Origin of the sequence: Ihuprevotella massiliensis, assembly GCA_900095835.1 — a bacterium.
GTDB lineage: Bacteria > Bacteroidota > Bacteroidia > Bacteroidales > Bacteroidaceae > Alloprevotella > Alloprevotella massiliensis.
In genome coordinates this window covers 461,371-576,713 of the sequence record LT608321.1, presented here as the reverse complement: position 1 = coordinate 576,713, position 115,343 = coordinate 461,371, and the positions used below count along the sequence as shown (strand labels likewise).

Annotated in this window: 82 protein-coding genes, 2 tRNA genes and 1 other RNA gene (2 of these 85 only partly in view); 25 read left to right on the top strand and 60 right to left on the bottom strand. The window is 45.8% G+C overall.

What is annotated here, in order from left to right; translation table 11 throughout:
- The 11 genes from BQ2633_RS02550 to BQ2633_RS02495 all read right to left on the bottom strand — a co-directional run.
- Positions 1 to 34: the 5' portion of a TolC family protein gene (locus BQ2633_RS02550; RefSeq protein ID WP_083233909.1), read on the bottom strand. 1,274 nt of this gene lie to the left of the window's left edge; only the first 34 of its 1,308 coding nucleotides appear in the window; it begins with the start codon at positions 32 to 34; its stop codon lies beyond the left edge, outside the window.
- Between the two features lie 55 nt (positions 35 to 89).
- Positions 90 to 1,205 carry an efflux RND transporter periplasmic adaptor subunit gene (locus tag BQ2633_RS02545; RefSeq protein ID WP_075564884.1) on the bottom strand — a complete coding sequence of 372 codons (1,116 nt, stop codon included), beginning with the start codon at positions 1,203 to 1,205 and terminating at the stop codon, positions 90 to 92.
- A 63-nt stretch (positions 1,206 to 1,268) separates the two neighbouring features.
- Positions 1,269 to 2,522, bottom strand: coding sequence for an ABC transporter permease (locus tag BQ2633_RS02540; RefSeq protein WP_075564883.1), 1,254 nt, complete (start codon positions 2,520 to 2,522; stop codon positions 1,269 to 1,271).
- A gap of 17 nt (positions 2,523 to 2,539) precedes the next feature.
- Positions 2,540 to 3,787: an ABC transporter permease gene (locus BQ2633_RS02535; protein WP_075564882.1), complete on the bottom strand. Its 1,248-nt coding sequence runs from the start codon at positions 3,785 to 3,787 to the stop codon at positions 2,540 to 2,542.
- Between the two features lie 72 nt (positions 3,788 to 3,859).
- Complete coding sequence (locus tag BQ2633_RS02530; RefSeq protein WP_075564881.1) at positions 3,860 to 4,570, bottom strand: ABC transporter ATP-binding protein; 711 nt, start codon at positions 4,568 to 4,570, stop codon at positions 3,860 to 3,862.
- A gap of 172 nt (positions 4,571 to 4,742) precedes the next feature.
- The gene (locus tag BQ2633_RS02525) at positions 4,743 to 5,573 is read right to left on the bottom strand and encodes a GIN domain-containing protein (protein ID WP_083233908.1); all 831 of its coding nucleotides are present in this window, start codon (positions 5,571 to 5,573) and stop codon (positions 4,743 to 4,745) included.
- An 81-nt stretch (positions 5,574 to 5,654) separates the two neighbouring features.
- The gene (locus BQ2633_RS02520; RefSeq protein ID WP_075564879.1) at positions 5,655 to 6,062 is read right to left on the bottom strand and encodes a GntR family transcriptional regulator; all 408 of its coding nucleotides are present in this window, start codon (positions 6,060 to 6,062) and stop codon (positions 5,655 to 5,657) included.
- A gap of 33 nt (positions 6,063 to 6,095) precedes the next feature.
- Positions 6,096 to 6,974: a hypothetical protein gene (locus BQ2633_RS02515; protein WP_075564878.1), complete on the bottom strand. Its 879-nt coding sequence runs from the start codon at positions 6,972 to 6,974 to the stop codon at positions 6,096 to 6,098.
- 30 nt (positions 6,975 to 7,004) lie between these two features.
- Positions 7,005 to 7,868 (bottom strand): ABC transporter ATP-binding protein, encoded by an 864-nt coding sequence (locus BQ2633_RS02510; protein WP_075564877.1) that lies wholly within the window; start codon positions 7,866 to 7,868, stop codon positions 7,005 to 7,007.
- 1,028 nt (positions 7,869 to 8,896) lie between these two features.
- Positions 8,897 to 12,208, bottom strand: a complete 3,312-nt coding sequence (locus tag BQ2633_RS02500) for a C10 family peptidase (protein ID WP_075564875.1) — start codon at positions 12,206 to 12,208, stop codon at positions 8,897 to 8,899.
- Positions 12,209 to 12,325: 117 nt separating this feature from the next.
- Positions 12,326 to 14,023: an AMP-binding protein gene (locus tag BQ2633_RS02495; protein WP_075564874.1), complete on the bottom strand. Its 1,698-nt coding sequence runs from the start codon at positions 14,021 to 14,023 to the stop codon at positions 12,326 to 12,328.
- 320 nt (positions 14,024 to 14,343) lie between these two features.
- On the opposite strand from BQ2633_RS02495, the gene mltG reads away from it, so the two are divergent.
- From mltG to bamK, 3 genes are all read left to right on the top strand, one after another.
- Positions 14,344 to 15,360, top strand: coding sequence for an endolytic transglycosylase MltG (gene mltG / locus BQ2633_RS02490; RefSeq protein ID WP_075564873.1), 1,017 nt, complete (start codon positions 14,344 to 14,346; stop codon positions 15,358 to 15,360).
- 129 nt (positions 15,361 to 15,489) lie between these two features.
- The gene (locus BQ2633_RS02485; RefSeq protein ID WP_083233907.1) at positions 15,490 to 16,803 is read left to right on the top strand and encodes a DUF3078 domain-containing protein; all 1,314 of its coding nucleotides are present in this window, start codon (positions 15,490 to 15,492) and stop codon (positions 16,801 to 16,803) included.
- A 112-nt stretch (positions 16,804 to 16,915) separates the two neighbouring features.
- Positions 16,916 to 17,602 carry a BamK family beta-barrel-assembly machinery protein gene (bamK, locus tag BQ2633_RS02480; RefSeq protein ID WP_075564872.1) on the top strand — a complete coding sequence of 229 codons (687 nt, stop codon included), beginning with the start codon at positions 16,916 to 16,918 and terminating at the stop codon, positions 17,600 to 17,602.
- Between the two features lie 563 nt (positions 17,603 to 18,165).
- Here bamK and BQ2633_RS02475 read toward each other — a convergent pair.
- The 4 genes from BQ2633_RS02475 to nagA form a co-directional block, all read right to left on the bottom strand.
- Complete coding sequence (locus tag BQ2633_RS02475; protein WP_075564871.1) at positions 18,166 to 19,875, bottom strand: acyl-CoA dehydrogenase family protein; 1,710 nt, start codon at positions 19,873 to 19,875, stop codon at positions 18,166 to 18,168.
- 84 nt (positions 19,876 to 19,959) lie between these two features.
- A complete protein-coding gene (locus tag BQ2633_RS02470; protein WP_075564870.1) occupies positions 19,960 to 20,997 on the bottom strand; it encodes an electron transfer flavoprotein subunit alpha/FixB family protein in 1,038 nt (345 codons plus the stop codon).
- A gap of 3 nt (positions 20,998 to 21,000) precedes the next feature.
- On the bottom strand, positions 21,001 to 21,873 hold the full coding sequence (locus tag BQ2633_RS02465) for an electron transfer flavoprotein subunit beta/FixA family protein (protein ID WP_075564869.1): 873 nt from the start codon (positions 21,871 to 21,873) through the stop codon (positions 21,001 to 21,003).
- 262 nt (positions 21,874 to 22,135) lie between these two features.
- Positions 22,136 to 23,308 carry an N-acetylglucosamine-6-phosphate deacetylase gene (gene nagA / locus BQ2633_RS02460; protein ID WP_075564868.1) on the bottom strand — a complete coding sequence of 391 codons (1,173 nt, stop codon included), beginning with the start codon at positions 23,306 to 23,308 and terminating at the stop codon, positions 22,136 to 22,138.
- 307 nt (positions 23,309 to 23,615) lie between these two features.
- Between nagA and porE the strand changes: the two genes are divergently transcribed.
- The gene (porE, locus tag BQ2633_RS02455; RefSeq protein WP_075564867.1) at positions 23,616 to 25,682 is read left to right on the top strand and encodes a PorE family type IX secretion system protein; all 2,067 of its coding nucleotides are present in this window, start codon (positions 23,616 to 23,618) and stop codon (positions 25,680 to 25,682) included.
- 278 nt (positions 25,683 to 25,960) lie between these two features.
- On the opposite strand, the gene BQ2633_RS02450 is transcribed toward porE, so the two are convergent.
- The 3 genes from BQ2633_RS02450 to BQ2633_RS02440 form a co-directional block, all read right to left on the bottom strand.
- Positions 25,961 to 26,569 carry an IMPACT family protein gene (locus BQ2633_RS02450; RefSeq protein WP_075564866.1) on the bottom strand — a complete coding sequence of 203 codons (609 nt, stop codon included), beginning with the start codon at positions 26,567 to 26,569 and terminating at the stop codon, positions 25,961 to 25,963.
- A gap of 145 nt (positions 26,570 to 26,714) precedes the next feature.
- The gene (locus BQ2633_RS02445) at positions 26,715 to 27,176 is read right to left on the bottom strand and encodes a MaoC family dehydratase (protein ID WP_141700112.1); all 462 of its coding nucleotides are present in this window, start codon (positions 27,174 to 27,176) and stop codon (positions 26,715 to 26,717) included.
- A gap of 45 nt (positions 27,177 to 27,221) precedes the next feature.
- Complete coding sequence (locus tag BQ2633_RS02440) at positions 27,222 to 28,307, bottom strand: outer membrane protein assembly factor BamD (protein ID WP_075564864.1); 1,086 nt, start codon at positions 28,305 to 28,307, stop codon at positions 27,222 to 27,224.
- Between the two features lie 360 nt (positions 28,308 to 28,667).
- Between BQ2633_RS02440 and BQ2633_RS02435 the strand changes: the two genes are divergently transcribed.
- A complete protein-coding gene (locus BQ2633_RS02435; protein ID WP_075564863.1) occupies positions 28,668 to 29,387 on the top strand; it encodes an OmpA family protein in 720 nt (239 codons plus the stop codon).
- A 202-nt stretch (positions 29,388 to 29,589) separates the two neighbouring features.
- Here BQ2633_RS02435 and BQ2633_RS02430 read toward each other — a convergent pair whose 3' ends face one another.
- The 4 genes from BQ2633_RS02430 to BQ2633_RS02415 form a co-directional block, all read right to left on the bottom strand.
- Entirely contained in the window at positions 29,590 to 30,960 is a 1,371-nt protein-coding gene (locus BQ2633_RS02430; protein WP_075564862.1) for a hypothetical protein, read from the bottom strand.
- 298 nt (positions 30,961 to 31,258) lie between these two features.
- Positions 31,259 to 31,894, bottom strand: a complete 636-nt coding sequence (locus BQ2633_RS02425; protein ID WP_075564861.1) for a trimeric intracellular cation channel family protein — start codon at positions 31,892 to 31,894, stop codon at positions 31,259 to 31,261.
- A 77-nt stretch (positions 31,895 to 31,971) separates the two neighbouring features.
- Positions 31,972 to 33,228: a type IX secretion system plug protein gene (locus BQ2633_RS02420; protein WP_075564860.1), complete on the bottom strand. Its 1,257-nt coding sequence runs from the start codon at positions 33,226 to 33,228 to the stop codon at positions 31,972 to 31,974.
- An 8-nt stretch (positions 33,229 to 33,236) separates the two neighbouring features.
- Complete coding sequence (locus tag BQ2633_RS02415) at positions 33,237 to 34,532, bottom strand: alpha-L-fucosidase (protein ID WP_075564859.1); 1,296 nt, start codon at positions 34,530 to 34,532, stop codon at positions 33,237 to 33,239.
- Between the two features lie 104 nt (positions 34,533 to 34,636).
- Between BQ2633_RS02415 and rnpB the strand changes: the two genes are divergently transcribed.
- Positions 34,637 to 35,063, top strand: an RNA gene (rnpB, locus tag BQ2633_RS02410) — RNase P RNA component class A.
- Between the two features lie 762 nt (positions 35,064 to 35,825).
- Here rnpB and BQ2633_RS02400 read toward each other — a convergent pair.
- From BQ2633_RS02400 to BQ2633_RS02345, 12 genes are all read right to left on the bottom strand, one after another.
- Positions 35,826 to 36,452 (bottom strand): DUF2238 domain-containing protein, encoded by a 627-nt coding sequence (locus BQ2633_RS02400; RefSeq protein WP_075564857.1) that lies wholly within the window; start codon positions 36,450 to 36,452, stop codon positions 35,826 to 35,828.
- A 390-nt stretch (positions 36,453 to 36,842) separates the two neighbouring features.
- Positions 36,843 to 36,915 (bottom strand) — tRNA-Pro (locus BQ2633_RS02395).
- A 50-nt stretch (positions 36,916 to 36,965) separates the two neighbouring features.
- Positions 36,966 to 38,042, bottom strand: coding sequence for a DUF1573 domain-containing protein (locus tag BQ2633_RS02390; protein ID WP_083233905.1), 1,077 nt, complete (start codon positions 38,040 to 38,042; stop codon positions 36,966 to 36,968).
- 35 nt (positions 38,043 to 38,077) lie between these two features.
- Positions 38,078 to 38,770, bottom strand: a complete 693-nt coding sequence (locus BQ2633_RS02385) for a DUF554 domain-containing protein (protein ID WP_075564856.1) — start codon at positions 38,768 to 38,770, stop codon at positions 38,078 to 38,080.
- On the bottom strand, positions 38,767 to 40,296 hold the full coding sequence (locus BQ2633_RS02380) for an ATP-dependent DNA helicase (protein ID WP_075564855.1): 1,530 nt from the start codon (positions 40,294 to 40,296) through the stop codon (positions 38,767 to 38,769). The genes BQ2633_RS02385 and BQ2633_RS02380 overlap by 4 nt, the downstream gene beginning before the upstream one ends.
- Before the next feature lie 42 nt (positions 40,297 to 40,338).
- Positions 40,339 to 40,929 (bottom strand): RsmD family RNA methyltransferase, encoded by a 591-nt coding sequence (locus tag BQ2633_RS02375; RefSeq protein WP_075564854.1) that lies wholly within the window; start codon positions 40,927 to 40,929, stop codon positions 40,339 to 40,341.
- Positions 40,926 to 41,723, bottom strand: a complete 798-nt coding sequence (locus BQ2633_RS02370) for a DUF3822 family protein (protein WP_075564853.1) — start codon at positions 41,721 to 41,723, stop codon at positions 40,926 to 40,928. Before BQ2633_RS02370 ends, BQ2633_RS02375 begins: the two co-directional genes overlap by 4 nt.
- A 119-nt stretch (positions 41,724 to 41,842) precedes the next feature.
- The gene (locus tag BQ2633_RS02365) at positions 41,843 to 42,244 is read right to left on the bottom strand and encodes a VanZ family protein (protein ID WP_075564852.1); all 402 of its coding nucleotides are present in this window, start codon (positions 42,242 to 42,244) and stop codon (positions 41,843 to 41,845) included.
- Positions 42,245 to 42,342: 98 nt separating this feature from the next.
- Positions 42,343 to 44,124, bottom strand: coding sequence for a biotin/lipoyl-binding protein (locus tag BQ2633_RS02360; RefSeq protein ID WP_075564851.1), 1,782 nt, complete (start codon positions 44,122 to 44,124; stop codon positions 42,343 to 42,345).
- Between the two features lie 513 nt (positions 44,125 to 44,637).
- Positions 44,638 to 44,720, bottom strand: a tRNA-Tyr gene (locus BQ2633_RS02355).
- 296 nt (positions 44,721 to 45,016) lie between these two features.
- Complete coding sequence (gene ribH, locus BQ2633_RS02350) at positions 45,017 to 45,499, bottom strand: 6,7-dimethyl-8-ribityllumazine synthase (RefSeq protein WP_075564850.1); 483 nt, start codon at positions 45,497 to 45,499, stop codon at positions 45,017 to 45,019.
- Between the two features lie 165 nt (positions 45,500 to 45,664).
- Complete coding sequence (locus BQ2633_RS02345) at positions 45,665 to 46,360, bottom strand: tetratricopeptide repeat protein (protein ID WP_075564849.1); 696 nt, start codon at positions 46,358 to 46,360, stop codon at positions 45,665 to 45,667.
- A gap of 205 nt (positions 46,361 to 46,565) precedes the next feature.
- On the opposite strand from BQ2633_RS02345, the gene recF reads away from it, so the two are divergent.
- From recF to BQ2633_RS02290, 11 genes are all read left to right on the top strand, one after another.
- Positions 46,566 to 47,717 (top strand): DNA replication/repair protein RecF, encoded by a 1,152-nt coding sequence (recF, locus tag BQ2633_RS02340; protein ID WP_075567142.1) that lies wholly within the window; start codon positions 46,566 to 46,568, stop codon positions 47,715 to 47,717.
- 27 nt (positions 47,718 to 47,744) lie between these two features.
- Entirely contained in the window at positions 47,745 to 48,035 is a 291-nt protein-coding gene (locus tag BQ2633_RS02335) for a DciA family protein (protein WP_075564848.1), read from the top strand.
- A gap of 169 nt (positions 48,036 to 48,204) precedes the next feature.
- Positions 48,205 to 51,624, top strand: coding sequence for an AAA domain-containing protein (locus BQ2633_RS02330; RefSeq protein WP_083233904.1), 3,420 nt, complete (start codon positions 48,205 to 48,207; stop codon positions 51,622 to 51,624).
- A gap of 554 nt (positions 51,625 to 52,178) precedes the next feature.
- A complete protein-coding gene (locus BQ2633_RS02325) occupies positions 52,179 to 52,628 on the top strand; it encodes a hypothetical protein (protein ID WP_075564846.1) in 450 nt (149 codons plus the stop codon).
- 115 nt (positions 52,629 to 52,743) lie between these two features.
- Positions 52,744 to 53,568: a hypothetical protein gene (locus BQ2633_RS02320; protein ID WP_075564845.1), complete on the top strand. Its 825-nt coding sequence runs from the start codon at positions 52,744 to 52,746 to the stop codon at positions 53,566 to 53,568.
- On the top strand, positions 53,561 to 54,025 hold the full coding sequence (locus tag BQ2633_RS02315; protein ID WP_075564844.1) for a S24/S26 family peptidase: 465 nt from the start codon (positions 53,561 to 53,563) through the stop codon (positions 54,023 to 54,025). The genes BQ2633_RS02320 and BQ2633_RS02315 overlap by 8 nt, the downstream gene beginning before the upstream one ends.
- A 44-nt stretch (positions 54,026 to 54,069) precedes the next feature.
- Complete coding sequence (locus BQ2633_RS02310; RefSeq protein ID WP_075564843.1) at positions 54,070 to 54,342, top strand: PqqD family protein; 273 nt, start codon at positions 54,070 to 54,072, stop codon at positions 54,340 to 54,342.
- A 40-nt stretch (positions 54,343 to 54,382) separates the two neighbouring features.
- Positions 54,383 to 55,999 (top strand): CTP synthase, encoded by a 1,617-nt coding sequence (gene pyrG / locus BQ2633_RS02305; protein WP_075564842.1) that lies wholly within the window; start codon positions 54,383 to 54,385, stop codon positions 55,997 to 55,999.
- Between the two features lie 121 nt (positions 56,000 to 56,120).
- A complete protein-coding gene (gene yidC, locus BQ2633_RS02300) occupies positions 56,121 to 58,019 on the top strand; it encodes a membrane protein insertase YidC (RefSeq protein WP_075564841.1) in 1,899 nt (632 codons plus the stop codon).
- 148 nt (positions 58,020 to 58,167) lie between these two features.
- On the top strand, positions 58,168 to 60,348 hold the full coding sequence (dpp5, locus tag BQ2633_RS02295) for a dipeptidyl-peptidase Dpp5 (protein WP_075564840.1): 2,181 nt from the start codon (positions 58,168 to 58,170) through the stop codon (positions 60,346 to 60,348).
- Positions 60,349 to 60,434: 86 nt separating this feature from the next.
- A complete protein-coding gene (locus tag BQ2633_RS02290) occupies positions 60,435 to 61,811 on the top strand; it encodes an MFS transporter (RefSeq protein WP_075564839.1) in 1,377 nt (458 codons plus the stop codon).
- Positions 61,812 to 61,935: 124 nt separating this feature from the next.
- Here BQ2633_RS02290 and BQ2633_RS02285 read toward each other — a convergent pair whose 3' ends face one another.
- The 9 genes from BQ2633_RS02285 to guaB form a co-directional block, all read right to left on the bottom strand.
- Positions 61,936 to 62,814: a carbohydrate kinase family protein gene (locus BQ2633_RS02285; RefSeq protein WP_075564838.1), complete on the bottom strand. Its 879-nt coding sequence runs from the start codon at positions 62,812 to 62,814 to the stop codon at positions 61,936 to 61,938.
- A 147-nt stretch (positions 62,815 to 62,961) separates the two neighbouring features.
- A complete protein-coding gene (locus BQ2633_RS02280) occupies positions 62,962 to 64,869 on the bottom strand; it encodes a glycoside hydrolase family 32 protein (protein ID WP_075564837.1) in 1,908 nt (635 codons plus the stop codon).
- Positions 64,870 to 66,034: 1,165 nt separating this feature from the next.
- A complete protein-coding gene (locus tag BQ2633_RS02275) occupies positions 66,035 to 68,713 on the bottom strand; it encodes a substrate-binding domain-containing protein (RefSeq protein ID WP_075564836.1) in 2,679 nt (892 codons plus the stop codon).
- A 745-nt stretch (positions 68,714 to 69,458) separates the two neighbouring features.
- Complete coding sequence (locus BQ2633_RS02270; protein WP_075564835.1) at positions 69,459 to 69,662, bottom strand: hypothetical protein; 204 nt, start codon at positions 69,660 to 69,662, stop codon at positions 69,459 to 69,461.
- 95 nt (positions 69,663 to 69,757) lie between these two features.
- Entirely contained in the window at positions 69,758 to 71,764 is a 2,007-nt protein-coding gene (gene mutL / locus BQ2633_RS02265; RefSeq protein WP_075564834.1) for a DNA mismatch repair endonuclease MutL, read from the bottom strand.
- A gap of 85 nt (positions 71,765 to 71,849) precedes the next feature.
- Positions 71,850 to 73,688 carry an OstA-like protein gene (locus tag BQ2633_RS02260; RefSeq protein ID WP_075564833.1) on the bottom strand — a complete coding sequence of 613 codons (1,839 nt, stop codon included), beginning with the start codon at positions 73,686 to 73,688 and terminating at the stop codon, positions 71,850 to 71,852.
- Positions 73,689 to 73,890: 202 nt separating this feature from the next.
- Positions 73,891 to 75,252, bottom strand: a complete 1,362-nt coding sequence (locus tag BQ2633_RS02255) for a peptidylprolyl isomerase (RefSeq protein ID WP_075564832.1) — start codon at positions 75,250 to 75,252, stop codon at positions 73,891 to 73,893.
- 194 nt (positions 75,253 to 75,446) lie between these two features.
- Positions 75,447 to 76,883 carry a peptidylprolyl isomerase gene (locus tag BQ2633_RS02250; protein WP_075564831.1) on the bottom strand — a complete coding sequence of 479 codons (1,437 nt, stop codon included), beginning with the start codon at positions 76,881 to 76,883 and terminating at the stop codon, positions 75,447 to 75,449.
- A gap of 285 nt (positions 76,884 to 77,168) precedes the next feature.
- Entirely contained in the window at positions 77,169 to 78,650 is a 1,482-nt protein-coding gene (guaB, locus tag BQ2633_RS02245; protein ID WP_075564830.1) for an IMP dehydrogenase, read from the bottom strand.
- Positions 78,651 to 79,691: 1,041 nt separating this feature from the next.
- Here guaB and BQ2633_RS02240 point away from each other — a divergent pair.
- From BQ2633_RS02240 to BQ2633_RS02215, 6 genes are all read left to right on the top strand, one after another.
- Positions 79,692 to 81,860 carry a glycoside hydrolase family 97 protein gene (locus BQ2633_RS02240; RefSeq protein WP_083233903.1) on the top strand — a complete coding sequence of 723 codons (2,169 nt, stop codon included), beginning with the start codon at positions 79,692 to 79,694 and terminating at the stop codon, positions 81,858 to 81,860.
- A 111-nt stretch (positions 81,861 to 81,971) separates the two neighbouring features.
- Positions 81,972 to 85,049 carry a SusC/RagA family TonB-linked outer membrane protein gene (locus tag BQ2633_RS02235; RefSeq protein WP_075564829.1) on the top strand — a complete coding sequence of 1,026 codons (3,078 nt, stop codon included), beginning with the start codon at positions 81,972 to 81,974 and terminating at the stop codon, positions 85,047 to 85,049.
- Positions 85,050 to 85,070: 21 nt separating this feature from the next.
- Positions 85,071 to 86,678 (top strand): RagB/SusD family nutrient uptake outer membrane protein, encoded by a 1,608-nt coding sequence (locus BQ2633_RS02230; protein WP_075564828.1) that lies wholly within the window; start codon positions 85,071 to 85,073, stop codon positions 86,676 to 86,678.
- Positions 86,679 to 86,699: 21 nt separating this feature from the next.
- Positions 86,700 to 87,971 (top strand): cadherin repeat domain-containing protein, encoded by a 1,272-nt coding sequence (locus BQ2633_RS02225; RefSeq protein ID WP_075564827.1) that lies wholly within the window; start codon positions 86,700 to 86,702, stop codon positions 87,969 to 87,971.
- Positions 87,972 to 88,072: 101 nt separating this feature from the next.
- Positions 88,073 to 89,122 (top strand): Outer membrane protein SusF domain-containing protein, encoded by a 1,050-nt coding sequence (locus BQ2633_RS02220; RefSeq protein ID WP_075564826.1) that lies wholly within the window; start codon positions 88,073 to 88,075, stop codon positions 89,120 to 89,122.
- A gap of 225 nt (positions 89,123 to 89,347) precedes the next feature.
- Entirely contained in the window at positions 89,348 to 91,351 is a 2,004-nt protein-coding gene (locus BQ2633_RS02215; RefSeq protein WP_075564825.1) for an alpha-amylase family glycosyl hydrolase, read from the top strand.
- Positions 91,352 to 92,341: 990 nt separating this feature from the next.
- Here the strand turns inward: BQ2633_RS02215 and BQ2633_RS02210 are convergent.
- From BQ2633_RS02210 to BQ2633_RS02165, 10 genes are all read right to left on the bottom strand, one after another.
- On the bottom strand, positions 92,342 to 93,223 hold the full coding sequence (locus BQ2633_RS02210; RefSeq protein WP_075564824.1) for a nucleoside phosphorylase: 882 nt from the start codon (positions 93,221 to 93,223) through the stop codon (positions 92,342 to 92,344).
- A gap of 87 nt (positions 93,224 to 93,310) precedes the next feature.
- The gene (locus tag BQ2633_RS02205; protein ID WP_075564823.1) at positions 93,311 to 94,588 is read right to left on the bottom strand and encodes a hypothetical protein; all 1,278 of its coding nucleotides are present in this window, start codon (positions 94,586 to 94,588) and stop codon (positions 93,311 to 93,313) included.
- Between the two features lie 14 nt (positions 94,589 to 94,602).
- Positions 94,603 to 95,250 (bottom strand): MBL fold metallo-hydrolase, encoded by a 648-nt coding sequence (locus BQ2633_RS02200; RefSeq protein ID WP_075564822.1) that lies wholly within the window; start codon positions 95,248 to 95,250, stop codon positions 94,603 to 94,605.
- A gap of 131 nt (positions 95,251 to 95,381) precedes the next feature.
- Positions 95,382 to 96,002, bottom strand: coding sequence for a 16S rRNA (guanine(527)-N(7))-methyltransferase RsmG (gene rsmG, locus BQ2633_RS02195; RefSeq protein ID WP_075564821.1), 621 nt, complete (start codon positions 96,000 to 96,002; stop codon positions 95,382 to 95,384).
- Positions 96,002 to 97,708 carry a DEAD/DEAH box helicase gene (locus BQ2633_RS02190; RefSeq protein WP_141700111.1) on the bottom strand — a complete coding sequence of 569 codons (1,707 nt, stop codon included), beginning with the start codon at positions 97,706 to 97,708 and terminating at the stop codon, positions 96,002 to 96,004. Before BQ2633_RS02190 ends, rsmG begins: the two co-directional genes overlap by 1 nt.
- 45 nt (positions 97,709 to 97,753) lie before the next feature.
- Complete coding sequence (locus BQ2633_RS02185) at positions 97,754 to 99,013, bottom strand: LptF/LptG family permease (RefSeq protein ID WP_083234046.1); 1,260 nt, start codon at positions 99,011 to 99,013, stop codon at positions 97,754 to 97,756.
- Positions 99,014 to 99,268: 255 nt separating this feature from the next.
- On the bottom strand, positions 99,269 to 100,447 hold the full coding sequence (tgt, locus tag BQ2633_RS02180) for a tRNA guanosine(34) transglycosylase Tgt (protein ID WP_075564820.1): 1,179 nt from the start codon (positions 100,445 to 100,447) through the stop codon (positions 99,269 to 99,271).
- Positions 100,440 to 102,923, bottom strand: coding sequence for an endopeptidase La (gene lon, locus BQ2633_RS02175; RefSeq protein WP_075564819.1), 2,484 nt, complete (start codon positions 102,921 to 102,923; stop codon positions 100,440 to 100,442). The genes tgt and lon overlap by 8 nt, the downstream gene beginning before the upstream one ends.
- Positions 102,924 to 102,978: 55 nt before the next feature.
- On the bottom strand, positions 102,979 to 105,447 hold the full coding sequence (locus BQ2633_RS02170; RefSeq protein ID WP_083233902.1) for an ATP-dependent helicase: 2,469 nt from the start codon (positions 105,445 to 105,447) through the stop codon (positions 102,979 to 102,981).
- On the bottom strand, positions 105,440 to 105,871 hold the full coding sequence (locus tag BQ2633_RS02165) for an outer membrane protein assembly factor BamD (protein WP_075564818.1): 432 nt from the start codon (positions 105,869 to 105,871) through the stop codon (positions 105,440 to 105,442). The genes BQ2633_RS02170 and BQ2633_RS02165 overlap by 8 nt, the downstream gene beginning before the upstream one ends.
- Before the next feature lie 774 nt (positions 105,872 to 106,645).
- Here BQ2633_RS02165 and BQ2633_RS02155 point away from each other — a divergent pair.
- Positions 106,646 to 107,131, top strand: coding sequence for a cytidine deaminase (locus tag BQ2633_RS02155; protein ID WP_075564816.1), 486 nt, complete (start codon positions 106,646 to 106,648; stop codon positions 107,129 to 107,131).
- A 254-nt stretch (positions 107,132 to 107,385) separates the two neighbouring features.
- Here BQ2633_RS02155 and BQ2633_RS02150 read toward each other — a convergent pair whose 3' ends face one another.
- The 7 genes from BQ2633_RS02150 to rpmB all read right to left on the bottom strand — a co-directional run bounded on the left by BQ2633_RS02150 (position 107,386) and on the right by rpmB (position 112,533).
- Complete coding sequence (locus BQ2633_RS02150; RefSeq protein ID WP_075564815.1) at positions 107,386 to 109,005, bottom strand: HU family DNA-binding protein; 1,620 nt, start codon at positions 109,003 to 109,005, stop codon at positions 107,386 to 107,388.
- 5 nt (positions 109,006 to 109,010) lie between these two features.
- Complete coding sequence (locus BQ2633_RS02145; RefSeq protein WP_075564814.1) at positions 109,011 to 109,286, bottom strand: HU family DNA-binding protein; 276 nt, start codon at positions 109,284 to 109,286, stop codon at positions 109,011 to 109,013.
- Positions 109,287 to 109,321: 35 nt separating this feature from the next.
- Positions 109,322 to 110,635, bottom strand: coding sequence for a 30S ribosomal protein S12 methylthiotransferase RimO (gene rimO, locus BQ2633_RS02140; protein ID WP_075564813.1), 1,314 nt, complete (start codon positions 110,633 to 110,635; stop codon positions 109,322 to 109,324).
- Between the two features lie 57 nt (positions 110,636 to 110,692).
- Complete coding sequence (gene ftsY, locus BQ2633_RS02135) at positions 110,693 to 111,664, bottom strand: signal recognition particle-docking protein FtsY (protein ID WP_075564812.1); 972 nt, start codon at positions 111,662 to 111,664, stop codon at positions 110,693 to 110,695.
- A 211-nt stretch (positions 111,665 to 111,875) separates the two neighbouring features.
- Entirely contained in the window at positions 111,876 to 112,034 is a 159-nt protein-coding gene (locus tag BQ2633_RS02130) for a DUF4295 domain-containing protein (protein WP_075564811.1), read from the bottom strand.
- A 35-nt stretch (positions 112,035 to 112,069) separates the two neighbouring features.
- Positions 112,070 to 112,258 (bottom strand): 50S ribosomal protein L33, encoded by a 189-nt coding sequence (gene rpmG, locus BQ2633_RS02125; RefSeq protein ID WP_009752088.1) that lies wholly within the window; start codon positions 112,256 to 112,258, stop codon positions 112,070 to 112,072.
- Positions 112,259 to 112,272: 14 nt separating this feature from the next.
- Complete coding sequence (gene rpmB / locus BQ2633_RS02120; protein ID WP_009752087.1) at positions 112,273 to 112,533, bottom strand: 50S ribosomal protein L28; 261 nt, start codon at positions 112,531 to 112,533, stop codon at positions 112,273 to 112,275.
- A gap of 810 nt (positions 112,534 to 113,343) precedes the next feature.
- Here rpmB and BQ2633_RS02115 point away from each other — a divergent pair.
- Positions 113,344 to 115,343, top strand: partial view of an outer membrane beta-barrel protein gene (locus BQ2633_RS02115; RefSeq protein WP_176720077.1) — the 5' portion only. 781 nt of this gene lie beyond the right edge of the window; 2,000 of the gene's 2,781 nt are visible here — the first part of the coding sequence; its start codon is at positions 113,344 to 113,346; the stop codon falls past the right edge of the window.

Here is a 115,343-nt window from a genome sequence, read left to right as displayed (position 1 = left end):
CTGCTGTGAGGAGCATAAATATGATTTTCTTCATAATCGAGGCTAGTGTATGAGTGATAAAACCTTAAGAATATGACCGACCATTAGGGTTATTGGTCTGTCGTTACTTCTTGTTGGTTGCCGCGTACACGGTCTTTAGTGGTAAGTCCTTTGATAATCTCAATGTTTACGCCATCGGACAAGCCAACAGTCACCTCGCGACGTTCAAATGTTTGAGGAACAGCGCCTGGCTTGCTTGTCACCACATAAACTACGGTCTTGTTGTTCTCGTGAACAATCGCACTTTCGGGAACGGTGAGCACGTGTTTGCGAGCCTCTAATACGATGGTAGCGTTGGCACTATAGCCAGCGCGGAGTTGGTGACCACTGTTGGGGGCAATAGCTCCCTTGATTTCAAACTGATTGCTTTGAGTGCCAGAGCTCACTTTAGGGGCAATAAATTCTAACTTCGCAGACAACGTAGCATCGGGCAAAGCACCGACGGAGATGTCCATGGACATTCCGTTTGTGAGCAAAGCCACTTCCGTTTCGTCAATGGTGCCTTTGAAGAGCAAGTCTTTCATGTTTGCCACCGTCGCAATCGTTGTACCTTCGTTGAAGGTGTTGCTCATGATCACTGAATTACCCACTTTCACAGGGACGTTAAGGATGATGCCGTCAATGGTAGAGCGAACCATCGTTGTGGATTGTGCTGCCATAGAGCGGCTCACACCTTCTTTAAGAATTTGCAGTGCCTCTGTTGCATTCGCCAATTCTTCTTTGTTTTGACGAAGCGACAAGTGCGATTTCTCCATCTCTTCGGTAGAAATGAGCTGCTGATCGTGGAGTTGTTTGTTGCGGTTGTAGTCGCGTTGAGCTTGCGCTAAGTTCAGTTGCGCCAATCGCACGCGATTTTCTGCAGAGTTGAGCGAACTCATGTCTGGAATCACTTTCACACGCGCTATCAACTCTCCTTTTTTCACCGACTGTCCAGCTTCTTTGTAGAGTTCCGCCACGATGCCAGAAATCTGGGGTTTAATGTCCACTTCGTTGCGAGGTTCTATCGTCCCCGTTGCCACGGTGGTGCGTTGAAGGTCGTTATAGGCAGGAGCAATTTCTTCAAAAGTTGCTTCTTTCTTTTGTGTCTTATTGTAGAGGAAGACAAAGGTGCCAATAAAAATCACTCCAAGAAGGATGAGACCAATGATTTTAATCGCTTTTTTCATGATGCAAGAATATAACTTGTTATTAGGAATATGAGGAAAGAATGAGGTAGTGCCAGACGACTCTTATTCATCGCGGATGGCGTCAATCGGTTTGATGGCAAGTGCTCGAAGCGAAGGGGCTATGCCTGCTAAAACCCCAATGATGGAAAGGGCAAACAATGCTCCAACCGCTACTGGGAAGCTGATGAAGAATCCGCCACTCGGGTAAGATTCCGCCATAGAATGTGCAGCTATGTCTATACCGCTCAAAATCCACACCGATATAATGATGCCACCTATGCCAGCAAGTAGGGTAATGACCACGCTCTCTGTCATAATTTGAGAGAGGATGTCGCGTGGTTTGGCACCGATGGCGCGGCGAATACCGATTTCTGTAGTGCGCTCTTTCACGACTACCATCATAATGTTGGAGATACCAATGGCACCAGAGAGCAAGGTGCCGACACCGATGAGCCATACGAGGATGTTGATGCCAGAGAACAGTGCTGTCACCATTTGAAACATCGATTCCATATTGATGCTCATATAGGCAGCGGTGTCTGTAGGATCCACAGAGTGTCGTTCACAGAAAAATCTTTCCATTTGTGGTTGAATACTGCTGATCGACACATTATCTTTCACCACCACTCCGATAATAGCGATGTCATTGCCCGATTTCGTTAAGTTTTGAGCCACAGAGAAAGGGATAAACACCGAATAGCTGCTATTCCCACCCACACCAAAATTACTGATGATGTGAGACACCCCCACCACTTGCAGATACATACCACCAGATTGTACGTACTTTCCTAGAGGGGTAGGGTCGTTGGGGAAGAGTCGCGATGCAATGTTTTTACTGAGCACACATACACGTCGCTGATTCACCACATCTGCCATCTGAATGAAGCGCCCCATCACGATGTGAGGATTTTCAATTTGATCATAGTTAGGATATACTCCTTTCAGGGATACATTCTCCTTATGTTGCTTGTGGGTCATTTCTGTGAAGAGCCCCAACACCATAGGCGTAGCGAGTTTCACCCCTGGCACTTGTTTGGGGAGAGCTTCTACATCACTCAAATGCAACATCCAAGAGCGGTCTACTTGGAATCCCTTATAGGGTTTTGTCGTTTTCCCCGGCATGAAGAAATACGAGTTTTGTGCAAATCCATTGAAGTTGGATTCTAGAATTGCTCGAAAACCATTACTACCACCCATGAGGATTGTGAGCATAAAGATGCCCCAAAATACTCCGAAGGCAGTGAGCAAGGAGCGCGATTTGTTGCGACTCAGGGTTTGCCAGATTTCAGACCATTTGTCGAGATCAAATATAGTCATAGTCTTGAATTTTGGAGTTATTTGGCATTGAGCGCCGTAATGGGCTTAATTTTTACCGCTCGTCGTGCAGGGAAGAAGCCTGCCAAGAGTCCAGCGATGATGAGTGTCAACAAAGCAGAGAAGGCAACGCTCATGTCAATCGTGGGGTCAAGGAAGGTGTAGAATCTGAAATTGAGAAATTCTGTGACTTGTTGCCCTGACACTACATTCATCCATTCGGTGGCAGCAATTCCAGCTACAAGACCGATGTAGCCAAAGAATAGCGTGATGATAACGCTTTCTGCGAGTACACTGCGTAGTATCGCCCAGGGACGTGCACCCAGTGCTTTGCGGATACCAAATTCTTTAGTCCTTTCTTTTACGGTGATGAGCATAATGTTAGAAATACTCACCACACCACTCATCAGCGTGAGCAACCCAATCACCCACAATGCACGTTGGAGCATCGTCAAAGCTAAATTTTGCTCTTTTGCTCCTTGAGCTACACTGGATATCCATACTGCACTTTCGTCGTCTTCTGCGAAATCATGGCGAGCCCCTAAACTCTTACACCATGCCGCTCTCAAAGCCTCAAAAGATTCATCTACTTCAGGCTTATAAGTTTGTACCACAATTTCTGGAATATCAAAGCCCGTGTGAAAGATGGTACGATATGTGGTAAAAGGGATATGGCATCGGCTCTGTCCTTTATTACCATTCGACTCCAGCACTCCCACCACTTGGTAGGCCACTGAGTCTATGTTCAGATAATCGCCAATTGCTGCCTCAATGCTGCCGAATGTTTCTTCTGCACTATAGTCAGGCATCACCACCACTTTACGTTGCTCTTTGATGTCTAGTTCATTGATATAGCGTCCTTTTGCGAGGGATAATCTTTCTATATTGTAAGCTTCAGGAGATTGTCCGTATAGGGTTGTTTTGAAATAATGTTGGTGTGCAGAAGCTGTTTTTTCTGAGCTAGTTAGTTTACCAGCAGTAGACTTCACTTTGTTCTTTGCCACTACCGCTGTGTTGTCAACGTCTATGTTGTCAAATTTAATGTTGCGATCTTCTTTCCAACCTTTGAAGGGCTTAGATGTATAGCCTGGGTAGATGGATATAGCATCGGTGCTAAACATCTGATTGTTGTGATTGAAGGCATGAATCAGCCCATTCCCTGCTCCGAGGAGGACGATGAGCAGAAAGATACCCACCGACACACTCAAGCCTGTGAGCGCAGTGCGGAGCTTATTTTGTTGAAGTCGTATGAAAATGTCGTGCCACATAGTTCGCTACGTTATAGGAGTGACAAGAAAAGCAAACTTTCTTGAAAATAGTCATAGGGTTGGGAGATGAGACTATTTCATCAAATCTCCAAAAGGTTGCAGCGCATTGGGATCATTTTCTTCGATGCGTCCAATCACGCCATCTGAAAGATGAATGATGCGTTTTGTGCGGTAAGCCACACCACTTTCATGGGTCACCACAATGATGGTGCGTCCTTCAGCATTGAGATCGGTGAGTAATTGCATCACCTCACCCGAGGTCGTGGAGTCCAAGGCTCCAGTGGGTTCGTCTGCCAACAGAATCTGCGGATTAGTGATGATGCTACGTGCTATCGCCACACGCTGTTTCTGTCCACCCGACAATTCGTTGGGCAAATGATGTGCCCAATCTTTGAGTCCCAAACGATCGAGGTGTTCCATCGCAATCAGGTTTCGCTTTTTGCGCGATACCCCTTGGTAGTAAAGCGGAAGTGCCACGTTTTCAAGTGCCGTCTTATAATTGATGAGATTGAATGATTGGAAGATAAAGCCAATCATACGATTTCTATAGTCGGCTGCTTTGTTTTCTGAGAGATTTTTAATGAGCGTTCCACCGATGTAGTAGTTGCCCTCATCATAGGTGTCGAGAATACCGAGAATATTGAGTAGGGTAGATTTCCCCGAACCAGAACTTCCCATGATGCTCACGAAGTCACCCTCATCTATATCGAGGTTTATGCCTTTTAGCACGTGCAATGGCTGAGCAGCATAGTAAGTCTTGTGTAGATTTTCGATGTGAATCATAAAGTAGAACTTTTGTAGAATGGTTGTGAAGTGTGACTGTCTAATGCACGAAGCTGAATGGTATACTAATACTTAGACACCTCAGTGCCGTGCGGTGGGCAATGAGGTGTCCAGAGCAAAAGAAATAGAATAAGGTGTTGTCTGGTGTTGTCTTTTACAACAGCCTTTGGGTTTATTTGAAATGATTTTGAGCCTGACCGCCGTTCATCACTGCTTGTTTGAACACACTTTGTGCGTTGAAGTGGAGCGTACCGCCATTGTAGATTTCCACAGCAGCGCGTTTGCTCTTCAAACGTTCTGCTTGAATCTTTCCGCCATTGTTGATTTGATATTTACTCACATTGGCAGTGCCCACCAGTGCAATATCACCGCCATTCGACACTTCGGCATCAGATTCGCTCACTGTAGCACCGTTCACGTTGATGTTGCCACCATTATTCACGTCCATTTCCAACTTGGCCACTTCCACATTTCCGATTTGGAATGTACCACCGTTGTTCACTTCCACATCCAATTCCGATGCCTTAGCACTCACCAATTTGATTGTGCCGCCATTGTTGAGTTCAAAACTAAGTTTGCCACCCACATTGAGCGGTTGAGCGATGTCTATCATACCGCCATTGTCGAGCTCAAAGTCTTTGATGGCATAGCCCGTGATAGTGACCACGGTTTTCTCGTTTGCCACCTGAATTGCGCTGGAATAGTTGATCTTCAATTCGTCATCGTCCACGTGCACCATCACGTCTGAAGGGGAGATGTTACTTGTTGTTACTGTGATGCTGGGTGTGCCTTCTGCCACATATTTCAGCGTGATGCCATTGCTCACGGTCACGCCATCGAAGTGAGGCAAGCGACCTACGGTACGAGTTCCTCCTCTTTGAGCAGACGAGGTGGAAGATGATTTCAAATCTATCGATTGTAGATGGTATGCCATACGTCGACACGAAGCGAAAGTTACGGCGGTCAAAAGACCGAGAGTGAGAGTGAATATCATTCGTTTCATAGGATGAAGCGTTAGGATGAGTTATTGTGTTGAATAGTTAGTTTGTGTTGGAGAAATCTTACGAGGATAGTATCGAAATGCCTAAACAATGCTTGTTGTTTGCGCCATACTGTTCTGCCCCTCTTGTCGTTGAGAAATCAGTTGTTGCAAGCGTTCGACCACCTTACTGATAGGAATTCCGAGGTGTTGCATTTGGTGCGCCAAATCAGGGAGTAATTGGTTGAGCAAATCATCTTGTCGTAAATCACTAATGATTTGTATTGCATCTGGACTAACAAAGGAGCCTAAGCCGCGTTTGTTGTAGAGAATACCTTTCTGCACCAATACGTCGAAAGCCTTAACCGTGGTGTTTACATTCACCTGTAGTAGTGCGCTATAGTCACGCACGCCAGGCACACGTTCATCGGCGGAGTACTGTCCTGCGAGGATTTCGTCCATCAAGCGTTCTGCAATTTGCAGATAGATGGGTTGTCCGTCGCGGAAATTCATTTTGTTGTATGTTAGAAAATAGAAAACTAGAAATTATTGTCCCACCCAATGGCGAGGCATGAGCGAGGCACGTTTACGGATGCGATAGCCGAAATAGATATTCGCTGCGAGCCATACCCAGCCAATTAAGTAATATGTAGTAAACACGATGTTCACAATCAATTTACTTTCATTGTCATACCAGTTATAAATATCGGAATAATAGACGATCACAGATGTCGTGATAGCCGAAAAGATGACAAAGATGATGAAGCAGAACAAGGAAGTCATAATAAATGACTTTTTACGAAAGACTGCGCCACCCCAGAGATAAAAGCTCCATAATACGACGATAGAGAAAATGGGTAAGCTGCGTAAGCTCCATGAACCTAGCAGAGGTTGGAAATCTTCTGAGGAAAATGGTGGAATCACCAAACTGTCACAGACATTGGCTAGCATCTTGGGGGTAAACCACACATAATCTAAATCAAAGGCTTCCACCACAAAAAAACCTACTAAGTCTGTGAAGAGAAGTGCACTAAAGGAAAGCACAATAGCTCCGAGATTATAGAGAATAAAACGCGAAAGCACTTTTTCTGCCGTTGTGGCTGGAGTCATCAGTTGAACGATCCTTTTGCTGCGTTCTATTTTTAGCGAAAATACAGCTGAAGCACTAAAGATGAATGCCGCATAGAGGGTTATGCAGCCTATGCTAGCCATGCTGTGCGCCATTATTCCTAATGCTTCGTAGGTATCCTCTTCATTGTAGCCATTGGTGAAGACCTGCAAGACATTGTAGATGAAAAGAAGGAGGGCAATGAGAAAGCCAACTTGGAGTCCGAGGTAATAACGCAAGTGCGTCTTCCAATGTTCCACCACATTTTGGCGCAATAACCATCCAACACGTTGGAAATTAATTTTGTGGAAATCCATAATCGAGTATGTTTTAGAGGTGAAACAAAATTAGAATGAGGCTATAGTCCCATTATTCGCTGCTTCTGCTTGGTGAAGCAAGTCAGGATATTGCACGATGGCATTAAAGAGTAGCTCCAGATTGATGGGAGTTTCTTCACGGCCTTTAGTGGGTGTGATGACTGCAGAACCTGAGAGTGAGGGCTCCACGTAGAGTGCGTCATCGAGGGGCGCTCCATAAGGGCGTTGTTCAAAGCGTAGTAGTTTGCTCAATTCGGTGGTGGAGTTATCTACCAGTAAGTGTGTGCCTTCGATGAGCACCACATGGTCAATGAGTTGTTCCACATCGTGCACTTGGTGGGTAGAAACGATGATGGTGCGATTTTCATTCATCTGCGAAGCGAGGGTTCGGCGGAATTGCATCTTGGAGGGGATGTCCAGACCATTGGTGGGTTCGTCCATGAGCAGATATTTAGTGCAAGTGGCGAGGGCAAAAGCCATGAACACCTTCTTTTTCTGTCCCATAGAGAGCGCAGTGAGATTAAATTCTGCGGGAATATCAAAATCGCGAAGCACTTGGTGCAACACCTCTTCTGAGAAGTTGGGATAGTACACACGATTGGTGCGGATAAAGTCTTTGAAACTAACTGCAGGAAGGTCTATTTCTTCGGGGACAATCATGATGTCTTGCAACATTTCGGGATGTCTGTCTTGAGAAACGTAGCCATCTACGAGCATCATGCCTTGGTTGGGACGGAGTAGTCCTGAGATGAGATAGAGTAGGGTAGATTTGCCAGTACCATTTCTGCCAAGTAGTCCAATGATTTTACCATTGGGGATGTTCAAGGTGAAGTCTTCAAACACCTTGTAGGCAGACTTGCCGTAGTTGAAGTGGAGGTTTTGTATCGTTATCATAGAAATTCTATGTTTTATGATTTGTCCAAATCATAGGAGTTATCCCTGTGTTTGGGTGTAATAGTGTTGTGTTACACTGCGAATGTCCGAGTTTCTTTTGAGAGCACCAAATCTTTTTCAAGAAAAATGCGGTGAAAGGTGAAAATTTAACGATTTGACTGCTGGAGGATACGGAAACTTGTGTTTTTGTATAGCAGATTATGGGTGAGGTGTGCAAGGAGGGTGTTGCTACAAGCAATGATTTGCGTGCTTCATGAGCTGCACTCCCTCTATAGATATGGGTAGCAAAGCACCGAAAGTGAGAAAATCTGACTTAAAAGAATGAAAAATGCTCAACTTTTGAGGAGAAAATCACTGAAACCGCTCTTTTTGTAGTGTAGAGATGTCAATGGTGAAGGTTCAAAAAAACATCGAATTATTAAGAGCTGGTGAACAGCGAAATCAAAAAGTGCTTGTTCACCTATATCTTTCACCTGGTGCTGCTGTATTGTGTGGCAAAAGGAGTACAGTTTCTCGCGCGTACGCGTGACGCGCGCGCATTCCCTAGCAACTTTGCATTTTTGCTTTCACAACCTTCACATAAACGAGTCGTTGCATGTGACAAGTTTTCTTAGATGCTCTTATCGCTTGGAGAAGTTCAACGTAGAGATTTCCGTTCTGAATACCTTGATTTTTTGCCAAGTCTTAAAAAATGTCCGAAAGGGGGCTGTAAGCGTTTGTGTGATAGTGCGTTACAAAGAAATCTGTGAAGGTTGTGAAAGCAAAAAGGTCAAAATTCCTGTTACGTACGCGCGCGCGAGGAAGAGAATGATAAAAGAGAGAATTATGAAAGGATGCAAATGGATCAAGTGTCAGAAACTACGGTATTGGAAAGATGTCGGAGTTATACAAAAAAATCTCCCACGTTTTCTGAAAAACGTGGGAGATTTTCTAAATTTCGTGGGAGATTTTTTGAGAAACGTGGGAGTTTTTAGGCTCCCTCTCCGTGCTATCTCTTCTCCAGTGGGATGGTGATGGAACGAAAAGGCTTAGTACAGCACCTTTTGTCCACCTACAATCAAAATTTGTCCGGGCTTAGGATCTGCAATACGGCGTCCAGAGAGTTCGTAGAGAGGAGCATGCTCAATGGGCAATGGAGTGACTGCCTCGATTACCGTAGGGTTAATCTTGAAAATGGGGTTGTAGTCTAGCGTTGTTGAGCGTACGATGTAGGCACGGAAAGGACGTTGCAAAGCCTCTAAGCGGTAAAAGGCTTGTTCCTCGCCAGAGAGTGCATATACTAGTGCAGAGGTTGCAAGTTGTGGGGTGAAGACAGAGCCGCTGAGCACATTTTCCTCTGTGGTAAATGCAGGGACGGGTGTCTTGCCAAGACTGATTTGGAAATGCACGTGGTGAGCCCAGTCTTTTTTTACCAAGAAGGCTGTATTGGCAGGGATTTCACCAGTAATCTTGTGCAATTCTAGTTGTCCATCTTGGTTGATGGTGGCGCGGAAAGCTGTGGCACCTATGATGGTGCCTTGCACAGGAGTGTAAAAACTAGCCATGCCGTGAGGAGCCAGGGTGATGGGCAGGTCGTTCACTCGTTCTGCGATCATTGGGGTGGCAAGAGTGATGTCTGAATTGTTCGTGCCGCGCGGACGAATTTGAGCATCTTGTTGCACCCAGTGGAGAGGACTTCCTTTTTGTCCTTCGGGAGCGAAGGTGAGCACTTGGTTCCAGTCTTGTTCTGTAGCGTTCCATTGGAGCATGCGTCCCGTGGCGAGCGAAATGATGTAATCGCCTTCTCGGTAGAAGATGGCACGTAGATGTGTCGCTTCATCGTTCAATTGTGAAGTGCTGAGGCTGCTCTCTTCTATATTTTCTGGGCTCGGTGCTACCACATAGGTTGATTTCGTTGGGAGTTTTAGGGTGAAAAACTCTTTAGATTGTGGCACGTAAGTCTCAGATGTCTTAGGTGTATAAATTGAGTTTTTGAACCAGTAAGTGCGACTAATGCCTACTGAAAACGGAACTTCTATTTGGTCACCATTTTCCAGTTGTTGCACAACGACAAGGGTGTAAGGCTTGTTGTTATTGACCGTAAGTTTGTCGTTTTTCAGCCAGCCTGACTGGAGAAGTCTAACCTGGTTGCCATTGATGGAGGTGTTGTCGAGGAAGTTGGATACGAGTGGAATTCTTACTCCTGTGGCTTGTTCCTCAAAATAGCATTTGAGCTTGCCCTTAAATGGGGCGTTGCTCTTGTTTTTTACAGATAGAGCAAAGGTGAAGTTCTGATTCATTGGAACCTGGTTCTGAGCATAAGCCTCGCCTGATCCGTCTAAGAATGCAGTTCTCAACACCAAGAGTTGAGAAGTCTGCAATGGAGGCTTCACCTCAAGCGTCGTGGTCGTGTGATTGTCCGCTTCCTGCACGTCCAACCAGAGGTCTTCATATTGTTGAATCAGTGCATCTTTTGCCCAAAGCATTTGCGCCTTCACCTTGTAAGTTCCAGGAGTGAAATCAGAAGGGAGGTCGATGTTAAGCGCAATTTGACTAGTTTGGAAATCTGACATTTCCACCTCGTCAGGATGAGTCTGTGCGGTGTACACTACCACGTTGTCTGCATTGAGCAACGACAACTTCAATGTGGAACGTTTATATGCTGCTTGAAGAATGTGGATCGGGCACAACAGTTTTGTAGACTCTCCCGCACGCAGTGGGGTAGCACTGACGGGCTTTCCATCCCATTCATAACCCGCACCGGTGTAAAATTCGCGTAAGATGTGGGCTTTGCCTGCTTCGATTTTTAAGGCCAAATTGGGCATCTTACGAATGGGGAAGAATTGAGTCGAATTGGCTTGTGCACTAGGCTGGCAAATAGGAACGATGCTGTAGCGACCGTCGGGCAGTTGGTTGACATCGAGATTAAAGGTCAGGGGAGCTTGGTAAAGACCGGAGTTGGGCAAACTGAGCATTGTGGCATTGTAAACAGGGTCTTTCACCATTTGCTGTTGCTCGCTGTAGATGACCAAACCGACTTTTCCCTCAAAGGACGCACCACTATTGTAGATGTATTGGAGCGATACCTGCAAGGGCTGTTGTTGTGGTTGAATTTTGGATTGAGCATTCACGAGTCGAAATTCTGTACCTTCGTTTCCTGTGAGCTTGGGCGATGACTTTTTAAACTCCGTGGGTAGGGTGCTAGTGCCATTCTTGAGCGGATGGATTAAAATGGCTTCCATACCTTTACTGAAACTGAGGGCTTGTCCGTTAAACTCTGCTCCGGAATTTTGCACATTGATGGCATTGATGGAGTAATATCCATCGGCTGAGCCTCCCCATCCGAAGTTCATGTGGGTGAGTCCATTTTCGTCGTATCCATCAGCCACCCAGGCATGTCCATTTTTACCAGCTGTTTGAAAGCCAGATAAATATACTGGATAGCCGTTGCTGATTTCTTTGTGCACAATCTGTGCGAAGTGTGTTCCTTCTGCTGATTTAGAAAGAATGGCAACATCATATTGGAAGTGCTCTTGGAGCGCCTCTTTAGCATTCCAAGAGAGGGTACCACTATACCAAGGGGTGTATTGCATTTGGGTGGCAATACCCACATCTTTCATTAACAAGGCTACTGCTTGTTGCTGCTCTGGTGTAGACTTTGAGCGATACTCATCGCGCATGAGGTGCCAATCGTATTGCGATTTTGAGAAGTCTGCCGAGAGTCGGTCTTGATAGTGCGTCACGGTGTAGGCTGCTTTTCCCACGCCCTTTTCGGGCCATTTGTGAAACGCCATGATTTGTGCTACTGCAGTGGCGACACAGCCTGAATAAGGATAGGGACTGTTCAGGTCTGGTCCGAGTTGCAGATTGTAGGGGAAGTCTTGGTTCCACTGGGTCTTGAGCAGGGGCAACACTTTGTCGGCAGCAGCGGAAGTCGTAGACTTTCTCTGCATCTGTGGAGCATGATGCTGCAAAGCTGTAAAGGTCTGTTGATAGGCTTCGAGGAGATAGCGAGTGCCAGGGTTGAGTGCTGTGGTGTCAAGATTGTGCTGGTCGCTATAAGCCAATACCTCACCCATGGCATTGTCGCCTGCCACCAATACAAAGCCTTGACCTTTTGCGTCGTTGAAAAGGTAATATGGAGCTGGCTTAGAGTTGCGGGGCTTGCGGTTATGATGAGCGGATAGGGTCTTGATTCGTTGCTTATCTTGAGCCTTGACTTGTACATATTGACGTGCGATGTCTAAGGCTGTAGCAGGAGAAATGACATCTGCAAAATGTGGTAATGTTACCAGCGCTACTGCACAAATGGCTAAGAAGCGTTTGTTGAATGAAGTAGATAGCGATGATGAATGACTCATGTAAGTGTCGTGAAAAATTGTCTAGGGTTAGTATCGCGGAAAGAGCTTTGTTGGTTTTGCCAACAAAGCTCTTTTGTAAGGAATGCGATACAAATATGTCGAAAAATGATGCTTAGCTTAAATTTCAGCATCAGCATAGAGGAAGCGTTTGATAGAACGCTTGGGCGTTTTCTCAAATTCTTCTTCATAGAGACGGAAACCAGAGATTTGCTCGTAGCTATTGACCATTGCGTTGAGTTCGCGGCGATTTTCTTCCATTTGTTTTTGGAGGTCTTCTTCGCTAAGAGCTGCCTTTTGCGCTTCGTCATAATCAGGATGAATCAGCGCATAGAGCTTTTCTCCTTTTTGAATCACAATGCTCTCCATGACAAAGGGAAGCGTGTTGAGCTTGTCTTCGATTTCTTCGGGATAGATGTTTTGTCCACTTGCACCGAGAAGCATATTTTTGCTGCGACCACGGATATAGAGGTTACCTTCTGCATCGAGGACGCCCAAGTCGCCCGTGTGATACCAACCATCGGCATCAATGGTTTGGGCTGTCGCTTCGGGATTCTTGTAGTATCCCAACATTACGTTGGCACCACGTGCGAGGATTTCACCAACTACGTGTGTGGGATCGGGACTGTCGATACGCACTTCCATGCGAGGCGCAGCCTTACCACATGAGCCAAGTGCAAACTTACTCCAGTCTTCGTAGGTGATGATGGGTGCACATTCTGTGGCACCATAACCGACGGTGTAGTTGAAGCCAATACGGTGAAGGAATTGTTCCACTTCTTTGTTGAGAGCCGCACCCCCAACGATGATTTCGTAGAATTCTCCACCAAATACTTGTTGGATAGCCGTTTTTACCTTCGTCAAAATGCGGTCGCTGATGATGGGCAAACGTAAAAGAATCTTCATTGAAGGCGTCTCCAGTTTGGGCATCACCATCTTCTTGATGATTTTCTCAATGATGAGGGGTACGCTAATGACCACTTTAGGCTTGACAGCTGCAAAGGCTTGAACAATAATCTTCGGAGTTGGTTTGCTTGTAAGGTAATGTACGTGGAGACCAAAGAGGAATTCAAAGAGGAATTCAAAAGCCATGCCATACATGTGAGCCATGGGGAGCATAGAGATGATGCTATCTCCTGGTTTCACCTTGTCTCCAAGTACTTCAGTCGCAAACTCATAATTAGACCATACAGCACGATAGGGAATCAATACACCTTTAGAATTTGAAGTTGTACCAGAGGTGTAGTTGATCATCGCTAAGTCTTCACCATTAGGAGCCTCACGGTAGACAACGTGCTCTTTGCGGAAGTACTTGGGATAGCGCTCACCATAGAGAGCATTAAGACGTTCGCGAGCAGCAGTGAGTTCTTCGTTGCGGCTCAATTTGAGCATGAAGTCGGGGATGTAGATGATCCCCTCAAGATTGGGCATTTCTTCTGCCAAATATTCTTCTTTATCTCCTTTGAGGTCATTGTACACCATATCTCCTACGAAGAGCAAACGAGCTTCGGAGTGGTTGACAATGTTGTGCACTTGTTCGTGCTTAAACTCGTGGAGGATGGGCACTGCCACTGCACGATAGGTGAGGATTGCTAAGAAAGCTACCGCCCACTGTGAGGAGTTGCGGCCACAAATCGCGATTTTATCACCAGGGTGAATGCCAGCAGTCTCAAAAAGGATATGAAGTTTTGCAATCTTGCGCGCTACATCTTTATACTGTAACGTGCTACCATTGTAGTCGGTTAACGCGTTGCGATCCCAGTGGGTGCAAAGGCTTTCTTGAATTAGACGATTAAAGTCTTTATATTGGTATTCCATTGAAACAATGTAGATGTTATGTCTAACTTTGGGGAGCAAGATTAGAAATGGGGTATTCCTGCTCAAAAATGGCAAAAAGTAGAAATAATCTATTTGCGCAAAGAGCTACGATATGTGCAAAAGTACAATATTTTTGAGACTTAGCAAGGAGAAAGCGAGAATAAACTGCACATAGACCGATATTTTTGTGTAATTTTGTCGCTGCATATTGGCTACTTCGCCTGGTTTCAGACAGAGTCATTCCTCTTATAGACGGAGTTTTTGCTGTAGTTTTGATAATACGTTCGTAGTTCAGACATACCTATCTCTCTATTTTTTATATGGAAAAGAATAAGAAGCTTTATCTGATTATCTTTTTGGCATTGATATTCATTGTCATTGTGAGCCGAGCTTTGTTTGGTAATTTCTCTGTGAGCGAATCGCGTATCATCTTTCTAGATAAAGACGATACCATCGATTCTGTTTATGTCAAGACGAATCCCGATCGCTCCGTCTTGGCACGACCTGTTTTTGCAATGCTCAATGTGGTAACAGGTTACCCTAAGCACATCAAAGCGGGGCGCTATGAAGTGGGAAACTCTGTTTCCATCTTGCAAGTGTATAGAAATCTGAGAAATGGCAAGCAAGCTCCTGTGCGACTCACCATTCCTGTGTTACGCACTAACCATGATTTGGCTGTTTTCTTGGGCAAGAACTTTCAAGCGAGTGCAGAAGACTTTGAAGCTGCCTTGAATGATAGTGCATTGTTGGCAAAATACCACAAAACTCCGGCTACCGCCCTATGTCTTTTTGTGCCCAACACATATGAGATATTCTGGACTTCTAGTCCTCAATCGGTGCTTGCGCGTATGCACCAAGAGTATAAAAGTTTTTGGAATAAGAGACGCACGAATGAGGCAAAAGAATTGGGACTCACTCCCGACGAAGTGACAACAGTGGCTTCGATAGTGGAACAAGAAACAGCGTATAATCCCGAAAAACCAATGGTGGCAGGGATGTACCTGAATCGTTTGAATCAAAATATGCCTTTGCAAGCCGACCCCACGGTGAAGTTTGCACTGGGAGATTTCACTTTGCGTCGCATCTTGCATGAGCATCTCAAAGTGAATAGCCCTTACAATACCTACAAACAGAAAGGATTGCCCCCTGGTCCTATTTGCATCCCATCAGTAGAGAGTATCAATGCTGTGTTGCACCGCGCTGCTCACGATTATCTCTATATGTGTGCTAAAGAGGATTTTTCAGGTAGCCATAATTTTGCAACCACTTATGCTGAGCACCAAAAGAATGCAGCCAAGTATGCAGCCGCACTCAATGCTCGAGGCATACATTCTTGATATTGCTCTTTGGAGGTTCTCTTCTAAAATGCTGCGATAGACGCATTGTGCGCAGCCCCTCTCTGGGTGTCACCCTAGTAGCAGAGAAAAGAAACGGACATTTTGAGCTAAACAGACAATACAAAGACTATGAATTTGAAGTTTACAGCTATTTTGCTGAGCTTTTGTAGCCTAACCCTAGGAAGTTTTGCGCAGTCGTCACGGCGCAGTACTAAAGTGCACACCAATGCGCTCGAGGATTCGTTGACTACCATCGGTCAACGTTATACTTTGGCGTTGGATAGTCTGAATAAGTCATTGGAAGCAAGTGCGCCCAGTGATACAGACAATCTTGAAAATCCTTATTATTTCCCCTTGTTTGCATCCAGCACCTTCTATCGTTTTCCAGTGCAACTGGAATTGGGCTCGTTGCAATCTGGTTCGCCCTCTTTGCAAAGTGGCATTGCGCAGGCGTTGATGTACGCGTATGCAACGCATCCTGAGCTTGTTCACTACAATTTGTCCTATTATAAGGGCGACAGAAATAAATCCGTAGTCGCAAAACCTTCGACTTTGCCTACTGATAAAGGAAAACCTGCAACTCCTCCTAAGGTGAGTGCACAGCAGTTGGCACAATGGCAGGACTTTGAACCCTTAGCACTGCAAATTCATCGTCCTAATTTCTGGACATTTAAGGGAAATTTCTCTTTGGAATTTATGCAGTACTTGGTTTCTGACAACTGGTACAAAGGTGGAGAAGATCACAACTCTTTCTTGACTGCTGCTGTTTTTGAAGCCAACTACGACAATAAACAGAAGTTTACGTTTACCAATAAGCTAGAGATGAAGTTGGGTTTCCAAACTTCCCAGTCAGATTCGTTGCATAAGTATAAAACAAATGCCGACCTGCTCCGCCTTACCAATAAATTAGGCTTAGAAGCTTTCAAACATTGGTATTATACGGCTATGCTTCAAACCTGGACGCAGTTTTATCCAGGCTATCAAGCGAACAAATCGCGCGTTTTCTCAGACTTTATTTCACCTATTGAGACGGTCTTCTCCATCGGTATGGACTACAAGTATAAGACTCCTAAGTTTGAAGTCTCTGCCACGATGTCGCCTATAGCTGCCAACTACAAATACGTAGATCGACTTGCGCTTTCAGAGCGATATGGTGTGGAGAAAGGGAAGCATTCTCATTTGAATCTTGGTTCCACGGTAACGGTCAATATGCGCTGGACACCCAATAGTTGGTTCCAATGGAGCACTCGTTTTTATGCCTTTACAAGCTATTCGAAAGTGCAAGCAGAGTGGGAAAACACGATTGCCCTACGTGCCAACAAGCATCTCTCTACAAAGTTGTTTCTCTTTCCTAGATTTGATGATGGGGTGAAGCGCAGAGACAATTCTAGCTTCTTCCAATTCAATGAGTATCTCTCTGTTGGTTTGGATTTAGGCTTCTAGGTATGGTGATGCTGCAGACTTTTTCTCGTATTATTCCGCATAGTACCAGAAGTTTTTTGTAACTTTGCTTCTTTCAAACAGACGTTTGTCTCCATTTTTCTACTTTTTGAATATGATCCAACGCTTTTTTTCTGCGATAGCCTTCGCCTTAGTTGCGACTTTCACCTTCCTCTCTTGTGACAAGGAAGAAACCTATGCCGAACGTCGTGAGCGCGAAAATACTCAGATTAACTCATTCCTCAGTCATGGAGCGAAGGTGCAGGACAACGAATACCAACGCACCTTGCTGAATGTGCCAGGAAATATTAAGGTAATCACAGAAGCACAATTCTTCGCCCAAGATACCACAACCGATGTGAGCAAAAATGAGTATGTACTCTTTGCGGGGGCTGGTGTTTATGCACAATTTGTGCGTCGCGGAACAGGCTCTGCGCTCAAAAATGGTGAACACGCCATGTTGTTATGTCGTTATATCGAGTATAATATTGCTACCGACAGCATTCGCTCCAGCAACCTCTATGGTAGCGATGCCGCTTCACCCGACGTGATGAGCTTACAAAACAACAGTGGTTCGCTCACAGGTGTCTTTACTTCTGGCATCATGCGTAGATTCTATGGCACGAAAGTTCCTTCTGGTTGGCTTCTTCCACTGCCTTATCTAAAATTGGGACGTCAGCTTTCTGCTAATGATGAGATTGCAAAAGTGCGCATTATTGTCCCTAGCACCGAAGGACATAGCGTGGCACAGAACCGCACTCATCCTTATTTCTACGAGATTACATTTGAGCGTAGTCGATAATACAGCAATTCCGTTTGGTATTTGATAAAGGGATAAAATGCAAGGCATTGAGATTGAGGCTGAAGGGAGCGTACTGAGGTACGTGACCAAAGCTGAATATCGAAAATAACGCAGCAGTTTGCCCTTTATAAAACACCCTAATCTGTTTGCGTGGTTTCACGCGAAATCAATATCTCACGCGACTTTACACATACATAAGGCTGAACCTGCATTTGGGTTCAGCCTTATTTCTTGTTTAATCGTTTGAAATGTTCGATGGATAGAAACGGAAGTCGAAAAGAGAATGAGGAGAAAACCTTCAGTACCAAGAAAACTAGCACCATTTCCCCTCCCGAATTTAACATTTCAGTCTCCTAACTAGGGGATGTGAAATCCACTCGTCAGTGAGAGAGAAAAAAGAGAATTTCAGCTTGCATCCGACGAAACAAGTCAAGGAGTCAGTCCCTCTTAACGATTGGCGCAAACCTACTTCTACTGACAATCAGTTTGCCTGGCTCGGTATCCATTCGTCTGAAAATTCTCTGTTGATCCAATCAACGATGGAGTTGAAAGAGAGAGAAACGCTAGTTGTGACGATAAGTTTCCACTTCTTCCGCGGTAAGGCTCATCACAAAGAGGTGATGTTTGGCAGCCTCAGATTCAGCAAATCTCGCAAACACACGGGCAGATTTTGCAAAGAGTTCAGGAGATTGCGAAGCGTTGTAGAGAAGAAGGTGAAGCATCAAAGCATTCGCAGCCATTTCCACCAAATGACGAGCACAGAGGTCTTGAAATTCTTGTTCGCCAACCTCTTTCACACGCGCCACAGCTTCGTTGAACAAGCAGGAAAGACGCTGAGCAACTGCCTGCAATGGACGCATTTCTTCAGATACTTCTTTAGACTCCCACTCTTGCAGTTGAGCAGAATAAGAACCATTCATCACAAAACGAATGGCAGCCACAACTTGGAGTTGCGTTGTTCCTTCGTAGATGCTGGTGATGCGAGCGTCACGCGCAATGCGCTGAATAGGATAGTCCATCATAAAGCCAGAACCACCGTGAATTTGCAGCGCATCATAAGCATTTTGATTGCAGAACTCAGAGTTCATACCCTTAGCCAAAGGCGTGAGAGAGTCAGCCAGTTTGTTGAAAGCCTTCATCTCGTTGCGTTCTTCGGGAGTGAGCTTTCGTTCGCGAGAAATATCTTCCAGTGCTTTGTACACATCCACGCAGCGTGCGCAATGATAGAGCAAGGCACGACCTGCATCTAGTTTAGCTTTCATTGTCGACAGCATATCATATACCGCCGGAATCTCAATAATAGCCTTACCAAACTGTTCACGTTCGCGCGCATACGACAAAGCTTCGTTGTAAGCCGCTTGCGACAAACCCACAGATTGTGCAGCAATGCCCAGTCGTGCACCGTTCATCAGCGCCATCACATATTTGATGAGTCCCATACGCGTAGCACCGCAGAGTTCAGCCTTCGCGTTTTTATAAACCAGTTCACAAGTAGGACTGCCGTGGATGCCCAATTTGTTTTCAATGCGGCGCACATCCACTCCGCCATTGCGTTTGTCATAGATAAACATCGACAAACCACGACCATCGGTAGTACCTTCTTCAGAGCGTGCCAAAACAAGGTGAATGTCAGCATCGCCATTGGTGATGAAGCGTTTCACGCCGTTGAGCAACCAGCAACCCTCTTCTTCAGAATAGGTGGCTTTGAGCATCACGCTTTGGAGGTCGCTACCCGCATCGGGTTCTGTCAAGTCCATAGACATAGTAGCCCCTTCAGCCACGCGAGGAATGAAGCGCGCGTGTTGATCCTCGTTGCCAAATTCGTACAAAGTTTCAATGCAGTCTTGCAACGACCAAATGTTGCCAAACCCAGCATCAGAAGCCGCAACAAGTTCTGCGCACATCGTATAAGGCGTGATGGGAAAATTCAAGCCATTGTAGCGACGTGGCATAGTCATACCATTGAGCCCAGCTTGCACCATAGCATCAAGATTTCGTTGAGTGCCACTCGCATAGCGCACGCGACTGCCTTCGTGGTGAGGTCCTTCCAAGTCCACACCCTCTGCGTTGTCAGCGATAATAGTACCAGCTATTTCTCCGACAATGTCGAGTGTGCGTTGATAGGTATCCATCGCATCTTCAAAGTCGAGGGGAGCAGTGTCAAAATCTGACGCATCGCGGAAGTCGCGTTCTTTAAGCGCAACAATACGCTCCATCTCAGGATGGCGAAGTTCAAATTGGAGTTCGGGATGATCCGTATAATGATTAGCCATAATTTTTTATAGGATAATGAGCCAAGGAAACAAGTAAAGGAACAATAGTTCCGTTTTTCTGGCCTCCTCTTGAAGTGCTCAACATTATTTGCTGTGTTGTTTGTAGTACTGAATCATTTTGGGCACTACTTCTTCCACGCTCCCCGTGATGACATAGTCAGCGATGTCGTTGATGGGAGCGTTGGGGTCAGTGTTGATGGAAATCAGAATGCCACTTTCTTTCATACCTGCCACGTGCTGGATAGCACCAGAGATGCCACAAGCAATGTAGACTTTAGGACGAACCGTAACCCCTGTTTGTCCAATTTGTTCTTCGTGATTGGCGAAGCCTGCATCCACCGCAGCGCGGCTTGCACCAACTTCTCCGTGAAGTTCGTTAGCTAATTTGCGGAGCAAGTCAAAATTCTCTTTGGAACCCACGCCATAACCTCCAGCCACAACGATGGGCGCACCTTTGAGGTTGTTTTGCGCTTTTTCCACCTGACGGTGAATCACCTCAACGAGTTTGTCTTCAGCAGCCACAAAAGCATCGGCGTCTTCATAAATCACCTCACCCTTGTAGGCAGCATCCAGCACCTCAGCTTTCATCACACCAGAGCGCACGGTAGCCATTTGAGGGCGATTGTCGGGATTGATAATCGTTGCCACAATGTTACCGCCAAAAGCAGGGCGGATTTGATAGAGAAGGTTTTCGTAAGTCTTTTTATTCTTCTTGTCTTCGAAGTTGCCAATTTCCAAAGCGGTGCAATCTGCCGTCAAACCACTGGTGAGCGAAGAACTCACTCTAGGTCCCAAATCGCGTCCGATGGAAGTAGCTCCCATCAAACAAATTTGTGGTTGTTCGCGTTCAAAAAGTTTCACTAAAACAGCCGTATGAGGGCGCGTAGTGTAAGGAGAAAGATAAGGAGCGTCAAAGACGTGTAGCACGTCCACACCATAAGGCAAAATCTGCGCTTCCACCTCGCCTTTGATGCCACTTCCAGCCACTACAGCTTCCAGTTTGACCCCTAATTCATTGGCTAACTTTCTACCTTTGGTGAGGAGTTCAAAACTCACTTCTTCTATTTGCTTACCTTCCAGCTCGCAATATACGTAGACACTGTTATTTTCGTTCTTGTTCATGGCTTATCCGATGGTGTGACTGTCTAAGAGTTCGGTGATTAAGGCTTCGATGTCGCCATCGCTAGCCGAGAGTCGCTTGCTTTCTTTGGTGGCAAAGACCACATTTTGCACGCTCTTCACTTTGGTTGGTGAGCCTGTGAGTCCGCATTGTGCCAAGTCAGCATCAATGTCTGCTGCTCCCCATTGCGTGAGGTGGAGTTCAGGACGTGACTCCCATTGTTGTGCATATTTTTCGGGAAGCGTATTGCGTTCCGCCTCCACAAGTGCGCGTTTGTAGCGCATCACTAACTTTGCATTTCGAGGACGACATGGCGCAGCCGAGCCAGTCACGGTGAGCATCAAAGGCAAGGGAGCCTTCACTTGTTCGATACCTCCGTCAATTCTTCGAGTAACCACGAGATGTTTGTCTGTGATTTCGTTGATTTCTTCCACATAGGTCACTTGGTCAATGCCCAATTTTTGTGCCACCTGCGGTCCCACTTGTGCAGTGTCCCCGTCAATGGCTTGGCGACCACCGATTACCAAATCCACCTTGCCCATCTTGCGAATGGTCTGTGACAACACATAAGAAGTTGCCAACGTATCAGCCCCTGCAAGGGCGCGATCTGTGACCAAGACACCAGCGTCAGTGCCACGGAAAAGGCCTTCGCGCAAAATGTCGGCAGCTTTCGGCAAACCCATAGTGAGAATGGTGATGCGAGTGTCGGGAAATTTGTCTTTGATGCGCAACGCCTGTTCAAGCGCATTTAGATCCTCAGGGTTGAAAATCGCTGGAAGTGCAGCGCGGTTCACCGTGCCTTGAGGAGTCATTGCGTCTTTTCCCACGTTGCGTGTGTCGGGCACTTGCTTTGCAAGCACAACAATGTTGAAACTCATAGGAGTAAGAGCGGTTTAGAGATAAGAAAATACGTTTTCATTGAGGTGCGGTCTAAACACCTTGGTAATCATCGTTTGGCGCATTGTCAAAAAGCTGACAATCGTGCTGTAATTCAGATTTTCGTGCGCTACGATAGAGGATATGCCGTGTTATAAAGTCCCATCTCCTAAGGGCGTCATGGCGGCTCCTTGGTTAGAAAAGGGGACTAAAAAAGAAAAACTCTCCCACGAAAGCATAGGCCTTCGTGAGAGAGGCTATAAATTAAAGTTCGCAGCGCTTCACGTTACCGTTTTGCATCACAAACTTAAGTTGTTGATCTTGGTCAAACATGATGATGTCCGCGTCGTATCCCTTTTTGAGGAAACCTTTGCGATCGTCAATACCCATGAAGCGTGCAGGCATTTCGCCAATCATGCGGCAAGCATCGAGCATAGAGATACCCGCTTCTTGCACGGCGGTACGCACAAGACGGTCCATCGTAGAAATAGAACCAGCCAATGCGCTGCGGTCAGAAAGTTTGCAAACGCCATCTTCGATGATGGTGCGTGGGTCGATGATGCCTGGATCAACGTCGCTTCCTTCGGGAATAGCACTCACAGCGAGGGAGTCCGTGATGAGGCACATATTGTCCACACCTTTTGCATTAAAAATTTCGCGCACAAGCACGGGAGGAACGTGAATGCCATCGCAGATGACTTCAACATTGAAATCTTTGAGCGCAAACACACTTTCCACAACACCCACCTTCTTAAATTCGCGGTCTTTGCGGAGCATACTCATAGCATTGGTGAAGTGAGTAGCCAAACGTGCACCAGCATCGTAAGCGCGTTTCACATCTTCCCATCCGCCATCGGTGTGAGCAATAGACGCCACACAATTATTCTTTACGCAGCATTTGAAGAAATCTTCTGCACCAGGAAGTTCTGGAGCAGCGTCCCAACGCTTGATGCAGTTGGTAGAAGCAAAAATCTCTTCATATTCCTTCTTGTCTGGATTGCGAATGATGTCGGGCATCTGCGCGCCAGCTTTCTTGAGGTTAAAGTAAGGACCTTCGAGGTGGAGACCCATGATGGGGCTACCGGGTTCAGCCATCAACTTTTCGCAAGTCTTGATGGCGCGGTCAATCCATTCGCGTTTACTAGAAGAAAGAGTGGGGAAAATGGCAGTTGTGCCCCAGTGCATGTGAGCTTCTACCGCAGTGCGGAAAGCGTCTTCTGTGCCTTCCATGAAGTCGCGACCACCGCCACCGTGGATGTGAAGTTCAATGCCGCCAGGCACAATGTCGCATCCTTTAGCGTCAATGATTTCTGCACCCACTACGGGAAGTGCGTTGTTGGATACCTCAAGGATTTTGCCCTCTTCGACGATAATACTACCGCCTTCGAGCCAACCTTCGGCCGTGAGGATGCGACCATTGGTGATTTGCTTAAGCATGAGATATAATGGTTGTTTAGGTGAAACAATTGAATTTTTAAGTGTACTTCGTGTGTGGAGGGTAAGCTTTGGCAAGGGGGGATGATAGAACATTTGTGCCAATGCCTTCTAATATAGTCCCGAATATTAGCGCTAAATGGCAAGAAACAACCCTCACAAAAGAGGGGTGCAGAATTGTTATTTCGCGCGTCCCTAGAGTACTTCCACCGAAGTTAGCCCTTCACAAGAGCAAAAGTACAACTTTTTTCATCAAAAAATGCATTTCTAAGGCACTAAAATCCGACTTTTTCTGTTATCTTTGTTGCCTATGCAGAGAAATATCCTGTTTACCCTCCTTGGGCTCGCAGTTTTCACATTTGTCGCTAGTTGCGGCTCTGCCGAAAAGAGCGAAATTCGAGCCCGACATGCCCTAGCTATTGGAGAATATGCCGAAGCTGCTTCGCATTATCAGCAAGCTTATCGCCTTACTCCCCCTAGTGAGAAGGCGAGGCGTGCGCGTTTGGCTTATGCCTTGGGCGAAAGCTATCGTCGCTATGGAGCATCTTCACGAGCGCTTGCTGCGTTTCGCACGGCTGAGCGTTATCATCTCACTGACACCTTGACGTTTCTACGCCAAGGGCAAATGGCTATGCTCCAAGGTGATTACAAAGGAGCATTGACCGCTTTTGAAAATCAATCTAAACTTTCTCCAGACAATAGTACGCTTGCTGCTGCACAAAAACGTGCGGAGCAAGGGATGTTACAAGCGAAAAAGGCGATAGCTGAACGCGGAGAGACATCGCTCTATACGGTGAAAGCCGCTGCTCAGTTTAATGGCAATCGGAGTGATTACGCTCCTATGCTTTTGGGGCAGGGTAAAGAGCAACAACTCTATTTCACCACCACGCGTTCTGCTGTTTTGGGTAATGATGTTTCTGGCATTACAGCGCAAAAGAATGGGGATGTGTTTTTCGTACAATTGGATGAAAAAGGGCGTTGGAAAACCCCAGAACCAGTTGTGTCCATTAACACCGCGCAAGATGAAGGTGCCGTAGCCTTTTCACCCGATGGTAAGACGATGTATCTAACTGTTTGCCCAACGCATCCACAATATCCTCGCATGGCGGAGATTTGGACTACACAGCGCAGTGAAGCTACTTGGGGTAAACCACAAGTGCTGAAAATTGGTACAGATACCTTGTCTAGTTATGCACATCCTGCAGTTTCTCCCGATGGAAAGTGGTTATATTTTACTTCCGACATGCCTGGGGGTTACGGAGGACTTGATCTTTGGCGCGCTGATATCCGTCAGGGAAAAGGTGTGGGGATTATTGAAAATCTAGGTGCCTCGGTAAACACTCCAGGTAATGAGAGTTTTCCTAGTTTTCGCCCTAATGGCACTTTGTATTTCTCAAGCGATGGTCGTGGCGGCTTGGGTGGCTTAGACTTATTCTTTGCTCAAGAAGACACTTTGCTACATGAGTGGCAGGTGGAGCATTTGCCTGCACCCATGAATTCAGCAGGCAATGATTTTGGCATCACCTTTGATGGACTCCACAATCGTGGCTATTTCTCATCATCACGCACGACCGGAGGTAGAGGATGGGACAAAATATTTGAGTTCTCCTATCCTGAACGCTTGCTCACTGTGAAAGGTTGGGTGTACGAACAAGATGGATATGAACTTCCTGCTGCACAAGTGCAGATGGTGGGAAGTGATGGCACTAACCTCAAACTTCCCGTGAAGCCCGATGGTTCGTTTGAACAAGAGGTACAACCTGGGGTGCGGTATGTCTTCCTGGCATCTTGCAATGGTTATCTCAATTTCCCCAATCAACTTAAGGTAGATTCGATTTTCAACGAGGAGCATCAATATGTCTTGCAATTCCCTCTTCCTTCGATGAATATTCCAGTGTTGGTGCGCAATGTGTTTTATCCTTTTGACAAGGCAGAGGTTTCCCCAGAGTCTGCTCCTGCTTTGGAGCGTTTGGCGAAATTGCTCACCGATAATCCGCACATCACCATTGAATTGGCTGCCCATACAGACTATCGCGGTAATGAGGCGTATAATATCAATCTATCCCAACGACGTGCTGAGAGTGTGGTGCAATATCTTTTGTCAAAAGGCATAGCTCGCGACCGTCTTACTGCGAAAGGTTATGGAAAAACAGTGCCGAAAGTGGTGAATCGCCGCCTGGCTGAAGAACAACCCTTCTTGCACGAAAACGACACATTGACCACAGAGTTTATATTAAAGCTCACTCCCGAACAACAAGAAGTCTGCAATGCGTTGAATCGTCGCACGGAGTTTCGGGTGCTTCGTACCACTTATGGACTTTTTGATGCCAACGGCAATTTAAGTTCGGATGCTCTCCCTGCTCGTAAGCGCGACTAGAACTGTTTGGGTTGGATAAGAGGCTGTGTCATCTTCTTAGGTCGGCAAAGATAACCGAGTGCAAATGACAACGTGCTTGGTAGGAAGGTGAAACATCTTCTAAAGATACGAATCAATAAGTAAAAACAGGATTAAGATTCCATCCTGAGGTCTATAATAAAGTGACCGCTAATTTGTATAGTAGTTGACAAATTAGCGGTCACTTTTTGTTGTAATCCTTAGCGCCGACCTCTGTTTCAGCAGAGGATAGGCTGAGGGAGTTGAGAAATATCTAAGTTTTATGCGTCCTTCTCGTCTTTAATCGTCAAAGAATAAATCTTGGTTAAGCGTTCCTGTAGCGGTGCAAGAAGGGATGTTCGTACCTCGATGGTGAGAATCTGATGAGTGGCTGTATAGTCGCGTCCCACCACTTCACCTTCTCCATCGCGAATGAAGCGCATGGCAGTGTCGGCTTCTGTATAAGGCACCTCAATGACAAATCGTTGCATCACTATCTTTTCTTCGTGTGTGGCTGCTTCTATGGCTTCGGCAGCAGCAGTTTTGTAAGCTACCACCAAACCTCCAGTGCCTAATTTGACACCGCCAAAATAGCGTATCACTACCACGAGCGTGAAGGTGAGATCAGCAGAACGTATTTGTCCGAGTATAGGACGCCCAGCAGTGCCAGAAGGCTCCCCATCGTCGTTAGCGCGTGTGACACTAGCATCGTTGCCAAGTGCATAGGCATAGCATACATGGCGCGCGTCATAATATTGTTTGCGCAGTTCTGCCACCCGTTTTTTCACAGCCTCCTCATCGGCAACGTGTTCAGCATAGGCGATAAATTTACTCCGTTTTTCGGTGTAAATGGCTTCGCCAGCTTCGGAAATGGTGCGATAGGTGTCCATTGGTAGTGGGTGGAAAGAGTTTAATGGATAGAGAGAATGGACATCGCGTGTAGACTGGTGTGCCTTGTCAACAGAGAGAACTAGTTGTGCTCCGTGTCATACAGCAACCACAGTCCACACGCGGTGTATAGAAGGGAAAAAGAGATTATGCGAAGTGGTACAAGAAAGTAGCTACACCTGTGAGTGCAGGCTTCTTTTGGTCCTTAATCTCGATGGTGAATTTGATTTCAGCTTTGCACACCCCACGAAGGTCTGCGATAGAAGCAAGCGTAGCAGTGAGGCGAATTTGCTGACCTGAAAGCACGGGTTGACCAAACTTCATCTTGTCCATGCCATAGTTTACCATCATTTTGAGGTTACGCACTTCGATGATCTCGTTCCACAAGTGTGGGAGCAAAGAAAGAGTGAGGTAGCCATGCACGATGGTTTGACCGAAAGGACCACTCTTTGCCTTTTCTGCATCGACGTGAATCCATTGGTGGTCAAGCGTAGCATCGGCAAAGAGGTTGATGCGCTCTTGTGGCACTTCAAGCCATTCGGAAGTGCCGAGCACTTGTCCGAGATGAGAAGCAAATTCTTCGTAATTGTTGATAATAAGCATAGATATGTTGCTTTATAGATTGATATAAGTCTTGATATCTAGAGATAGGAATTACTGATTCTGACGAGAAACTTCCTTCATGGTCAAAGACGAAATCTTGAGATCGCCTGTGAGGGTGGCGTTTGCGGTATAAGAACCAAAAGTTTTGCCTTCTCCAGAGCGTTGGATATGCTGATCCACACTGAAGCTCACCTTGAAGGTTACTTTGCCATCGTTGCTCACACTCTTCGTGATTTCGTAATCGTTATTGAGCACGAATGAGCAGTTTTCAATGTCTTCAGAGTAAGTGCGCTTCACAAGTTCTACCACATCAGCTTTCGTCGCATTCTTCTTGGAGAGGAACTGAGACATCGTAGGAGTGATGTATGTGCAGAGGGTGGCTTCGTCACTGTTAGCAAAGGCACGATAGAAGTCTGTGAGAACTTCGGCGATGCCACTGCGGTCTGCCTCATCTACTAGGTTTGTGGCGAGCGTGCTTTGCGCGATGCCGGCTTCTGAGATATAGCGACCATCAGGGTGCTTTTCCATATATTCTTCCATAGCCTCTGGAGTGTTGAGCTTAACCGCCTTCACCCAGTCGAGAGAGTCGATTTTGAGTTCGCACTTTTTGACGAGTTGGCTGTTGGGATATTGCTCTTTGAAGCGCTCAAAGTCGGAAGCATATTCGCTATTGGCGATGCTAGTCCAGTCTGAATACATCGTTTTGAGCTGTGCCAAACGTTCGCGCACTTCTTCTGCATGTACACCATCGGGGAACTGCTTGAGGTAGTTTTCGTAGTCTTCGATATTCTCGTTGCCGCCCAATAGAGTAGAGTAGACAGTCTCTTCGTTTTGGCTGCCATTTATGTAGCTCCATGTAGCGAAGCCACCGCCCAAGACGATAATCACCATAAGGGGGATGAACCAATAAAGCCACTTTTTCTTCTTTGCAGGAGTGGGAGGCATTCCCATTCCGTTGGGCGCGCCATAAGGTGCACCAGCTTCGTTGGGATTGGGTGCGAAACCAGCATTCATCGTTCCAGTGGCCGCTCCATTATATGAGTTAGAGCCGCTTGGGTTAGGGGTTTGTGCACCATCATTGTGATTGGGCACATCAGCATTACCTTGATTTTGAGGTGGAAATTGATTATCTTCCATGGCTAAATGCTTATTTTGTTAGTTATAGTGAGAATTTTAGTGGGATTATTCCGCACACTTTAGGGATTTGCGTGCAAAGATACAACTTTTTTCTTTATTCCTTTGGCTTCTCCTATAGTAATGAGTATTTTTGCACCCAAAATCAATTAATAACTAAGTTAGTGTTCTGATTTGGTAGCGATTAGACTTCTTTCTTTCTCCATCACCTATTATTGCCTAGAGTGGATGAGTAGCAAACTACTTTCCTTTTGAAAAGCCGTAAAGAGGTGGAGATTCAACACAAGAATGCTGACGTATTACTAAACTATTATTCCCTAATCGGGACACCAACTCAACGTATTCATTAGAAAAAACTCAATTATGAAAGGAATCAAATTCGCAGCAGTTGCGCTTTGCGCCTCTATGATGCTCACCTCTTGCGGTGAATGGAGCAACAAGGCCAAAGGTGGTCTCCTCGGTGGAGGTGCTGGTGCAGCACTCGGTGCATTGGCTGGTTACCTCATCAGCAAAGATGGCAAGGGTACTGCTATTGGTGCTGCTATTGGTACTGCAGTTGGTGGTGGCGCTGGTGTAATCATCGGTAACCGCATGGACAAGGCTAAGGCTGCAGCTGAGAAGGTGGCTAACGCTAAGGCTGAAGTTCTCGAAGGTCAAAACGGTGTGAAGTATGTGAAAGTTACTTTCGATAGTGGTATCCTCTTCGCAACTGGTAATTCACAACTTTCTCCTTCTGCAAAGAGTTCACTCGCTAAGTTTGCTAACGAAGTTCTCGTTCCCAACAGTGACATGGACGTGTCTATCATGGGTTACACTGACAACGCTGGCTGGAAAAACAGCACTGCAGAGCAATCTCAAGCTAAGAACCAACAACTTTCTCTCCAACGCGCTCAAAGCGTGAGCAACTACCTTCAAAGCATGGGTGCTAAGAGCACACAAATTCGTGAGGTGACTGGTCATGGTGAAAACTTCCCTGTGGCTGATAACAGCACTGCTGCTGGTAAGAAGGAAAATCGTCGCGTAGAAGTTTATCTCTATGCTTCACAGCAGATGATCCAAAACGCTGAAGCTCAAGCGAAATAAACCATCCAAAAGCAGAGGGATTCATCCACAAAAGTTTCGTTTTATCCTTTTTCGTTGAGCGATTTCTTCGTTAAGGAAGCATGAGCGAGGCTTAAAAGCAGATGAATTTCTCAAAAATAAAGTCCTACTTTCTACGATATGTTCGAGAAAGTAGGACTTTTTTTATGCTTCTGCTCCCTTGATGGAGCTAATTATAGCTGCTTTATTCTCCTATTCTTACTTTTCCGTTTTGGATATAGGGCTGACCATGAGTGGGATGTTGTAAAGGTCGTCCTTGTAAATCCCATATCGTCATCGTAGGTTGCGAAGAACCAGGCGCAAGTGTGGGTGAGGTTGGAGGAACTATCGCTGTGGGACGGGCATTGTGTACCACAAAATCCAACTTTCTTGCATTGGCTTTGTTAGGAGTTGTAGACTTATTAAAAGCGAGTACTGCCTTTCCCACAGGAATACTGCTTTCGATACGAGCAAAATACCAATCGTTGGGCTTGTCTTCGTCTACAGTTAAGCCATAATAGTTGAAGCGCGATTCATCTACTTCTTGTTCCGAGAGTTCGTGCCGTGTTCCTTTCAGACTATTATCGTCCTTGAGGGGGGCGACTTCGTCGAATGTTAAATTGAGTTTGACTTCTCCTGCCTGCTCCTTGTAGAGCAGTACAGCTGTGCAAGCTGGAATCGCATTTTGAATGGGATATAAATTAAGATTATTTCCATCGATCTGTGCGTAATAGGCTTTTACACCTTCTGGAATCGTATAGGCGTGCTGCGAATAAAAGGTGCGGTAGCCTGCGCTTGTAAAGTAGATGGTCTTGGTTGCTACATAGGTGGTAGGCAGTAGTTCATCTTTTGTGAAGTGTCGGAAGATACGTGTTGGATTAATCAGAAATGCTCGTTTTTCTATGTGTTCTTCTGTATGGAGCTCGGTGTAGACTTTGAAAGCATTTGCAGTGTTTGACCAGTTAATCCAGTCAGATACCTTCTTATCATAGAAAAACAATCCAAACCATTTGGGGCTTTCGCACGTTTTTTCGTTGTACGGCTTTGGCTTGGTTGCCTTAAAAGACATAGAAGTAGACATCTCTTTACTTACTTTGCTTTTCTGGACTGTGAAAAGGTTGTACTGGTCATTTGTAGACACTTTGAAATATTGCCAAACCGCCATTAGTTCATTAGAGTCGATATTGAGAAGGTTGTTCGCTTTGTTTTTGCCTTCTTCATAGCGCCAAATAGCATATTTAAGTGCTACATTATCGTCGTATATCACAGAACTATTGACGATGTGAGCTGGTTTGGGAAAGATATTGGAAGCATGTTTATTTTTGTCTACTGCTACATCCGTATCTTGTGTGAGTATATAGTCTTGTAAAGAGAACACCGAACTGGCGAAGATATATCTCCCTCCTAGTTTGCAGTCCTCGGGAGTTTCTACGAGGTAGAATCCGTCTTTTGGAGCATACGCTCTTTCTTCTTTGTCATTTTCGGGAAGAAGAGGAGAAGAAGTCGCAGCATAGGCTATCCTTGGCGTCACTCCTATACCGCAGCATAGGAGCACGCATGAAAAGAAGTGTTTCATATCTAGAGTTTGAGTAAGATAAACAAGTGAGTTGTGTTATGAGTATTTGAGGGTGAACTAGTGTGGGAGGTTAAATGTGTGTGGAGGATTTCAGGAGAATATTAAATTGAGGTTCTTAGGGTTATCAGTAAGAGAAAAGAGGTAGTGGAGACTGATGAAAGTAGTTAGACTAGATAATGGGAATCTTAACAACATCCCATCATGGCTACCCACATCATGTCATGCCTACAAGTAGAGAACTATTGAGCAATACAATAGAGATGAGGCTCAACTGTTCCGAGAGTCAGTCTACTATGGCTTACTCTGTTGCTTCATCATCACGTAGAGTGGGGAGGTTTATGTGGTAGCGCACGGCTAAGACGCGAGATAAAATTACCACCGTGCCACAAACAAGTCCGCAAGGCACATTACCCATGCCTAGAGCATGGCACACCCAATAGGCTAAGCCTCCCAATACGCAGGCTACAGCGTAGATTTCAGCTCGAAAGATAAGCGGAACTTCGTTGAGGAATACGTCGCGAATCACACCACCACCTGCACCGGTGATAGACCCCATCACGATGGCTACCCAAAAAGGATAGCCCACCGCCAATGACTTCTCAATGCCAATCACAGCAAACATGCCCAAACCGATGGTGTCGAAGATGAACCAAGTGTTTTTTTGGCGAATTACGAGCTTACCGAAGAGCACCACCAAAAGCAACGCAAGTAGGTTGATGATGAAATAGATGCTATTCGTCATCCAAAACACGGGTACATCGAGCATTAAATCTCGCATTGTTCCACCACCAATAGCTGTTGCCAATCCCACAACATAGGCTCCGAATAAGTCGAAACGCTTGGCACTTGCTAGACGAATACCTGAAATAGCGAAAGCGAGTGTACCTATATAGTCAAGCACGTTGGCGAAGGTGATTTCGGGAAGAGTAATCATGAAGAGAAGAAATGTTGATAATAGAGAAGAATAAAGGGGCAAACTTCAAAGTAGGAAGTGAGGGAGGGAACGAAGACTTAGGATTTCAAGGTGGCCACTCCGACAAGTCTGTCGTATCGATCAGCAGCTAGGCGAGCATATACCATGATGGTGTAATCGTTGGTCGTCTGGTAGAAATTTCCTTCAGTTGGTCCCGTGCTACCACTTTGCGCCCCACGTTGGCGAGTCAGATAAATGTAATTATAATAGCCTTGTTTTAGCATCGTAATGCCTTCGTAGGCTTGTCGTTGTGCATTGTAATGGAGTTCGTATTCGGGAGATAATCCACCAATGCACCATTGTCCGCTCACATATACGGAAGCATTGGGGATTTCTTCGCCTTCGAGGGTGAAATGGGTGAGCACATAATCACTTTCCGTGTTGGAGTCAAAATTGTCTGTGTTGCGAATCACTGCCGTGCCATTGCAATCTCCCTGCACAAGATAGCTACGTCGCATCTCGTCTTCTGCAACTGTCGCGTGGTAATAGGGAGGAAACCATTGCATTTGTTGGATGCGCATGCCTGGTGTGCGCACAGAGAGCATTTCAAACCTTCTATACTCATTGCCGGCTTCAAAAATAAGTCCGCGAGCATGTTTCCACAGCAGAGAGTTGCCCATTTGAGCGGTTGAAGGGACGTCTACAGCGGCATTGTCGCTACGTCCGTTTTGCACGACAATCGTACGGAGTCCGGAACGTAAATCTCCTGCCAAACCTTCTGCCTTCACTTCCATCTCAATCTGTTGGTGCGCAGCATTCCAATCGATGTCGGTGTTGGTGAGCACGCGTCCCGATATTCCCACCAAGGTCTCCACTATGCGTAGGCGAACTTCTGCCACTGCTTCGGGGTTATCAGATGAATCATCGTAGATGGTGAGCAGATAGTTGCCCGAAATCAGCGGCTTAACTTCTGCATTTGGGAAGTTAAATCGGTAGTGTGTGTATAGTGTTGTAGTATTTTGGCTTTCAGCACCTTTGTCTATCCAAATGTCTTCCTGATTGGCTTCGATGTATTCGTTGGGAAATAGCCCTTCTGTGGGACGCCAATTGAAGTCGCAGTGCTGAACGCGATAGAAAAATCTTCGCCCCTCGTGTGACATCTGGTCGAAACTCACCTCTACGCGCTCACCGCCACGAAGCTGAAGCACGGGCATGGGGGCTAAGCTTCCAGCTATCTCCGTGCGGAGCGTGCGAATATCATCACGTAGCATCTTGTTCTGTGGAACTATTGCTTGAATAGAAGCACAGAATGTGATGAGAATAAGTGAGATGAAACTTCGGAGTGTAGGTTTCATGTAAAACTTTATTTGAGATGCAGCACCATGATGCGGTCTACTTCTGTGGTGAGGGGTAAAGCGCACTGCAACTTGCCTTGCTTTTGCTTGAAGGCCACCGACGTTTTACTGCCAAAGGTTGTGATGCGTTTCACGGGAACTGCACATTCTAGTTGTAAATCTTGGAGTGTTGTATCGAGTACATGCACATAGAGTTCTTTGTCTCGGCGAGTGCTTACCACCTTTTCTCCGTCTCCTAATCCGCCAGCTTCCGTGTCGTAAATCGTACTACCATGGAGCTTCATCCATGCCCCGATTTCTCTCAATCGTGATACTGCGGTGGCTGGGAGATTGCCATCGGCTTGAGGTCCAATATTGAGTAACAAGTTGGCTCCTTTTCCTGCAGTGCGCACCAATAAACGAATGAGTTCTTCGGCTGATTTATAGTGGGTGTCTGCTACTTTGTAGCCCCACATGCCATTCATCGTTTCACAGGTCTCGAGAGGAAGTGAACTAACGGATTGTCCACTCATCCCTGCTTTGTTTTCACCAGGAACATCGCGTTCAAAGAGTTGAATGTCTTCACCTTCGTTGGGTGTTTGGTGGTGGTTATTACCAATCAAACAAGCAGGTTGTAAGTGATGAATCAGCGCATATTGTTCGGGAAGTTGCCAGTTGAATGCTGGATTTGCTTTCTCTTGGTCCCACCATCCATCGAACCACACGGCACGAATAGGTCCGTATTGGGTGAGAAGCTCCGTGAGTTGATGGTTCATGAAGGCAAAATAACTTTGCCAATTTGCTTTCTTAGGGTCTTTTCCAGTACGCAATCCAGTGCGCCCCATGGGGTAGTCATCGCGTGTCCAATCAATATGGCTATAGTAGAGGTGCAGTGGAAAAGCATTGCGGTGGCAAGCGTCTGCAAGTTGGCGCACAATGTCTCGCCCATAAGGCGTGTGCATGATGTTATAGTCGCTTTGTTGTGTAGCCCACATCGAGAAACCATCATGGTGTCGCGTGGTGAAAGTCACATAGCGTGCACCAGCCTCTTTGAAGGTTTTGATCCATTCCTCTGCCTTGAAATTATGGGGATAGAAGGCGTTAGCGGCTTTCGCATATTCGTTGCGGTCGAGATTCGCGTCTTGCAGATACCATTCTCCTTGTGCATACAGGGAATAGATGCCCCAGTGGAGAAATATGCCGAAGCGATCTTTGGCAAATTGCCGACGATTTTCCAGATTCTCGCGTGAAGGTTGATAATCCTGCGCTTTCATAGGCTGCGCAAGCGCTAGAAGAGCAACCACTGCCCAGACGATGTGTTTCATGTGGTGAGATGAGGGGTTTATTAGGGCAAAAATACTCAAAAAAAACGAGGATATACCTTATTCTCTCTATTTTTTTACTACATTTGCAGTGGAATTTACCATCAGCAGTTGGGCAGTCCGTCGCTTTTGCTTTTATGGCAAACGAGGAAAGTCCGGGCAACATAGAGCATTCCGCTTCTTAATGAGAAGTCGTTCGTGAGAGCGAATCCGTGCAGAAGAAAATAACCGCCACTTTTCAGCACGCAGCCGCAAGGTTGTTGGTCAGCAATGGCAAGTGTTGTGGGAGGTAAGGGTGAGAAGGTGGGGTAAGAGCCCACCAGTCGTGTGGCGACATACGAGCTGTGCACCTCGGAAGTTGAAAGTTCATGTAAACTGGTGTCATCAGGGCGGCTCGTCCGAGTGTTTTCGAGCACACATCAGAGGGTAGAACGATAGAGTGTGTTGGTGACAGCACATCCAGATAAATGACGGACACCTTGTCCTTTTGATAAAGATAAGGCACAAAACCCGGCTTATCGTCCAACTGCTTTCCTTATACGTGGAGCATCTTTCGACATTATCGAAGGGTGCTCCATTTGGTATGTCGACATGTGCTATTTCTAGTCTGATTTAGCTTGTGCTTAGGGAAACTTTACGTTTCCTTCCTGCTTATTTAACACACAAATAGAAGTATGAAATAAGTGATAGGCAAATACGCGAATCTCAGGGGCTTAGAAAGAGAGGGAAGAATTGTTGTTTTGCAAGAATATACAATGAATATGTGGATTCTGTCCCGTGAAAGCCAAGAGACGCCGCTTTTGTGCTGTGTTTTGTCCGAATTCATTGTTTTTTTCTCCGACGAAATAGAAATTACCTCCGACGAAATAAAAATTATCTCCGACAAAATTTGAAAAAACTCCGACGGAATCTTGAAAACGTCGGAGATATTTTCTCAAAAGTCCGAAGTTGGCATTGCAAGATTCCAATGCTCCCCAATTTTTGTTTGAGATAGGCTAAGAAATCTCGCTAGATTGTAGAAAACTGTGCGTTTTTTTACCTCGGGATTTTAACACTTCAGATCGCCTTTGTTGTTTAAGCTACTTAAGTTTTGGCTTGCCTTTTCATCAGCTAGTAACAAGAGACTATTTGTGCTCCTCTATGTATTTAGGTGCTCCGATGGCTGTGAAAGCATGATGCACAGCATTGGAATCAAAAGCCTGTTTTCTCTGCAATAGTGGTGAAGGGGTGGAAGAAATGTGCTGGATGTTGAGCAAAGAAAAACCGCAATACCTTGTGGGGTATTGCGGTTGGAGGTTATTGTTGGTTGTTGCGTTTGCAAACCAAAGCGCCTATAGCGTAGATGCCTGCGGTGATGGTAGAGCCTAAGAGAGCCAATGCCATGTCTTTTTGTGCATCCCACATGTCGCCTTGCTGACCATTGTAGTAATCGGCAGACTCAGACGCCATGACTATGGTGAGTGACCATTCAAACAATTCGTAAATCATGCTTCCCGTCTGAATCAAGAGCCATGCCATCAGGAGTGCCACCCAAGTTTTGTCTTTGATCCACTTTTGAGCCAAGTAGTACATTGAAGGTAGGAACAAGAAGCCAAAGGAGAAGTGGACAAGGCGGTCGAAGTGGTTGCGAGGAGATTGGAAGAAGTCTGCATCGACTATGCCCAAAGAAACCGCCCATTCCTTATAGGGAACATAAGAATAGATGTAGTGAGCGCCAAGGATGTGGAGAAACGTGAAGCACGCAATTCCGATAAAGGCTGGCAAGGGGAGCTTGTTTTTGAACAAATCTCTGGTAAGTGGGATAAGGAGCGCAAGCGTTCCCAGATGTTGAAGCATTTGTTCATTGGGATATAGTGGTTTGATGCATGAAATTGCCGTGGCTAACACGATCAATACCACTAAAGTTAGTTTGATTTTATTCATTATTGGATGTGCTAATTAATAATATGAGGAGAGAGAGTGAGCAGGTGTTCACATAGAGGGAAAGGACAATAAGAAGATAGCGAGGACTGTTACCAATATGATGTAATAACGTAAAGATAAATGTTTCCTTTTCGTTGCTACTTTCTTCTGATTATCCGAGGGGATAAGGCATAAAATGTGTGACTTTCCGCAAAGTTAACTATAAATTCTGTGGTAAGCAATAACTTTTATGTAATTGTGAACAAATATCGGTCACTATTTTTAGCCATCCGATTGGGAGAATTGCGGAGGGACTTAGGTGCAAAGATTTGTTGCAACTCCATTCTTTCGCTTAGAGTTACGGGCAAGAAAAAGCACTTGTTCAAACGAACAAGTGCTGAAATATGAACGTCGGAAAGAGGCGACTCGAACGCCCGACCCCTACGTCCCGAACGTAGTGCGCTACCAACTGCGCTACTTTCCGATTGCAGCAGCAAAGTTAGTGATTTTTGGTGATATGGCGAAAGTGTTTCCTTACTTTTTCGTCTTTACTTCGATAGTGATTTTGGGGAGATGAGGGTCGTTGGTGATGAGCAAAATTCTAGGATTTCCACGTTGTGCTTCTGAACTTTGCGATACACTAATTTTCAATTTGGCAGAGGCCCCAGGTTTTAAGGTGCCTTTAGACAGAGAAACACTGATGCCACGTTTGTACACTTGGAGCATGCTCACTTTGAGAGGCGACTTTCCGCTGTTGGTGAGCAAGAGTGTTCCTTTTAATTCTTGTTTGTCTCCAAAACTGCCTAAGTCGATGGTGGTGGGGATTTCAGCTTTGGGAGCTGCAGGATTGTTTAGTTCTGCTTTAGTGAAGTGCGGAAGGAGAGTGACTGCCGTGCCGAGTTCGTTGTCTGCTCCCACGCGGTCGCCAGAGAAGCGCGAGAGGTAGATGTTGGTTTGCGTAAGTCCAAAGCTATGCACTTCGTTGCTGTTGAGTGTGACGATGAGTTTTCCCATGCGTCCAGGGTGAATTACTTCTGGTTCGGCGTAGGCTGAGAGATATTTGGGAAGATGCATCAATTCAGGGGTGTAATCTTTCTTTCCTGCATTGAAGAGATAGAGTGTCGTTTGGGGCTGTTCGCCACGATTCACGTCGTCAAACTCTATGTTGTCGGTAGAGAGTCGCACGTCACCGATGCGCACGGGGAAGTCTTTATCGTAGTCCACCACTTCACGGAGCACTCTGCCTTGGAGGGTGAGTCGAATGGGCGTGGCACTAGCTGAGGTGTTGACGATGATGCTCTTATGAAACGTGCCGAGGGTGTTGGCATCATAGCTCACGGTAAGAGTGGCAGATGCACCAGGGGCAATGGAGGTTTTGCTCCAATTAACGGTGGTGCATCCGCAGTCGGTGCGCACGTCAAGGATTTGCAAAGGTTGATTACCAGTGTTTTGCACCTCAAACTTAGCCAAGGCTGGTATGTTCCAAGCAATGTCACCCAGTTTCAAGTCTTGGGCTTTGAGTGCCACTTGTGGCTGAGCTGAAACACTGAGGGAGGTGGCAGCAAAACAAATTGCAGCCACGCACTTATGTAGATGGGAAATAAAAGTCATACGTAGGATGTTTTAGCGAAGATACAGAAATTTGGCTACATGCCCAAGAGGTTTTTAGCCAAAAAGTAGAGCATGGGCATGAAGAGAGCGGGCAAAAGATTGATTGTCTTGCAGTCTTTGATGTGCATCACGCCTAATCCTGCGGCAGCGATGAGTACACCGCCCACAATGGATACCTCAGAAATCAGAGCTTCGGAAATGAAACCTGCAGAAAGTTTGGCTATACCATAAATGCCGCCTTGCCAAGCAAAGACAACAAGCGCAGTAAGACTCACTCCGAAGCCATAGCTTGAGGCTACGACAATCATGGTGACGAGGTTGAGTGTTGCGGCGGTCATGAGATAAGTGTTGTCGCCTTTGAGAGCTGCCAGCACGGGTCCCATCATAGAGAGGGTGCCGACGCAGCAGAAGAGCACTGCAGTGGTGATGCCTTCGGTGAGTCTTGAGTTTCCATTGCGAGAAACTCGTTTGGTGGCGTGTTCCATACGCTGGTCGAGACGAAGCATAGTGCCTAATAGTCCGCCGAATGATAGGCAAAAGATGAAGAGCACTGGAAGTTGGCTCTTCGCCATGTTGGACATCGCCACATTGATGCCCAAAACGAGGGCAGCTAGTCCCATAGCGGTATTGAGCACTGTGATATATTTCTCAGAAATGCCACGTTTGGCAAGCGCTCCGATGGCACTGCCCACAATGACAGCGATGACATTAAAAAAGATTGCAATCATGATTGTGAGTATGTTTGGTCTTTGGGCCAATTAACGAGATAGAGATTTCCAGAAGTTCGAGTAAAGGCGGTGTAGAGCCAGCGAAAGTAGGAGAGGGGTTCGAGGTCTTCAGGCAAATAACCTTGGTCTACGTAGACTTCGTGCCATTGTCCGCCTTGGGCTTTATGGCAAGTCACGGCATAAGCATATTTGATTTGCAGAGCATTGTAGTAGGGGTCTTGGCGAATAGCTTTCATTCGCTCACGTTGGTTAGGAATGTGGGCATAATCCGCTAGCACTGATTCATAGAGTTGAGTCTGTTGTTCCGCTGTCAGTGCTGGAGCTTCGGCTTGTAGTGTGTCGAGAATGACGCGACATTCGATTTCTACTTCCTCATAGTCCGAAAACCGGAGGGTGACATCTGCAAATTCGAGCCCGTGCATGGTATGTACATTGTGGTAACGCACGATTTCTGCACTGTCTCCATTGGCAATAAAGGAGATGGGAAGTTGTTGTCCCTCTGGGAGTTGAGATTGCAGTAGTGCTGTCCAGTGATAATTATTGCGGACTGCCATGACGAGGTCACCTCGACAAAGCACTTCTTCACGATCAAGGATGCGTGCTCGCACCCCATTGTTAAAGATATTGGCGCGCTTGTTAGTGCGCGTGACGATAATCGTGTCGTCTGTGCCCCAATTACGGTAGCTCTGTTCAAGCGATTCTATGAGTTCATCGCCTGGAATGATTTTAACTTCTGTCTTTGCTCCTACTTTGATGAGGGGAAGTCCTTTTTCGTTGAGTGCTTCGGCAGGAAGATCGTGTGCTTCCTCTAGAAGTGCTGCTGTAGTAGCAAAATTAGATTGTTGTGCTGCTAAATGGCTAATAAACTTGCGAAGTTGCGTGGCGTTGGTGAGCACTGCCGAAGTTTTAGCTTGGCGAATCACCTCCGTAAGTTCATAGCTTCGCACATGGAGTCCATAGCGTTCCATGGTACGCGGTTGGAGAGCAGGACTCTCTGTTTCGCCCACAGGAGGAAGCTGTGCGGTGTCACCAACAAGCAATAGACGGCATCCTGCTCCTGCATAGACAAATTGTACTAAATCGTCAAGGAGTTGCCCTGTGCCAAACTGACTATTTCCACCACCTTGATTAGCTATCATGGAAGACTCATCGACAATGAAGAGTGCTTCCTTGGCGTTGTTCCAACCTCGATCGAACACCGTGTCTTCGCCTTTGAAAGTTTGTTGACGATAGATGGCTTTGTGGATGGTGGTAGCAGGAAGGCCTGCGTGAAGGGAAAATACTTTTGCTGCGCGTCCTGTAGGAGCTAGTAGGAGAACGGGACGGTTGAGTTTTTTCCATACACGCACAACTGCAGATATAAGAGTCGTCTTACCCGTTCCTGCATATCCACGGAGGATGAAGGCGCGGTCGCTACGTGGGTCTGCGAGGAACGCACCAATTTGTCGCGCTGCTTCCTTTTGCTGCTCGGTGAGCGCATGAGGGAATTCGGCTGCAATATGTTCGGCAAAGAGGTCTTCAATCATGATGGTGGGATGAGCAGCGTGAGAAGTGGAGAGAAAAGAAATTTATTCTGCTACCAGAGTGGTTGGAGTTTCGTTTTCTTCTGAAACAGTAGACGTTTCGGGACGTCTGAAGAAGGAGAAGTTGACAGACCCATAAGCTCGATGCTCTAAGAAGTCGGGACGGTCTGAGAAATCATTGTGTTTACCATGTTCCAAAACGAAAAGTCCTCTAGGAGCAAGGAGCTTACTCGACATCACGCGCTCTGGAAGTTCAGGAAGTTCGCGAAGCGCATAGGGAGGATCGGCAAAGATGAAGTCGAATTCTTTGAAACCCTTGGAAATGAAACGTAAGGCATCACCACAAATGGCAGAAGCTGCAGGATCATCGAGGTGGCGAAGCATACTTTGGATGAAGGCATAGTGCTGACGATCCCGCTCCACACTCATTACTTCGCGGCAACCGCGAGAGAGTAGTTCGAGAGTGATGCTTCCTGTGCCTGCAAAGAGGTCGAGTGCGCGTGTTTCTTCAAAGTCAAGGTAGGCACGCAGCACATTAAAGAGGTTTTCTTTTGCGAAATCTGTGGTAGGACGCGCCTTAAAAGAGCGAGGCACTTCAAAGTGTTTGCCTTTGTATTTTCCTGTTATAACTCTCATACACTTAACAGATGGGTGATAAATTCAAAAGGGAGTTGGGGGAGGGTGGTGAGGGGATGGTGAGCAAATTCGTCGGGAGTATTAGCTACTTCTATATGTTTGACATATTCACTCAACTGTTGCGCTAGAGCTTCACATAGTGATGATGCCCCACAAAGGAAGAAAGGAGTTGTAGCAGGGGGACAACCAAGGGTGGTGGCTAGTTGACAAGCATAATAAATGACGTCAGCTGTCTGTGTAGCATCGAAGGTATTATAACCTAAAAGTTGCTGCCCTTGGAAACAAGCGACATCAATGGCTTGTGGGCGTAGGTGAACAAAACAGCGTTGTTCGTGCGGGTGTTCTTGGCGTGCTGCAAATCGGCGCAAGATGCCAGTCTGGGCAGAGAGATAATAGACGCTACTCCATAGACGTTCAAATGTGCTACAGATGTTTTCTGACAAACTAAAAATTAGCAGGGCATTGGAGGCGGGAAGAACATCGTAGAATGCACGTCGGCTTGGACTTTCTGCACTTTGGGGAAGGACAGTATTGAGATGTGCTTCACAATGTGCTTCATCGAAGTCTGCCATGGGAATGAGGGTGGCGGTGCCATTTACGACTACATGTAGCGGAGTGTAGGCTGAACAAGGAACTAAATCTGCCACTTGCTGTAGTAATAAGGGAATGGGTTGGTCAGGATGAATGTCCCACTGCCAATGTTGGAAGGGAAGTGGGGCTTCTGAGGTGGGCAAGGATGAAGGTTGGTCGATGACGTAATGAATCTGTCGGTCGCCAAGGTGGAGATAGTGCATAGAGAAGGGAGTGGTGGAGTGCAGTAAGGGAGATTGGAGGAGCGAAAGAGGGAGTCTACTGAGTTAACCCAAATCGGTCATTAGGCTATCTTTTCAATAAGGAGTAGCACTATTACATTCTAATGACCGTTGGGGTTTAAGTAAGAGCTTACGCGATGAAATAGAAATCCTCCGATGATTTGTGCGCAACAGACACCTGCTGCATCTGCAAGAAAGTCGAGCCAGTCGCCACTTCTGTTGGTGGTGAGTGTGGCTTGCAACACTTCTATAAGTCCGCCAAGTCCAATGGTGGCGCATCCAATGAGCAAAAATCTAATCCAAAATCCGAGATGTTGTACCTTTCTCCCTGCGCTTTCCCACCATGCTACAAGTGCTAGACCAAAGAAAAAGACAAAATGTGCAATCTTGTCTATATTGTCTACTTGAGACAAGGTGGTTTTAGGCACCGTGATGAGGCAGAAAGTGAGGATGATGAGGCTTAGCATGCCCGTGAGTCGATAGTCAAAGAGGATGCGTAACATAAAAATAAGAAGGTAATGGAGACCATAACAAAAGTTTGAGACCGCCCCTCGCTGTTAGACAAGGAGCGGCCTCAATATTTGTATTGCGTAGTGGACTATTACGCGCGGTTAGAGCGTTCGATGTAGGCAATGATGTCGCCTTTTTGAACGTGTGAGCCTTGTTTGGCATTGATTTCTACCAAGCGACCACCGAGGGCAGCTGGGAGTTCGATAATCTTGCCGAAGCCATTTTCGATGTAGCAGAAGAAGTCACCTTCGTTATACTCCTTACCAATGAATGGCTCAATAACTTTGACGTTTTCTGCGTCACCGCCAATTTCCCAAAGCACGATACCGCTTTCTTGTGCCACGATGGCATCTGCCTTTGCGTGCTTGAGTGCTGCAGCTTCTTCGGGAGTCATACCAGAAGCATTAGCTTTGTCTTTGGCTGCTTGGAGGTCAGCGAGGAAACGCTTCTTAGCCGCACCGCTCTTATAGTCGCGATATTGCGTTTCGTGCATAGCGAACTCAAACAATTCTTCGTCGTCTTGACCGCGATCCCAACCGTTTTCTTCCATTTCTTTGATGAAACGTTCGAGATCATCGGGATAGTTCACTTGTGGGTCTTCCGTGCTGAATTCGTATCCCTTTTCTTTTGCCAATTCCACAATTTCGGGAGCCAGTTCTCCGGGGAGTTTACCGCTCTTACCCAAAATCATACCCCAGATGGCGTTGTCCATCATAGAGTAGCGTGGTTTGTCCATTGACTCTGTGAGAAGGTTCATCAAGGCGATGTTCTTCACATATTGACTGAAGGGAGTTACCAATGGGGGATAACCTACACGAGGCCAAACATAAGCCACTTCGTCAAAGAGCTTCACGAGCAAAGCATCTTCAGAAAGTGGTTCTTCGCCCTTCTTTTGACGGTTTGCATTGATAGCATCCATCACACCTGTGAGGTCTGCCATCATAGAACCCATCATACCGCCAGGGAGTCCGCAACCGAGGAGGAGAGAAGACATCAACTTGTTACCAGGATTGATGAAATAGCCCAACCATTCGTCGATGAACTCTTGGGTGAGTTTACGAGCTTCCATGTAGGCTTCCATGTTGATTTCAGGAACGTCAAAACCAGCGTTCTTGAGCATACTTTGCACAGAAATCACGTCTGGATGCACTTTACCCCATGCGAGAGGTTCGATGGCTGTGTCGATGATGTCAGCACCATTGCGGCAAACTTCCAAGATAGAAGCCATAGAGAGACCAGGACCTGTGTGACCGTGGTACTCAATGATTACTTCGGGGTGCTTTTCCTTGATCATTCGGCAGAGTTGACCCAACATTGCGGGCTGACCGATACCAGCCATGTCCTTCAAACAGATTTCGGGAGCACCAGCTTCAATAAGTTGGTCTGCAATACCAGCATAGTATTCAGCAGTGTGAATAGGAGACGTTGTGATGCAGAGTGTTGCCTGTGGAGTCATTCCACCTTCAATGGCATATTTAATAGACGGAATGATGTTGCGTACATCATTGAGTCCGCAGAAGATGCGAGTAATGTCGGTGCCTTGTGCGTGCTTCACCTTATACATCAATCGGCGCACGTCAGCCGGAACAGGGAACATGCGGAGGGCGTTGAGACCACGGTCGAGCATGTGCGTTTTGATACCGACTTCATTGAAAGGCTTTGTGAAAGCGCGAACGGCTTCGTTGGGATTCTCACCTGCCAAAAGGTTTACTTGTTCGAAAGCACCACCATTGGTTTCTACACGACTGAAGCAACCCATTTTGATGATGACGGGAGCGATGCGTTCTAGTTGGTCCTTGCGTGGTTGGAATTTACCAGAACTTTGAAACATGTCGCGATAGACAAGCGAGAATTGAATCTTTCTTTTTTCCATTGTATGGGAAGAGTTGTTCATTGGTTGCGTTGTAGGGGGCTTCTCTGTTGTGTTGTTGGTGTAAGTCCAGCGTCTGACTTTGTGCGCTGGTTTGTTGAGAGAAAGTCCTCACAACGCATTGTGGGTCCTTGGATTGCACAAAAGTGCGTTATTGGTGCAAAAGTACGAACTTCTAAGGACTTGACAAAAAGGGAGTGCGAAAAGTTGAGTTTTTGAGGGCTTTCTGCTGATATGTCTGCTCTTCTTTATGATATTCCGGTATATATCTAATCTTTTGTTAGCTTGTCAGTCGGGCATTTCTTGCTGAAATCCTGCAATGCAATGTTTTTGTGGTCTCAATTAAGGGTTTGGGTATACTATGTAGGGCTATTGCTCGGGTTGGGAACGAGGGAATATGTCGAGATAGCTCGTGATTGGAAGTGTGGATAGGGGATATGAGCGAGGCATTCGAGTCATGTGTGCGAAGTATAACAAAAAGCGAGACTCACTAAAACTAGTGAGTCTCGCTTTTTGTGGGTAGTGATGGATTCGAACCACCGAAGGCGTAAGCCAGCAGATTTACAGTCTGCCCCATTTGGCCACTCTGGTAACTACCCAAGTTACTTAGGAAATCTAATCTATTGCTTAGAGGTTGTTCCTAAAACCGAGTGCAAAAATACGGCAAATTTTGCAAAGCACCAAATTTTTGGTGAATTTTTTCCTTGCAATGCCTATAAAAAAAGGAGAGAGTGGCATTTCTAAGGAGTTGTTCTAAGAGGGGGATAAATTTTGGGGGGCAGAATCAAACCTGTCTTAAAGTGTCACAGTCAGTATTGAATCTTTATGAAAAGTCATTACTGAAGGCTGGAGGCTTTCTGACTCTTGCGTCCAAATGTCCGTGCTGTTAGATTTTCTATTCGAAGGACTTCATGAAGTCTACCGTCTTGATGGCAGTAATGGCAAATTCACGACCTTTATCCATGTTAGCACCAGCACGTTCTTCGGCTTGTGCCTCATTGTTAACAGTGAGCACACCATTGATCATTGGGATTTTTCCAGTAGCATTGAGCTGCACCAATCCAGCAGTAGTGCCTTGACAGATATAGTCAAAGTGAGGAGTGTCGCCTTTTATCACACAACCGAGGGCAATGATGGCGTCCACATAGCCATGTTCAGCCAACTGTGCACAGCCATATACCAATTCAAAAGCTCCTGGCACGTAACGAACGGTGATGCTCGTTTCATTAGCGCCATATTCGGTGAGAGTGTCAATCGCACTTTTGAGCATAGCTTCGGTGATATGGGCATTCCATTCTGTCACAACAATACCAAAACGCATCATAGAAGCATCGGGTACGTTGGCTACATTGTGCTGGAGAAAGTCGAAAGAAGACATAATGATAGGAAAGAAATCTCTTAAAGAGAAAGTAATCTTGATAAAGCGTAATGAGGAGTTAGGAGGTAAGTGAGCTACAATGTGCCCATGCTTTATTTCCTAACTCCTCATTATATGATAAAGTGAATTGCGCAACTTTTGTTTTTTTACGAAAGAAGTGGCAACTTATTTAGTGCGTTCGATATATTTATCAATCTCAGCACCAGTAGAAACACCATTTTGTACGCCATTCTGTGAGTAGCGGCTACGTGGATAGTCGTTCTTGATGCGAACATAGAGGGCGTTAGCGTCAGCCTTCTTGCCTTGATTTTCAAGAACGAGGCCAGCTTGGATAAGGTATTCGGGAGAAAGAGCATCATTGTCAGCTTGAGATGCTGCCTTTTCCAAGTATTTTACGCCATTGTCAAATTGTTTGTCTGCAACATAAGCATTGCCAAGAGCCGCCAATGCGTTTGCTGAAACGGTAGCATCGCCTTGGGGTGAAAAAGCTTCGAGTTGTTCGATAGCCTTCTTGTATTCGCCAAGATTGAAGTAGGCAATACCTGCATACATATGAGCCACGTTGCCTGCGTCGGTCCAAGAGTAAGTGTCAGCCAACTTTTTGTAGCCTTTGAATTGAGCACCATCGCCTTCTACTGCTTTCTTCCAGTCACCTTGTTGCACGTAAGTTTGACCAAGGGCAATAGCGGCTTGACCTTCTTCGTTTTGACTCTTGAGATAGTAGCGACCGCCGAAGAAAGCAACGAGTACAACGGCAACGGCTACCAAAGCCATGACGAGTTTTTGTTTGTTCTTGATGAGGAAAGCTTCTGTGCTAACGAGAGTTTCGTTCACATCCAGTGACTTGTTTGATTGACTCATGAGTATGTAATAAGTTTATTTTGCTAGATAATAGTCACACGACTTCAGACTAAGAAGTGTGCGTTTTGCCTGCAAAAATACTAAATAGTAAGCGAGTAGCGAAATAAAACATAGTTTTTTTGGTTACAGGCTCAAAAAATAGTGAGATTTCTTCGTATCTTTGTACACAGATTCTTCTTCGTATTCTGCATTTCTTCCTATTGATATGATATTAGAGCAACTTTCTCTTCTCAATTATAAAAACATCGAACAGGCGCAACTTACGCTTTCTCCTAATGTGAATTGTCTGATAGGTGCGAATGGTCAAGGCAAGACCAATGTGCTTGATGCTATTTATTTCCTTTCTTTTGGTAAAAGTGCTACTGCACTTACTGATGGTGCATGTGTTCGGCATGATGCTGAGTTCATGATGCTTCAAGGTAAATATCGTTCTGCTTTGATGGAAGAGGAAGAAATCTCATGTGGGATTAAGCGAGGTCAACGCAAGCGTATGCGCCGCAACGACAAAGAGTATAAAAGACTCAGTGAGCACTTAGGGGTTATTCCCTTGGTGATGCTTTCTCCTGCTGATGAACAACTAGTGTCTGGGGGAAGTGAGGAACGCCGTCGTTTTATGGATATCGTTCTTTCTCAGGTCTCTCCGAATTATCTCGCTGCGTTAATCCGTTATAACAAATCATTGCAGCAGCGTAATGCGATGTTGAAGCAAGAAGAAGAGCCAGATGCCCAACTTTTTGAGGTCTTGGAAGAAATGATGTCAATGGATGCCGCTGTGATTTATCAAGAGCGACAAGCATTTGTGCGTGACTTTGTGCCTATCTTTCAGACTATGTATGCGCGATTCTGCAATGCAGCCTCTGAAGAGGTGGATATCCTCTATGACACTCATGCATCCCGTGGTGATCTGCTGCCAATATTGGTGCGAGATCGTGCAAAGGAGCGCATTGTTGGCTACACACTTCATGGACCTCACAAAGACAATCTTGAGTTGCTGATGAACGGTCACAATGTGCGTCGAGAAGCCTCACAAGGACAGACGAAAACTTTCTTCATTGCTATGAAGTTGGCGCAGTTTATTTATCTCAAGTCTATGGGAGAACATCGCACTCCGATACTCTTATTAGATGATATCTTTGATAAGCTCGACGCTGGTCGCGTGGCATGTATCGTTGATTATGTGAGTGGTGATGATTTTGAGCAAATCTTTATCACCGATACCAACCGAGAGCATTTGGATAGTATTCTTGCTGCTACCCATCGCGAATACAAACTCTTTGAAGTGAAGGGTGGGGAAGTGGCTTTGGTGGAAAATCATTGTGCCAGTGGTGCAGCGGAACTTCCTGCTTCTGATGCTTGAAAATCAAACTCTCAATCCGATTAGTGTATGGAAAGACATGAAACTCAACGCGCAGATGGCGTTGTCGCTAAATTTCTGCGTGCAAGCGGTTTAGAAACTCCTTATTTGCAATATAAATTGGTGCAGGCTTGGTCGACAGTTGTGGATGAAACTACTGCTCGTGCCACGCAAGCGCTTGAGGTGCGCGAACAAAGTTTGTGGGTGCGTGTTGAGATTCCCGCTTTGCGCACACAACTCACGATGATGCGCGCGCAACTCGTGCAGCGTCTCAATGCTGCAGTGGGAAGTATTCTTATTTACGACATTAAGTTTATCTAAATTCACCAACGGCATTTTCACTTACGATCTTAGTGCGTGGAGGAAATGCAGAAGGTGCAATATGATAGTCCTGCAACACGGCTGTGCCTGGTGTACACCTTGGTCTTTTATCTCGAGTTACTTCTTTGTTGTCCCACTTATTATATTGAGTGGATTCTAACCTTAGCCTATGACAAACGTCCCTGCGTCTTATTATTATCAAGAAATCCTGCGTCTCTTACTCCAAGTTCAGACGCCCATTCGGGAACGATGCCGAAATGGGTTTTTGATGTTTCAAGAGTTTCTTCAACAAGAAACAAGTGAAGCTGGTGTGTATCTTTCAGGAACATTCGCCAAGCTGCACTATCTCTTCCAAGACCGCAAGGTGGATGAAGAACAAATCTACATCGGACTCAATGATTATCGTGTCCGTATGGGGAATTTGTCGAGCACGCGCGATGAAGTGTTACAGGCAGACTTTGCATATGATATGCTGCGTTTGGCACGTTTGGTGGCTTGGCGCAAGCAAGTGCCGTTGCCTATTCAGTTAAAAGAGCGACTGCCTCAACTCCTTCCTGAACTTAAACACAGAAAAGGACATTTTGCGGGTGATTTCCGAGTGGTCGTATTGGAGAAGCGAGATGATTTTCTCCTTGTTTATTGCGTGAACGAAGGAATAGAACAAAAAGTACGTTTGAAGAGTAATACAGACGAACGAAGTGATTTTACTGCGCTTCTTCCCCTTATTAACATAAACTCCAATCTAAACCTGGTAGATACGCGGTGGGTGGATGACGCTCTAGAACCCACACTAATAGTGCTAGAACCTGACTTTCTCATTTCTGTGACGGCGATAGCCAACTGTATTCTGCCCACTGGCGTTTGCTCGGAGTATGAAGTGGTGAATCGACTACAGCCTGTGCCTGTTTCTAAAGCAATCCTTCTTGGTAATATGGCGGGGCAGATGTTGGATGAGGAACTGCATGGCTACGCATCCACTTATCCCGAAACGGCTCGCAGATTTTTTACTCAAAATGCAGTGCAGTGCTACACTTGTACAGAGCTGAACGATGTGGATGCACGCCGTGATTTTCACTATAATGCCCAAAGCCAGCAACAGCATCTTCGGAAAATGGTGCAACATCAGTTGCGCGACGACCTCCATCTGAACACCATGTCCGACATCCTGTTGGAGCCTGCTTTCTTCTGTGAATTGTTAGGGTTGCAAGGGCGTATGGACTTGTTGAGTCGAGATTTTACGACGGTCATAGAACAGAAGAGTGGAAAGATGGACGAATGGTCGCGACGCGCGCAACTGTCGCATAATATCCAGTTGCAACTTTATCGTGCTATCTTGCACTTTAGTCATAAAGTACGCTTTAATGATATGCGTGCTTATCTGCTTTATTCTAAGTATTCTCCCCAAGACGGCTTGATGCGCGTGGAGACCATCATGGATTATCTCCGCACTGCAATGCAAGTGCGCAATGAAATTGTGGCGCGAGAACTCCTGTTTTCTACAGAAGGTATTGCTGACTATCTCGAACATTTTGATGTTGACAGATTTACAGATGGCAGTGCTCCCAAACTCTGGGCGTATAAACGTCCCGACTTAGAGCAATTTATTGGGACTTATCGTAAATCCAGTTCGGTGGCACGCGCTTATTTTAATCGTTTTCATCGTTTTCTATCTCTCGAAAGACGATTGGGCATGGTCGGTAGCCAGCAGCGCGAATGTAGTGGTTTTGCTTCGGCTTGGAATGCAACGCTAGAGGAAAAGCAAGAAGTCGGGAACATTATGGCGGGCTTGTCATTAGCAGAGTCCGGAGGCTGTGTGTGCAATGCCGATGGGGCAGTGGAATCTCTTTGTCTAAAACTCCCACAAGCAACCGAGCAATTTATGATTGCCCCTAATTTCCGTGAAGGAGATATCGTGGTACTTTATGCTTATGAAGCTAATCTAGTGCCAGATATGCGCAAAGATTTAGTGTTTCGTGCTACTATTGTAAACCTTACTGCTGAGGATGTCACTGTTCAGCTCCGTGCTCCTCAAACAAATGCTGCGGTTTTTGCGGTGCGTCATGGACGTTCGTGGGCTATCGAAAAAGACTTTATGGAGGCTGCTTCGACGTCGCTCTTTCGAGGTCTGTTTTCTTTCCTGTCTGGTTCGGAATATCGCAGAAACGTATTGTTGAACCCCAGTTCATCTGTGGTTGATCCTACTGAAGCACTTGTGCTTGACCACCAAGATGAAGAGCGCAATGCTATGGTGCTCAAAGCAAAGCAGGCGCGCGATTTCTTTCTTTTGGTAGGTCCTCCCGGAACGGGAAAAACCTCTTTCGGCTTGATGTCAATTTTGCGCGAAGAATTGGCTAGTGATGCTGATTGTAATGTTCTTTTGGCTGCCTATACCAATCGTGCAGTAGATGAAATTTGTAGTAAACTCGTCAAAGATGGGCTGGATTTCCTGCGTGTGGGTAATAAACACAATTGTGATCCCGAGTTTCACGCCTATCTGTTAGAGAATAAAGTAAGCCAACTGCCCGATGTGAGTAAGGTGGGTGAACTAATCAAAAGTACGCGCATCATCGTGGGTACAGTGGCTTCACTTTCGGGTATGACGGCATTGCTCATCCGTAAAGGTTTCTCTTTAGCTATCATTGATGAGGCTTCTCAGCTCTTAGAACCCCACTTGCTGCCTTTGCTGATGCCGGGGGATTCAGACGAATTAGCGATTCAGCGCTTCGTTTTGATTGGCGACCACAAACAATTGCCAGCAGTGGTACAACAGACTTCTTATGATAGTTGTGTTCAAGACGAGGAACTACAGGCAATAGGTCTCTTTGATTGTCGCCATTCGCTCTTCGAACGTCTTTATTATGCTGTGCCAAAGTGCTGCGTTCATGAGTTTACTAAGCAAGGGCGCATGCACCCCGAGGTAGCAGCCTTTGCTAATCAACAATTTTATGGTGGGCAACTGCGTGATTGCGGCTTGGAACATCAGTTGCTCGCGATAGCCCAGCCGAGAGTTGTGTTTTATCCTTGCATACCTCCCATAGACGACAGTTTGCTATTGGAGAATTCTTTGGATGTTACCCAGTTCACATCATCATCAGATGAAAAGATCTTGTCTGGAATTCCATCTGCGAAGCTCAATCTTTATGAAGCCCGCTTGATAGCCTATTTAGCAGAAGAAACATACCAAGATGTAATGCGCCGAAAAGCTGAGTTTAATATAGATAAGGAGCTCGGCATCATCGTGCCTTATCGCCATCAAATTGCCATGGTGCGAAGCCTATTGCAGACTTCCCCTCACCCTCTTTTGGCGAATGTGACGATAGACACGGTGGAACGCTTTCAAGGTTCGGAAAAGAATACCATTATCTACGGATTTACGGTGAGCCGACCTTCACAGTTGAACTTTCTTTGTGATTCACAATATACTGATCAGCATGGGCAATTGATAGATAGAAAGCTTAATGTTGCCCTTACTCGGGCTAGAGAACGTACGCTTCTAGTAGGAAATCCTGAAATTCTCACGCAGGTGCCACTCTTTGCTCAGTTAATAGCTGAAGTCCCTTCGATGGAAATTGATGAGGTTAGGAGGTAAACTTAAAATTGCACTAAAATCTCGTTGATTTCTGCCTTTTCGATGCTCTCCTTAAAGGACGTCTTTGAGGGACGAAAGCCAATTTATGCTATGTATCGTAAGCTAAGCTGGAAATTCTCCTTTCTTATAGAAATTATCTCGGAGATTTTTTTGAAAACGTCCGATGTTTTTTGGAAAAGCTCCGACGTTTTTGGAAACATCTCCGACGTTTAAGTTAGGCTCTGAGAGTTTAGGGAAAGTTGTGGCTTGAGGCAAGACAAAGACTCGTGTCTATGACTGAGGAAAATGTCACCAAAAGTGTAAGTTCGATTGTCAGATGTATAGGATGAAAGGGTAGAAATAAGAGAATCTACGAAGATTGTTGTAGACAAATGCTTTGTTGCGGTAAATATCCTCCCAAACTGTTTGTGAGATTGGAGAGAAATCTCTAACTTTGCACAATAGTTTATTCTCGAGCGGCGCAAGACTCTTTGGAAGGAGGGAATCCTCCTTGAGATATAAGGAGAGTTCGTATCATCACAGAATGCGTTGTTCGACCAAACTCACGACCATCTATGCAAAAAGTTTTATGGATTTTATTGCTGCTCGTTGGTTTCACGGGAATGTCTCGCGCTGCTGTAACAGTAGCCGCCGATAGCACCGCCGCTGAAACCAAGGAGCAGACACTCTATATATTTGGGGTGTCACAAAATCTTCGTGATTCTGTGGCTTATGTTACTGATATCGTCGCAATCACTGCCCCCAAATTGTTACAAAAGGGCTTCTTCACTGACCGTGATTTGTATGCCGATCAGTTCCGTAGTTATGTGGAACAAAGGTTTGAGACTTCTCACCAGACAGCTGTTGTTTTCTTTGACGTTAAGGCGGCAAAGCTAGAGAAGGCGCGCCAAAAGCTGCGCATCAAAATAGCAGGTCAGAAGGTAGGACTCGAGAAAATGGTGGTCAAAGATATCTACAAAGACCAATTTCAATTCACAAAAATAGAGGTGGCTGGTAGCAATTAATTGCTATCGCCCCTTGTTTGCTGTATAGGGACCTGTTGTGAAATACTCATACTCTGTTGCTCAACACACTTTTTTTGTTTCTATTCCTGATGGAAGGGAAAGCTGGATAGAGGATTTGGCGCAATGTTATGCTCCTTTTCTTCAGAGCGGTCAGCACGAAAGCCCTGTGTTATTTGAATTGTCTGCAGAGTTGGGAGATATCGTTACGCCTTCTGCTCCTTATCGGCATGTCGCTAATGTGCAACCTACGGATTTAGCGTTCGAAGTTTGGCGCCATGAAAAGGGGGATTATGCTATCATTGTTTCAGATGCCGAAGGCACGTCTAAGTCCCTCATATATGCTGATGCTTCTTTCCGCAAGGCAAGCGTTGTAATTTCGCACGACACTACAAAACCAAGCGTTCTGCTCAATAATGCTATCATGCTTTGTTATGCCTTTGCCGGAGCTTATGAGCAAACTCTCCTCGTTCATGCTTCTGTACCTCAGATTGGAATGACAGCTTTCCTTTTTCAAGGACTTAGTGGTACGGGAAAAAGTACGCACTCTCAATTGTGGCGTACACACATTCCCCAGGTGGAGTTGCTGAATGACGACAACCCTGTAGTGCGCATAGCTGCCGATGGTAGTATCTCTGTGTGGGGCACGCCTTGGAGTGGAAAAACTCCTTGTTATCGTAACGTCCGTTGTGACCTCGGTGGGATTTTGCGTTTGCAACAATCTTCTGAAAATAGCATTCGTCGCTTGCGTCCTGTTGAGGCTTTCGCCTCATTATTGGCTTCTTGCTCGACGATGCTTTGGGATAAAGCCTCTTATAGTGCGATTTGTTCCACAGTGGAAAAGGTAGTTGGGCTTGTGCCTGCTTACCATCTCCAATGCTTGCCCAATCGTGAAGCTGCTGAGTTGAGTCATCGTCATCTTTGTGCAGAAAGTCATGTCTAATGTTGTCCGACAAGTGGAGCAGAATAAGCTCTTTGAAGAGATGCGTAGCCTGCTAGTTCAAGATTGTCAGGTGCAACTACGAGTGCGTGGTCGAAGTATGCGACCCATGCTGGAGCACGAACGCGATTTAGTGACGTTGCAACAGGAGCCTGCGCAAACATATGGTCAAGGTGATGTGGTTTTAGCCTACACTTCTGATGAACGTTGGGTCTTACATCGCATTGTCCAATGTGACGATACATGTTGTGTCCTACAAGGCGATGGAAATGTTGGACAACAAGAACAATGTCTGCGCACTGATATTCTAGGAAGGGTGGTGTACTTTGAGCGTAAATCTAAGAGGTATGCTGTAAATCACGTCTTTTGGCGGGTCTATGCTCGCTTATGGCAATGCTTAGCATTTGTGCGCCGGCCTTTGTTGCTCGGATATGAATTGTTGCATCGCTTTGGTGCTTAAAGCTCTAGTCTCAATTAATCATCTGAACATCACAATATATTTCAATGAAGTTCAATCGTTCTTTCCAACTGCGTGACGTCTGTGGCGAACACGTATTGCTGGCAACAAGTGCGGAGCTCGTAGATTTCAATCGACTTGTGACACTTAACGACACAGCTTTTGATATCTATCAAGAATTTGCGGATAAAGAATTCCAACTCTCCGAGGTGGAGGCCTTCTTAATGCAGCATTACGAAGGAGCAACAGCGGAAGTTGTTGCGGCTGATGTAGCACGTTTGTTCCAAGAATTCCAACAAGAAGGGCTTCTTCTTTCTTGACGCTTTTCCATTCCTACATTTGTAAAATCATATTCATCCTATGGCTGAAACCAAATATATCTTTGTCACAGGTGGTGTTGCCTCTTCTCTTGGTAAAGGCATCATTGCTAGTTCTATTGGTAAGCTGCTCCAAGCGCGCGGCTTTAACATCACGATTCAGAAGTTTGATCCTTACATCAACATCGACCCAGGTACGCTCAACCCCTACGAACATGGGGAGTGCTATGTCACTGATGATGGCCAAGAAACGGACCTTGACCTCGGTCACTACGAGCGTTTCACAGGCATCAAAACTACGAGATACAACAACTTCACCACGGGTCGCATCTACCAAAGTGTCATTGACAAAGAGCGTCGCGGTGACTATTTAGGTAAGACTATCCAAGTAGTACCTCACATCACCGACGAAATCAAGCGCGATATGCTTTATCTCGGTAAAAAAGGCGGTTATGATTTCGTCATCACCGAGATTGGTGGAACTATTGGTGACATCGAAAGCTTGCCTTTTGTCGAAGCTATTCGTCAGCTAAAGTGGGAGTTGGGCAAGAATGCCGTGTGCATCCACCTCACTTATGTGCCTTACCTTGCTGCTGCTGGTGAGTTGAAGACTAAGCCTACGCAACACTCTGTCAAGGAACTTCAAAGTGAAGGTATCCAGCCTGATATTCTTGTGCTCCGTACTGAGCATAAACTCAGCTTAGGCCTCTGCAAGAAAGTTGCCAACTTCTGCAATGTTAGCCCAGACGCTGTATTCCAAAGCCCTGACATGCCCTCTATTTATGAGGTACCCGTGTGCATGCAAGACCAAGGCATCGACCGTGTTATTCTTGAGAAGCTAGGTATGCCAGTGGGTGAAAAGCCTGGTCTTGGACCTTGGCGCTCTTTCCTCGATCGTCGTAACAATGCAACAGAGGAACTCCACATTGGTCTTGTCGGAAAATATGATTTGCAAGATGCTTATAAGTCGATTATTGAGGCCCTTCAACAAGCGGGTGTCTATAATGACCGCAAGGTGCGTTGCCATTTCATCAATTCAGAGAACATCACCACTGATAATGTAGCCGAAATGCTTGAAGGCATGGCAGGCTATATCATTTGCCCAGGCTTTGGACAACGTGGTACTGAAGGAAAGCTCATTGCTACTCGCTATTGCCGTGAGCACGATCTTCCCACCTTCGGTATTTGTTTGGGTATGCAAATGATGGTTGTCGAATTCGCTCGCAATGTCCTCGGATTTGAAGATGCTAATTCTACCGAACTCAATGGTAAGACACAGCATAATGTCATCGATATCATGGAGGAACAGAAGAATATCACCAATATGGGTGGCACAATGCGCCTTGGTGGTTACGAATGCGCGGTGAAAGCTGGTTCTCGTTCACGCGAGATTTACGGAAGCGATGTGATTCGCGAACGCCACCGCCATCGTTACGAATTCAACAGCGACTTCCTTGCACAATACGAAGAAAAGGGAATGAAATGCGTGGGTACTAACCCCGAAAGTGGACTTGTAGAAATTGTGGAAATTCCTACACTTAAATGGTTCATTGGTACACAATTCCACCCAGAGTATTCTTCTACTGTGCTTAGTCCACATCCTCTCTTCCTTGACTTTGTGAAGACGGCTATCGCCAATCAGACTTCTGAGGAAGCCTAACAAGTCTTTCTGAAAAAGAATCTCAATAGTGAGGCGCGCTAATACTCATTAGCGCGCCCCTTATTCACTCAATATCGCATGCTAGCCAGAGGTTCTTAGGGTAGCATTCAAATTATTATCAATGGATAAAAATACAATCACAGCCGTTGTGCTGATGGCTTTGGTAGTCTTCGGATTTTCCTATTGGTCATCACGCAACAATACTGCAGAACAAGCACAAGACGCTACTGAGCAGGTAGAGCAGAAAAAAGCCAATGCTGGTGTTGCATCTGCGCAACACGCATCTGCCGCAATGCTTGATGGTACAGCGCTCTTCGCACAAGCTACTGTTGCAAATGATTCTGTTAAGCCTGTTGTTTTGAGCAATGACAAAATCGAGGTGACAATTGCTCCAAAAGGTGGACAAGTTAGCCGCGTAGTTCTCAAAGAGTATAAAGAATATCGACACTATAAGGCTGGAGTTGACAGCGCTTTGGTGTTGTACAACTCGAACGACGCTTCTATGAACTTCACGCTTGAGACTAAACGTCAGAATCTCGCAACTGAAGACTATTATTTCCATCCTGTAAATGTTACAAAGAATGCCGTAACGATGGAGGTTGTGGGCAAGAATGGAGAAAAAATAGCCTTCGACTATGCTCTTTCTGAAGATTACATGCTCAACATGAATCTTCGCAGCGAAGGATTGTCCCAAGAAGTCTCTCCAAAGACCAAAAGTATCGGAGTACAACTGACAGATCACGTGCGTCAATTCGAGAAAGGCTTTTATTTTGAAAACCAATATTCCACACTCAGCTATAAGGGTGTCGATGGAAGTAGTAGTCATCTCAAAGAACATGGTGATGACGAACAGATGCTTGAAGAAGCTGTGGAGTGGATTGCGTTTAAAAACCAGTATTTCAGCTCCTGTTTCATTGCGAAAGAACCACTCTCTAACGTGAAACTCACGAGTGTGAGTGAGGATGAAAAGAATCCCAAGGGCTATCTTAAGCAATACTCCGCACAAATGGAGACAGCGTTCGATGCTTCTGGTAAAACTCCTGCACAATTCCAGTGGTATTTTGGACCCAACAATTTCCGTTTGCTCCAATCTATGGACAAACATTCCCTTACTCCCAACCACGACATCGACCTTCAGAAGTTGGTTTATCTAGGTTGGCCAGTGGTTCGTTGGGTAAACCGCTTCTTCACCATCTACGTCTTTGACTTCCTTACCTCGTTCAATCTCCCAATGTGGCTTGTTTTGGTGCTCATCACGCTCATTTTGCGTGTGATTGTGTACCCATCCACGAAGAAGAGCTTCATGAGCAGCGCAAAACAGCGTGTGCTTCGTCCAAAAGTGGAGAAAATCAATGAGAAATACAAGGATAACGACAACGCGCTCCAACGTCAACAAGAGATTCAAAGCTTGTATTCTCAGCACGGTGTGAGCATGATGGGTGGATGCTTGCCTATGCTCATCCAAATGCCCATCTGGATTGCGATGTTCAACTTCGTTCCTAACGCAATTGAGCTTCGTCAGCAAAGTTTCCTTTGGGCAGATGACCTTTCAGCTTACGATGACCTCATCAGTTGGTCGACAGACATTTGGGGACTTGGCAATCACCTTTCCCTTTTCTGCATCTTGTTCTGCCTTTCCAACGTACTTTATAGCGTCATGACTATGCGCCAGCAGCGAGATTCTATGGCTGCAGCTGGACAACAAGCTCAGCAAATGAAAATTATGCAGTACATGATGTTCTTGATGCCCGTGATGTTCTTCTTCATGTTCAATAAGTACAGCTCTGGCTTGAACTTCTACTACTTTATCTCCTTGCTTAGCAGCGCTATTACCATGTGGTATTTGCGTTGGAGCACAGATGATGCCAAGCTTTTGGCTAAGTTGGAAGCAACTTATGAGCGCAACAAGAACAATCCTCAAAAGAAGCCTTCTGGACTCAGCGCGCGTCTTGCAGCCCTTGCAGCCGAACAGCAAAAAATGGTTGAAGAACAGCGTAAGCGCAACGCACAACAGAAATAAAACATTATAGAACTTAGGTAGAGACGCGCTCCAGGGTGGGTGCGTCTCTCCGGCTATATATTGCGTCACCGGTCTTTTTCCAACTGGTAGATAGCCAGTAAGGTGAAAAGATGAACACAATAGGTAGCTCAAATTATTCTTATTAGTTATGTCTATTCCCACCATGATTGCTGCCACCGCTTTAGCCATTGCTGGTGTGACAGTGTCGCCCACTACGGAAGCGGCTGCAGAGAACTTCATAGGACGACAGATGCCAAAGCTTGCTTCTGATCGCATGACGCCAGAAGCTCTTTGGGCAATGGGACGCATTGGCACTGTTGCTCCTAATGCAGCAGGTACACATGCCGTTTATTCGGTCAGCTATTATAGCGTTCCTGAGAATAAATCACATTCTGTGCTTTATCTCTTAGATATCAAAACCAAAAAGTCCCTGCAACTCACCACTTCTACCAAGAGTGAATCTGGTGCAGTGTGGGTGCGCTTTGGAAATGAAGAGCGTATTATCTACCTTTCTAGTGAAGGAGGCAGTAGTCAGTTGTGGAGCATGAAGTCCGATGGCACAGATCGCAAGCAAATCAGCCACGAAAGTGATGATATCATTGATTTCCTTTTTGCTCCTAGTGGAAAGCGCGTTATCCTCGTCAAGGAGGTGGCTCAGCACACAGCTATTGCGCCTCAGGAAGCTGACCTACCTAAGGCTACAGGTATGGTAATCAACGACCTTATGTACAAGCATTGGGACCAATATGTGACCAGTGCTCCACATCCTTTCTTGGCAAATTTTGATGGTGAAAAGGTTACTGTTGCAAAGGATCTCCTAGAGGGAGAACCCTTTGAATCGCCCATGATGCCCTTTGGTGGGAATGAGCAGTTGGCTTGGAGCCCCAACAGTGAGCAATTGGCTTACACCTGTCGCAAGAAGGTAGGACGTGATTACGCTACCTCTACCGACAGTGACATCTTCCTCTACGATATTGCAACGGGAACTACGCGCAATCTTTGCAAACCCGAAGGCTGGACAGCTCCCACTTCTGCAGATTACACCCGCAGCCTTCAGCAACAAGCGGTAAATCAATCGAAGGTAGATGCAAATGTGGGCTATGATATCAATCCACAGTTCTCCCCCGATGGCAAATATGTGGCTTGGAGTAGCATGGAACGAGATGGTTACGAAAGCGACCGAGCGCGGCTCTGTGTCTATGATTTGAAATCAGGTAAAAAATCTTATGTCACTGAGAGCTTTGATAGTGGAGTCGATGGCTTCGCTTGGGCATCAGATAGCAAACAACTCTTCTTTGTTGGCGTATGGCATGGTAAAGCAAATCTCCACGTCACCAATCTTCAAGGCAAGGTGCGCGCAATCACCAACGAACAAGCGGACTATTCACTCGTGGCTCCTCTCTATGGCGGCAAACAACTACTTGTAAAGCGCCATTCAATGGCTACGGCTGACGAAATCTTCCTTGTGGATACGAGAACAGGTCGCCCTTCTCAATTGACAGAAGAGAACAAATACTTCTACGACAATCTTGCGTGGGGAGAAGTCAAAGAGCGATGGACAAAAACAACCGATGGAAAGCAGATGCTCAGTTGGGTGATTTATCCTCCTCACTTTGATCCTACAAAGAAATATCCTACTTTGCTCTTCTGTGAGGGAGGTCCTCAAAGTCCTGTGAGCCAATTTTGGAGCTATCGTTGGAATTTCCAGATTATGGCTGCTCAAGGCTACATTGTCATTGCTCCCAATCGTCGTGGTCTTCCAGGATTTGGACAAGAATGGTTAGAGCAAATCAGTGGTGACTACACGGGACAATGTATGCAAGACTACCTTTCCGCTATTGATGATATTGCGAACGAGCCCTATGTCGATCGTGAACGTCTAGGTGCTGTTGGTGCATCATTCGGTGGTTTCAGCGTATATTGGTTGGCAGGCAATCACAACAAGCGATTCAAAGCCTTTATTGCGCACGATGGAATCTACAACACTCAGCAGCAATACACTGAGACTGAAGAACTCTGGTTTGCCAACTGGGATATGGGAGCTGCACCTTGGCACAAGAATGCTGAAGGACAGCAACAGAAAGTTTTCCGCACTTCTCCTCATCTCTATGTGGATCGTTGGGACACCCCAATCCTTTGCATCCACGGGCAGAAGGACTTCCGTATCGAATATACCCAAGCAGAAAGCGCATTCACCGCAGCAAAACTACGCGGAGTTCCTGCACAATTGCTCTTATTCCCCGACGAAAATCACTGGGTGTTGCGTCCTCAAAATGGTATCCTTTGGCAGCGCACCTTCTTCCGTTGGCTCGATAAGTATTTAAAATAAAGTTCTTTTTGCTGTTTGCCTATTTCGCTAGAAATTGGCTATGACAAATCTTGGTATTAATCGTAAAAACCAAACCTCACAATAATATGTCTTTTACAAACACCCTTACACAAAAACTCAATGATTCCGCTAAAGCGCGTTGGACCGCCCTTTTGATTGTGTCAATCACAATGATGATGGGCTATTATGTCACGGACCTTCTCTCACCTCTCGAAAGCATTCTCACTGCTGCAACTAAAGATGGTGGTTTAGGTTGGTCTGCGAGTGACTATGGTTTCTTCTCTGGAAGTTACGGTCTCATCAATGTTTTCTTGTTGATGCTCTTCTTCGGAGGACTCATTCTCGACAAGCTCGGCATTCGTTTCACTGGTGTGCTCAGCGCCTCTTTGATGCTTCTTGGCGTAGCCATCAAGTATCTTGCTGTTTCCCTCAATTTTGAAGGCGCTGTCTTCAGCATTGATGCTTTCAACTTCCACCTTCCCATGTCAGCAGCTGTAGCAAGTCTCGGCTTTGCTATCTTTGGTGTGGGAGCAGAAATCACAGGTATCACCATTTCAAAGACCATTACCAAGTGGTTTACTGGTCACGAACTCGCCATGGCTATGGGTGTACAAGTGGCACTTGCTCGTTTGGGTACTGCAGCTGCTTTGGGAATCAACCTTCCTTTGGCCAAGTCTTTTGGTCTGCAAATCCCCGTTCTTGTAGCTATCTGCCTTTTGACCATTGGTTTGCTTTGTTTTCTCGTTTACAATGTGATGGACAGAAAGCTGGATGCTTCGATTGCCGCTGTTGAAGGTACCCAAGCCACAGAAGAAGCTGATGAAGAGAGCTTCAAGTTCTCAGATCTTGGTGCGATTTTCTCAAACCCAGGCTTCTGGATTATTGCTTTCCTCTGCCTTTTATTCTATAGTGGTGTGTTCCCTTTCCTCAAGTTTGCTACCAAACTGATGGTGCACAACTATCATGTGCCTGAGGCTTTCGCAGGACTTATCCCAGGTGTACTTCCTTTCGGAACTATTATTTTGACTCCAATCTTTGGTACAGTCTACGACCGTTTGGGTAAAGGTGCAACACTTATGATTATTGGTGCTGCGATGCTTACAGCAGTCCACCTCACATTTATGACCAACGTGTTGCCTTATGGCTGGTTTGCAGTCATTTTGATGGTGATTCTTGGTGTTGCTTTCGCTTTGGTACCTTCTGCCATGTGGCCCAGTGTTCCCAAAATCATCCCTATGAAGCTTTTGGGTTCTGCCTTTGCCATTATCTTCTACATCCAAAATATTGGTCTCTCTCTGGTACCTATGTGGATTGGTCGTCAAAACCAAGCTGACCCCACTTACCACACTTCTATGATGATCTTCGCTTGCTTTGGAGCGATTTCAGTTGTTCTCGCTGTGCTCCTTTTGTTGCTTGACAAGAAATATAACTATGGTCTTCAGGCAAAGCCCAATAAGAAGTAAGTTTTATTGACGAATAATTTGCAAAATCCCACGGTGCATAAAGCATCGTGGGATTTCCTTTATGTATAAAGTCCACGCCACAGCATAAAGATGTGGCGCGGACTTTTGTCTTTTTGAGATGACTTTACAACCGGTGAAGTAGTTCCTGTGGGAGTTTTGGCATCGCCCCTTTGCAAGTGCAGACGTACGCACTGACGTCTACTGCTAGGCGATGAGTTTCTTCGATGGATTTTCCTGCAAGAAGGCCAGACACGAAAGTTCCTGTGAACGAATCACCTGCACCGACGGTATCTGCCACCTCCACAGTAGGAGTTTCTTGGAACGATACTGTGCCAGGAGTAAAGACATAACTACCATTTACTCCGCAGGTTAGTACGAGCATATCGAGATTGTATTTGCCTAAAAGTAACCAACACTTGTTCTCGATGTCGAGTCCTGGATATTCGAACAAGCGTCCTATGAGAACCAGTTCCTCATCATTGATTTTTAGAATGTTGCAAGCCGTTAGTGCCTCTCTGATAATCTCCTTGTTATAAAAGTTTTGGCGGAGGTTGATGTCGAAAATCTTCAAGCTATCTTTAGGCATCGCATTTAAGAAGGCTTGAATAGTGGTGCGCGATACGGGGCTACGCTGTGCAAGCGAACCAAAACATACGGCGCGCGTGTTTTGAGCCACATCTTCAAGTTCGGCAGTAAATGGAATATTGTCCCATGCTACGCCTTCACGAATAACGTATGTAGGGATGCCATCGTCATCCAATGTCACTTGCACCGTGCCAGTGGGGTAGTCTACACGTGGCATGAGGTGTTGAAGATGTCGAGCATTAAGGGCTTCGAGAGTTTCGTCGCCTAGTGCATCGTTGCCGACTGCGCTAATGGCTAGAGCATCATGGCCGAACTGTGATACGTGATAGGCAAAATTGGCAGGTGCACCACCAAGTTGTTTACCTTCGGGGAGAACATCCCAAAGAACTTCTCCCAATCCGACGATATAGGGTTTCATGGCTTTATAGGAGTTATGTGAGTAATCTTGTGGTACATCCTAGAGAAATGCTGGGTAGTTTGTCTTTTTCTTGCAAAACGGCAAATGCCGTGCCGACAAAGTTACGTATTAAACATTCATTCTTCTATGTACCAACCAGAAAACGAACTATTGAAGAGAGTAAACTTTGATATTGTCCAGTTTCGCCTTGCTTCTTGTGGTGTATAGTCTAGCAGAAGTGTAAGGCTGTGTGGGGAAGACCAGATTGGTCATGGCTATGCGTCCACCATCCACAAATATTTCTACAGAACATTTGTCCACGAAGATATCAAGATGATACGTTTTGCCCTTAAGAAGGTTGAGTGGAGCCCAAGTGGCCAAGGCAAAGTCATTGACGTAGTTCATCGAGTTTCTTTCGCGCAATGTACGACCGTCCTTGTCCTTATGCAACTTGTCGTAGTTAAGTTCGATGTCATGAGGTTTAGCTTCTTTGCCAAACTCCGTGAGACCACTCTTTGTGCGATCCATCACGAGACGCTGTTTGTCCAAATCAAGGTAAATCAGCACTTCTTCCTTTTGAGCATTGTAGAGGGTAATGCCAACTTGTCCTTGTCGACTTGTAGGCGTCAAATCAGCTTCTAATTCGAAAATTCCTTCAGAAAAGTGGAGAGTCTCGTCAATTGCCTTAGCGCCAATCCTCTTTCTCTTTTCAGTTACAGTAAGTGGCGTGACGTTGACCGTGTCCTTGCGCAAAAGTTTCACTTCGTTTGCCACATTGGCAGCTACATATAGTTGACCATTTTGACGATAAAGTGAGAGTTCGCGAGGAAGACCATTGGCACCGCGGTACTGCTGAATTGGAGTAACATTAGCATATTGCCAGTTGCTTATCCAAGGCATCGCCAGCACACGGTCTGGAATGTTGGAGAATGTCACTGTGGCATAGTGGTCTTTTCCATAATCAAGCCACTTCACTGTGTTAGGCGCAGTGTCTGCTGTGAACTTTTTTCCATCGAAATTGCCAATGAAATACTCTGTGGCACTGCCGCCGAATGGGCAACCAGGATTGATGTTTACAAGCATTACATACTTTTCCTTGCCGTCAATCGTGAGGGGAAAGAAGTCCGGACATTCAAATTGGTTAGGTTGCGCACCATAATTTTTTCCGAAGGCACTCATATACTCCCAATTCTTCAAATCTGTGGAGCGGTAGAATCTCATCTCCTTGTCAGCGGAAACAATCATGTACCAAGCAGAAGAAGGGGCATACCAAAAGACTTTGGGATCACGGAAGTCTTTGAGACCATCAAAAGGTTTAAGGATGGGATTACCTTCATATTTCGTATAGGTGCGGCCGTTGTCGGTGCTGTATGCCATACATTGTATTTCCCCATATTGTTCACTATGTGAAGTATAGAAAGCAATGATGGCATCTTTGCCGTAACCAGCGCTGTTATTGAAGTCAACAATGGTGCTTCCTGAGAAGATATGTCCCATCGTGTCGCGCGCAATAGCTGGAGATAGTCTTTGCCAATGCACAAGGTCGCGACTCACTGAGTGCCCCCAGTGCATATTTCCCCATTTAGAACCATAAGGATTGTATTGATAATAGAGATGGTATTCTCCATCTTTATAGACAAGCCCATTGGCGTCATTCATCCAGCCATAAGCGGGGGTATGGTGATAAATGGGACGATAGTAGTCGGTATTTATGGGATTCCATTCATCACTCAACTTTAGTTGCTGTAGTGCAGCGGAGTTTTGAGAGAGATTCAAAATACGAACCACTGCTTCTCCATGATTCTGTGAAAGCGCAAAGGGCACATAGTAATCAAGCTTGCCTTGAGATAAACGCACATCCATCCATGTGTCTGCTGGACTTCCTGTATCGAGAAGCACTTTAGCCTCGTCTTTCTCCTCCTCGATGGGAAGAAGAATATAGTTGGGGGGGGTAGCGATACGAAGTAGGGTGGTGTCACCACGTGATTCCACCTTAATCTGTTGAGCTTGCATACTATAAGTAGCACCAGTGATAGCGAAGAATGCAGCAGAAAGTAGCATTTTATTTCGGTTCATGGCAATGTGGGGTTAAATCTAAATGATAAACCAAAAGCAGAAAATTACTTTTCTGCTTTGATTTGAAGTTGAAATCTCTCTATAAAAAGTTCTGTGAGGGAATGGAATATAGGTCTGGGTACTTAAAGTTTTTTCCTCCAAGCGAGGAAATGTTCTGTGAGGGAATGAATAAGTTCTGTGAGGGAATGGATATGCTTTGTCCGAGTGCTAGTTTACAATGTGTTGGCCATTAGTTAGGTCTGTGAGGGAATGAATAGTCTTTCGCAAAGGAAGGACTGGTAATTGCGTTGGCCAATGAGAATAGTCTGTGAGGGAATGAGTGGACAGAGCATATTTTGCGACAAAGTCCCTATACTGATGCCTTTTTTCTATATTATGCAGTGTTCTGTGAGGGATGTTTTTGGGAAGAGTTGGGGGCAATAAAGCATCGAGGACTACTGGCTTGACGATGAAGTCTTAGAATTTCAAGAAAGCTGAGAACCCTACCATGAAAGGCAGGAGAAAACGAGCGTTCACTAGCACATTTTATTGTCTTTTTGTTTGAGCTTTGGTAAGGAGTTTCTCATAAGTGGTTATTCCTAATGCCCCAAATTGGGTTAAAGAACTAAACCACTGTGCAATCGCAGTCGAGATTATAATTGTAGGTTTTCGATTTGACACCGTTGAAATCTCCTTGGGTAAGGAATATACTTTCAATTGTTGTCTGGGTAACGATTGCTTTGTTTGTTGGGCGCTGTCCTTAGTTGTTTAAAGATTGCGCCAGAAACATTTTGTGCCCCGTTGAGAGAAAGAACTCAGATGGCAGATGAAATATTTCTGCTAAGTTTTTCGTGGGGTAAAAAAATAGGTTGTTTCATTCGGATTGCAGTGCAAAATTATCAACTCTTGCGCGTTACGCATGAAAGACTTGTTTCTAAAGATAGAAATTATCGTACATGTATCATTTCTAACATAGAATGTACGATTTGTATCATTTGCTGTCTTACTCTTCTTTTTGATAGTCAGGGATATACCTACTTCTTGAGGCAAAAACGCTCCCAACCTTGTTCTGTAAGATTGGGAGCGAATCAATGAAATATAAGTTGTCTTTTGTCTGGATTTGGAGGTTTCAAAGCGATATATTTATCTACATCGCCTTGTATCCACCTTGTGAAAGCTACATTTCTCAAGGGCGAATTTTGCTACCAGGGAGACAACCAAAATAATCCTTGAAACATTTGGAGAAATAGGAGGGAGATGAGAAACCCACTTCGTAGGCGACCTCTGCAATTGTCTTGCCGCCTTGCATGAGCAAGATTTCGGCACGTTTCAAACGCGTGATGCGGATGAGCTCTACAGGCGAGGTTCCGGTCAGTGCTTTGACCTTACGATAGAGTTGCACACGACTCATACCCAAGTCTGCACTTAAGTCTTCCACATTGAGTTCGGTGTTTGAGAGCTGCTCTTTCACCTTTGCCTTGAAATGTTCGATAAACAAGCTGTCTGCATCCGGAGTCGCATCGGATGTTGGCTCACTGTTGTTAGAAAACAAGTCGCGAAGCACTCGGCGATTGTGCAGTAGGTTTTCTATGCGAGAAAGCAATACTTTGCCACTAAACGGCTTAGTGATGTAAGCATCGGCGCCGTTTTCATAGCCTTCAGCCCGTTGGGCATCTTGAGCATTCGCGGTGAGTAAAACGACAGGGATGTGAGAAGTAATCTCATTGGCCTTGAGTCGGCGACAAAGTTCTAAACCACCCAAAATAGGCATTGAGACATCACAAATCACAAGGTCGGGTACTTGTCGTAGTGCTTGCTGCCATCCCCCTTCGCCATCTGCGGCAGTAAGGACTTTATAGTGAGCATCTGTGAGCAGTTGTGACACATAATCTCGGATGGCTTCATGGTCGTCTACTATGAGTACATAAGCTTGAGTTTGCTCGTTCTCTAGATTTGTAAGTTGTTGTTTTACTTGTGTTTGTGTAGATGATGGTGATGGAGCGGTTAAATAGTCCGATACTTCTTCGTTAGGAGCAATGGTTTGTTGTGATTTCTCGTCTTTGGTGCTTTGCTCCATCTTGTCAAGCGCTAGTTGTGGCAGATATACTTGGAAAGTAGTCCCTTTGCCCACTTCGCTTTCTATCTTAATTGTGCCTCCGTGCACTTCTACAAAAGCCTTCACCACGGCAAGACCGATGCCTGTGCCACCTTGGTTGTTATTGTTGCTTTGGAAAAAGCGTTCAAAGATATGTGGAATATCGCCTTTTTCAATGCCTTTTCCCGTGTCGGAAACGCTGATGCTGATGCCTTTGTCTTGCAAACTAGCTTCTACTTTCACCTCACCAGACTTGGGCGTAAATTTGACAGCGTTAGAGAGAAGATTGTAGCAGATGAGCTCTATCTTATGTAAATCACCTACAAATGGTAAATGATCTGGAGCCGATAGTGTTAAGGTTACGCTACGTTGCTGGGTGATGTTTTGAAAACTATCCACCCATTGTTGTAAGTGAATCTTTAAGTCGAAGGCTGAAACTTTGGTGGTCATGTTTCCACTCTGGGCTTTACGTAGGTCAAGAATCTCATTGACCAGGCGTAATAACACACGCGTATTCTTTTGAGCCACCTTAAGCAAGCCATTTTGTTGTGAAGACAGGCTATTATCCTCCAAAAGACGTTCGATAGGATCTGCAATCAAGGTGAGTGGAGTGCGGAACTCATGACTAACATTTGTGAAAAACTGAAGCTTAGCCTTAGCTGCGTCTTCCGCCAGGCGATGTTTGAAGGAGAAATACCGGAATAGCCATACAAAAACAGAGAGGATGAGTATAATGACTACCACCAGTAAGATGATGTAAAGAGTTTGCAGTTGATAACGTGTGAGGTATTCGTCCACTTTATCGTGAATGTTTTCCAGTCGGGTGTATTGGCGCTTCACTTCCTCGGCTTGCATATGGAGCAAAGTCGCATTTTCTTGTGTTACCAAGGCCGCGCGAAGCTTATTATTACGCTCATAAGGTCGTCCTTCTAGTATGTTCATTGCCAACTCGATGACGCGGTCACCACGAGTGGGGTAGAGGCATGAGGCTGCCAAGCGACGTTCACGCACTGCGTCAATGCCGTCTCTAGGAGTGGGCAGGGCATCTACGCCTACAAAGAGCGTGCTGTCTGTGCGTCCTTTTGCTATCCACGCTTCTCGAGCTCCCAAGGCCATACGGTCGTTGTGGGCAAACACTACATCTATAGAGCTATAGTGTGCCATCAGTTTGTCCATCTGTGTTCTAGAAGAGTTCGTTGTCCAGTCTGCACTTCTACTTTCAAGTAGTTGAATATTAGGATATTTCTTAATTGCATCTACAAAACCCTTGTGGCGTTCTATGGCTGGAGAAGACCCTTTCAGGCCCATAATTTCCACGACATTGCCTCGGCCCTTAAGTTTATTGGCTATGTAGCTTCCCATTGTACGCCCTATTTCATAGTTGTCTGCACCCATATAAGCTGTATATTTGGGTGAGTCACTTTTGCGATCAAATAAGATAACGGGAATCCCTTGGTCGTAAGCACGATCTATGGCATCAGATATAGTACTTATCTGATTAGGAGACACTACTAGAAGGTCGACACCAGCTTTTACAAGGCTGTCGATTTGCTCTATCTGCTTCTGATCATTGTCATGAGCAGAAACGATTGTGACATCAAGATTGTTGTAATAATAAGAGCCAATTCGCAGCTCTGTGTTAAGTTTGTCTCGCCAAGTGTCGCTTGAACATTGAGAAACACCTACTAGATACCGCTTTTCATTAGGCTGGCAAGCAGCAAAGAAAAAAACGATGATGGGTGCCAGGAGAAGAATGCGTAGTACTTTCATGGCGGTTGTGCTATCCGAATTATAAATTAGCAGTGAAACTGCTGGTAATCTATACTGCAAAGTTAAGCATTTGTTCTTGATTAAAGACACGTTTATTTCCCTTTTTTACGTATATATTCGTTTTCATGTTTTTATGTATTGTGTATGCAGCTGGGAAGTGTTAATTATGAATGGCAATATCTACACGAGTTTTTCTAAAACTAGGAGTTTTCTATGAAATACGTTGTACGGATTGGCTGAACTTCTCCTAGCAAAATTCTAGAATGTCGGACATTTTGGAATTTTTCTCGGACATTTTTTCAAAAACGTGGGAAGATTCTAGCTGAATTTTCCAAGAGTTTTTCTCTGACAAGGGCACAAAACAGCAAGATGCAAGTAGAAAATTGCCTTTAACCACTATTCCAATGTCATTATAATGGAGTTTTGGTGTGAAATCACAGCTTGAGAATGGGGGTATAGACGAAGAGACTTTAGTACGCTTCGATTGGCGTGTTAAAATCACGTTGAAGTATTGTATAGTTTTCTTAATTGCTCGTTCTTTTCTTCTTGTTTGTGCTCTCATTCTCGCAAGCAGAGCTGGTAAGGCTTGAGACCACACAGCTACAATAGCTGAGTGGTGCATTCTTGATTGGACAAAGCACAAAAAAAGCGACCTACCACTTAGGGTGGTCGCGTAGTGGAGACGAGCCTGAAGTTGATAAACTTCAAGGTTTGTCGAAGCATAGTTGAAAACTCCTGGTGCTGTTTAGCTTTTCTGCTGAAGAAGTTGTCGAAATGCGGAGAGTATTTGTTCTGCCGCAGCAGGTTGAGAAAGACATTCAGGGTGTTGTTGCAGCGTTGTGGCTAGAGCTTCTAGAGCAAATTGCTGCATACGCGCTTGACCAGCGCGAACTCCACTCTGAAAATTATTGCTGGGGAGCATGCTGCGATTGAAATTTCCGTCACTCATAAGAGTTTGTTTTGAGAGAGTAGGGAAGTGGAAATTAATATTTGCGCATTCTCGCTCGAAGCGTCTGTGTTTCGTGGACAGACATAAGGATTGTTTTATTCCAACTTCTGAGTGAGTAGGCGGTGCGGTACGATTTGGAAGATGGTTTTTCCATCAGGAGCAAATGAAGGCTCGCTACTTTGGAAAAGCTTCGTAGCAAGGTCGCGCATTTCGTCTGTGCTAAGCAATTGGCCTATTGGTAGTGCTGACTTTCGGGCCATAGAGAGGGCGATGCTATTTACCACTTCTTCGTGAACTGCGATGTCGTGTTGCTGTGCATCGTCCAGGATACTCTGTAAAAGTATCACAGGGTCAATGCCATCAATACCAGCGGGAGCACTCAAGACCGAGTAACTGTTGTTACCCAAATAGGAAAGGTCAAAACCGATATTGTTGAGCTCCTTTTCAATCGTCTGAATAATGGCGAGTTGATTCGGAGCGACCTCGATGATTTGCGGAAAGAGCAAGCCTTGTGCCGCATGAGTGTGCTTGGTTATTTGGTTGACATATTCATCAAATAGGATGCGCATGTGCGCTCGATGTTGATCGATGATGAGAAGTCCTTCGTTGCTAGGGGAAAGTAGATAGCGACCTTTATACTGCAAGAAGTCTTGTGTGGCAATTTCCCAATTTTGTTGTGCACTTTCTCCTAGTTGGCTATAGAGCGTCGGCTGTACTTCCGCTTCTGTCGAACTTTCCCACTGAAAAGGGGCGCTTTGTGAGGACGCTGTTGCTGGTTGTCCGAACGAAGGAGTGGAGAAATTGTCTTGCGAAGCGGAAAAGGCTTCTTCCCATCCGCGAGCAGATGTTGTACGTGAAGTTGCGCTACCTGATCCACTCGTAGTACTGTGGCTGGCAGACATGGATGTAAAGCTGTTTACTACGGAAGCAGGGGAGTTTTTTTCAGCTTGTGCTGCCGAGAAGGTGGAGATGTCACCAGCATTTCCCGCTAGGAAGGGATTAAAATCTTGATCGATGGAGATAGAAGGTTCTTGGATTTCCGAAAAATCTCCACTTTGAAAGACGGGGAGGTCGAGGGGATCACCTACTTCAAAGTCGATGGTGGGAATGGCGTTGAATTTCCCCAACGACTCTCTCACGGCTGCTCGAAGAATTTGCCAAATGGCTTGTTCGTCTTCAAACTTGATTTCGGTCTTTGTTGGGTGAATGTTCACGTCAATGCGTGCAGGGTCTACCACCATTTGTAGGAAAAACTGAACTTGATCTCCGTCGGGAATGAGACGTTCATAGGCGTTCTGTACAGCTTTGGCAAAGTAGGGATGACGCATGTAGCGACCATTGACAAAGAAGAACTGACGTGCTCCCTTTTTCTTGCTGCTTTCTGGACTTCCCACAAAGCCGACAATTGAAACCATAGGTGTTTCCACCTTAAGGGGTATCAGGTGTTTGTCGGTATTACGCCCGAAGATGTTGACGATGCGTTGACGAAAGTTGCCCGATGGTAAGTCAAGAAGTACGGCGTCTGGTGTGTGAAGCTGGAAGGTCAATTCGGGATGTGCCAGAGCTATGCGCTCAAACTCAGCTACGATATTGGAGAGTTCGGTGTGGTTACTCTTCAAAAATTTGCGACGAGCAGGAATATTGAAGAAGAGGTTCTTGATGGAGAAGTTGGCACCTACGGGGCAAGCGATAACTTCTTGGTTAATCACCTTGGAACCCTCAATCTGGATGCTTACCCCAAGTTCGTCTTCTGCAGTGCGTGTGCGTAGTTCCACTTGTGCTACTGCAGCGATAGATGCCAGAGCTTCTCCACGAAAGCCCATAGTTTTGAGTGAGAAGAGGTCGTCGGCTTGACGAATTTTGGAGGTGGCATGACGCTCAAAAGAGAGTCTTGCGTCTGTCTCGCTCATCCCTTTACCATTGTCAATGACTTGCACACAAGTTTTGCCCGCATCGGTCACGATGACTTGGATGCGGTCTGCTCCAGCATCAATGCTGTTTTCTACTAACTCCTTGATTAGCGACGCCGGGCGCTGAATCACTTCGCCTGCTGCAATCTGGTTGGCAACCGAGTCGGGGAGGAGATGTATGATATCTGGCATAGGAAATCAGAGCGTTTGTGGAGGGAAAAGCTTTGGAGATAAAACGATGCGCAACATTTCATCGTCATCTCTTGATGAGAATGAACTATTTGCGCGTTTTGCGTGCTGTGGACTTGGTGGTTTGACTGGTTGCAGCGTTGGTGCTAGTCGCAGTCTTTGAAGTTTTGTTTGTGCCTGTGCCTGCTGTCTTGGAGGTTTCAACTTGAGTTCCGCTGTTACCTTCTGTAGAAGCAGCGCTATCGTTTGTGACTTTTCGGGAGCCCTTTGTTTCTACTTGATTAGAATCAGAAGTTTGCGTTATGCTAGTGCTAGTGTCTGTAGGTAATGTGGTAGCATCAGCGGGAGCAGAGGTAGAGGACGATTGTAAAGTTTGAAGTGGAGCATGGCGTCTGGGCATTTCTTTCAGGCGCGTTGCTGCACTTTTCGGACGCCACTCAAATAGGTCGTCTGGCCCTGTGGGGCGAATGTGAGCAAACCATGCAAAGTTTGATAGACGACTATGCTCGGGCGGTGCCATGCCAATAGGATAAGTTTTGGCTATAGGATTGGGACCGGCCCAAAAACGTTGCATCTTCTTGTCGCGTACATCCACGCGGAGCTTAGCCGCTTCGCAATAGTTCTGATAGAGAAACGTAGAGTCTTTCTCCATCGGAAAGTTTACGAGGATGGCATTTCCATCAACGCGTGTCTGATAGATGTCGCCATTGCGAAAAAATGCTTGCATCAAGTTGCCTGCTACTTGATTGAAGAGTGCACTATCTGGAAGAGATTGCACTATCAAGGCTTGGCGCTCCACATAGATGGAGTCTATGGTAGAGTCGTTGGTGAAGACATTGATTTCTTCTCCCAAAATTTGCCGGTCGTCACTCCATGCTATGGGGTCGCGATAGAGAGAAAGTATATTGACCTTTGAATTGAAGACGAGAGAGTCGCAGACTGCTTGGACGTCTGTGCGGTAGGAGCGCACATGAGGGTAGGCGTGCATCACGCGATAAGCCGAGTCGGTCTTAAGATTGTAGGAGTAAAGACGGAGGGTGTCGGCGTGAACGAAGAGGGTGTCAGCACCTCGTGAAAAGTTCTTGCCAAGTGCACGCTGAGTCACCATTGCTTCGCCTTTGGGCTCATCATAATAGCCATAATCCCCTTGGAGAATATTCTTATTATTGATGTCTACCGAATCGATGAAAACAATGTTGCGAAATGCTTCAGAATAGCCACGGTTCTTATCGTAACTAATACTGTCACCCACCAACTTGCGACCTTTGTTGAAGAGTTGTGGACGTTGGGTGAGTCGGGCACGCTCTGTCTTCGTATTATATTCGCCATCTATGGTGTAGATGTGGCTTCCCCCGCTGTAAAGGTTCGTGGGGCCAGTGGCGTGTGCCCATTTGCTGCGGGTGTCGTAGTGTAAATCGTTGGTAAGAAGGCTGTCTTTCTTGTTGTTAATCAGAAGTACATCTTCATTAAACTGTGCGTCACGCTTATCTGTGAAGTATTCTCCTTTTTGTGACGTGAGTACAGTTTTGCCATCTATGATTTTTCCACCAGTGTCGTAGAAGCCACTGCCTTTGATGCGGTCGTAGTTGAGCAACTCCGTGTAGAGCGTCATTTTATGATGTCGCATTTCTACGTTGCGAAACACGCGAGCAAATTGTGAAGTACCGTCATAATACAAAGAGTCTCCCTTTAGGGAAAGCGTGTCTCCTTGGCGGAACTTCACTTTACCATACGCCATAAAAGAATTTGACGCTTCATAAAACACGGCACTGTCACAAGTAAGACGCATGCCATTGTGAGAGAGTAGCACATTTCCTTTGAGCACCTGGCCATCACCTGTGACAGCTACGTCACGAAATAGGACGTCGGCATGGTGAATCTGGATGCGTTCGTCGCGAGGCTTCGCACGTTTGCGACTGGGCATCATAGTGAGCGCATAGGCTTGCAGTAGGCATACGAAAAGTAAACCTACTGCAAACAGAAATGATCGTCGAAAGGGGAAGAAATGCTTCAAAATATAGAGAAGAAGTCTAGAACGTATTGGGGAACTAGCTAGGATAGAAGTTTCTAGAGATAAGTATTTCTGCAAAGAGCCCTACGATAGGTGGCTTTGCAAAGCAGTCTGAAATCTACTTAATCCAGCCAGAGTATTCAAATTGGTGGTTGCGCCATTCCGGACTAATGCGAGTGTAAGTGGATTTAATCTTATCGGCAATCCATTTTTGAATAACTTCTTGTTTGCGACGATTGAGGTATACATTGCGCAAAGTTTGGAAGTCTTCGGTAGCATTAGCAGGGTGGCTTTCAATACGACTGCGAAGTTTTACAATAGCACAAACTTCTTGACCGGTCTTAGGGTCAATCATGGTGAAAGCATTGGACACTTGTCCTACTTTGAGCGTATCTACCACCTTCGCTACCTCTTGGGGAAGGTCTTTCATCTCAAAGCGAGCTTGAATCTCACGTTGCATGGGATTCATTTGCACCATAAGACCGTGGTTGTTTCTCGTATCTTTGTCGTCAGAAAGTTGGCGAGCAGCATCCTCGAATGTGAACTTTTGGTCGCGGATGTCCGTGCCGATAGAGTCTAAGCGCGAGAGGCAACGTTCCACTTCTTCTGATTTAATCTCGGGCTTGAGCAGAATGTGACGCGCATTCACCTTGTCTCCACGCTTTTCAATGAGTTGAATGATGTGATAACCAAACTCAGTCTTGACAATCTTCGACACTTTCTTGGGGTCATTGAGAGAAAAAGCCACATCGGCAAAGGGTTTTACCCATTGATTGCGACCGCTGAGCCCCAATTCACCACCATTGCGCGCACTACCATCTTGTGAATACATGCGGGCAAGGCGTGCAAAGTCCTCTCCATCGTTGACACGTTTGGCATAGCCATTGAGAAGGTCTTCGATGCGTTCAACCTCTTCTCTGTCCACTTTGGGTTGTTGGGTGATGATTTGTACCTCAACTTCCGTGGGGACAGTAGGCAAACTATCCTTGGGGATTTTGGAGAAATAATCGCGAACTTCGGCAGGAGTCACCTTGATGTTGCTGGTGAGCTTTCTGCGCACTCCGTCCATGAGTTGCTGTTCGCGCGTCTGTTGTATGTAGCGTTGGCGTATTTGTGCATAGCTCTTGTGCATAATAGCCTCAAGAGTCTCCTTCGAACCAGCTTTTCTCACGTTTTCTGCAAGCAAAGCATCAGCGTACGCAATAACGTCTGCATCGCTTACTTCCACAGAATCTAGTTCGGCTTGGTGGAGAAAGAGCTTTTGAATAGCAATCTGTTCGGGGATTTGTGCGTAAGGATCTTTGAAAACCTGCCCCTCTGCTTCGGCATTGACGCGATAGTCTTCTACGTCTGAGAGGAGAATTGGATTATCTCCCACCACCCAAATCACTTCGTCTACAATGTTCTTTTGACGAATTTGGGCAAAGGTTGCACCGAGAAGGAGAAATCCAGCTGCAAATATAGCGAAGCGTTTGTTCATATTGGATATCTTGTTGGGGAGTATTTATGGAAACTACCGCATGTTCTGCAAAGTAATGCCATTGCAACAAAATACTAATGGCTATAGGAGAGCAGAAATGTGGTCTATAGGGATTCATATCATAACGGATTTTCAGCACAGCACCTTCAATTGCGTCACGCTATGGGAAGGGGTTGCGTAAAAGTCCCTCTGGTTTATCGTGCCATTGGAATGGACTTGAGTACTTCTTGGTTGATGGTCACGCGATGTGAGCTTCTAAGTTGCTGTAACCACGCTTCTTCCAATTGTTTTTGACGAATTTCAAGCACTTCGCTGCGCGCATCTTCAAAAGATTTTGGGCGTTTCTCTATACGTCCTGCAAGCATCGTAACTGGCATGTCGTCGTGGAGCAGATAGACTTTGGAGGTTTTAACTCCAAACGCTAAGTGGTCGATGGTGCTATTCTCTCCTTTTTGCACGATATAGCGACCTTTGGCTGCCACCACCACACTGTCTTTGTTGAAAGGTGCATGGAGGAATTCGCGAATGTCCATATCTGCAGGAATTCCTTTGAGTAAAAGCTTTCTAGCACGCTTCGCGAGTTTCTTATTTTGCGCACCTACGATGTAACCCACAAAGCGTGGTTTCTCCCATTTCAGAGATTTGCGATTGCGCTTAAAGATTTCTTCTAGGGCTGCTCTATCTTTTTCTGCGGCATCCCAAACATTGCGTTTAGAAACTTCATAGACAAGCAGACCATCGTGGTATTCTTGGATGAGATAGGTTAGTTGTATGTCGTTAGCCGTCAAGTTGCGCGCGAGACTATCCATGATGCTAGTGCGTGACTGTCCCGTTTGGGTTTGTAGTGCAGTGAGAGTTTGTTGTGCCGCTGCTTCTTCAACGTTGTTTTCTCTGAGATATTGTAGTAAAGAAGGATAAACCTGTTCAAAAGCTGGCAAAGGATGTCTGTTGCGCATGAGGATAAGGTGGTAACCAAACGGAGATAGCACAGGGCGACTCATTTGCTTGGGCTGTAAGCTGTAGGCAGCCTCTTCAAAGGGAAGCACTGTCATGCCAGGATAAAGCGTAGGTAGTTGGCCACCATTTTGTGCTGTTCCTTTGTCTTCGCTGTAGCGGCGTGCTAATTCTGCGAAGTCGGCACCTGCTAATACTGCTTGGTAAAGACTGTCTGCGCGTTGAGCCACCTTGTCGCGTTGCGCAGCTGTAGCGGTGGAGGGCACATTCAATAGAATATGTGAGACTTCAATGAGGTCTTTACCATTAAGTTGTTGAGCTTCTTTTTGATAGATTGCTCTAGCTGTAGAGTCAATAAAAGAGGGATTGACCAACTTTTTAGACAGTTGTTGGTCACGATAGAGTTGGAATTCTCGGCGAAAAGTCTTTGTCGTATCCAACCCCATGGCTAAAGCATCAGCAACTTTGAGCTGGTAGTTAATGTAGAGGTTGAGATACTCTTGAGGAGTCAGTGATTTTTGACCACTAAGTGCCTTGTTCTTTTGGTAGGCATACATAAATTCATCGCGCGAAATGGGCTTGCCATCGATAGTGGCTAGCACAGTATTGCCCAAAGATTGTGCCACCAAAGAGAGGGTGGAGCAGAGCATCCAAAAGAAGACAAGGAGATGTTTCATAAGAACACAAAGAAATTGCTCAAAGAAGCTGTATGCTATAAGGAAATAAGTAAGGTTTAGGAGTTGAGAGTCCAAAGTTTTTTACAAATTTCCCATGTAAGGGTCTATTAGAGTGTGAGCAAAACAAGTTGTCATTTTATGCCGTGAAAGGTCTTTAGGAGCGAGAAGCTCCCAAAGACCCTTTCTGGTCGGCTTTGTTTTGTTATATCATTTCGATAGTTTATCGCTTTTAATCTGTTTATTGTGAGGTAATAAGCTGATAAACTAAAAGAATGACATAAGCGCTTATTCGCTACGTGAATAGTTGGGTGCCTCGCTTGTGATTGTAATATCGTGAGGATGGCTTTCTTGTACACCTGCATTGGTGATGCGAGTAAACTTCGCGTTGTGGAGCAACTCAATTGTCGCAGCACCGCAGTAGCCCATACCGGAGCGAAGACCACCAACAAGCTGGTAAATTACTTCCTGTACGCCACCCTTGTAAGGAACACGTCCTGCGATGCCTTCGGGAACAAGCTTTTTCACGTTGTCTACTCCGCCTTGGAAGTAGCGATCCTTAGAGCCATTTTCCATAGCTTCCAAAGAACCCATACCGCGATAGGTCTTGAATTTACGGCCGTTGAAGATTACTGTTTCACCTGGGCTTTCTTCACAACCGGCTACCAAAGAACCAATCATTACACTGTGACCACCAGCTGCAAGAGCTTTGACAACATCGCCTGAATAGCGCAATCCACCGTCGGCAATGAGGGGGATACCTGTGCCTTCCAATGCCTTTGCAACGTCATATACGGCTGAAAGTTGTGGTACTCCCACACCAGCTACTACACGAGTGGTGCAAATGGAGCCAGGTCCGATGCCAACTTTCACTGCGTCTGCGCCTGCTTCTACTAGCATCTTTGCAGCTTCACCAGTTGCGATATTACCAACTACGAAGTCTACTTCTGGATACTTAGCCTTTGCTTCTTTGAGTTTGTCTACCACACCCTTAGAGTGCCCGTGAGCAGTGTCAATGACAATGGCATCAGCACCTGCAGCAACAAGCGCGTCGATGCGTTCCATCGTGTCTGCGGTCACACCTACGCCAGCTGCAACACGTAGACGACCTTTGGCGTCTTTGCAGGCCATGGGCTTGTCTTTAGCTTTTGTGATGTCCTTGTAAGTGATGAGACCTACTAATTTGCCATTAGCATCGATAACTGGGAGTTTTTCAATCTTATTCTGTTGGAGAATTTCACTCGCAGCTACCAAGTCAGTCGTGGTGTTTGTCGTAACGAGGTTCTCAGAAGTCATGACTTCATCGATGGCCTTGTCGAGATTGTGCTCAAAGCGCAAGTCGCGGTTGGTGACGATGCCTACAAGGTGCATGTTATCGTCTACGACAGGAATACCGCCAATGTGATATTCAGCCATTAAATCGAGGGCTTCACGCACTGTCTTGCCACGTTTGATGGTGATAGGGTCGTAAATCATGCCATTTTCGGCACGTTTCACGATGGCTACTTGGCGAGCTTGGTCCTCAATTGACATGTTCTTGTGAATAACTCCGATACCTCCTTCGCGAGCAATGGCAATAGCCATAGGAGCTTCGGTCACCGTGTCCATGGCAGCGGTGACAAAGGGGATTTGAAGTTCAATGTTTCGCGAAAACTTCGTGCTGAGTGATACGGTTCGTGGGAGAACTTCAGAATAAGCTGGGATGAGAAGGACGTCATCGTAGGTGAGACCATCCATGACAATTTTGTCGGCAATAAAATTGGCAGTCATAAGGCGGTGAATGAAATTAAATTGCGTGCAAATTTACCTATTTCTCTCGACATAACAACGAGATTTCTCACTTTTTTATGGAAAAAACAGGATAGCTCGCTGAAGAAGCGATTTTGTACTTCATATAAATATATGTCATAGTTCGAAATTAAGGTGCAGATTGTCAGAGAAATCTCTAACTTTTCTGCCTATAAATGCTTCTCTCTCGGTACTTTTGTACCATCTCTTATGTGAGCGTTCACTAGAGTAGGGAAAGGGGGAGTTGTTTTCGTGGACATCTTCGTAAAAATGACTGAAGTAGGGTGGCTAGAGTCGGAATTCAGTAAAGAGGATGTATGCCTCCTTTGCTTTTAATCTCCGGCATTCCAAAGAAGATGAAGTACAGGTAGTCGTGCTTCGCAGAGTTGTTTGGTGAAGGAACGAAAGTTTTTCTGTTTCGTTCTTAGCTTTCTCTTCTTATTTTCATAGGAAACTACAAGTTCGATTTATAGGAAACTATAAGTTCGATGAGAATGTTTGTGTTTGGTAAGGAGAAAGAGATAAATTACAATCTCATTTTCTAGTTTTTTTCTCGTAATTTCGCGTAATATACTATGCAATTTTATTATGTGTGAAATGTGTATATACTATTTCTGATTTGGTGTTTTCTTTATGTATCCATGCGCAATGCAAAAAAGTCTATCATCTACTCAAATTTGTAAGGTGGGTTTGATAAAAAGCTCTCTTAACGGCCTTTCTTTCGCTTAATATTGACTATAAAGTCCTTGTTGTTATCTATATTAATCTCTAGTAGTATATTTTGTAAGATGTAGAAAATCAGAAAGATAGTTCGTAGTAGTCTTTTGGATATCCTATATTTTTTCTGATACATGCGATTTGTTTCGGTTAAATGTGTAAATTTGCGTTGTAGACATAGCGAAATTGCAGTTTATCAGTCTTGAGCTGTGTAACAGGTTTTCCGCAAATGAAGAGCTACATTTCTTAGAATTGCTCCTCTTCTTAGATTTAAATATACAAATAATATACAGATACGTTATTCGCATGAAGAGATTTCTTGTTTCCGCTGCCATTATGAGTTCCGTACTCTCCATGATGGCTCAGAAAGTAACCTCTCCCGATGGGAAAATGGAACTTTCATTTAGCATCGAAAAGGGCCGTCCCACGTATGTACTCTCTATGGAGGGCAAGACTATTGTTGCACCTTCTCATTTGGGATATCAACTAAAAAAAGAGAAAGGTGACAAGAGTACAGATTTTGATTGGAAGCCTTCACGCGCCACTGATAAAGATGCTGATCGCAAAGCCGACTTCTTTAGCGATTTTAGCCTTGTCAAGTTTGAAAACAACAGCTTTGACGAAACGTGGAAGCCAGTGTGGGGCGAGGAGAGTAGCATTCGCAATCACTATAACGAGTTGTTGGTGCAACTTAAACAGAGCAAGAACAATCGTTATTTGAATATCCGCTTTCGTTTATTCGACGATGGTCTTGGCTTTCGCTATGAATTCCCCGACCAAAAGGAATTGACCTATTTTGTCGTTGCGGAAGAATTGACAGAATTTGCGATGACCGGCAATCACACTGCTTGGTGGGTGGCTGGTGACTACGACACTCAGGAATTTGATTACCAAACTACTAAACTGTCTGGTATTAGAGGGCAGATGAAGTCTGCTATCACTGAGAACTCTTCTACAACACCTGCAGGCCCCACAACGGTGCAGACCGCGTTGCAAATGCGCACGGACGATGGTCTTTATCTCAATATACATGAGGCTGCGTGTGTGGATTATCCCACGATGCACTTGACTTACCAAGAAAACAACAACACTTTCGTAAGCCATCTCACACCTGACGCTCGTGGAGACAAAGGATATCTCCAGACACCTACGACCTCTCCTTGGAGAACTGTCATCGTAGGACGAAAAGCAACAGATATTCTCGCCAGTAGAATAACCCTTAACCTCAACGAACCTTCGAAGATTGAGGACACTTCGTGGATACATCCTGTAAAATACGTCGGAGTGTGGTGGGATATGATTACCGGACGTGGCAAATGGGCATATACAGATGCTGTGGCGAGTGTTAAGCTGGGTGAGACTGATTATTCCAAACTTCCTTCTAATGGTAAGCATTCTGCCAACACGGCTAATGTGAAGCGATACATTGATTTTGCGGAAAAACATGGATTAGATGCAGTGCTGGTGGAAGGTTGGAACGAAGGTTGGGAAGATTGGTTTGGACATCAAAAAGATTATGTCTTTGATTTCGTTACACCCTATCCTGATTTTGATGTCAAAGAACTCAATCGTTATGCTAAGGAAAAGGGAGTGAAGCTTATAATGCATCACGAAACCTCTTCGTCAGTTCGCAATTATGAGCGACACTTAGACCAGGCGTACCAATTTATGGTGGACAATGGTTATGATGCTGTCAAGAGTGGTTACGTGGGAGATATTGTTCCTCGTGGTGAGCATCACTATGGACAGTGGATGAACAATCACTATCTCTACGCAGTAAAAAAGGCAGCCGACTATAAAATCATGGTCAATGCTCACGAAGCAACTCGTCCTACAGGTCTTTGTCGCACATATCCCAACTTGATAGGTAACGAAAGTGCACGAGGTACTGAATACGAAGCCTTTGGTGGTAATCAAGTGAATCACACTACGATTCTCCCATTTACACGCTGCATCGGTGGTCCTATGGACTATACACCTGGTATCTTCGTCATGGATATCTCCAAGATGAATCCAAGCAACAATAGTCGCGTACGTTCAACCCTCGCTCGCCAGTTGGCACTCTATGTCACATTGTATAGTCCACTTCAGATGGCAGCTGATGTGATTGAGCACTATGAAGCTCGTCCCGACGCATTTCAGTTTATTAAAGACGTAGCAATTGATTGGGACAAGAGCTTATATCTAGCTGCAGAACCAGGAGAATATGTGCTAACAGCGCGTAAGGCAAAAGGGAAAGATGAATGGTATGTGGGTTGCACAGCTGGCGACCATGGTTATAAGACCAATCTTTCACTAGATTTCCTCACCCCTGGCAAGAAGTATCAAGCCACCATTTATGCAGATGCTAAAGGAACAGCTTGGAACAAGAAGCCAGAAAGCTATACTATCAAGAAGCTACAAGTGACCAACAAGACTGTATTGAAAGATTTGGTCGCAGGAGTTGGTGGTGGTTTTGCAATCTCTATCAAATAGCATCAGAGCATCGCGTTCAAATAAGATACATCTCGGCGCAGACACCGCTATGCAGGTGCGCTTCGCCCAAAATACAAAGTAGGTTTTTCAAACTAAAAGTCTAAACCATATATGCATAAGCAATTTAAATCTGTAAGTCTTATGACGCTGTTGATGGCGCTTCCTTCAGGAGCTATGGTCGCTGCTAACACTCCTTCAGAGAGTGTAGCAGTGCAACAGCAGCAGTCTACAGTGGCCAAGGGTACTGTGAAAGACGCAAACGGCGAACCACTCATTGGTGCGTCAGTGATTGTGAAAGGTTCTGCCAACGGTGCAGCAGTAGACACCGAAGGTAACTTCACAGTAAAAGGAGTCAAGAAGGGGCAAATTCTCCGTGTCTCTTATATCGGCTATGAGAGTTTCGAAGTGAAATGGGAAGGCCAGCCTCTTGACATCGTACTGAAGCAAATAGAAAACAGTCTGAACGAAGCGGTTGTCATCGGTTATGGTGTTGCAAAGAAGAACGACATGACCGGTTCTGTGACTGCCATCAAGCCAGATGAGAAAAATAAGGGTGTTGTTGTCAACGCTCAAGATATGATTCAAGGTAAAATCGCGGGTGTCAATGTGACCACAAGCAGCGGAACTCCTGGTGCAGGTGCAACTATTCGCATCCGTGGTGGTTCTTCTTTGAATGCTTCCAATGACCCGCTGATTGTGATTGATGGTTTGGCCATGGACAACCAAGGTGTGAAAGGTCTTTCCAACCCCCTCTCTATGGTGAACCCTGCCGACATTGAGAGCTTCACTGTGCTTAAAGATGCTTCTGCAACTGCTATCTATGGTAGCCGTGGTTCCAATGGTGTCATCATCATCACCACGAAGAAAGGTCGTAAGGGCTCTCGTGCGAAGGTGAGCTATAATGGTAGTGTTACCCTCAGTCAAAAGCACAAGACGCAAGAAGTAATGACTGGCGACCAATTTGTAGACTTTGTCAAAAGTTACTACGGCGAGGACTCTGATGCATACAAAGCCCTTGGGGTGACCGAGAACAACGAGCAAAAGTTCTACAACACCGATTGGCAAAAAGAGATCTATCAAACTGCTTTGTCGTTTGATAACAATGTCACTGTAACAGGTAGCATCAAAAATGTGCCATTCCGCGCAAGCTTAGGTGCAACCAACCAAGAAGGTATCCTCCGCACCTCAGATTTCGACCGTTACACTGCTAGTTTGAACGTAAACCCCTCGTTGCTTGAAGATCACTTAAAGGTGAATCTCAGTGCGAAGTATATGTATGCGAAGACAACTTACGCAGATGGCGGAGCCGTAGGTGCAGCAGTTGGCATGGACCCCACAAAACCGGTGCGCTCATCCGATGCTCGCTACAAAAACTTTGGAGGTTATTTCCAATGGTTGCAAAATGGTAGCGTGCTTGGTGATAGCCAATGGCCAGAAACAAAGATTGATCTCGCAACAGCTAACCCTGTTTCGATGCTCGATTTGAAGAATGATGTGGCAAAGTCTCACGCTTTTGTCGGCAACATGGAGTTAGACTATCAAGTGCATGGCTTTGAAGACTTGCGTTTGCACATGAACATGGGTGCTGACATATCTGGTGGTCGCCAAGACACAGAGGTGAACCCTGCTTCAGGCACAAATACTTACTATGGCTACAATGGTTGGGAGAAGATTGACAAATACAACCTCTCCTACAATGCCTATGCACAATATAATAAGACCTTCGATGAGGTGCACCACTTCGACATCATGGCAGGTTATGAGTGGCAACACTTCTATCGTAAAGGAAAGAGCTATGGTTCTGGAGTATATCCTGAAACCAACAACAATGCTGGCCTGCGTGGTACCCCTTATCAAGAGAAAGTAGGAAACTGGAAGACAGAGAATTATCTCGTAAGTTTCTTTGGACGTGCCAACTATGCTCTCCTCGACCGCTACCTCTTCACAGCAACTTTCCGCTATGATGGTTCAAGCCGCTTTGAAAAGCACTGGGCAATGTTCCCATCTTTTGCATTTGGCTGGAAAATCAACAACGAAAAGTTCCTTAAGAAGGCTGAATGGCTCAGTGATTTGAAGTTGCGTTTGGGTTATGGTCAGACAGGTCAACAAGAAGGCATCGGTGACTACAACTACTTTGCTTCTTACAACACAAACTTAGTTGCCGACTCTTACTATCCTCTCGTAGGTACTGGCAACATAGACCGTCCTAACGCTTACAACCCACAACTCACTTGGGAGACTACAACCACCTATAATGCAGGTTTTGACTTTGGATTCTGGAATCAACGCCTGTATGGTAGTCTCGATTACTACTATCGTAAGACTACCGACCTCATCAATACGGTTGACGTGCCAGCTGGTTCCAATTTTAAGAACCGTGTGACGAGTAATATCGGTTCGCTTACAAACACTGGTGTGGAACTTGCTCTTAACTGGAAGGCTATCTCCAAGGAAGATTTATTCTGGGAGCTGGGTTTCAATGCCACTTACAACAAAAATGAAATTACTGAGCTAGTTGGTGGTACAGGAGAAAGCTATTATGTGCCTACTGGTGGTATTTCAGCTGGTACTGGTGGTAACATTCAAGCACATGCTGTCGGACATCCTGCTAGTAGCTTCTTCGTTTATCAGCAAGTCTATGACAAGAATGGTGTACCCCTCGAAGGTGTCTATGTAGACCGCAACGGAGATGGCAAGATTAACAATGCCGACAAGTATTTCTATAAGAATCCTATGGCTCCTTGGACTGCAGGTTTCACCTCCAAGGTACAATATAAGCAATGGGACTTCGGATTTAGCTTGCGTGCTTCCCTTGATAACTACGTTTACAACGATCTTGAGGCCCGTTCTGCCAATGTTTCCACAGTGTTTAGTAAGGGTTTCTTGAGCAACCGTCCCGTTTATAGTCTCCAACCTCGCTGGGCTACTGATGACAATGTGTTCTCTGATCGCTTTGTTCAGAATGGTTCATTCCTCCGCATGGAGAATATCACCCTTGGTTACTCATTTGAGAACCTCCTCAAAGGAGCGCGTTACGAAGGAATCAATGGTCGTCTCTACGTTACTGCTAGCAACGTCTTCACACTCACCAAGTATAAAGGCTTAGATCCCGATGTGTTTGGCGGAATCGACAACAACGTTTATCCTCGTCCTTTCAGCATCTTGGCTGGTGTGTCGCTCAATTTCTAACTCTTCACATAGCATAGTCATATGAAACTATATATTAAATCCCTCCTTCCTGTTGCAGCAGTTGCGCTCAGTTTGGGACTTACTTCCTGCGTAGGTGATTTGGACGTGAAGCCCATTGACCCTAGCACCAATATGACCGTCAATCCTCAGAACCTCTTCAATAAGTGTTACGCCAATATGGCTGTAGCTGGTAATGGAGGTGCCAATGGCGATTCAGACATTGATGGTATCGATGGTGGTACTTCTGGTTTCTTGCGCCAACTCTTCAATTCTCAAGAACTTACCGCTGACGAAGCAATCAGTGCTTGGGGTGACGAAGGTGTGCAACCTCTCAATAAAAACCAGTGGAACTCTGAGCATCCCTTCTTGCGTGGCTTCTACTATCGTCTGTTCTTTGGTGTTACCATGTGCAACCACTATTTGGAAGTTGCTTCAAACTATGACGCAACGATGACTGCCGAAGTACGCTTCCTCCGCGCGCTCTATTATTACTATCTCATGGATGGTTGGGGAAACATTGGTTTCCGCACCACTGTGGGTTCGGATAAGCCTGCACAGATGAGCCGTGCTGATCTTTACAAGTGGATTGAATCAGAGTTGCTCGCTGCTGAACAAAACATGGCAGCTGCAAAACCCGAGAAGGACACTGAAGAAGGTTATGGTAGAGCCGATAAGGCGGCTGCATGGTTGCTTCTCTCTCGTCTCTATCTCAATGCTGAAGTTTATACTGGTAAGGCAGAATGGGCTAAGGCTAAGGAATATGCTAAGAAGGTCATGGACTCTTCATATAAACTCCACACTGGAAAGACTGTGAATGGTTGGACGGCTTACCAACAACTCTTCATGGCAGACAATGGTAGCAACGGTGCTTCTGAAGAAGCTGTCCTTGCCCTCCTGCAAGATGGTGAGAAAACCACGTCTTATGGTACTTCACTCTTCCTCATGGCTGGTGCGTTCAATGATGACATGAACGATGCACAGTTCATATCTGGCAACAACACAACTGGTAAATGGGAAGGCCATCGTGCGCGTCCCGAGCTCGTAGCTAAGTTCTTCCCACAAGGAAATGCACCAGAAGTGACAACAGCCGACATGCAACAAGCTGCTGGTGACAACCGCGCTCTTTTCTGGGGTAAGGATCGTACGCTCAAGATTGCTGAACCCACAAAGTTCAAACAAGGTTATAGCGTGACGAAATTCAACAACTATCGCACAGATGGTGCAAAGACTAAGAACACCCTCTTCCCCGACGCTGACTTCTTCTTCATGCGTGCTGCTGAGGCATATCTCACTTATGGTGAAGCCGATGCGCGTTTGAACGGAGGCACCACAAGTTCTGAGGGTACAGCTGCAATCAACAAGGTTCGTGCTCGTGCAAAGGCTAGTCAGCTTACTAGCTATTCGCTCATAGAAATTTTGGACGAATGGTCTCGCGAGTTTTACTTTGAGGGTCGTCGTCGCACAGACCTCATTCGTTTTGACCGTTTCGGTGGTAACAACAATTACAATTGGGCTTGGAAGAGTGGCGTAGCCACTGGTGCAAACTTCAGCAAGGACATGAACCTCTTCCCTTTGCCTAACACTGAAATCAACACTAACTCGAATCTCAAGCAGAATCATGGTTATTAATCCTTCAAGCACATCACTGATATGAACAAGATATTCACTATGGGACTCGTGCTTTTCACTGCCACTAGTCTCTTCACCGCCTGCGCTGATGATAGGGATTCCAATCCTACCTTGGTACAACCCACCGAGTTCGTACTTAACACTCCGGTTTATGCTAACCAACTGCTTGACTTGCGCGCGTCTAAGCATGTAAGCCTCACTTGGTCTCAGCCCAATGTGACTGACAAGGGAGCACCCCTTGCTGGTGTTGGATTTTATGCTATCCAAGTTTCTAAAGATGGTAAATTCAATGCTTCTGTGGCAGAAGCAGCTGCTGATAAGACCGGTAAAACGGTTGCAGACTACATCGAACTCGAAGAAAAGTACTACAGCACTGCTGTAGACGTCAATGCAGAAGCGCTTGACAAGGCTTTGAACACGCTCTATGCGTGGGAAAATGAGTCAGCGATGCCTGAGAAACTCACTTTGCACGTCCGTGTCTATGCACATTTCGCAGGAACTAATAACCCCGTTGAAGACGGTTCCGTAAGCATAGCCTCAAATGTTGTGAAGGTGCAAGTCGCTCCTTACTACATTGAATTGAGTGACGCTCCTGTTGCGCTCAACTACATTGTAGGTCAAGATGTTGCCGGGTCTTGGAGCAATAATGTTGCAGATGCCGGCAAGGGACTTCTTCCTTTCTTCCCCATCGCTAACGCTAACTACGACAAGAAGACAGGCTTAGGAAGTGTAAGCTATACTGGTTATTTTGCTGACAAGGCAGAGTTTAAGGTATTCTCTCCCAAGTACAGTGCAGATGGTAAAAGCTTTGCCTGGGATTATGCTTACGTTGGTGTAGAAGGCACTCCTGGTACTGCACGTTATCGTGATGGTGGTGATGATGGTCCCAACGTCACAGCGCCTAAGGCTGGTTATTACACCATTGTCATTGACAATGTGAAGCACACCTTCACGATGACCGAAGCAACTGAAATCGATGAAAGCGAAAAGGGTAGTATCGGTATTGTGGGTGAGTTCAATGGTTGGGATAATGACGTTGTCATGACTGCTGCATCTACTGCTGCCAACGCTAAGAACCACGTATGGACTGCTGAACTTAAGCTGGAGAATGCTTCTGAAGTTAAGTTCCGCGCTAACGCGAAATGGGATCTAAGTTGGGGTTCTGCCACAGTGCTTCCCTATGGTGTAGCCACCAAGGGTGGTCCAAACATGAAGCTCAATAAGGGAACCTACAAGGTTTACTTCAACGACCTCACAGGACAATACAACTTCATCCAACAAATAGCCCAATAATCGTTATCGAATCTCCCTATGTCCCTAGTCTAAATGCTTTCCTTTTATGGGAAAGTATTTAGGAGGGCATAAAGGTATTTACTTTCTAACACTTAATTCTTATGTTGAAACCTCTATTCCTAGGACTTGCGATGACGACCCTCGTCGTAGCATGTACTGAAGATTATACAGACTGGGCTTCTCCTCAAACTCACGCCCAAGGTGAGTCGAAGAGCATTACGGCCACCATTGATAGTGTCAAGGCGATTGATATGAATGGGCTAGATGTTCAAGGACCTAACCCTACGGTCACAGTACTTAAGTCTACAGTGACAGGTGCGCCTCGATCTGCTTTTTCTTATCAAATCACCCTCACTCCAGCTGAAGGATTGTCTGGCGATCAGAAGGCCACAGTCCTTACTGCTGACTCTTTAGGTAATGTTTCTCTTGAGGAACTCCAGACAGCCGTTCGTTCGTATTATGGTAAGGCACCTCGCCAAAGAAAGCTCAATGCCAGTGTAGTAGCATTAGCCAACATCAACGATGAGTCTTATCGTTTTGATGGAGAAACAGCCGTTCGCTTCACTCTTACTGCTCCTAACTACTCTGAGTATATGGGTGTTCGTATCAAGGGAGTAGCAGTGGCTAACCTCTCAACTATTGACTTTGATGGATTCTATCAAGGTTTTGCTCGCATTAGCTCTCCTTTCCGTCTCACATATACTTATCGTAATGAGATTGTTGACCTTGGGGCAAATAGTTTCGCTTTGCTTGATGGTGACTTTGATGCAGATGCGCAACAGAACATTGTATCTCCTGCTGCAGGACTCTATTACCTACGTGCTGATCTCAAAGATGCCACTAAGCAAACTCTTGCTCCTGTGGCAATCTCTAAGGTGGGTATGATAGGTGGCTTCAATAGTTGGGGTGGCGACAGTGAGCTCACTTACAATGCTGCAGAAGGTTGCTACAAAGCAGAAGTAAAATTCCAGTCAGCTGGCGAATTTAAGTTCCGCTTCAACGGAGGATGGGACATCAATCTCGGTGGTTCGTTGAACAATCTTACTTTCGGCGGTGCAAACCTCAAGGCCGATGCTGGCACTTATGTCGTTCGTCTCTATCTCGAACAACTCAATGGTCGTGGCATTTATGCCACTCTCACTGCGAAATAAGCACAGAGGACAATCGTTGCCTTACGTTTTATAGCAGAATGTATCCCAACCTTTGTCCTGTCTCTAGCACTGCAGGAGCTCGACTCCTACAGCATTTCCTATGAGCGGATGTGTCTTTTGCGGCACATCCGCTCTATTTTCTAAAATATCACTAGGCGGGCATGACAGACGAATGGACTTTTGATCTCACATTTCCGCTGTGTCCCCAATCATTTTTACATACGTATGAAGAAATCTCTACTTCTCCTCGCTCTTTCTGCTGGAGTTTCTCTTCAATCTCAAGCACAAGGTTGGCCCACTGCCTATGAAGGGGTCATGCTACAGGGCTTTTATTGGGACTCGTTCAACGATTCGCGTTGGACAAAGCTCGAAGCCCAAAGCAGCGAAATTGCGCCTTACTTTCAACTTATCTGGGTGCCCCAAAGTGGAAACTGCAATACGAACGATAATGTGATGGGTTATCTTCCCGTCTATCTTTTTAATCAAAACAGTTCATTCGGCACTGAAGCTGAATTGCGTTCGATGATTAAGACCTACAAGGCGAAAGGCACTGGCATCATAGCCGATGTTGTCATCAACCATCGCAACAATCTCGGTGTGAACGGTGCGTGGACCGATTATCCTAAAGAGACCTACAAAGGTGTAAATTATCAGATGTTGTCTAGCGATATCGTAGGCGACGACGATGGTGGTCAGACGGAAACGTGGGCAGCAAGCCATGGTCAGACCTTGAGTAGCAACAAAGACACGGGCGAAGGTTGGCCTGGATGTCGCGACATAGACCACAAAAGTGACAATGTGCGCAACAACTACAATGCTTATCTCAAGTTTCTTCTTGAAGACCTAGGCTATACAGGGTTCCGCTACGATATGGTCAAAGGCTTTGCTCCTGAGTATGTGGCTCAATATAACCAAGCAGCTCAACCACAATTCAGTGTGGGAGAGTATTGGGACAATAGTACTGCCACCAAACTTTGGGTCAATGGTACCAAAGTCAACAACGTACCGCAGTCTGCAGTCTTTGATTTTCCCTTCCGCTACACCGTGCGTGATGCTGCTAATAGCGGAGACTGGAGTAAACTTGAGAATGGTAGTAATGCCCCTCTCATCAATTCTCGCCAATTCCGCCAATATGCTGTGACTTTTGTGGAGAATCATGACACGCAAACGCGCAGTGCTAGCGAACCACTCGATCCGATCAAGAAAGACACCCTAGCTGCCAATGCTTATCTTTTGGCAATGCCAGGCACTCCTTGTGTGTTCTATCGTCATTGGCTCGACCATAAGCAGGCTATTAAGGCAATGATTGAGGTGCGTCGTGCAGCCGGTGTGGTAAACACATCTGTTCCAACCATCGTGTCGCGTGAACCCAAACAATATGTCGTTTCGGTGGCGGGCACCAAAGGCACTTTGCTCTGTGTTCTAGGCGATGAGGCTGAAAACTATGCACCCGACGCAACACAATATGTCAAGGTGCTCAGCGGTCAGCACTATACTTATTTCCTTTCTCGCAGTACTAATGCTCTCTTGTTGGATAAACCTTCGGGAGAATACGAAGCTGCGTTTACTGCAAAGGTAACCAGTGTGTCAGAAAGTAAACAAACGCTAGTCTATACCACTGATGGCACTGTTCCTACTGCTCAATCTTTGCGTGTACCCGCTGATGGAAACATCAGCATCACTCAAGATGCTACGTTGCAAGTGGGTGTTCTTTCTGCAGAAGGGGAAGTTTCCAATGTGGTATCGCGCACCTATACCATTCGTCCTTTTGTAGAGCATACAGCAACCATTTATGTGCGTAACGAAAACAACTGGACTTCGCTCAATTTCCACGCTTGGAACAACAAGGGCAACAACAATATGAATGGTAATTGGCCTGGTAAAGTCATCACGGACACGAAAGAAGTCAAAGGATATACCTGGTATTACCAGACCTTTGACGTTACTTCCAAGGATTATTTCGTGAATGTGGTCTTTTCTAGCGAAAATGGGTCGCCACAATCTGTCGATGTCACTGAGATCACAGGCGATTGCTATTTCGTAATCACCACCGAACAGCGCGGAGGAAAGTATGTGGTGCGTGATGAAACGGATGTAATCACACATCTTTCTCCCTTGCGTCCAACGGTTCGTCCCAACGTCTGGTTCAACGTTCAAGGACAACGTGTGGAGCAACCGCAAGCAGGACAAATCTATATCAACGCACAAGGACAAAAACGAATGTTCTAATGTGCTTGCAATAGGAATGTGTTTCCCTTATTACAAAGCTTACAATTCCGTTTCATTGAGAAAACTTTACACTCTAAGCACGACATTTTAACGTGTCTACGAGTTTCATTCTCTCTCATGGGCTATATACGCGATTCTCAGGCAAGATCTTTCACTCCATTGAATGAGATTTCGCGTAACTCTCATAGTTTGGCACCATTTTCTCCGACATTTTCTAAATTATCTCCGACGTTTTTGAGATTTTCTCCGACGTTTTTGAGATTTTCTCCGACGTTTTTGAAATTATCTCCGACGTTTTTGAAATTATCTCCGACGAAAATGTGACAAACTCCCAAGTTTGAGAACAAATCATAGGAAGAATTCCTCTGATTTCTTGTTGAATATTGAAGGTTTTAACCAAAGAACGGAATACTGTACTTGATGAGCAAGAGTTTCATCCATTAGTAGCCTCACAGTGTTGTGCTAGATGGAAGGAAACTCTTGCTTTTTTTGTGGCTGACAATTAACAATTCCAGAAACAAATTTACGAGGTTATCCAAGTGGAACCTCAAAGAGTGGATAGCGATGAAGGGATGTTATTTGATGGATCTATAAACAAGAAACGACGCGCCCACTGGCGCGTCGTTTTGAATTCTAACAAAATGTTAGAAGTGGTCCGTTCTAGAAGGAACGAACCGTACGGATAACGATTGCAAAGTTCGGAGTTTTGCCTTATACTTCCAAATAATTTTTTATGCTGTACAGCATAAAACCGAAGAATTGAGCACAAATCTTGCGGTTTATCGCAGTTTTTTCTGCCATAATCTTAGATTTTGGCTCCTCTTTGCACTACGATTGGCGAAAAATAGAGTAGAAAGGCTTAAGAACTTGCGCTACCTCGAGAGATTTGTAAGAGACTATTCTTCAAAATAGATGAAGTTAGCAACAATGCTTAGGCAAGGTGAATGATTATCTGCGAAGCTACTTGCAACACTCGAGGAAGGTGGAGGATTAAATACGGTCGAGAACGAGAGAAATCAGCGTGTCGATGCTGTTTTTGTAGTTGGGATTAGCTTTGCCTGCCACGCGATTAGCGATGACCATGCAGCAAGTCATGGCTTTATGTCCCATGAGTTTGGATAGACCTGCGAGGGCGCTGCTCTCCATCTCAAAGTTGGTGAAGCAGAGGTCACCATGTTTGAATGCCATAATCTTATCATTCGCAGTGGGGTCGGCGAGTGGCACACGAAGTCTTCTGCCTTGAGGTCCGAAAAATCCACCACAAGCGATAGTTACTCCGCGAACCATGTCGGTTTGTCCGATGCGGTCGAGCAGTTCTGCATCATTATCTACGCAATATGGGTGAGCAATGCATTGATTGCCTTGCCATTGCATGTGCGCGAGGAAGGCTTTCTCAAACTCTAGGTCACACGCTTCATTGCGTCCAGCATAAAAGTTGAGGAGTCCATCGAAACCAAGGCTTTTCTGGGAAGCTATGAAAGTACCCTCGGGAGTGTGTGGTTGCAATCCCCCACAAGTGCCAATGCGCACCAATTCTAATTGACGGAAGTAGGGCTTTTCGTGGCGTGTTGCAAAGTCGATATTGGCTAGTGCGTCTAGTTCGTTGACCACAATGTCAATGTTATCACAGCCGATGCCCGTAGAAAGCACTGTGATGCGCTTACCTTTGTAGGTGCCTGTCACAGTTTTGAATTCGCGGCTCTCCACTTCACATTCCTTTTCTTCAAAGTGAGAAGCCACCAAAGCCACACGACCAGGATCGCCTACGAGAATTATTTTGTCGGCTAGTTGTTCTGGGCGGAGATGTAGGTGAAAGATGGAACCATCTGGGTTGATGATGAGTTCAGATTCGGGGAAATAAGTGTTGTCCATGATATAAATGGTTTATAGAATGAGGTTTTCTTATGACTATTGCGATAGGACACGTAGAGTTTTGCCCACTTTGGGCAAATACACCGCCTATTGTGCCAATTCTAGTTGTCTTATTTGTTGAGCCAAAGCCTTTTCATGGGCTGTGATAGCGCTAAGTTGTTGCTTCACCACCGCTAGTTGTTGCTCGTTTTTCTGAGTGCGTTGGCGAGCATACGCCAACTCTGCAGCGTCGCATTGTTGTTGAAGCGCGGTGCGTTGTTGGTGAGCCTTGAACCATTGAGGAACAAGGGCACGCGCCTCCTTATTGGTGAAATCATCTGCTGAGTGATATACTTTGTTATCGTTCACCACGAAACGAAAAAGGGAAGTAGAGCTTGCATTGAGCTGTTGCTTTTGCTGCGCCTTACGTTGCTGTACCGTTTTAATCGAAGCGGTTTGACCTATTTGCGTTTGGGCGATGGAAGAAACCTGAGCAAACTGGCGCAACTCGGCAGAGGAGAGTCGCTCACTATCATAGTCCTTGCGCTCGCTGGGGACAAGGAAGGAATAAATGCAGACTTTGCCTTCAGGTTGACGGCGATCTGTAGCCAATAATCCAATACCCATGGTAGGGTCTACCGCATAGAGGTATTCATTGGCAGGAGAATTGAAGGGCATGCCCACATTCGTAGGTTTGACATATTGTCGCGTGTCGGGATTGTAACGCGTCACGAAGATGTCATATCCGCCAATGGATTCGGCACCTTTTGCACTGAAATAGAGCGTAGTGCCATCTGAAAGGAGAAAAGGGTAGTCTGGCGCGTTGAAAGTACTGTCGATACCAGCTAAGGGTGCGGCAGGTGTCCACCCATTTCCAGTACGAAACACAGACTGTAAGCTCTGGTTGTGACCATAGGGTGCAGCAAAGATGGCAGTGCTTGCGAGTGGATTGACAAAAGTTGCGTTAGACCACAGTGTTGCATTGTTGCGATGAGGAAAGACCTGGGCTGAGGGGAGCAGTTTTCCTGCTTCTTCACTCATCTTAATGGCAGAAAGTAATTTTGATTTATCCACCACCACACTATCTATAAAGACAATTTGCTGAGTCGTAGCCATCATTTCTTCGGCACGGCGCACACTTCTTAGGAGTGATTGGAGAGAATCTTTCGCGGAAGCCTCCTTTGTGCTTTGCACTAGGGATTGAAGGGCGGCACTCGCCTTAGCCCAATCATAAACTTCAATCAGATGATGCACATCTACTGTGGGTTTGGTGGGCGTGACAGGAGAGTTGCGCACTGTGCGTGCATTGTTCTTACGTTGCTGAGCGCTCATCGCCAAAGTGAGGCTGAGAAATCCGAAAAGAAGAAGGAAACGTGAAAGACGCATAAGCAAAGAATTGATTAGGAAATGAGGTAGGGGTTGCTGGTTCGTTCGTGACCGATGGTAGAACTTCTGCCATGTCCTGGATAAATGCGGACATCATCGGGCAAAGTCATCACACGAGTTTGAAGCGATTGTACCAAAGTGTCCATGTCGCCTTCTGGCAAATCACAGCGCCCAATGCTACCTTCAAACAAGCTGTCCCCTGTTATCAGTACTTTCTCCGAAGCGCAGTAGAAACATACGCCACCAGGTGTGTGGCCAGGTGTGGCTATCACTTCAAAATCATGGTTGCCGAATGACAACATCTGGCCATCTGCTAAATATGCTGCCAAGGAGGGAACAGGAATCTCCACACGTTGATGCAAGAAAAGCTGAAGTTCTTCACCCGCATGCAGATATCTGTGCTCGTCGGCAGGGTGGAGTATGGGAGATACTCCGAAAGTCTCGTATGCCCATTGGCAACCAAAGATATGATCAAAGTGACCATGTGTTTGCCACGCTTGAGTGATTTGCAGTTGGTGGGCAGTTACATAGTCGGTTATGGCTTGTTTTTCTTGAGGATGGAGCACACCGCAGTCGATGAGTACGGCTTGCTTCGTTTCATCGTGGAGAAGATAGGTGTTTTCTCCCAGCATTTCCATGAAAAAACTTTTGACCGTGAGCATATATTGGGAAGGTTTTAGAGATACAAAAGGACTAACTATTTTCCGACTAACTTGATGTAGGGATGGAAGTACTACAAGCGGGGGAGGAGGTTAGAGAAGTTTCTTGGGTTTTGTCTAAGTGTGGTGACTCGTTATAACGACACGTACGCCACTTTCTTGGTCTCGAAGAACTCTTCTTCAAAGTAAGTCGAGAGGGTCCACACCTCGCAGCAGTTCTTAAATGGGCGCATTTCTAGTTGAATGTCGCCACCCTTTAAGCAAATCACGCCATTGGGGAGTGAATTTTTTTGTTCGTGGTGCACGTTCTTGCGGATAAGTTTCACCAAATCTCCCATCTGCATGACAGCGCGACTGACCACAAAGTCATATTTCTCCTTCTCTTCCATGACATTGCGGTGAGAGCAGCGTACATTCTCCAAACCGATGGCTTCCGCTACGGCTTGGGCTACTTTAACCTTCTTACCGATGGAGTCGAGTAGGTGGAATTTCACTTCGGGAAAGAGGATGGCGAGGGGAATGCCAGGGAAACCTCCGCCCGTACCAATGTCGAGGACGGAAGAACCTGGGCGAAAACGAATCACTTTTGCGATGCCTAGTGAGTGCAACACGTGATGTTCGTAGAGATTGTCAATGTCTTTGCGAGAAATCACATTGATTTTCGCATTCCAATCACGATAGAGGGCATCAAGAGCCGCAAACTGCTCTTTCTGTTTATCGGTGAGATCGGGGAAATATCGGAGGATCTGTTCCATTAGGCTTGATTTGCAGTGGAGTTATTGCTCGAGTTGGACTTGTCTTGATTGGGGCGACGATGGTGACGACGCTGTCTGTTGGTAGATTGTCCCTGTTTGCTGTTTTCTGTTGGTGAAGATTTGCTTTGACTGCGGTTATTGTTGGAGCTAGCGTGAGATTTTCCACCTCTTCCTCTACCACGGTTGTCGGAGTTGCCTCTACCGCCATGGTTGCCACCTCGGCGATGTGTGCCGCGCCCTTCGTGGGAAGTGGGTTCTTCTGGAGGAAGACAGCCTTCAGGCAAGGGGTTTCTGGTAATTTTCTTCTCAAGAAGTTTTTCAATCTTCGAGAGCGGGTAGCGATCTTTCTCACCAATGAGTGTGATGGCGCGACCTTCTCGTCCTGCACGTGCCGTGCGACCGATGCGGTGCACATAGTCTTCAGGATCGCGTGGCGCATCGTAGTTGATGACCATCTGAATATCGTCGATGTCAATGCCGCGACTTACAATATCAGTAGCGATAAGCATGTCGATATTACGCTGTTTGAAGCCTAGCATCACAACATCGCGCTCAGCTTGATCGAGATCTGAGTGCATGGCTGCGCAGTTGTAGCCCTTGCGCTTGAGAATGACGTTGAGTTCCTTCACACGTTGTTTGGAAGACACAAAGACAATCACACGCTCCGGTGGCTGCTGGGTGAAGATGTGCTTCAAGATAGGTGTCTTGTCACTATCACGACATACGTAGACACTTTGGTCAATCTTTTCTGCGGGTTTAGAGACGGCAATCTTTACCTCCACAGGGTTGTGCATCATTTCGCGCGCCATCTTCGCAATCTCCGGAGGCATTGTCGCAGAAAACAGAATAGTCTGCTTATGCTCGGGAAGTTGCTTCATGATTGTCTTAATATCATCGAAGAATCCCATGTCGAGCATGCGGTCGGCTTCGTCGAGAATGATATGGGTGGTGCGAGAAAGTTCGAGATTGCCCAACTGGAGATGAGAAATCAAGCGACCAGGAGTGGCGACAATGATGTCTGCACCTTGGGAAAAGGCTTTGCGCTCTTGTTCAAATCGGATGCCATCGTTACCGCCATAGACAGCCACGCTGTTAGTTTTGGTGTAATAGGCAAAACCTTGGAGAGCCTGGTCGATTTGTTGCGCAAGTTCGCGTGTTGGTGAAAGAATCAAGCAGTTTACTGCGTCTGCAGGATGCGGTTCTTTGTGGAGTAGGGTGAGCATAGGCAAGAGGAAGGCTGCAGTCTTGCCCGTTCCGGTTTGCGCAATGCCAATCATGTCTTTGCCTTCAAGGATATGAGGGATACATTGGGCTTGTACGGGGGTACATTTCTCAAAGCGCATATCCCAAAGAGCGTCGAGCACATCGTCACTCAAAGCCAAGTCCTCGAAATATACCGTAGGTTCTGGCGCTGGTTCTGCAGTTTGGGGCTTATCTTCTTTCGCTTCCGCTACGGAAGCATGGGAAATCTCTGCAGAACTCGCTTGAGCATCAACAGATTTTTCAGATTGTTGCGAGGGAATATAGGATTCCACAGATGAATCTTCAGACTTTTCAGAAGAAAGGTCTGAGTTGTCCGTGAAATCCTCACAGCCAAGAGGAATCACCTCGGCAGCAGGATAAGGGTTTTTGCTTTGTGCTGACTCTCCACTTGCGGAGGTAGAATATATAGTTTCCTCGAATGAGGTGTTTTTTTCGTTACTCATTATAATGTAATAGGAGGGTTCAATGAATGTAACGCAGCGGTTGCGTTATTGCGGTGTTCGTTTGTAGAACCAAAATGCGATGAAAGTGTAGAGAATGTTGGGCAACCATACGGCTAACCAAGCTACCATGCCTGCATTTGTGGCAAAAGACGATGAAATTGTCTGAAGTAGAATGTAAGTAAAGGTAAGAGCAAGCCCAATACCAATGCTCGTGCCCATGCCGCCTTTGCGCTTTTGCACCGATATAGAGGCACCAATCAGCGTAAGAATAAAAGCTGCGAATGGAGAGGCAAAGCGTTTGTGGAATTCTACTTCAAAGGTGCTCAGTCCAGCTGCGCCACGCAAACGCTGACGCGCGATAAATGCGTCAAGTTCTGGCACTGTCATCGTTTCTTGTTGCCCACGGATGAAGAAGAAGTCCTTGGGTTCCATTACGATAGTCGTATCAAGCTTGTCGCCAGATTTGATTTTCTCTCGCGTACCAGTGAGCGTGCGTATCATATATCCATGAAGCGTCCACGAATATTTGTGATCTGCCAGCGTATCATATTGAATCGTCTGAGCAGTGAGGCGCGAAACTAGTTTTTTCTCGGAGAATTTGTCTAATGAGAAGCCTGACCCCGACTTAAGTGTATTGTCAAAATGGGAGATATAAGCTACAACACCAGTGTCTACTTGCATCTGTATGTTGTCTGCTTCGTCAATCACCAACTGTTTCTTGATATATTTGTTGGAAAAGTTCACGCGCGCCACATTACCTTTGGGAATGACGTAAGCCCCCAATGCGAAGGTGATGACCGCAATAAACGTAGCGCCAAACATATAGGGGCGGAGTAGACGACGGAAGCTCATACCCGTAGACTTCATCGCTATGATTTCCGAGTGATTCGCTAGGTTGGTTGTGAAGAATATGACAGCAATGAAGACGAACAACGGTGAGAACATGTTTGCAAAATAGGGAGCAAAGTTCGCGTAGTAGTCGAAAAGAATCTCAGTCCATTTGGCACCACCATTGGTTATCTTGTCGATATTCTCGTTAAAGTCAAAGATAATGGCAATCGTGATGATGAGTACCAATAGAAAGAAATAAGTGCTGAGATATTTGTTGAGGATATATCGGTCAATTCTCTGAAAACCAATTAAGCGCAATACGCTACGGAAGCACCAACCTACGCCACGGAAGAAGGAGCGTATGAGCCACCATAGTCCTTTTAGGAGATACCAAGGTGAAAATACGCACCATCGCAGCCATTTGAGCCACTTCTTTTTAGACGCAGCGCGCGACACCACTGGCGAAAGGGACATTTCTGTCTCTTCCGTCGATGATGCCGCCTCGACTGTTGTACTAATATCACCCTCATCTATGAGAGTATCTAGCACTTCTTGAGTTGCTTCAAAAGAAAATTCGGAATTTATTGTTTCCGAGTTGATTAACTCTTCTGGAAAGTCGGAGTTTTTAGTTGAGAGGTCTGTCATCTCTTCTCCTTCTTCAGAAGGCTGAGTTAGGTTCTCGGGCAATTCCGCATCGTTATCTTTGAAATCCATGAGATGATGTGGAGATTAAAGTCGGTGAGCCAACTGAGGAAGGACGTTTCTCTTCCATTCTGCAAAGTCGTTGGCTAAGATATGCTCGCGCGCTACTCTCACCAATTCGAGGTAGAACGCGAGATTGTGAATCGAAGCTATTTGAAGTGCCAAGAGTTCTTTGCACTTAAAGAGGTGATGTAAGTAAGCCTTCGTGTAGGCATGATCACAATGTGCGGTACCCGTGGGGTCTACGGGAGAGAAGTCCTTTGCCCATTTGGCGTTTCTGAAGTTGATGATACCATTCCATGTGAAGATTTGACCATTACGTCCGTTGCGCGTTGGCATCACACAGTCAAACATGTCTACGCCTCGTTCGATACCTTCGAGGATGTTCATCGGAGTGCCGACTCCCATGAGATAGCGTGGGCGGTCTGTTGGGAGAATCTCATTGACAACCTCAATCATTTCATACATCTTCTCGGCTGGTTCGCCTACAGCAAGTCCACCGATGGCATAACCTTCTGCGTCACGTTCTGCCATAAACAGTGCACTTTCGCGGCGCAATTCTGGGTAAACACAACCTTGAACGATGGGGAAAAGTGCCTGGTGGTGACCATATTTGTCCTCTGTTTCTGAGAAGCGCTTGATGCAACGATCGAGCCAACGATGCGTGAGATCGAGACTTTGGCGTGCGTATCCGAAATCCGCAGTGCCAGGAGGGCACTCGTCGAAAGCCATCATGATGTCCGCGCCAATGGTCCTTTCTATGTCCATCACACTTTCTGGGGTGAAGAGGTGTTTGGAGCCGTCAACATGACTACGAAACTCGCAACCATTCTCACTCAATTTGCGGATACCCGTGAGAGAAAAAACTTGAAAGCCGCCACTATCGGTGAGCATTGGTTTGTGAAAACCATTGAACTTGTGCAGACCTCCCGCAGCTTCCAGCACTTCAAGTCCTGGACGGAGATAGAGGTGATACGTGTTTCCGAGGATGATTTGGGCTTTCACCTCATCGAGAATCTCATGAGTGTGCAAACCTTTCACCGTGCCAAGGGTACCAACGGGCATGAAGATAGGAGTTTCGATGGTGCCGTGATCTGTGGTGATGCTACCAGCACGCGCAGCACTTCCTGCATCGGTATGCTGTAATTGGAATAGAGGCTCGCCTTTACGCCACGTTTGTCGAAGGCTTGGGGTGATATTACTCATTATCTGTATTCTTATTCTTGGAGTGTGGGATAGTAAGGTCTATGGCATTGGACACTTTTTCATCGAGAAGCGCAATTTTCCAAACTTCGCTCACCGTGGAAACGAAGTGAAATGTGACTCCTTTGACATAGCGTTCGGGAATGTCGAGTATGTTCTTCTCATTGTCTTTAGAGAGAATGATGTCTGTGATGCCAGCGCGTTTGGCTGCCAGAATCTTTTCTTTGATTCCCCCGACAGGAAGTACTCTGCCACGGAGCGTAATTTCGCCCGTCATAGCTAGACGAGGGCGTACTTTGCGCTGTGTGAGTGTAGATGCCATCGAAGTAGCAATGGTGATACCGGCAGAAGGTCCATCTTTGGGCACTGCACCCTCGGGGAAATGGAGGTGAAGTTTCCAATGGTCAAAGATGCGATGGTCCACTCCGAGCTCGTCCAAGTGCGACTTCACATATTGAAAAGCCAATAGTGCGCTTTCTTTCATCACATTTCCGAGGTTACCTGTGATGGTCATACGCCCACTCTTTGCGCGGCTGATATTACTTTCTATGAAGAGCATTTCTCCCCCTACGGCAGTCCAAGCTAGACCATTCACCACACCGGCAAAATCATTACCTTGATAAGCGTCGCGATTATAGGGAGGAGTTCCCATAATCTCTTGCACATCCGCAGGTTTTAGCGTCTTGTTAGCCATCGCCTTTTGTTGGTCCTCATCGGAAATCTGATAGTTGAGCACTATCTTGCGTACCAACTTGGCGATTTGTTTTTCTAATTGTCGCACTCCACTTTCGCGCGTATATTTTTCGATGAGAAATTCGGTCGCAGCTGGAGACACCTTTAATGAAAATGGCAACTGAAGACTCTCAAGTGCTTGAGGTAAAAGGTGTTTCTTTGCAATTTCTTTCTTCTCTTCGGTGAGGTAGCCTTCCACATTGATGAGTTCCATACGGTCACGCAGAGGATCTGGGATGTTGCTCAAACTATTCGCTGTGGCAATAAAGAATACTTGGCTCAAATCGTAGTCGAAATCGAGGAAATTGTCGTGGAACGTATTGTTTTGTTCGGGATCCAGTAGCTCTAATAAGGCAGCTTGTGGGTCGCCATGATGCGTACGTCCACCCACTTTGTCTATCTCGTCAAGAACCAACAACGGATTGTTGCTTTCCGCCTTAATGATAGTCTTCATGATGCGTCCACACATCGCAGCAATATAGGTGCGGCGGTGTCCACGAATTTCACTTTCGTCATGCACGCCACCGAGAGAGATACGCTGATATTTGCGTCCGAGGCTCTCAGCGATGCTGCGGCAAAGCGAAGTTTTACCTACACCAGGAGGGCCATAAAGACAGAGAATCGTGGTGGGATGCTGTTTGCTGACTTTCATCACAGCCAAGTGTTCGAGGATTCTCTCTTTCACCTTCTCCATTCCATAGTGATCGCGGTCAAGCACTCGCTGTGCGCGTCGCAAATCTAAGTTGTCGGTAGTCCATTTGCCCCAAGGAAGTGACAAAATTGTGTCAAGATAGTTGTAAACCACGCTATAGTCGGGCACTGAAGTGTTCATGCGCTCCAGTTTGGTCACTTCTTTTTCGAATATCTTTTGCACATTCTCGGGCAAACTCAGCGATTTAGCGCGCTCTTTTAATTCTTGGGCATCATTTCCTTCAGAGTTGCCCAATTCCTTTTGGAAGTTCTTGATCTGATGTTGGAGATAATACTCCTTTTGTTGTTGATCCAGTTCTTCGCGTGTGCGTTCGCTGATCTTTTGTTTGAGTTTTACAAACTGAAGTTCGCGTTGCAAAATGCGCAATAAGGAGAAGGTGCGGCTCATCATGTTGCCATCTTCAAGCAATAAAGCCTTTTCTTCTGTGTCAAAAGGTAGGTTTGTTGCGACAAAGTTGATGAAGAAGATGGGATTAGAGATATTTTGTACAGCCATAAAGGCTTCCATACCCAAATTCTCATTCAGTTTGATATATTGCAGCGTTGCTTCACGAAAAGTCTCAAATAGAGCCTTGAATTCCGCATCGTTTTCTTCGGGCAACTCCTCTGGGAGTGTGCTAACGTGGGTGCGGAGAAACGGATTGATGCGTGTAGGTTCTGGAGAAAGGCTTATACGTCCGAAAGATTGGAGGATAGCTGTGGGGTGGTGATTGGGAATTTCTACCACGCGTAGTACTTTTGCCAAAGTACCTGTAGGGTAGATGTCTCCCATCGTGGGAACTTCGATAGCTGCGTCCACTTGACAGGATACCGCAATATAGGCGTCCCCTCCGCGTTGCTCGGCATATCGAATCAGTTCGAGAGAGCTTTCGCGGCCAACTGCCACAGAAGCTACCACGCCAGGAAAGAGAACCATGTTACGAAGTGGGAGAACTGGGAGAGTTCCATCCACTTGCACGTTGAGAAGGTCGTTGATATTTCCTTCAAAGTCGGCTATCACGGAGAAAGAACCTTGAAGTGTATTGTCTTTACTCATGTAGGGTATTCAATGTTGTTGCAAAATTACTCATTCTCATTGGTATGACCAAAGGCTAATCTAGCACTTTGAAACGAGCAAACTTGAGTAATAGTTTTTTTCGTCCAACGGCTTGAAACTCCACCTCGGCTTTTGCATTTTCGCCAGAACCTTCGATGGCTAGAATCGTTCCTTTGCCGAAACGATCATGTTCGATGTGACTTCCTTCTGATAGTGCACTTATAGCTGCATTAGTTGCAGCTGAAGCAGATTTTGACTGTGCTGCTCTCATTGGTTTCAGAGAAGAAGCCAAAGATGATGGGGCGGAGCTGCTAGAAAATCCAAGTGAAGAGGATGTGCTAGCGCTATTTTTAGACGAAAGAGGCTTGTCTTTTTTAATCGTTGGTTTGGGATAAGCGCGACTGCTAGAAGTCTTTGCTGAAAAGTCTGGAGTCCTTGTTGGTTCGTCCCATTCGTTGCCAAAAAGAGCTTCTCTGAGCGCGCTGGGAATGTGACCTTCGCTGCCGAAACCAAGAGTTTCTTCTTGAACAAAGCGTTGACTGATTTCTGCAATGAACGGACTCGGGTCTGAAATCTCAAATTGTCCATAGCGGAATCGGCTTTGGGCGTAGGACAAGAAGCAAAAGCGCTTAGCTCGCGTCACAGCGACATAGAAAAGCCGTCGTTCTTCTTCCATTTCTCTTGGGAAGAATCTTGCTTGCGAACCAGGGAACAAGCCTTCTTCAAGTCCAGTCACGAAAACTGCTCCAAACTCCAAGCCTTTAGCAGAGTGAATGGTCATCAGTGTTACCTTGGGAGTGTTGTCGTCTTGCTGATCTGCATCGGTTTGCAATGCACTTTGTTGCAGAAATTCTCCTAAGAAGACTGTGGGTTGTCCTGTTTCTTCCAATGTGTCACGCTCAAATGAGCGAATGGCACCTAAGAGTTCTTCCACGTTCTCACGTTTGCTTTGACCTTCTGGTCCATCTTCTTTTTGCAGATCGGCTTTGATGCCAGAGTAGTCTATGAGGGTTGTCGCAAAATCAAAGGCACCGATGTTCGTCACGCGTGAGCGAAAATCGAGAATCATGTTGCAAAATCCCTCGAGTTTACTGAGCACGCCTTTGTTGAGTGCGACACCATAGAGAGAAGGTTGTTCTGCCACCGCCCAAAGACTGACATTTTGTTCGCGCGATGCCGTGAATATCTTTTGCAGCGTGGTGTTTCCAATACCGCGCGCTGGATAGTTGACAATGCGCTTAAATGCCTCTTCGTCGTTTAAGTTGGTGACCAAACGGAAATAAGCAATGACGTCTTTAATCTCTTTACGTTGATAGAAAGATAAACCACCATAGATGCGATAGGGAATGTTGCGTTCACGCAAAGCATCTTCAAAAGAACGGCTCTGAGCATTGGTGCGATAGAGAATCGCCATTTCGTTGAGTGGCAGATCTTCGCTGCGACGAAGGCGGGAAATGTGTCCTACCACTTTTGCTGCTTCTTCCTTGTCAGAGGCGGAAGGCATCAACAGAATCTTTTCGCCTTTTTCGTTTTCACTGAAAACTGTTTTCTCGATTTGTTCTTTGTTATGGCGAATGATGCTGTTGGCTGCATCAACGATATTTTGGGTCGAACGATAGTTGCGTTCCAATTTCACCGTCACTGCTTCGGGGTATTGGCGGTGGAATTGCAAGATATTATCGATGTTTGCCCCACGAAAAGAGTAGATGCTTTGTGCGTCATCACCAACAACGCAGATGTTGTGGTTGTCTTTCGTGAGCAAACTCACGATAGCGTGTTGGGCATAGTTGGTGTCTTGATACTCATCGACCAAAATGTAACGAAAACGCTGCGCATATCGCTTACGTACCTCTTCCACTTTGTCAAAGAGAAGGAAGGTGTAGAGCAACAAATCATCAAAATCCATGGCTCTTGCTGTGCGACAACGTCGAAAATACTCCGTGTAGACACGGTGCAAATCGGGCATGTTGTCGCGGGCATCTCGACTGGTGAAGTGAGGGTCTGCCGCGTATTCTTGGGGCAACATCAACCTGTTTTTTGCATCGGAGATGCGTCCTTGCACCTTTGATGGCTTGTAGGTCTTATCATCTAACTTGAGCTCTTTGATAATCGACTTAAGAAGGGAACGAGAGTCGGCAGAGTCGTAGATAGTGAAGTTGCTGTCAAAACCGATGCTTTGGCTTTCAGCTCTCAATATGCGCGCGAAAATGCTGTGGAAAGTTCCACTCCAAAGCCCCCGTGCTCGTCCTGGTCCAACAATGTTGCTGATGCGTTCATTCATCTCTTTGGCAGCTTTGTTGGTGAAGGTCAAAGCCAATACTTCCCATGGTGCGTAGCCGCGTTCGAGAAGATAGGCTATTTTGTAGGTGAGCACGCGTGTTTTGCCCGAACCTGCTCCTGCAATGACCAACAGAGGGCGTTCGCATTCGCGGACAGCCGACCATTGACTCTCGTTAAGTTCCGATTGCCAGAAGCTATCAGGACGAGGTGCCGGAGATTCTATGGAAGAATAGGGATCAGTCATGGCTTTTTCGTTGGTCGATGTCGTGTTGGAGTTTACGGTGATAGAACTTTGCTTGTTGACACAGTTCATCGAAGCGTGCTTGAGTCTGAGCATTCGCCTTGCCGTTGCGTTGTATTTCGTCTTGCATCAGGCTGTCTGCGAGTCTAAGTCTATCAGCAGTGAAGGCTATTTCGATGCTATCCATTAGCAATATCCCAGCTTCTCTACCATCGAGAGCTAGGGGGCAGTTGCTTCTCAGAGAGCGCAGTTGCTTTCTCGCCTCGTCGTAGCGTTTTTGTTGTAGTGCGGTTCTCGCGTTGGTCAACAGAATCAGGGCATTTGCTTCATCTTTTTGACGCGCTTGAGATTGTTGAGAGCCAGATGTTTGGCATGCGGTGAAAATCAACGCACAAAGAAGTAATGTATGTCGGAAAAAATGGAGCATAATTAGGCAATTTCGATGTGCTAAGTTACGAATTTTCTTTGAGATGAGCAACAGCCCGTACTAGGAATAGTTGTTTTGTGGTGTTTTTGCTCGAGGTGCGCGTAAAGTCTTTGATAAAGAGAGGGGAATGCTACACTGCTTCTTGGTTTGTTTTTAGGAAAACTATACATGATTCATGGCTGTTTTTAACGCGCAAAATGAAGTGAGTGGAATACTCTTCGCAAATAACCGCGCTGTTGTTGATTAGGTTTTGGTGTTTTTCGATGAAATTTGTGGTGTGTTCGTTGGTTTTAAGTGTTATTTCCCTGTTTATATACCACATTCTGGGAAGTATGCGATGGTTTCTTCCTACAATTAGAAAATTTTGTCCGAGATAATTTGAAAAAACTCCGACGTTTTTCTGAAAATCTCCGACGTAACTGCTGCTTTCTCCTACAGAATGGGTGAAGAGCTTGGTTAGTCTAATCATTTTTTCTGATATGACTTCCATAACATTGGATTTATGGTGTGTGTTGTGGCTGGTTTTTAGAAAACTTTCGTGGATTCTTTTCTTCTGATTTAACACTTAAATAATGATTCTATCATAGAATGGTTCTAGGTCCTCACAAAATGTAGGGTTGCGCATTGCGTGAACCTCCTTTCTTCTTGCGCTGTGTATGGTGTCATAATCTCTATTTCAGAAGAAACGTTCTGTAAAATTATGGAATAGAATTGTGTTGTTTCTCGAGATAATCCTTATATTTGCATAGAAGTATCACTTTTATTCATTTGCTTATGTCTAAAGCTCAACATATTCTTCCTTATACCATTTATCCTCAAGGCGAAGGTTTGTCTGCGGATGATGTAGAATTGCTGCAACAAGCTAAGAATGCCACGCAAACTAGTTACGCACCGTATTCTCACTTCTGTGTGGGTGCAGCCCTGCGTTTGGATAATGGGGTAGTGGTTTGTGGCAGTAACCAAGAAAATGCGGCGTATCCTGCTGGTTCTTGTGCAGAGCGAACTGCCATGTTTTATGCTAATGCGCAATATCCAGACGTGGCGCCTGTATGTATCGCCATAGCTGCTAAAAGAGCCGAGGAAGAAACCTTTTTGGAACACCCAATTAGCCCATGTGGAATCTGCCGTCAGGTCCTTATCGAAGCGGAGACGCGCTACAAAAAGTCGATTCGCGTGCTGCTTTATGGTGAGGATGCAGTCTATGAAATTGAAAAAGTTGGCTACCTTCTACCATTTCAGTTTGATAGTTCTGCCTTGTAAATCGTTTTTTGACCATGGTTTTAACCTCACTCTAGGAAAATTGTAGCTTACTAGTTGCTTACAGATAGTAATTTTGTTCGCTATTTTCACACTGTTTTTCATGTGAAACTACAGCTATAATTTCGATTTACTCCAAACACAAAAAGCACCCCATCCAAGCTCGCACGAATTGTGTGGAGATTGGATGGGGTGCTTTATGCTATAACTGGATGAAAAGCAGTGTGGCGCTTGTTTGCGTCAAGCTTCTACTCTGTCTATTCTTGCATCAATTGTGGGATTTTGATGCGCTGACCTATTTTGATAAGGTCAGGACGATCAATATGATTGTGCAAGATTATATAGTTGGCATAGTTAGGACTACCATAATAGAGCTTTGATAAGCGTGGCAAACTTTCGCCTGCTTTGACTACATGCGTCATGTAGGTGCCTACAATCATGGATTTACCATGTGGCATCTGTTGGAAATCTCTTGACTTAGTGCGAAGGCCTTCCTTTTCTTGAGCGGTCAACTGGTTTCCTTTCAGCACGATGCGTCGAGTTTCCTGAGGCTTTTCCGCAACGGTAGGAGTGGGAGCGGAGGTCGTTGCTGTTGTTTCAGCTGTAGTATTTGTAGGTGCAACAGTCATGTTTGCCGAATCCTTGGATGCGGTAGAAGAAGAGGCTTGATTTTCACCAGAGGTCACTGGAGGGTCCAGCTTGGGCGAAGAAGTTTGCAGCGTAGCATTCGCGTCAGTGTTGTGGTTAGTAACAACTGCTGGAGTCGACATCACAGTGTGCATCTGTGGGCAGTTGGGACAGAGCCAATGATAATAGCCTGCAAAATAAGTGAGAACCAATAATAGGAGGACAAAAGCGAAGAGAAGGATGTTGAAGCGCGTGCGGTGGTGATGCACTTTATTTCCTATTTCTTCTGTTTTTACGTGAATCTCTCCTTGGAGGTTTGTTACATTCTGCAGTGTCCCTTCTATTGATGCGGGAGGAGGAGCGGCAGGCGTTTCTTGACTTGTCAAATCTGTACTAACTTCTGCGATTTCTTCTGCAGGTTCTTCAACTGCAATTGGCGCTTCGGCAATGACGATTTCTGGCGCTTCCTCGAGAGATACTTCAGGTACTTCGTCAGAAGCGTGGCTTTCTTCTGTACTCGTATAGCCAGCTGCTGAGGATGAGTTTGGGATGTCAGCAGTTTCTTCTGCAACATCAGCAGGAATCGTCATAGCAGTGCTAGAAGTAGGATATATTTCTGGCTGATCCGGAGAAAGTTCTTCTGCTGCAGTTTGGATTCCTCGCTCATCATTTGGCGCCACAGGCAGAGTAGCTGTAGTTGTTTCTTGGGTATCCTCTGCAACCTCCGTAGATGGCGTGTCATTCATCGGAACACGATCTTCTTCCGTCGTAGCCTCATCTTCTTCCGTCAGAATTTCTTCCTCTGGAGATACAAAGCTCTCAGCAACTTCACTGACCACAGTTTCATGGGAGGGCACTTCTGTAGCCTCCTCTTCGCCGTATTCCTCTGTTGCAACGGGTACGGAATCTAGTTCTTCTTCAGGTGTTTCGTTGTAAAGTGTGGTGGTGGTGAGCAAAGCAAAGGGACTATTTACTAAATCACGCAGAGTATTGTCGGGAGTAAACGTGATTTTTGTATGCTTGCCGATTTGAAAACGCTCGCCAGTGTGGATATTGACGCTTTCTCTCTCATTGACAACCACAAGTTTTGTGGTGCCAAATCCCGTAACTTTGACAAGGCTATCATTTACTAAGGCCTCCTCGGTGAGTTCGAAGAAGGCACGCACAAAGTTCAAGGCTTCTTCTGTGGAGATGCCTTGTTGATGAGCTAGTAGAGCAGCGAGATCTTGCGGTTGAAATTTCTTTTCCATGGAGATTACGCGTTTACTTTGTCTTTGAGCGTGGGACTGGGCTTGAATGCTATAACCAGTTTTGGGGGAACTAGTTGGCGTTGCTTGGTGATGGGGTGCACAATAATGCGCTCTTTCTTCTTCTTCACCTCATAAGTGCCAAAGCCTTGCACGTTGAGGGTCGCTCCTTCGTCGAGCATATTCGCCAAGGCGTCTACCAGGGCCTCGACGTGCTGCTTTACAGTCTTGGGATTTTCCTGCAGACGCGTTGCCAATGCATTGATAAACTCTTTGTTATTCATTGATAGGGTACTTATTGGGGGTGAAAGATGTGCGGCTACACGATGTCAGCGTAAAGGTCAAATTCTTCTGCCGCTGTGATTCGTGCTTCGTAGAACTGCCCGATTTCAAGTTGGTAGTCGGAGCTAGACACCAAAACTTCGCAGTCCACTTCTGGAGAGTCAAATTCTGTACGACCGATGTAGTAGCCTTCTTCTTCTCGGTCGATAATGATGCGGAACTCTTTTCCTACTTTCTCTGCAGAAAGTTCAGCAGAAATCTGTTCTTGTAGTTGCATCAGACGATCTAGTCGGTCTTGTTTAACTTCAGCTGGAACGTCATCTTCGTAGTTTTCGCCTGCGAATGTGCCTTCTTCTTCACTATAGGCAAAGGCACCCATGCGATCGAAGCGAGCTATGCGCACAAACTCCATGAGTTCTTCAAAGTCTTCTTCTGTTTCTCCTGGAAATCCAACCATGAGTGTGGTGCGAATCGTGATGCCAGGTACCTCCTTTCTGAAAGCAGCTAGGAGTTCTAGAGTTTCCTGTTTGGTGATATGGCGACGCATACGCGTGAGCATGTGGTCGGAGATATGCTGGAGAGCAATGTCGAGATAGCTGCATACATTCTTGTTTTCTCGGATTACTCGAAGCAATTCCATTGGGAATTTAGTAGGATAAGCGTAGTGTAGGCGAATCCATTCCACACCAGGTGTTTGTGCTATGCGCTCAATGAGTTCTGGAAGACATTGACGTCCGTATAGATCTATGCCGTAGAAAGTGAGTTCTTGTGCAATGATTTGAAATTCATGCACACCAATCTTCACGAGGTCCTCTACCTCATTAACGATGTCTTCTATGGTGCGACTCTGGTGCTTTCCGGTAATAAGTGGAATAGCACAATAGGCGCAGGTACGATTACATCCTTCCGAAATCTTGAGGTATGCGTAGTGTTTGGGGGTGGTTAGCACACGAGCGCTCAGAGCGTTGCAAGCCATAGCAGCAAGACTGTCGGTAGAGGTGAGATCTTTTATAATATCTTTCCAGTCAAACTTGCCATAAAATCGGTCAACTTCTGGGATTTCAGCTTTGAGTTCTTCGCGGTATCGCTCAGAAAGACAGCCCATGACGTAAATTTCTTTCAGTTGACCTGCAGTTTTGTGCTCCACCAAGTTCAAGATCTGATTTACGCTCTCTTCCTTGGCATCACCGATGAATCCACAAGTATTTATCACAGCAATATCGCCATGCAGTTCTTCTGGATTGTGATGAAAGTCGCAGCCTATGGCGGCAAATTGGCGGAGGAGGTTCTCTGAATCTACAAGATTCTTAGAACATCCCATGGTGATTACGTCAATGGTATGCTTCATTATGTCTGTCTATGTCGTTGTGTTGGAGGAGGGTAGGGCACTATCGTGCTGCAAAGTATGTTATTTCTCGTTGGAGAAAAGAGAGTCTACAAATTCACGTGCATTGAAAGGCTGCAAATCTGTCATTTTTTCACCTAGACCAATGTATTTAACGGGAACTTGCATCTGATGGGAGATACCGATGACCACGCCACCTTTGGCTGTACCATCAAGTTTTGTGATGGCGAGTGCTGTCACTTCTGTAGCTTTGACAAACTGTTTGGCTTGTTCAAAAGCATTTTGACCAGTACTTCCATCGAGAACCAAGAGTACTTCTTGGGGAGCGTTGACGTCAATCTTTTGCATCACCTTCTTGATTTTGGTGAGCTCATTCATCAAACCAATCTTATTGTGTAAGCGACCTGCTGTGTCGATGATTACAACGTCAGCACCAATGGACTTGGCATGCGCCAAGGTGTCGTAAGCCACAGAAGCAGGGTCAGCGCCCATCTTCTGTTTTACAACGGGCACACCTGTTCGTTCGCCCCAAATGCTCAGTTGTTCCACTGCGGCTGCACGGAAGGTATCGGCTGCACCAAGCACCACCTTTTTGCCTTCTTCCTTGAATTGGTAAGCCAATTTGGCTATAGTCGTGGTTTTTCCCACACCATTTACACCCACCACGAGGATAACGTAGGGGGTGTCTGAGGATGGAATCTCAAAACCTTGGTTTTCTTCACTCACATCGTTGCCATCTGTAGCAAGGAGTTGCGTGATTTCCTCTTTGAGAATTACATTGAGTTCGCTGGTACTTACATACTTGTCGCGTGCTACACGCTCTTCAATGCGATGAATGATGTCCAAAGTTGTGTCGACACCTACGTCACTAGTGATGAGGATGTCCTCGAGATTGTCGAGCACATCATCATCTACTTTTGATTTCCCCGCAACTGCGTGGGCAATCTTTGAGAATACGCTGGTCTTAGTGTTCTGAAGACCATTATCAAGTGTCTCCTTTTTTTCCTTTTTCGAGAAGAAGCTGAAAAATCCCATAAGCATAGAGTTTGTGCAAAAATACGACAAAATCTTGAAATGAAGGGTCTTGAATCTTTGAAAGTTGCAGTCTATTCAGGCAAACATACGTAGAAAAGATGCATATTTGCATGAGAATCTTGTTCAGACAAAAAAGCTCTCGCAAAAACTTGCGAGAGCTATGTGGTGTTCTACTAGTCATGATAGAGCTAGTAGGGAGAGTTTCGATAGATTAGTTCTTGAAGAATGCGTCTACATCCTCGTTGCGAACCATTTGCTCATTAAAGATGTAAGCGCCAGTCTTAGGGCTCTTTTCCATCTTGATGACTTTTGTGTACGAACGTCCGTCTGTTTTACCAGCTTGGAACGAAGCGACGGTCTTTTTTGCCATAGTTGATTATGTGCGAGAAAGGGTGATTACTTGGATTATTTGATTTCCTTGTGAACCGTCATGCGCTTGAGGATGGGGTTGTACTTCTTCAACTCCAAACGCTCGGGGGTATTCTTACGATTCTTGGTGGTGATGTAGCGGCTTGTTCCGGGCAGACCGCTTTCCTTATGTTCGGTGCATTCAAGGATTACTTGAACGCGATTACCTTTAGCTTTCTTTGCCATGAGTGTGATGTGGATTAGCCGATTACTTTAATATCTTTCCAGTTGAGGTAGCCCTTTTGAGCTGCGCTCTCGAGTGCTTGGTCGAGACCAACCTTATTGATGAAGCGGAGACCAGCTGCGGAAATCTTGAGCTGGATCCAGCAATCTTGTTCTACATAGTAGAACTTCTTGGTGAACAAGTTTGCGTCGAAAGTACGCTTGGTGCGACGCTTCGAGTGCGAAACGTTGTTGCCCACCATGGCTTTCTTACCGGTAATTTGACAAATCTTAGACATTGCTATCTGTAATTTTCTGTTGCTGTTGTAGTAGTTATTCCCAATCGAGTTGCAAATTTACGACATTCTTCTCAGACTTCCAAATGTTTCAATCATATTTTTAGTTGATAGTGGTGATTTTCTGGTATATGAGGTGCTTTTCTATATGTTTTTGGTGCTTGCACTTGCTGTTTTTGTGGTTGTTGATAGTGGATGATTCTAGCCTTTGCTCCTTGACGCATGCGTATATTATAATTGTAGTGAGTTTACTCAGTGTTGTGGATGGTCATAAGTCATTAATTATGTTAGTTATGTTTGGAGACGATATTGCTTACTCCTACTATATTAAAGTTTTATCCCCTTAATAATATACTTATTTTGCCTTTATAATATGGTTATATTCCCTTGGGCATAAACTTTTCAAAGATGATTTGCGTTATTTTTTTTGGTGTTGTTGCTGGGCGTTTATTTATTTCTTGCGAAATGTCGTAGGAAACAAGTTCTTGGTAAAGCATATATAGAGAGAAAATGACGATTTATGCTCGGATTATATGTTTTGGGGGAAAATTCAGCTCAAATTATTGTTTGTTTAGTTCGATGATGTTATATTTGCACTGCTTAGTATGAACGCTTTCCTATATCTTTATTCAAGTGCTTGGGTGAGTCGCTTCATAGGTAGGCTCACATTTAGTGCATAATACTCTGTTAGTCTAAATCCTCTCTTCTTATATCATGAATCTCCGTCGTTTATTTTTCGGATTATTTCTATTTTCCTTACTATCTGTTCATGCTCAATCGCAGCGCGATAGTATTGCAATCTATGGCAAAGTCATGGACAGTTTCACGCACGAAATGCTCAAAGGCGTGCGAATCGACATCTTGCGACCTGATAGCTCCCTTGTTTCGCAGCACAACACCGACAATGTGTATGGATATGGCAATTACAGATACAACTTCGGTGTGCTGGATGAACGTGGAGTCTACGTGTTGCGCGCCGATTATATCTTTCGTTTCTCGAAGGAAGGCTACGTCACACAGTATGCCAATCTCTACAAACGCGACTTAGGACGCAGAGAACAGCGCAGATCAGTGGGAGAAATCCTACTGAAGAAGATTGGTAAGCGTCGCGACGTCGAATTAGGTGCAGCAGAAGTGCATGCTTCCAAAATTCGCATGGTTGTGAAAGGAGATACCCTCATTTACAATGCCGACGCTTTTCAGTTAGCAGAGGGCTCTATGCTAGATGGTCTCATCAAATTGCTCCCTGGATTTCAATTGCGCGATGGACAAATCACCGTCAATGGTCAGTACGTGAGCAGTCTATTGGTCAATGGCGAAGATTTCTTTCGCGGAGACCCTCGCGTGGCATTGGAAAATTTACCCGCCTATATGGTGAACAAGGTGAAGGTCTATCGCAAGGAACACCCATGGAGTTTCATCACTAAAGGCAAGGAAGAGCGTAAAGAAGACCTCCCTCTTGTGGTGGATGTCAATCTGAAACGCGAGTATTCCATCGGATGGGTGGGCAATGTTGGAGCCGGATATGGCACAGCCAACCGATATCTTGGACGCGCCTTTGGACTTCGTTTCACCGACCACTCGCGCCTAGCCCTATATGGCAATGCCAACAACACGAACGACACGCGAGAACCAGGCACTTCCGGCAATTGGAACGCCAATGGTGCAGCCTCTGGTCGCACCGAGATGCAAACTGCTGGCTTCGAATTTCTCATAAAAGGCGATAAGGACCAGTGGAAATATGTGGGGCATGCTAAGATTTATCATCAAAACACATTCAATCAGAGCATTACCTCCTCAGAAACCTTCCAACCCACGCTGCCTAATAGCACATTCAATCGCGCACGTCGCGAAGCTGAGGGCAGTCACTTCAAGGTGCAGACAGAACAAGCCTATGAAAGAAAGAGAGATGAAGGGTTCTTCAATGTCTTTGCAGCATTGTACTATCAGCACCACCGCAGTGACGCTTTGCACCAGGGAGCGGAATTTTCAGCCGATCCGAAAGATGCCTATCGCGCTGCGTCACTAGACAGTTTGTTTCAGACATCTAGTGAACGATTGGCGAAATTACTGGTAAATCGCCAGCAGAATCAAGAGAAGAGTCGCGAGCATGCGTGGTCGGGAAGGCTGAGTGCAAACGCTTTTGCTAAGATAGCACACACACCAGACTATTATTCGCTAGACTTCAATGCAGACTTTGAACACAAAACTGGTACTGCTTTTTCCGCCTATCAATTGCACTATGGTCAATCAGCGCAAGTGCCACACACGAACGAGCATCAACTGCGCTACACAGACGCACCTTCTACAAAAGCCAATGCGAGTTTTAGTGCCAATTATAACTATCGCTCTGATTGGGCGAGCATAAATTCAACGATGAGCCTTAGAGAGGCTTACCAAAAAGGCGATCGTAATCTGTACCGCTTGGACAGACTAGGTGCAAATGCTCCTACATTCGGAAGCTTGCCTTCCACAACTGCGGCATTGTTGCAGACCTTGGATGCGCCCAACTCATATATGGCTGGCCGAAACACGCTCACGGGTACACTTCATATTAGGAGCGTTATTTGGATAAACAAAGAGACGAGCAATGGCATCAGAATTGATCCTAAACTAGAATGGACAAACGATCGTCTTTCTTACGACCGCAACACGCTGCACGCGACTCCTCATCGCAACACTGTGGTGTTTTTACCCTCCATTGCATGGAGTGGTGATGCGTTCCGGGTAATGTATGAATTAGGTTATACTTATCCCGACCTGCAAAATCTATTGGACTACGTGGATAACGCAGATCCACTGAATCTTTATCA

What these genes read in the sequence shown, in the direction of transcription:
- BQ2633_RS02145 (WP_075564814.1), bottom strand. Translation starts at nt 109,286, where the DNA reads ATGAATAACAAAGAGTTTATCAATGCATTGGCAACGCGTCTGCAGGAA.
- BQ2633_RS02170 (WP_083233902.1), bottom strand. Translation starts at nt 105,447, where the DNA reads ATGACTGATCCCTATTCTTCCATAGAATCTCCGGCACCTCGTCCTGAT.
- yidC (WP_075564841.1), top strand. Translation starts at nt 56,121, where the DNA reads ATGGATAAAAATACAATCACAGCCGTTGTGCTGATGGCTTTGGTAGTC.
- BQ2633_RS02400 (WP_075564857.1), bottom strand. Translation starts at nt 36,452, where the DNA reads ATGAATAAAATCAAACTAACTTTAGTGGTATTGATCGTGTTAGCCACG.
- BQ2633_RS02225 (WP_075564827.1), top strand. Translation starts at nt 86,700, where the DNA reads ATGAACAAGATATTCACTATGGGACTCGTGCTTTTCACTGCCACTAGT.
- ftsY (WP_075564812.1), bottom strand. Translation starts at nt 111,664, where the DNA reads ATGGGATTTTTCAGCTTCTTCTCGAAAAAGGAAAAAAAGGAGACACTT.
- BQ2633_RS02465 (WP_075564869.1), bottom strand. Translation starts at nt 21,873, where the DNA reads ATGAGTTTCAACATTGTTGTGCTTGCAAAGCAAGTGCCCGACACACGC.
- rsmG (WP_075564821.1), bottom strand. Translation starts at nt 96,002, where the DNA reads ATGGAACAGATCCTCCGATATTTCCCCGATCTCACCGATAAACAGAAA.
- BQ2633_RS02525 (WP_083233908.1), bottom strand. Translation starts at nt 5,573, where the DNA reads ATGAAACGAATGATATTCACTCTCACTCTCGGTCTTTTGACCGCCGTA.
- BQ2633_RS02475 (WP_075564871.1), bottom strand. Translation starts at nt 19,875, where the DNA reads ATGGCTAATCATTATACGGATCATCCCGAACTCCAATTTGAACTTCGC.
- BQ2633_RS02415 (WP_075564859.1), bottom strand. Translation starts at nt 34,532, where the DNA reads ATGAAACACATCGTCTGGGCAGTGGTTGCTCTTCTAGCGCTTGCGCAG.
- ribH (WP_075564850.1), bottom strand. Translation starts at nt 45,499, where the DNA reads ATGTCTTCTTTCGACTTTCTCCAGCACAATGTAGCCAACGTACCCGAT.
- BQ2633_RS02370 (WP_075564853.1), bottom strand. Translation starts at nt 41,723, where the DNA reads ATGCACTATCTCCACCTTGGCGACCGACAGATTCATTACGTCATCGAC.
- BQ2633_RS02385 (WP_075564856.1), bottom strand. Translation starts at nt 38,770, where the DNA reads ATGATTGCAATCTTTTTTAATGTCATCGCTGTCATTGTGGGCAGTGCC.
- BQ2633_RS02230 (WP_075564828.1), top strand. Translation starts at nt 85,071, where the DNA reads ATGAAACTATATATTAAATCCCTCCTTCCTGTTGCAGCAGTTGCGCTC.
- dpp5 (WP_075564840.1), top strand. Translation starts at nt 58,168, where the DNA reads ATGTCTATTCCCACCATGATTGCTGCCACCGCTTTAGCCATTGCTGGT.
- BQ2633_RS02535 (WP_075564882.1), bottom strand. Translation starts at nt 3,787, where the DNA reads ATGTGGCACGACATTTTCATACGACTTCAACAAAATAAGCTCCGCACT.
- BQ2633_RS02485 (WP_083233907.1), top strand. Translation starts at nt 15,490, where the DNA reads ATGAATTTGAAGTTTACAGCTATTTTGCTGAGCTTTTGTAGCCTAACC.
- BQ2633_RS02200 (WP_075564822.1), bottom strand. Translation starts at nt 95,250, where the DNA reads ATGCTCACGGTCAAAAGTTTTTTCATGGAAATGCTGGGAGAAAACACC.
- BQ2633_RS02190 (WP_141700111.1), bottom strand. Translation starts at nt 97,708, where the DNA reads ATGAGTAACGAAAAAAACACCTCATTCGAGGAAACTATATATTCTACC.
- BQ2633_RS02375 (WP_075564854.1), bottom strand. Translation starts at nt 40,929, where the DNA reads ATGAGAGTTATAACAGGAAAATACAAAGGCAAACACTTTGAAGTGCCT.
- BQ2633_RS02520 (WP_075564879.1), bottom strand. Translation starts at nt 6,062, where the DNA reads ATGAATTTCCGCGACGGACAACCCATCTATCTGCAAATTGCAGAACGC.
- BQ2633_RS02515 (WP_075564878.1), bottom strand. Translation starts at nt 6,974, where the DNA reads ATGGATTTCCACAAAATTAATTTCCAACGTGTTGGATGGTTATTGCGC.
- BQ2633_RS02325 (WP_075564846.1), top strand. Translation starts at nt 52,179, where the DNA reads ATGCAAAAAGTTTTATGGATTTTATTGCTGCTCGTTGGTTTCACGGGA.
- mltG (WP_075564873.1), top strand. Translation starts at nt 14,344, where the DNA reads ATGGAAAAGAATAAGAAGCTTTATCTGATTATCTTTTTGGCATTGATA.
- BQ2633_RS02310 (WP_075564843.1), top strand. Translation starts at nt 54,070, where the DNA reads ATGAAGTTCAATCGTTCTTTCCAACTGCGTGACGTCTGTGGCGAACAC.
- BQ2633_RS02220 (WP_075564826.1), top strand. Translation starts at nt 88,073, where the DNA reads ATGTTGAAACCTCTATTCCTAGGACTTGCGATGACGACCCTCGTCGTA.
- BQ2633_RS02280 (WP_075564837.1), bottom strand. Translation starts at nt 64,869, where the DNA reads ATGAACCGAAATAAAATGCTACTTTCTGCTGCATTCTTCGCTATCACT.
- BQ2633_RS02185 (WP_083234046.1), bottom strand. Translation starts at nt 99,013, where the DNA reads ATGTCCCTTTCGCCAGTGGTGTCGCGCGCTGCGTCTAAAAAGAAGTGG.
- BQ2633_RS02235 (WP_075564829.1), top strand. Translation starts at nt 81,972, where the DNA reads ATGCATAAGCAATTTAAATCTGTAAGTCTTATGACGCTGTTGATGGCG.
- BQ2633_RS02165 (WP_075564818.1), bottom strand. Translation starts at nt 105,871, where the DNA reads ATGCTCCATTTTTTCCGACATACATTACTTCTTTGTGCGTTGATTTTC.
- BQ2633_RS02430 (WP_075564862.1), bottom strand. Translation starts at nt 30,960, where the DNA reads ATGAAACACTTCTTTTCATGCGTGCTCCTATGCTGCGGTATAGGAGTG.
- BQ2633_RS02440 (WP_075564864.1), bottom strand. Translation starts at nt 28,307, where the DNA reads ATGGAAGATAATCAATTTCCACCTCAAAATCAAGGTAATGCTGATGTG.
- BQ2633_RS02260 (WP_075564833.1), bottom strand. Translation starts at nt 73,688, where the DNA reads ATGATGCCCAGTCGCAAACGTGCGAAGCCTCGCGACGAACGCATCCAG.
- BQ2633_RS02500 (WP_075564875.1), bottom strand. Translation starts at nt 12,208, where the DNA reads ATGAGTCATTCATCATCGCTATCTACTTCATTCAACAAACGCTTCTTA.
- BQ2633_RS02470 (WP_075564870.1), bottom strand. Translation starts at nt 20,997, where the DNA reads ATGAACAAGAACGAAAATAACAGTGTCTACGTATATTGCGAGCTGGAA.
- BQ2633_RS02530 (WP_075564881.1), bottom strand. Translation starts at nt 4,570, where the DNA reads ATGATTCACATCGAAAATCTACACAAGACTTACTATGCTGCTCAGCCA.
- BQ2633_RS02290 (WP_075564839.1), top strand. Translation starts at nt 60,435, where the DNA reads ATGTCTTTTACAAACACCCTTACACAAAAACTCAATGATTCCGCTAAA.
- BQ2633_RS02450 (WP_075564866.1), bottom strand. Translation starts at nt 26,569, where the DNA reads ATGGACACCTATCGCACCATTTCCGAAGCTGGCGAAGCCATTTACACC.
- BQ2633_RS02540 (WP_075564883.1), bottom strand. Translation starts at nt 2,522, where the DNA reads ATGACTATATTTGATCTCGACAAATGGTCTGAAATCTGGCAAACCCTG.
- BQ2633_RS02390 (WP_083233905.1), bottom strand. Translation starts at nt 38,042, where the DNA reads ATGACTTTTATTTCCCATCTACATAAGTGCGTGGCTGCAATTTGTTTT.
- BQ2633_RS02210 (WP_075564824.1), bottom strand. Translation starts at nt 93,223, where the DNA reads ATGGACAACACTTATTTCCCCGAATCTGAACTCATCATCAACCCAGAT.
- tgt (WP_075564820.1), bottom strand. Translation starts at nt 100,447, where the DNA reads ATGAGTAATATCACCCCAAGCCTTCGACAAACGTGGCGTAAAGGCGAG.
- BQ2633_RS02285 (WP_075564838.1), bottom strand. Translation starts at nt 62,814, where the DNA reads ATGAAACCCTATATCGTCGGATTGGGAGAAGTTCTTTGGGATGTTCTC.
- BQ2633_RS02250 (WP_075564831.1), bottom strand. Translation starts at nt 76,883, where the DNA reads ATGAAACATCTCCTTGTCTTCTTTTGGATGCTCTGCTCCACCCTCTCT.
- BQ2633_RS02315 (WP_075564844.1), top strand. Translation starts at nt 53,561, where the DNA reads ATGTCTAATGTTGTCCGACAAGTGGAGCAGAATAAGCTCTTTGAAGAG.
- lon (WP_075564819.1), bottom strand. Translation starts at nt 102,923, where the DNA reads ATGAGTAAAGACAATACACTTCAAGGTTCTTTCTCCGTGATAGCCGAC.
- BQ2633_RS02150 (WP_075564815.1), bottom strand. Translation starts at nt 109,005, where the DNA reads ATGGAAAAGAAATTTCAACCGCAAGATCTCGCTGCTCTACTAGCTCAT.
- BQ2633_RS02155 (WP_075564816.1), top strand. Translation starts at nt 106,646, where the DNA reads ATGTCTAAAGCTCAACATATTCTTCCTTATACCATTTATCCTCAAGGC.
- guaB (WP_075564830.1), bottom strand. Translation starts at nt 78,650, where the DNA reads ATGACTGCCAATTTTATTGCCGACAAAATTGTCATGGATGGTCTCACC.
- pyrG (WP_075564842.1), top strand. Translation starts at nt 54,383, where the DNA reads ATGGCTGAAACCAAATATATCTTTGTCACAGGTGGTGTTGCCTCTTCT.
- BQ2633_RS02495 (WP_075564874.1), bottom strand. Translation starts at nt 14,023, where the DNA reads ATGGAATACCAATATAAAGACTTTAATCGTCTAATTCAAGAAAGCCTT.
- BQ2633_RS02215 (WP_075564825.1), top strand. Translation starts at nt 89,348, where the DNA reads ATGAAGAAATCTCTACTTCTCCTCGCTCTTTCTGCTGGAGTTTCTCTT.
- BQ2633_RS02270 (WP_075564835.1), bottom strand. Translation starts at nt 69,662, where the DNA reads ATGAGTGACGGAAATTTCAATCGCAGCATGCTCCCCAGCAATAATTTT.
- BQ2633_RS02345 (WP_075564849.1), bottom strand. Translation starts at nt 46,360, where the DNA reads ATGAGTCAATCAAACAAGTCACTGGATGTGAACGAAACTCTCGTTAGC.
- BQ2633_RS02335 (WP_075564848.1), top strand. Translation starts at nt 47,745, where the DNA reads ATGGAAAGACATGAAACTCAACGCGCAGATGGCGTTGTCGCTAAATTT.
- rpmG (WP_009752088.1), bottom strand. Translation starts at nt 112,258, where the DNA reads ATGGCAAAGAAAGCTAAAGGTAATCGCGTTCAAGTAATCCTTGAATGC.
- BQ2633_RS02435 (WP_075564863.1), top strand. Translation starts at nt 28,668, where the DNA reads ATGAAAGGAATCAAATTCGCAGCAGTTGCGCTTTGCGCCTCTATGATG.
- BQ2633_RS02275 (WP_075564836.1), bottom strand. Translation starts at nt 68,713, where the DNA reads ATGAAAGTACTACGCATTCTTCTCCTGGCACCCATCATCGTTTTTTTC.
- BQ2633_RS02360 (WP_075564851.1), bottom strand. Translation starts at nt 44,124, where the DNA reads ATGGAAAAAAGAAAGATTCAATTCTCGCTTGTCTATCGCGACATGTTT.
- BQ2633_RS02130 (WP_075564811.1), bottom strand. Translation starts at nt 112,034, where the DNA reads ATGGCAAAAAAGACCGTCGCTTCGTTCCAAGCTGGTAAAACAGACGGA.
- BQ2633_RS02545 (WP_075564884.1), bottom strand. Translation starts at nt 1,205, where the DNA reads ATGAAAAAAGCGATTAAAATCATTGGTCTCATCCTTCTTGGAGTGATT.
- BQ2633_RS02380 (WP_075564855.1), bottom strand. Translation starts at nt 40,296, where the DNA reads ATGATTGAAGACCTCTTTGCCGAACATATTGCAGCCGAATTCCCTCAT.
- BQ2633_RS02330 (WP_083233904.1), top strand. Translation starts at nt 48,205, where the DNA reads ATGACAAACGTCCCTGCGTCTTATTATTATCAAGAAATCCTGCGTCTC.
- BQ2633_RS02425 (WP_075564861.1), bottom strand. Translation starts at nt 31,894, where the DNA reads ATGATTACTCTTCCCGAAATCACCTTCGCCAACGTGCTTGACTATATA.
- BQ2633_RS02240 (WP_083233903.1), top strand. Translation starts at nt 79,692, where the DNA reads ATGAAGAGATTTCTTGTTTCCGCTGCCATTATGAGTTCCGTACTCTCC.
- BQ2633_RS02255 (WP_075564832.1), bottom strand. Translation starts at nt 75,252, where the DNA reads ATGAACAAACGCTTCGCTATATTTGCAGCTGGATTTCTCCTTCTCGGT.
- porE (WP_075564867.1), top strand. Translation starts at nt 23,616, where the DNA reads ATGCAGAGAAATATCCTGTTTACCCTCCTTGGGCTCGCAGTTTTCACA.
- rpmB (WP_009752087.1), bottom strand. Translation starts at nt 112,533, where the DNA reads ATGTCTAAGATTTGTCAAATTACCGGTAAGAAAGCCATGGTGGGCAAC.
- BQ2633_RS02365 (WP_075564852.1), bottom strand. Translation starts at nt 42,244, where the DNA reads ATGTTACGCATCCTCTTTGACTATCGACTCACGGGCATGCTAAGCCTC.
- mutL (WP_075564834.1), bottom strand. Translation starts at nt 71,764, where the DNA reads ATGCCAGATATCATACATCTCCTCCCCGACTCGGTTGCCAACCAGATT.
- bamK (WP_075564872.1), top strand. Translation starts at nt 16,916, where the DNA reads ATGATCCAACGCTTTTTTTCTGCGATAGCCTTCGCCTTAGTTGCGACT.
- BQ2633_RS02510 (WP_075564877.1), bottom strand. Translation starts at nt 7,868, where the DNA reads ATGATAACGATACAAAACCTCCACTTCAACTACGGCAAGTCTGCCTAC.
- nagA (WP_075564868.1), bottom strand. Translation starts at nt 23,308, where the DNA reads ATGCTTAAGCAAATCACCAATGGTCGCATCCTCACGGCCGAAGGTTGG.
- BQ2633_RS02420 (WP_075564860.1), bottom strand. Translation starts at nt 33,228, where the DNA reads ATGAAACCTACACTCCGAAGTTTCATCTCACTTATTCTCATCACATTC.
- BQ2633_RS02205 (WP_075564823.1), bottom strand. Translation starts at nt 94,588, where the DNA reads ATGCGTCTTTCACGTTTCCTTCTTCTTTTCGGATTTCTCAGCCTCACT.
- recF (WP_075567142.1), top strand. Translation starts at nt 46,566, where the DNA reads ATGATATTAGAGCAACTTTCTCTTCTCAATTATAAAAACATCGAACAG.